The 112481-nt window shown below is 61.9% G+C and carries 109 protein-coding genes and 5 pseudogenes (2 of these 114 only partly in view); 56 read left to right on the top strand and 58 right to left on the bottom strand.

Annotated features, from left to right (window positions below):
- The 8 genes from IEX16_RS09365 to IEX16_RS09330 form a co-directional block, all read right to left on the bottom strand.
- Positions 1-606, bottom strand: partial view of an ABC transporter ATP-binding protein gene (locus IEX16_RS09365; protein WP_188708107.1) — the 5' portion only. The gene continues 105 nt to the left of window position 1, outside the view; only the first 606 of its 711 coding nucleotides appear in the window; it begins with the start codon at positions 604-606; the stop codon falls past the left edge of the window.
- Complete coding sequence (locus IEX16_RS09360) at positions 599-1327, bottom strand: ABC transporter ATP-binding protein (protein WP_188708105.1); 729 nt, start codon at positions 1325-1327, stop codon at positions 599-601. The genes IEX16_RS09365 and IEX16_RS09360 overlap by 8 nt, the downstream gene beginning before the upstream one ends.
- 53 nt (positions 1328-1380) lie before the next feature.
- Positions 1381-2637: an ABC transporter substrate-binding protein gene (locus IEX16_RS09355; RefSeq protein ID WP_188708104.1), complete on the bottom strand. Its 1257-nt coding sequence runs from the start codon at positions 2635-2637 to the stop codon at positions 1381-1383.
- Between the two features lie 47 nt (positions 2638-2684).
- Positions 2685-3635, bottom strand: coding sequence for a branched-chain amino acid ABC transporter permease (locus IEX16_RS09350; RefSeq protein WP_188708102.1), 951 nt, complete (start codon positions 3633-3635; stop codon positions 2685-2687).
- Positions 3636-3638: 3 nt separating this feature from the next.
- Positions 3639-4490, bottom strand: coding sequence for a branched-chain amino acid ABC transporter permease (locus tag IEX16_RS09345; RefSeq protein WP_188708100.1), 852 nt, complete (start codon positions 4488-4490; stop codon positions 3639-3641).
- A 69-nt stretch (positions 4491-4559) separates the two neighbouring features.
- Positions 4560-5690 (bottom strand): LLM class flavin-dependent oxidoreductase, encoded by a 1131-nt coding sequence (locus IEX16_RS09340; RefSeq protein ID WP_188708099.1) that lies wholly within the window; start codon positions 5688-5690, stop codon positions 4560-4562.
- A 55-nt stretch (positions 5691-5745) separates the two neighbouring features.
- The gene (locus IEX16_RS09335) at positions 5746-6309 is read right to left on the bottom strand and encodes a flavin reductase family protein (RefSeq protein ID WP_188708097.1); all 564 of its coding nucleotides are present in this window, start codon (positions 6307-6309) and stop codon (positions 5746-5748) included.
- 134 nt (positions 6310-6443) lie between these two features.
- The gene (locus tag IEX16_RS09330; RefSeq protein WP_188708095.1) at positions 6444-7211 is read right to left on the bottom strand and encodes an alpha/beta fold hydrolase; all 768 of its coding nucleotides are present in this window, start codon (positions 7209-7211) and stop codon (positions 6444-6446) included.
- A 113-nt stretch (positions 7212-7324) separates the two neighbouring features.
- On the opposite strand from IEX16_RS09330, the gene IEX16_RS09325 reads away from it, so the two are divergent.
- Positions 7325-8050, top strand: coding sequence for a TetR/AcrR family transcriptional regulator (locus IEX16_RS09325; RefSeq protein ID WP_229676269.1), 726 nt, complete (start codon positions 7325-7327; stop codon positions 8048-8050).
- A gap of 28 nt (positions 8051-8078) precedes the next feature.
- Here IEX16_RS09325 and IEX16_RS09320 read toward each other — a convergent pair whose 3' ends face one another.
- Together IEX16_RS09320 and IEX16_RS09315 are read right to left on the bottom strand one after the other, a co-directional pair.
- Positions 8079-9077 carry an asparaginase gene (locus tag IEX16_RS09320; RefSeq protein WP_188708092.1) on the bottom strand — a complete coding sequence of 333 codons (999 nt, stop codon included), beginning with the start codon at positions 9075-9077 and terminating at the stop codon, positions 8079-8081.
- A 53-nt stretch (positions 9078-9130) separates the two neighbouring features.
- Positions 9131-10069 carry a polysaccharide deacetylase family protein gene (locus tag IEX16_RS09315; protein ID WP_229676268.1) on the bottom strand — a complete coding sequence of 313 codons (939 nt, stop codon included), beginning with the start codon at positions 10067-10069 and terminating at the stop codon, positions 9131-9133.
- Between the two features lie 132 nt (positions 10070-10201).
- Between IEX16_RS09315 and IEX16_RS09310 the strand changes: the two genes are divergently transcribed.
- On the top strand, positions 10202-10972 hold the full coding sequence (locus IEX16_RS09310) for an IclR family transcriptional regulator (protein ID WP_188708090.1): 771 nt from the start codon (positions 10202-10204) through the stop codon (positions 10970-10972).
- Positions 10973-10990: 18 nt separating this feature from the next.
- Here IEX16_RS09310 and IEX16_RS19970 read toward each other — a convergent pair.
- Positions 10991-11104: pseudogene (locus tag IEX16_RS19970) on the bottom strand (arylsulfatase); the annotation flags it as partial.
- A gap of 433 nt (positions 11105-11537) precedes the next feature.
- Complete coding sequence (locus IEX16_RS09305; protein ID WP_188708088.1) at positions 11538-11978, bottom strand: hypothetical protein; 441 nt, start codon at positions 11976-11978, stop codon at positions 11538-11540.
- A gap of 665 nt (positions 11979-12643) precedes the next feature.
- Here IEX16_RS09305 and IEX16_RS09300 point away from each other — a divergent pair.
- Positions 12644-13300 (top strand): DUF1345 domain-containing protein, encoded by a 657-nt coding sequence (locus IEX16_RS09300; protein WP_188708087.1) that lies wholly within the window; start codon positions 12644-12646, stop codon positions 13298-13300.
- Positions 13301-13317: 17 nt separating this feature from the next.
- Here IEX16_RS09300 and IEX16_RS09295 read toward each other — a convergent pair whose 3' ends face one another.
- The 4 genes from IEX16_RS09295 to IEX16_RS09280 form a co-directional block, all read right to left on the bottom strand.
- On the bottom strand, positions 13318-13482 hold the full coding sequence (locus tag IEX16_RS09295) for a hypothetical protein (RefSeq protein WP_188708085.1): 165 nt from the start codon (positions 13480-13482) through the stop codon (positions 13318-13320).
- On the bottom strand, positions 13479-14333 hold the full coding sequence (locus IEX16_RS09290; protein WP_188708219.1) for a DMT family transporter: 855 nt from the start codon (positions 14331-14333) through the stop codon (positions 13479-13481). The genes IEX16_RS09295 and IEX16_RS09290 overlap by 4 nt, the downstream gene beginning before the upstream one ends.
- Before the next feature lie 47 nt (positions 14334-14380).
- On the bottom strand, positions 14381-14902 hold the full coding sequence (locus tag IEX16_RS09285; protein WP_188708083.1) for a methylated-DNA--[protein]-cysteine S-methyltransferase: 522 nt from the start codon (positions 14900-14902) through the stop codon (positions 14381-14383).
- A 62-nt stretch (positions 14903-14964) separates the two neighbouring features.
- Entirely contained in the window at positions 14965-16665 is a 1701-nt protein-coding gene (locus IEX16_RS09280) for a DNA-3-methyladenine glycosylase 2 family protein (RefSeq protein WP_229676267.1), read from the bottom strand.
- A 112-nt stretch (positions 16666-16777) separates the two neighbouring features.
- On the opposite strand from IEX16_RS09280, the gene IEX16_RS09270 reads away from it, so the two are divergent.
- The 4 genes from IEX16_RS09270 (at position 16778) to IEX16_RS09255 (ending at position 21896) form a co-directional block, all read left to right on the top strand.
- Positions 16778-18172: a phosphomannomutase/phosphoglucomutase gene (locus tag IEX16_RS09270; protein WP_188708081.1), complete on the top strand. Its 1395-nt coding sequence runs from the start codon at positions 16778-16780 to the stop codon at positions 18170-18172.
- Positions 18173-18269: 97 nt separating this feature from the next.
- Positions 18270-19322: a lipopolysaccharide heptosyltransferase I gene (gene waaC, locus IEX16_RS09265; protein WP_188708079.1), complete on the top strand. Its 1053-nt coding sequence runs from the start codon at positions 18270-18272 to the stop codon at positions 19320-19322.
- Complete coding sequence (locus IEX16_RS09260; protein WP_188708217.1) at positions 19322-20626, top strand: 3-deoxy-D-manno-octulosonic acid transferase; 1305 nt, start codon at positions 19322-19324, stop codon at positions 20624-20626. Before waaC ends, IEX16_RS09260 begins: the two co-directional genes overlap by 1 nt.
- A gap of 145 nt (positions 20627-20771) precedes the next feature.
- On the top strand, positions 20772-21896 hold the full coding sequence (locus IEX16_RS09255) for a DNA alkylation repair protein (protein ID WP_188708078.1): 1125 nt from the start codon (positions 20772-20774) through the stop codon (positions 21894-21896).
- Between the two features lie 30 nt (positions 21897-21926).
- Here the strand turns inward: IEX16_RS09255 and IEX16_RS09250 are convergent, their stop codons facing one another.
- Positions 21927-22358, bottom strand: coding sequence for a helix-turn-helix domain-containing protein (locus tag IEX16_RS09250; RefSeq protein ID WP_188708076.1), 432 nt, complete (start codon positions 22356-22358; stop codon positions 21927-21929).
- 76 nt (positions 22359-22434) lie between these two features.
- Between IEX16_RS09250 and IEX16_RS09245 the strand changes: the two genes are divergently transcribed.
- The 3 genes from IEX16_RS09245 to IEX16_RS09235 are packed head-to-tail and all read left to right on the top strand — an operon-like array spanning position 22435 to position 23801.
- Complete coding sequence (locus tag IEX16_RS09245; RefSeq protein WP_188708074.1) at positions 22435-22932, top strand: DUF2938 domain-containing protein; 498 nt, start codon at positions 22435-22437, stop codon at positions 22930-22932.
- A gap of 48 nt (positions 22933-22980) precedes the next feature.
- The gene (locus IEX16_RS09240) at positions 22981-23574 is read left to right on the top strand and encodes a flavodoxin family protein (RefSeq protein WP_188708072.1); all 594 of its coding nucleotides are present in this window, start codon (positions 22981-22983) and stop codon (positions 23572-23574) included.
- Positions 23571-23801: a DUF2798 domain-containing protein gene (locus IEX16_RS09235; RefSeq protein ID WP_188708070.1), complete on the top strand. Its 231-nt coding sequence runs from the start codon at positions 23571-23573 to the stop codon at positions 23799-23801. Before IEX16_RS09240 ends, IEX16_RS09235 begins: the two co-directional genes overlap by 4 nt.
- A 21-nt stretch (positions 23802-23822) precedes the next feature.
- Here the strand turns inward: IEX16_RS09235 and IEX16_RS09230 are convergent.
- Positions 23823-24760, bottom strand: a pseudogene (locus IEX16_RS09230) (LysR family transcriptional regulator).
- Positions 24761-24904: 144 nt separating this feature from the next.
- On the opposite strand from IEX16_RS09230, the pseudogene IEX16_RS09225 reads away from it, so the two are divergent.
- Positions 24905-25308: pseudogene (locus IEX16_RS09225) on the top strand (RidA family protein).
- Between the two features lie 53 nt (positions 25309-25361).
- Here the strand turns inward: IEX16_RS09225 and IEX16_RS09220 are convergent.
- On the bottom strand, positions 25362-26261 hold the full coding sequence (locus IEX16_RS09220) for a LysR substrate-binding domain-containing protein (protein WP_188708068.1): 900 nt from the start codon (positions 26259-26261) through the stop codon (positions 25362-25364).
- Between the two features lie 170 nt (positions 26262-26431).
- Between IEX16_RS09220 and IEX16_RS09215 the strand changes: the two genes are divergently transcribed.
- The 4 genes from IEX16_RS09215 to IEX16_RS09200 are packed head-to-tail and all read left to right on the top strand — an operon-like array spanning position 26432 to position 30210.
- A complete protein-coding gene (locus IEX16_RS09215; RefSeq protein ID WP_188708067.1) occupies positions 26432-27394 on the top strand; it encodes a Bug family tripartite tricarboxylate transporter substrate binding protein in 963 nt (320 codons plus the stop codon).
- Complete coding sequence (locus IEX16_RS09210) at positions 27391-28626, top strand: CaiB/BaiF CoA transferase family protein (protein WP_229676266.1); 1236 nt, start codon at positions 27391-27393, stop codon at positions 28624-28626. Before IEX16_RS09215 ends, IEX16_RS09210 begins: the two co-directional genes overlap by 4 nt.
- Positions 28627-28639: 13 nt before the next feature.
- Positions 28640-29050, top strand: a complete 411-nt coding sequence (locus IEX16_RS09205; protein WP_188708065.1) for a cupin domain-containing protein — start codon at positions 28640-28642, stop codon at positions 29048-29050.
- Positions 29047-30210, top strand: a complete 1164-nt coding sequence (locus IEX16_RS09200; RefSeq protein ID WP_188708063.1) for an acyl-CoA dehydrogenase family protein — start codon at positions 29047-29049, stop codon at positions 30208-30210. The genes IEX16_RS09205 and IEX16_RS09200 overlap by 4 nt, the downstream gene beginning before the upstream one ends.
- A 149-nt stretch (positions 30211-30359) precedes the next feature.
- On the opposite strand, the gene IEX16_RS09195 is transcribed toward IEX16_RS09200, so the two are convergent.
- From IEX16_RS09195 to IEX16_RS09165, 7 genes are all read right to left on the bottom strand, one after another.
- Entirely contained in the window at positions 30360-31709 is a 1350-nt protein-coding gene (locus IEX16_RS09195; RefSeq protein WP_188708062.1) for a TolC family outer membrane protein, read from the bottom strand.
- A 45-nt stretch (positions 31710-31754) separates the two neighbouring features.
- Complete coding sequence (locus tag IEX16_RS09190) at positions 31755-32111, bottom strand: rhodanese-like domain-containing protein (protein ID WP_188708060.1); 357 nt, start codon at positions 32109-32111, stop codon at positions 31755-31757.
- A 22-nt stretch (positions 32112-32133) separates the two neighbouring features.
- Positions 32134-32817: a protein-L-isoaspartate O-methyltransferase family protein gene (locus tag IEX16_RS09185; protein WP_188708059.1), complete on the bottom strand. Its 684-nt coding sequence runs from the start codon at positions 32815-32817 to the stop codon at positions 32134-32136.
- Between the two features lie 51 nt (positions 32818-32868).
- A complete protein-coding gene (locus IEX16_RS09180) occupies positions 32869-36171 on the bottom strand; it encodes an efflux RND transporter permease subunit (protein ID WP_188708057.1) in 3303 nt (1100 codons plus the stop codon).
- A 5-nt stretch (positions 36172-36176) separates the two neighbouring features.
- The gene (locus IEX16_RS09175) at positions 36177-37367 is read right to left on the bottom strand and encodes an efflux RND transporter periplasmic adaptor subunit (RefSeq protein WP_188708055.1); all 1191 of its coding nucleotides are present in this window, start codon (positions 37365-37367) and stop codon (positions 36177-36179) included.
- Entirely contained in the window at positions 37364-38056 is a 693-nt protein-coding gene (locus IEX16_RS09170; protein WP_188708053.1) for a TetR/AcrR family transcriptional regulator, read from the bottom strand. The genes IEX16_RS09175 and IEX16_RS09170 overlap by 4 nt, the downstream gene beginning before the upstream one ends.
- Before the next feature lie 104 nt (positions 38057-38160).
- The gene (locus IEX16_RS09165) at positions 38161-38934 is read right to left on the bottom strand and encodes a YdcF family protein (RefSeq protein WP_229676265.1); all 774 of its coding nucleotides are present in this window, start codon (positions 38932-38934) and stop codon (positions 38161-38163) included.
- Positions 38935-39112: 178 nt separating this feature from the next.
- On the opposite strand from IEX16_RS09165, the gene msrA reads away from it, so the two are divergent.
- Positions 39113-39682, top strand: a complete 570-nt coding sequence (gene msrA / locus IEX16_RS09160) for a peptide-methionine (S)-S-oxide reductase MsrA (protein WP_188708051.1) — start codon at positions 39113-39115, stop codon at positions 39680-39682.
- Positions 39683-39734: 52 nt separating this feature from the next.
- On the opposite strand, the gene IEX16_RS09155 is transcribed toward msrA, so the two are convergent.
- A complete protein-coding gene (locus tag IEX16_RS09155; protein ID WP_188708050.1) occupies positions 39735-40730 on the bottom strand; it encodes a succinylglutamate desuccinylase/aspartoacylase family protein in 996 nt (331 codons plus the stop codon).
- A 759-nt stretch (positions 40731-41489) separates the two neighbouring features.
- Between IEX16_RS09155 and IEX16_RS09150 the strand changes: the two genes are divergently transcribed.
- From IEX16_RS09150 to IEX16_RS09105, 10 genes and pseudogenes are all read left to right on the top strand, one after another.
- Positions 41490-42056: a Fur family transcriptional regulator gene (locus IEX16_RS09150; protein ID WP_188708049.1), complete on the top strand. Its 567-nt coding sequence runs from the start codon at positions 41490-41492 to the stop codon at positions 42054-42056.
- On the top strand, positions 42053-42709 hold the full coding sequence (locus IEX16_RS09145; protein ID WP_188708048.1) for an ABC transporter ATP-binding protein: 657 nt from the start codon (positions 42053-42055) through the stop codon (positions 42707-42709). The genes IEX16_RS09150 and IEX16_RS09145 overlap by 4 nt, the downstream gene beginning before the upstream one ends.
- On the top strand, positions 42706-43908 hold the full coding sequence (locus IEX16_RS09140) for an ABC transporter permease (protein ID WP_188708047.1): 1203 nt from the start codon (positions 42706-42708) through the stop codon (positions 43906-43908). The genes IEX16_RS09145 and IEX16_RS09140 overlap by 4 nt, the downstream gene beginning before the upstream one ends.
- Before the next feature lie 20 nt (positions 43909-43928).
- Positions 43929-44177: a hypothetical protein gene (locus IEX16_RS09135; RefSeq protein ID WP_188708210.1), complete on the top strand. Its 249-nt coding sequence runs from the start codon at positions 43929-43931 to the stop codon at positions 44175-44177.
- Between the two features lie 34 nt (positions 44178-44211).
- On the top strand, positions 44212-44784 hold the full coding sequence (locus IEX16_RS09130) for a DUF3299 domain-containing protein (protein ID WP_188708046.1): 573 nt from the start codon (positions 44212-44214) through the stop codon (positions 44782-44784).
- Between the two features lie 6 nt (positions 44785-44790).
- Positions 44791-45180 (top strand): hypothetical protein, encoded by a 390-nt coding sequence (locus tag IEX16_RS09125; protein WP_188708045.1) that lies wholly within the window; start codon positions 44791-44793, stop codon positions 45178-45180.
- 231 nt (positions 45181-45411) lie between these two features.
- On the top strand, positions 45412-47505 hold the full coding sequence (locus tag IEX16_RS09120) for a TonB-dependent receptor (protein ID WP_188708044.1): 2094 nt from the start codon (positions 45412-45414) through the stop codon (positions 47503-47505).
- A gap of 510 nt (positions 47506-48015) precedes the next feature.
- Positions 48016-49038 (top strand): annotated as a pseudogene (locus IEX16_RS09115) (AEC family transporter).
- Positions 49039-49141: 103 nt separating this feature from the next.
- Positions 49142-49789, top strand: coding sequence for a DUF47 domain-containing protein (locus tag IEX16_RS09110; RefSeq protein WP_188708042.1), 648 nt, complete (start codon positions 49142-49144; stop codon positions 49787-49789).
- A gap of 13 nt (positions 49790-49802) precedes the next feature.
- On the top strand, positions 49803-50813 hold the full coding sequence (locus tag IEX16_RS09105) for an inorganic phosphate transporter (protein WP_188708040.1): 1011 nt from the start codon (positions 49803-49805) through the stop codon (positions 50811-50813).
- A 128-nt stretch (positions 50814-50941) separates the two neighbouring features.
- Here IEX16_RS09105 and IEX16_RS09100 read toward each other — a convergent pair whose 3' ends face one another.
- On the bottom strand, positions 50942-51403 hold the full coding sequence (locus tag IEX16_RS09100; RefSeq protein WP_188708038.1) for a hypothetical protein: 462 nt from the start codon (positions 51401-51403) through the stop codon (positions 50942-50944).
- 8 nt (positions 51404-51411) lie between these two features.
- Positions 51412-51969 (bottom strand): GNAT family N-acetyltransferase, encoded by a 558-nt coding sequence (locus IEX16_RS09095; RefSeq protein ID WP_188708036.1) that lies wholly within the window; start codon positions 51967-51969, stop codon positions 51412-51414.
- Between the two features lie 172 nt (positions 51970-52141).
- On the opposite strand from IEX16_RS09095, the gene rpsP reads away from it, so the two are divergent.
- The 7 genes from rpsP to hisC all read left to right on the top strand — a co-directional run bounded on the left by rpsP (position 52142) and on the right by hisC (position 57541).
- A complete protein-coding gene (gene rpsP / locus IEX16_RS09090) occupies positions 52142-52402 on the top strand; it encodes a 30S ribosomal protein S16 (protein ID WP_188708034.1) in 261 nt (86 codons plus the stop codon).
- A 16-nt stretch (positions 52403-52418) separates the two neighbouring features.
- Positions 52419-52994 carry a ribosome maturation factor RimM gene (gene rimM / locus IEX16_RS09085; protein WP_188708033.1) on the top strand — a complete coding sequence of 192 codons (576 nt, stop codon included), beginning with the start codon at positions 52419-52421 and terminating at the stop codon, positions 52992-52994.
- A 160-nt stretch (positions 52995-53154) separates the two neighbouring features.
- Positions 53155-53934, top strand: coding sequence for a tRNA (guanosine(37)-N1)-methyltransferase TrmD (trmD, locus tag IEX16_RS09080; RefSeq protein ID WP_188708031.1), 780 nt, complete (start codon positions 53155-53157; stop codon positions 53932-53934).
- Between the two features lie 129 nt (positions 53935-54063).
- Positions 54064-54429 (top strand): 50S ribosomal protein L19, encoded by a 366-nt coding sequence (gene rplS, locus IEX16_RS09075; RefSeq protein ID WP_188708030.1) that lies wholly within the window; start codon positions 54064-54066, stop codon positions 54427-54429.
- A 69-nt stretch (positions 54430-54498) separates the two neighbouring features.
- Entirely contained in the window at positions 54499-55197 is a 699-nt protein-coding gene (locus tag IEX16_RS09070) for a CoA pyrophosphatase (protein WP_188708028.1), read from the top strand.
- Positions 55198-55441: 244 nt separating this feature from the next.
- Positions 55442-56449 carry a CobD/CbiB family protein gene (locus tag IEX16_RS09065; protein ID WP_188708026.1) on the top strand — a complete coding sequence of 336 codons (1008 nt, stop codon included), beginning with the start codon at positions 55442-55444 and terminating at the stop codon, positions 56447-56449.
- A 21-nt stretch (positions 56450-56470) separates the two neighbouring features.
- Positions 56471-57541, top strand: coding sequence for a histidinol-phosphate transaminase (gene hisC, locus IEX16_RS09060; RefSeq protein ID WP_188708024.1), 1071 nt, complete (start codon positions 56471-56473; stop codon positions 57539-57541).
- A 6-nt stretch (positions 57542-57547) separates the two neighbouring features.
- On the opposite strand, the gene rsgA is transcribed toward hisC, so the two are convergent.
- From rsgA to IEX16_RS09045, 3 genes are read right to left on the bottom strand one after another with little or no spacing between them, the layout of a single operon-like run.
- Positions 57548-58495, bottom strand: coding sequence for a ribosome small subunit-dependent GTPase A (rsgA, locus tag IEX16_RS09055; RefSeq protein WP_188708022.1), 948 nt, complete (start codon positions 58493-58495; stop codon positions 57548-57550).
- Positions 58492-58809 (bottom strand): 4a-hydroxytetrahydrobiopterin dehydratase, encoded by a 318-nt coding sequence (locus tag IEX16_RS09050; protein ID WP_188708021.1) that lies wholly within the window; start codon positions 58807-58809, stop codon positions 58492-58494. The genes rsgA and IEX16_RS09050 overlap by 4 nt, the downstream gene beginning before the upstream one ends.
- Positions 58806-60092: a M48 family metallopeptidase gene (locus IEX16_RS09045; protein ID WP_188708020.1), complete on the bottom strand. Its 1287-nt coding sequence runs from the start codon at positions 60090-60092 to the stop codon at positions 58806-58808. The genes IEX16_RS09050 and IEX16_RS09045 overlap by 4 nt, the downstream gene beginning before the upstream one ends.
- A gap of 35 nt (positions 60093-60127) precedes the next feature.
- On the opposite strand from IEX16_RS09045, the gene orn reads away from it, so the two are divergent.
- Complete coding sequence (gene orn, locus IEX16_RS09040; RefSeq protein ID WP_188708019.1) at positions 60128-60691, top strand: oligoribonuclease; 564 nt, start codon at positions 60128-60130, stop codon at positions 60689-60691.
- 390 nt (positions 60692-61081) lie between these two features.
- The gene (locus IEX16_RS09035) at positions 61082-63073 is read left to right on the top strand and encodes a DEAD/DEAH box helicase (RefSeq protein WP_188708018.1); all 1992 of its coding nucleotides are present in this window, start codon (positions 61082-61084) and stop codon (positions 63071-63073) included.
- Between the two features lie 63 nt (positions 63074-63136).
- Here IEX16_RS09035 and IEX16_RS09030 read toward each other — a convergent pair whose 3' ends face one another.
- From IEX16_RS09030 to IEX16_RS09020, 3 genes are read right to left on the bottom strand one after another with little or no spacing between them, the layout of a single operon-like run.
- A complete protein-coding gene (locus IEX16_RS09030; RefSeq protein WP_188708017.1) occupies positions 63137-64105 on the bottom strand; it encodes a Bug family tripartite tricarboxylate transporter substrate binding protein in 969 nt (322 codons plus the stop codon).
- Between the two features lie 4 nt (positions 64106-64109).
- Positions 64110-65036, bottom strand: coding sequence for an alpha/beta hydrolase (locus tag IEX16_RS09025; protein ID WP_188708016.1), 927 nt, complete (start codon positions 65034-65036; stop codon positions 64110-64112).
- A gap of 58 nt (positions 65037-65094) precedes the next feature.
- Positions 65095-65964, bottom strand: coding sequence for a fumarylacetoacetate hydrolase family protein (locus IEX16_RS09020; protein WP_188708015.1), 870 nt, complete (start codon positions 65962-65964; stop codon positions 65095-65097).
- A gap of 163 nt (positions 65965-66127) precedes the next feature.
- Here IEX16_RS09020 and IEX16_RS09015 point away from each other — a divergent pair, with 163 nt between their 5' ends.
- Entirely contained in the window at positions 66128-66862 is a 735-nt protein-coding gene (locus IEX16_RS09015) for a FadR/GntR family transcriptional regulator (protein ID WP_229676264.1), read from the top strand.
- A 27-nt stretch (positions 66863-66889) separates the two neighbouring features.
- On the opposite strand, the gene IEX16_RS09010 is transcribed toward IEX16_RS09015, so the two are convergent.
- The 4 genes from IEX16_RS09010 to IEX16_RS08995 form a co-directional block, all read right to left on the bottom strand.
- Positions 66890-67786, bottom strand: a complete 897-nt coding sequence (locus IEX16_RS09010; RefSeq protein WP_188708014.1) for an NAD(P)-dependent oxidoreductase — start codon at positions 67784-67786, stop codon at positions 66890-66892.
- Between the two features lie 58 nt (positions 67787-67844).
- Positions 67845-69203, bottom strand: a complete 1359-nt coding sequence (locus tag IEX16_RS09005) for an NAD(P)H-dependent oxidoreductase (RefSeq protein WP_188708013.1) — start codon at positions 69201-69203, stop codon at positions 67845-67847.
- 105 nt (positions 69204-69308) lie between these two features.
- Entirely contained in the window at positions 69309-70190 is an 882-nt protein-coding gene (locus tag IEX16_RS09000) for a phytanoyl-CoA dioxygenase family protein (RefSeq protein ID WP_188708012.1), read from the bottom strand.
- Between the two features lie 33 nt (positions 70191-70223).
- Complete coding sequence (locus IEX16_RS08995) at positions 70224-70916, bottom strand: GntR family transcriptional regulator (protein WP_188708011.1); 693 nt, start codon at positions 70914-70916, stop codon at positions 70224-70226.
- Positions 70917-71047: 131 nt separating this feature from the next.
- Between IEX16_RS08995 and IEX16_RS08990 the strand changes: the two genes are divergently transcribed.
- Positions 71048-71914, top strand: coding sequence for an alpha/beta hydrolase (locus IEX16_RS08990; protein ID WP_188708010.1), 867 nt, complete (start codon positions 71048-71050; stop codon positions 71912-71914).
- Positions 71915-71933: 19 nt separating this feature from the next.
- Here the strand turns inward: IEX16_RS08990 and IEX16_RS08985 are convergent, their stop codons facing one another.
- Together IEX16_RS08985 and IEX16_RS08980 are read right to left on the bottom strand one after the other, a co-directional pair.
- A complete protein-coding gene (locus IEX16_RS08985; protein ID WP_188708009.1) occupies positions 71934-72911 on the bottom strand; it encodes a GMP reductase in 978 nt (325 codons plus the stop codon).
- Positions 72912-73104: 193 nt separating this feature from the next.
- Entirely contained in the window at positions 73105-73776 is a 672-nt protein-coding gene (locus tag IEX16_RS08980) for a hypothetical protein (RefSeq protein WP_188708008.1), read from the bottom strand.
- 67 nt (positions 73777-73843) lie between these two features.
- Between IEX16_RS08980 and IEX16_RS08975 the strand changes: the two genes are divergently transcribed.
- The 3 genes from IEX16_RS08975 to IEX16_RS08965 all read left to right on the top strand — a co-directional run bounded on the left by IEX16_RS08975 (position 73844) and on the right by IEX16_RS08965 (position 77710).
- The gene (locus tag IEX16_RS08975; protein ID WP_188708007.1) at positions 73844-76282 is read left to right on the top strand and encodes a UvrD-helicase domain-containing protein; all 2439 of its coding nucleotides are present in this window, start codon (positions 73844-73846) and stop codon (positions 76280-76282) included.
- Positions 76283-76322: 40 nt separating this feature from the next.
- Positions 76323-76688, top strand: a complete 366-nt coding sequence (locus tag IEX16_RS08970; RefSeq protein ID WP_188708006.1) for a hypothetical protein — start codon at positions 76323-76325, stop codon at positions 76686-76688.
- Between the two features lie 182 nt (positions 76689-76870).
- On the top strand, positions 76871-77710 hold the full coding sequence (locus IEX16_RS08965) for an IclR family transcriptional regulator (protein WP_188708005.1): 840 nt from the start codon (positions 76871-76873) through the stop codon (positions 77708-77710).
- A gap of 17 nt (positions 77711-77727) precedes the next feature.
- Here the strand turns inward: IEX16_RS08965 and IEX16_RS08960 are convergent, their stop codons facing one another.
- The 4 genes from IEX16_RS08960 to IEX16_RS08945 all read right to left on the bottom strand — a co-directional run bounded on the left by IEX16_RS08960 (position 77728) and on the right by IEX16_RS08945 (position 80768).
- A complete protein-coding gene (locus IEX16_RS08960) occupies positions 77728-78450 on the bottom strand; it encodes a FecR family protein (protein ID WP_188708004.1) in 723 nt (240 codons plus the stop codon).
- Entirely contained in the window at positions 78447-79217 is a 771-nt protein-coding gene (locus IEX16_RS08955; RefSeq protein ID WP_188708003.1) for a BPSS1780 family membrane protein, read from the bottom strand. The genes IEX16_RS08960 and IEX16_RS08955 overlap by 4 nt, the downstream gene beginning before the upstream one ends.
- A gap of 153 nt (positions 79218-79370) precedes the next feature.
- Positions 79371-80363, bottom strand: a complete 993-nt coding sequence (locus IEX16_RS08950) for a homoserine kinase (protein WP_188708002.1) — start codon at positions 80361-80363, stop codon at positions 79371-79373.
- Positions 80364-80399: 36 nt separating this feature from the next.
- The gene (locus tag IEX16_RS08945; RefSeq protein ID WP_188708001.1) at positions 80400-80768 is read right to left on the bottom strand and encodes a hypothetical protein; all 369 of its coding nucleotides are present in this window, start codon (positions 80766-80768) and stop codon (positions 80400-80402) included.
- A gap of 252 nt (positions 80769-81020) precedes the next feature.
- On the opposite strand from IEX16_RS08945, the gene polA reads away from it, so the two are divergent.
- From polA to IEX16_RS08910, 7 genes are all read left to right on the top strand, one after another.
- A complete protein-coding gene (gene polA / locus IEX16_RS08940) occupies positions 81021-83849 on the top strand; it encodes a DNA polymerase I (RefSeq protein ID WP_188708000.1) in 2829 nt (942 codons plus the stop codon).
- An 18-nt stretch (positions 83850-83867) separates the two neighbouring features.
- Entirely contained in the window at positions 83868-84776 is a 909-nt protein-coding gene (locus IEX16_RS08935; protein WP_188708206.1) for a helix-turn-helix transcriptional regulator, read from the top strand.
- A 126-nt stretch (positions 84777-84902) separates the two neighbouring features.
- Complete coding sequence (locus IEX16_RS08930) at positions 84903-85706, top strand: fumarylacetoacetate hydrolase family protein (RefSeq protein ID WP_188707999.1); 804 nt, start codon at positions 84903-84905, stop codon at positions 85704-85706.
- A 101-nt stretch (positions 85707-85807) separates the two neighbouring features.
- Positions 85808-86707, top strand: a complete 900-nt coding sequence (locus IEX16_RS08925) for a dienelactone hydrolase family protein (RefSeq protein ID WP_188707998.1) — start codon at positions 85808-85810, stop codon at positions 86705-86707.
- 135 nt (positions 86708-86842) lie between these two features.
- Positions 86843-87718, top strand: a complete 876-nt coding sequence (locus tag IEX16_RS08920) for a ZIP family metal transporter (RefSeq protein ID WP_188707997.1) — start codon at positions 86843-86845, stop codon at positions 87716-87718.
- A 275-nt stretch (positions 87719-87993) separates the two neighbouring features.
- Positions 87994-88155 (top strand): hypothetical protein, encoded by a 162-nt coding sequence (locus tag IEX16_RS08915; protein WP_188707996.1) that lies wholly within the window; start codon positions 87994-87996, stop codon positions 88153-88155.
- A gap of 2 nt (positions 88156-88157) precedes the next feature.
- Complete coding sequence (locus IEX16_RS08910) at positions 88158-88454, top strand: hypothetical protein (RefSeq protein WP_188707995.1); 297 nt, start codon at positions 88158-88160, stop codon at positions 88452-88454.
- Positions 88455-88639: 185 nt separating this feature from the next.
- Here IEX16_RS08910 and IEX16_RS08905 read toward each other — a convergent pair whose 3' ends face one another.
- Positions 88640-89584, bottom strand: a complete 945-nt coding sequence (locus IEX16_RS08905) for a sugar kinase (RefSeq protein ID WP_188707994.1) — start codon at positions 89582-89584, stop codon at positions 88640-88642.
- 324 nt (positions 89585-89908) lie between these two features.
- Between IEX16_RS08905 and IEX16_RS08900 the strand changes: the two genes are divergently transcribed.
- Positions 89909-90391, top strand: coding sequence for a hemerythrin domain-containing protein (locus IEX16_RS08900; protein ID WP_188707993.1), 483 nt, complete (start codon positions 89909-89911; stop codon positions 90389-90391).
- 247 nt (positions 90392-90638) lie between these two features.
- Entirely contained in the window at positions 90639-90908 is a 270-nt protein-coding gene (locus IEX16_RS08895) for a DUF1003 domain-containing protein (protein ID WP_268236607.1), read from the top strand.
- Positions 90909-91012: 104 nt separating this feature from the next.
- On the opposite strand, the gene IEX16_RS08890 is transcribed toward IEX16_RS08895, so the two are convergent.
- The 4 genes from IEX16_RS08890 to IEX16_RS08875 form a co-directional block, all read right to left on the bottom strand.
- A complete protein-coding gene (locus IEX16_RS08890) occupies positions 91013-93484 on the bottom strand; it encodes a PAS domain-containing sensor histidine kinase (protein ID WP_188707991.1) in 2472 nt (823 codons plus the stop codon).
- A 154-nt stretch (positions 93485-93638) separates the two neighbouring features.
- A complete protein-coding gene (locus IEX16_RS08885) occupies positions 93639-94547 on the bottom strand; it encodes a sulfurtransferase (RefSeq protein ID WP_188707990.1) in 909 nt (302 codons plus the stop codon).
- Positions 94548-94686: 139 nt separating this feature from the next.
- Positions 94687-95727: a DMT family transporter gene (locus IEX16_RS08880; protein ID WP_188707989.1), complete on the bottom strand. Its 1041-nt coding sequence runs from the start codon at positions 95725-95727 to the stop codon at positions 94687-94689.
- A 101-nt stretch (positions 95728-95828) separates the two neighbouring features.
- Positions 95829-96959: an aromatic ring-hydroxylating oxygenase subunit alpha gene (locus IEX16_RS08875; protein WP_188707988.1), complete on the bottom strand. Its 1131-nt coding sequence runs from the start codon at positions 96957-96959 to the stop codon at positions 95829-95831.
- 210 nt (positions 96960-97169) lie between these two features.
- Here IEX16_RS08875 and IEX16_RS08870 point away from each other — a divergent pair, with 210 nt between their 5' ends.
- From IEX16_RS08870 to IEX16_RS08850, 5 genes are all read left to right on the top strand, one after another.
- Complete coding sequence (locus IEX16_RS08870; RefSeq protein ID WP_188707987.1) at positions 97170-97409, top strand: exodeoxyribonuclease VII small subunit; 240 nt, start codon at positions 97170-97172, stop codon at positions 97407-97409.
- 7 nt (positions 97410-97416) lie between these two features.
- Positions 97417-98331 (top strand): polyprenyl synthetase family protein, encoded by a 915-nt coding sequence (locus IEX16_RS08865; protein WP_188707986.1) that lies wholly within the window; start codon positions 97417-97419, stop codon positions 98329-98331.
- Between the two features lie 60 nt (positions 98332-98391).
- Positions 98392-100287, top strand: a complete 1896-nt coding sequence (gene dxs, locus IEX16_RS08860; RefSeq protein ID WP_188707985.1) for a 1-deoxy-D-xylulose-5-phosphate synthase — start codon at positions 98392-98394, stop codon at positions 100285-100287.
- Positions 100288-100442: 155 nt separating this feature from the next.
- A complete protein-coding gene (locus IEX16_RS08855; RefSeq protein ID WP_188707984.1) occupies positions 100443-101522 on the top strand; it encodes a TRAP transporter substrate-binding protein in 1080 nt (359 codons plus the stop codon).
- A 165-nt stretch (positions 101523-101687) separates the two neighbouring features.
- Entirely contained in the window at positions 101688-102770 is a 1083-nt protein-coding gene (locus tag IEX16_RS08850; RefSeq protein WP_188707983.1) for a TRAP transporter substrate-binding protein, read from the top strand.
- Positions 102771-102968: 198 nt separating this feature from the next.
- Here the strand turns inward: IEX16_RS08850 and IEX16_RS08845 are convergent, their stop codons facing one another.
- The 4 genes from IEX16_RS08845 to IEX16_RS08830 form a co-directional block, all read right to left on the bottom strand.
- Positions 102969-103187 (bottom strand): hypothetical protein, encoded by a 219-nt coding sequence (locus tag IEX16_RS08845; protein ID WP_188707982.1) that lies wholly within the window; start codon positions 103185-103187, stop codon positions 102969-102971.
- Positions 103188-103341: 154 nt separating this feature from the next.
- A complete protein-coding gene (gene selD / locus IEX16_RS08840) occupies positions 103342-104415 on the bottom strand; it encodes a selenide, water dikinase SelD (protein ID WP_188707981.1) in 1074 nt (357 codons plus the stop codon).
- The gene (gene senB / locus IEX16_RS08835; protein WP_229676263.1) at positions 104412-105398 is read right to left on the bottom strand and encodes a selenoneine biosynthesis selenosugar synthase SenB; all 987 of its coding nucleotides are present in this window, start codon (positions 105396-105398) and stop codon (positions 104412-104414) included. Before senB ends, selD begins: the two co-directional genes overlap by 4 nt.
- Before the next feature lie 40 nt (positions 105399-105438).
- Positions 105439-107220 (bottom strand): FimL-related protein, encoded by a 1782-nt coding sequence (locus IEX16_RS08830; protein ID WP_188707980.1) that lies wholly within the window; start codon positions 107218-107220, stop codon positions 105439-105441.
- Between the two features lie 384 nt (positions 107221-107604).
- Between IEX16_RS08830 and senA the strand changes: the two genes are divergently transcribed.
- The gene (gene senA / locus IEX16_RS08825) at positions 107605-108834 is read left to right on the top strand and encodes a selenoneine synthase SenA (RefSeq protein WP_188708202.1); all 1230 of its coding nucleotides are present in this window, start codon (positions 107605-107607) and stop codon (positions 108832-108834) included.
- A gap of 553 nt (positions 108835-109387) precedes the next feature.
- Here the strand turns inward: senA and gloA are convergent.
- Positions 109388-109801 (bottom strand): lactoylglutathione lyase, encoded by a 414-nt coding sequence (gloA, locus tag IEX16_RS08820; RefSeq protein WP_188707979.1) that lies wholly within the window; start codon positions 109799-109801, stop codon positions 109388-109390.
- Positions 109802-110057: 256 nt separating this feature from the next.
- Here gloA and IEX16_RS08815 point away from each other — a divergent pair, with 256 nt between their 5' ends.
- Positions 110058-110714: a transglutaminase-like domain-containing protein gene (locus IEX16_RS08815; protein WP_188707978.1), complete on the top strand. Its 657-nt coding sequence runs from the start codon at positions 110058-110060 to the stop codon at positions 110712-110714.
- A 27-nt stretch (positions 110715-110741) separates the two neighbouring features.
- Here IEX16_RS08815 and IEX16_RS08810 read toward each other — a convergent pair.
- The 3 genes and pseudogenes from IEX16_RS08810 to IEX16_RS08800 form a co-directional block, all read right to left on the bottom strand.
- Positions 110742-111057: pseudogene (locus IEX16_RS08810) on the bottom strand (PaaI family thioesterase); the annotation flags it as partial.
- Positions 111058-111322: 265 nt separating this feature from the next.
- On the bottom strand, positions 111323-112117 hold the full coding sequence (locus IEX16_RS08805; protein ID WP_188707977.1) for an SDR family NAD(P)-dependent oxidoreductase: 795 nt from the start codon (positions 112115-112117) through the stop codon (positions 111323-111325).
- On the bottom strand, positions 112114-112481 hold the 3' portion of the coding sequence (locus tag IEX16_RS08800) for a 2-dehydro-3-deoxy-6-phosphogalactonate aldolase (RefSeq protein ID WP_188707976.1). The gene runs 274 nt beyond the window's last position; only the last 368 of its 642 coding nucleotides appear in the window; its start codon lies off the right edge, out of view — the gene reads right to left on this strand; its stop codon occupies positions 112114-112116. Before IEX16_RS08800 ends, IEX16_RS08805 begins: the two co-directional genes overlap by 4 nt.

The following is a 112481-nucleotide window of genomic DNA, read 5'->3' as shown; positions in this document are numbered from 1 at the left end:
GACTGCCAACGCACTTCGTAAATTCTGCTCTACAAGCAAGACAGTCAACCCTTCTGCTTTAAGTGCAGAGACAGCTTGCTCAACGTGTTGCACGATCAAAGGCGCGAGTCCCTCCGTGGGCTCATCCATCAACATCAGATCCGGATTCAACATCAATGCTCGAGTGATCGCCAACATCTGGCGCTCACCGCCAGAGAGTTGATTGCCGCGGTGACTGCGGCGCTCACCCAAACGTGGGAACAACTCGTAAGCACGCTCAACGGTCCATGGTCGACGCCCCGAAACTGCGGGTCGACGGGGAACGATCTCCAAGTGCTCTTGCACCGTCAAGGATGCAAACAACCGTCGTCCCTGCGGGACCAGTCCGATACCCAAAAGCGCAACTTCATTTGACGACATCCCGCACAGCTCGCGTCCATTCCACTTGATGGAGCCTGACGTGACCTGCGGCGGCTTGACCTGCATGATGGAGCGGATCAAGGTCGTCTTCCCGGTGCCGTTGCGACCGAGCAGCCCAACCACCTGGCCTTGCGCAACCGTAAGGTTGATCGCATGCAGGATCCGTGCTTCCCCATAGCTGGAGGATATGGATTTTATTTCAAGCATGGCTGCTGGCTGTTCCAAAGTAGACCGATTGCACTTCCGCGTCCGAGCGCACTTCTTCCGGCGTTCCATCGGCGATCACTCGGCCGTAATAGAGGCAACTGACACGATCAGCCAGGCCCAGTGCCAGTTCCATGTCGTGTTCGATTAGCACGATGGTTAACTCGCGCGGAAGTCGGCGGATGGTGTCGGCCATTGGGCCGCGCTCTGCCGGTGAAAGGCCGGCCGCAGGTTCGTCCAGCAACAGCAGGCGGGGCTCGTTAGCCAGCGCGATGGCCAGCTCAAGCAAGCGCTGTTCGCCATACGACATGGAACCCGCGCGCACCTGGCGGCGGCCCTCCAGACCACAAACGCCTAGCAGGTGGTCAATGCGTGCACTGCCGTCTGCATCCGGCCGCGTGCCCAGAAACATGTTGAGCTTGTCGCCTTGGCGCCCTCGCATGGCAATGACCAGATTTTCCTGCACGCTCAGGCCTGTAAACACATTGGTGATTTGGTAGGTGCGACCCAGACCTGCGCGCGAGCGGCGCATGGCTGACCATGACGTAACGTCTTGGCCGAACAAGCTGACGCGACCCGCGCTCACATCGAGTTCACCCGACATCAGGGCGAACAAGGTCGTCTTACCCGCTCCATTGGGCCCGATGAGTACATGCCGTGTACCGGCTTGCACCCGCAGGTTCACATCATCTACGGCCTTCAGGCCACCGAAGCTACGGCTCACCCCGCGCAGTTCGATGGCTGTCCCCTCAAGGTGATCCGATGGCCGCCCTGAACTCATTTGGCGATGCCCTGGAAGTTCCTACTGTAGGACGGCTGCTTCAGGTATTCCGTCGGGTTGTAGGTCCAGAACTGCGAGACCTGCGGGTAGGTGTCGACCACCGCATTCACCAGCTTGCCGTCGGCGCGCTTGACGACACGGCGGATGTACACGTCGAACACCGGGTTCCCGTAGGCATCCATCTTCACGGTCTTGCCGAACGGTGTGCCGTTGATGGCTTCACTCGACAGGGATGCAATGAGGGTGGCAGAGTCTTCGGAGCGGCCCTTGATCTTGTTCAGGGCATGCGCCAACCACATGGCTCCGGTGAAGCCTTCGGCAGCAAAGATGCCCGGCAGCTTCTTGTAGGCCTTTTCGTAGTTGTCGACGAACGCCTTGGTGTCGGCGGAGTCACGTCCTTCGGCGAAGTGCGAACTGGAAATGATGCCTTCGCACTCTGCGGCCGTCAGCGTGCGGATCACGGACTGATCGGTCACGTTCTGCGACGTGATGAGCGGGATTTTGTCCTTGAAACCGTAGCTGGACCATTGCTGCAGGATACGTGCGGAGTCCGCGCCGGTCTGGACGGAGAAGACGACATCCGGGTTCAACGCCTTGATCTGACCCAGGTAGGTGCTCAGGTCGGGCGTGTTCAGTGGGTGCCAGAACTGTCCCGCCACGGCGCCGCCGCCCTCGGTGAACACCTGCACGAAACCGCCCACCTGTTCGTGGCCGAACGCATAGTCCTGGCCCAGGGTGACTACGCGCTTGTAACCACGTTTGCGCGCCCAGTCAGCCAATGGGCGGGTGATCTGGCTGGCCGAAAAGCCACCGGTGCGCAGCACATTGGGAATGCGCCCGCGCTGGGTCAGATCATCAGCGGCCACGGCTGGCATGAGGTAGGGCACGTTGGCCGTCTTGGCGTACTCCGCCACGGCGAGACCAGTATTGGCCAGCACGTTGCCCACCAGCATGTGAACCCCTTGCTGTTGGTGCAGGCGACGGGCTTTTTGTAGCGCCGTGTCGGGGTTGGAGCCGTCGTCCTCCACCAAAATCTCCACCACACGGTCACCAATCTTCAGCCCGTTTTGCTGCCAGAACATGTTCCAGCCGTCGAGCAACTCGCGGCCGGGTGCCGCCGCAACTCCGGTCAGGGGCGTCATGAACCCGATCTTGATCGGACCACCCTGGCCGAAGGCGAGCGGGCTCAATGTCGGCAACATGAGTGCGGCCCCGGCTTGGGCACTGTTCAAGATGAAGTTTCTGCGATGCATGCTTGTCTCCTATGGTTGTTGAAAGCGAAGGACAGGGGGAACACGAACTAGTCTTTTGTCTTGTCGGACGTACCGTGCTGGAACCGTGCAAGAATCGTTCGTACCGTGCCCAGCAGCCCCGTCGGGGCAAAGAGCATCGTCAGCACGAACAAGGCACCCAGCACCATGGCCCAACGCTCGGTGTAGAAGCTCACCAGGTTCTCGAGGGCGATCATTACGCCGGCTCCGATAAAGCCACCCCAGAGCGTTCCGACGCCACCCAGGATGGCCATCAACAAGCCCTTGGTGGACTGCGCCAGTGCAACGCTGCTAGGGCTGACGAAGCTGTTTAGATAGACGCCGAGCACACCGGCTACACCGGCCACAAAGCCCGACACCGTGAATGCAAGAACCAACGTCAGAGGTACGTTGTAGCCCAGGGTTCGCATGCGCGTGCTGCTCTGCTTGATGCCACGCAAGGCCAGACCGAACTGGGAATTCACCACGCTGCGCAGCGCCAGGAAGGTCGCAGCGACAACGGCTAGGACAAACCAGTAGAAATGGGCGTTGTCCGCCAAGCCGTTGGGGCGGGCGATACCACGCAGGCCGCTCTCGGCACCGGTCACCGAGACCCAACGGTAGGCCACGCCCCAGACCACCATACCCAGCGCCAGCGTCAACAGAAGAAAGTAGACCCCATCCGTGCGCACGGCCAACAGGCCGAAGACCAAGGCCAGCAAGGTCGCGGCCATCACGCCCAGGACCACGGCCATCCACGGATCGATGCCCGCACTGGTCTGGCACCAAGCCACGACATAGGCGGCGGTACCGAAGATGGCGCCATGTCCCAGCGACGTTCGCCCGGCCACGCCGGCCAGCAGGTCGATCGAAGCGGCAAACAGACCGAAGATCAGGATCTCGGTCAACAGGGTCTGCGGATAGGCGTTGAGCCAGAAGGGTGCGCTGATCAGCGCCAGGAATAGCGCCAGCGCCAGCAGCATCGGGGTGCGATGAATCACGTATTAGGCCTTTCCAAAGAGTCCAAGGGGGCGGAAGGCCAGCAACAACGCCATCGGGCCAAAGATCACAAAGTAGGCTAACTCGGGCAACCACAGCGGACCAAACGTGGCCAGGCCGCCCACCAGTAGACTGCCAATGGCCGCGCCGCCCAGGCTACCCCGTCCGCCGATGATCACGATCGCCAAGCTGAACACCAGTATCTCGGAGTCCGCGGTCGGATACAAAGTGAGAAAAGCCCCCCCAAGCACGCCGCCCAGACCGGCCAGTGCGGAGCCGAGCATGAAGGTGATCACGAACAGCCGTCGGATGTTGACGCCGATGGCCTGGACCATCTCTTTGTCGTCCACGCCGGCGCGGATCAATGCCCCAAGTCGGGTGCGGTTGTAAACCAGCCAGAGCAGGACAAAAGTCGAAAGTCCGGCGGCCATCACGAAGACCCGGTACTTCGGATAAAACGCCTCACCCACCTCCATGGCACCACGAAGGAACTCAGGGACCGGCACCGTCAGCGCATCGCCGCCCCAGATGACCAGCGCGAGGTCATTGAGCATCAGAGCCACACCCAGCGTGAGCAGCACCTGCTTGAGGTCCTGGTCCTTGACCCGGTCCAGTAGGAAGCGGTCCAGCAAATATCCGATCAAGGCCACCGACGTGGTGGCCGCAAGAATGCCGAGAAGGAAACTCCCGGTCAATTTCGCGACTGTGAGGCCGATGTATCCGCCCAGCAGGTACAGAGCGCCATGCGCCAGATTGACGACACGCAACAGACCGAAGATCAGCGTGAAACCGCTCGCCACGACAAACAACAACGCCGCCAGAGACAAGGCATTAGCGATCTGGATCAAGGTCCCCATTGCCGACGCTCCGCTGGTTCGTGATGGGTGCAACCCTCCGATCGGAATGGACGCGTGCAGGAGCGTCGATCAACGCGCATGTGCGTCCAACTCACGATGCCGCTTGTCTTCCTGGCCGATGGCGGCGTTTAGTTTTGGCATCACCTGCTCGGCCATCAGCTGCATCGATCGTTTGGCCAGCACAGGGTCCGCCCAGTCGTGCCCCGCATACAGCAGGGTACCGAAGTCACCCACATGCTCACGAAACGCCAGCAACTGCTCGACCACCGAGTCGACGGTGCCGGCAATCACCAGGCGCTGAGTCACGTACTCCGGTGTGATGGCCTCATTTGGCATGTCCGGGTCGGTCTTGAACAGGTTGCCCCTTCCACCAGCGCCCACCAGCTTGCGCACCAGTTGCTTGAAATAGAAATGGTAGGGCCCGTCGGACTGCAGCGCATAGCGGCGCGCCGTAGCTTCGTCATCGGCCACGAAGATGCTCTTGGCAATGCGCCATTCTTTGGGAGAAGCCACGGCACCCACGGCGGTGCGGCCTTCCACGTACTTGGGCCAATGGGTCTTGACCCACTCGGGCATGAGGAAGTTGGCTGAAATCGGCTGCCAACCCCGCATTGCCATCTCGGTCACGCCTTGCGAGAAAGGCGCCACTGCGGTTCCCACAATCAGAGGGTGCGGCTTCTGGAAGGGCTTCATCATGAAGCCTTGGCCGATCTCGGGAATCATGGTCTTCTCCACCGAAATGTTCCAGTATTTGCCCTCGATGTTGTAAGGCGGATTGGACTCCCAGATCTTGAGCACCGCGTTGATACCCTCGACGAACATCTCGGTGCGGTTCTTTCCCAGGTTGCCGAACACTTCGGCATCGGACATCAGGCCACCCGGGCTGATGCCCATGATGAAACGCCCCTGCAACAAGTGGTCCAGCATCGCGGCTTGAGCAGCAATTGCCGCCGGGTGGCTGTTCGGAACGTTGATCGTGCCGGTGCCCAGCATGATCTGACGGGTCTCGGCAATGAGGCTGGCCAGAAAGATCATGGAAGAGGTGACGGTCTCGGCTGCGTCGGTAACATGCTCGCCAACATAGGCCTCGGAGTAACCCAAGCGGTCGGCCAGGATGATGGCTTCGCGGTCTTCCTGCAGCGTATGGGTCACGTTGCGACCCGGGGGGTGCAACGGCATCATGAACATGCCGAGTTTCATTGTCGGTTCCTTGTCTTCGGGTGAATGGTGGATTGGTTGAAGGGCTGGGAAAGCTTCAGCAAGCGGCCCTGGCCGCCACGGCCGAAGCCGAAACCGGCGACGCGGGTGCGGCGGGCGGGGAAATCACTGTCGCTTCGATGTACTTGCCGTTGCAGAAAAGCAGTGGGGCCATGTCCTGGTAGGTGTATTTCTCGACGCGTCCGAGAAATAGCACGTGATCGCCGACCACATGGTTGTTGATCACCACGCACTCGATCGAAGCCGTGCATCCTTCAAGCACCGGCAAACCCGCCACACCATCGGAATACGCCACACCGGCAAACTTGTCGGCCGAGGGGCGGGAGAAGCGGCTGGACAGCTCTATCTGGTCCAGTGCCAACACATTGACGACAAAACGCCCGGCGCTCTTGTAGTGCTCCAGGTTCGGCGATTTGCTTGCCAAGCTCCACAGCACGATCGGGGGCTCAAGCGACACTGTGTTGAAGGAGTTCGCCGTCACCCCCAGACGCGTGCCGTCGAAGGTGCGCGTAGTGATGACCGTCACACCCGTGCCAAAGCGCCCGAAAGCACGGCGCAGATCTAGCGGGTCGATCTCCGAATCCACGTCCGCATGTTGCATGGGCCCATCCTTGTTGTCTGTATGAGCCACAAAACACACGGCCCTTGCGATAGACTTTAGTGATCAAACGATCACCAGAAAATTGGTGTTTTCCCTAGTGCACTTGGCGGTGCGCGGGTTCTGTGGCAAGGTGGTCAGCGGGGCGCCAGGAAATCCAGCACCGCGCGGGAGAAACCGTCGGGGTTTTCCAAATGAACGATATGCGGTCCGGACAGTTCCACGAACTGCAGCCGGGCGTTTGAGGCGGCATAGCCCTGCATGAGATCCCTTGGCACAGCAAGGTCTGATAGGCCCGCCAACAACAAGGTGGGGATCTTCAGATCGAGCAGGCGGTGCGCTTGGTGCATGTCCGCCAAAGCCCGCGCGCAAGCTGCAAAACCCTCGGGCGATGTGGCCGCCAAGCTCCGGCGTACGGCGGCGACCTGCGTCGGCTGCAACGCCTTAAACGCGGGTGTCAGCCACCGCTCTAGCGTGGGCTCCACCACGGGCGCCATGCCGTGCTGCTCCACAGTGGCTGCGCGCTGCAGCCACATCTGCGTTGCGGCGGTGTCCATCTCCAGCCTGGCGTTGGCAATCACCAGAGACTGCACTGTTTCGGGATGCCGGTGCGCCAGTGCAAGTCCAACGCAGCCCCCTAGCGACAAGCCCACGAAATGGCTGCGTTCGATGCCGAGTTGCTGCCACAGGCGGTGGACGTCGGCCGCCAGGTCGTCCACACTGCATACTGACCCTTGGCTGGGCGCATGGCCGTGGCCGCGGATGTCGTAGCTCAGGACGCGGTATTGGCGCGCCAGTACCGCGACCTGCGCAGCCCAGGTGGTTCGGTCGGAGCCGACCGGATGACTGAGGGTGAGCCAAGGCCCGGTCTGCAGCCCCTCAATTGAATAGGTGGATTCAGCCATAGTGGAGGTATATTCCAGTTATTAAGTGATCATTGGATCACCTATTTTCAGGCTGATCCATGGTGGCAAACCCCATCCCGATAATCCCCATCACCCCATCCATAAGGCCCCTCTTGCGCACCAAGCCGGATCCATCTGCCCCTGCCCAGATCAAGACGTCTGACGCTCTGCCTGCGCCCGCACGTCGGCGGCTGTCAGGCAAGGAGCGTGAACGAACTATCGTCGAAGAGGCAGTCAAGTTCTTTGCCGAGGTGGGTTTTGACGGTGACACGCGCGAGCTGGCGCGCCGCCTCAACGTCACACAACCCCTTCTCTTCAAGTACTTTCCCAACAAGGCGTCGTTGGTTGAGCGGGTGTACCAGGAGGTGTATGTCGGTCGATGGAACTCCTACTGGGAAGAAATCATTGCCGACCGCCGGATCCCCTTGCAGGAACGCCTGACCCGGCTGTATTGCGACTACGCCAAGACCGCGCTGACCTGGGACTGGGTCCGCCTGTTCATGTTCTCCGGTCTGCGGGGTGAAGCCATCAACCAGCGCTACTTGAGTTTCCTGCGCAGCCGCATTTTGGAGCCGGTGGCCATCGAGATGCGCGCAGAGCTGGGCCTGCCAGGACCTGACGTGGTGCCCCTGGACCTCCAGGAAATCGAACTGGTCTGGGGCATCAATGCCCGGGTGTTTTATTACGGTCAACGGCGCTGGATATTCAATGTGCCGCTGGAGTCCAGCGTCGAAGAACTGGTTCAGCTGACCATCGAGCACTTCATCGCCGGCGCACGCGCCGTGGTGCCACGCATCATCCAGGCCCACGCCGGCGCCAAACCCAGCCCCCCAGGTTGAGGCGGCGAAGTCACCCACGCCACGCTGTTCAGACGCCTCCATCGCGCACCCTGGCAAACGCCTGCACCAGCGTTGCGCCTTGCAGTCCCTGCGCCAACAGCAAGCGCAGCAGCAAGCAGGCCTTGGGCCCCGAGAGCTCGCCGGACGGCACCGCGCCCTTGCCGATCAGGTCGAGCTCGGATCCAGCGAAGCCATAGGTCGATGTGAACACCGGACCCGCAGCCACACGCGTGGCCAGAATGACCGGCATGGACTGCGACAGTTCTGCCACCCGGTCCGCCATCAGGGACGGCAGGTGCCCCGCACCAAGCGCTTCGATCACGACTCCGCGGTAGCCCAGCCCGGGCAAGGCCTGCAGCAGCCTGCCGTCGTCGCCCAGCACCACGGTCAACAGGGCCACCGGACTGTCGCCCGCGCTAACGGGCACTGCAATGAGAATCCGGCCAGGCACACGCGCATACAGGCGCACGCGCCCCTCGATGACACGGGCCAGCGGCGCAAAACCGGGTGAAGCAAAAGCTGAGGCCAATGCGGTGTGCATTTTTTGCACATGGCGTGCGGCATGGACTTCGTCGTTGAGCACCACCAGGGCACCCAACCCAACAATGTCCGGCGCCACCGCAACCGTCACGGCCGACATCAGATTGGCCGGCCCATCGGCACCCGGTGCCGCCGCACCGCGCATGGCGCCGGTCACCACGACGGGGCGGTCCGACGCCACCAGCAGGTCCAGCACAAAGGCGGTTTCTTCGATCGTGTCGGTTCCCTGAACCACAACCGCGCCGGCAAACCCCTGCGCCAGCTGTTCGTTGAGTAAGTGGGCCAAGCCCAGCAGATCCTCCAGGGTGAGCGAGGCGCCAGGCTTTTGAGCGAACGACACCACCTCCAGATCGGCTATGTGCGCGAGTTGGGGCACGGCGCGGACAAGGTCCGCACCGGTCAGAGTAGGGGCCATGCCGGGGCCCGCGCCCTGGGTCATGGTGATGGTGCCGCCCGTAGAAATGAAAAGAACGCGTGGACGTGTCATGAGCATCAATTGTTTACAAAAATGTGGCGGAGCGGCCCACGGGTCAGCAACCGCTAGGCGGCCGGGTGCTGCTGTGCCTTGAATACATCCATGATTTCACCGCCGGTCATCATGACGACGCCTTCGTGTTGCAGGATGTGGTCGTACAGAGCCTCGAGATAACGGATACGGTGCGGCACCCCCGTTAGATAGGGGTGGATGGAAATTGCCATCACGCGCGCAATGCTGGCGCCCTCTTTGTAGAGTTGATCAAACTGGTCGCGCCCACGGCGAAACAACTCGTCCGAGGCATGTTGCTGTACCGCCGAAATGACCACGTCGTTGATCTCGACCGAATACGGCACCGAAACGATGGGACCTGACCGGGTCTGGATGGCGACAGGCTGGTCATCCAGAACCCAGTCGGCCACGTACTCGATGCCGGCGGCCGCCAACAAGTCGATAGTGGTTTCGGTCTCGGTCAAGCCCGGGCTCTCCCAACCACGTGGCGCTTGCCCAGTGAACGCGCGGATAGCCTCCATGGTCAGCCGGATCGCCTCAGCCTGGTCTTCCACTCGGTGCATCGGCTTCTGCACATGGCCATGCCCCATGAACTCCCACCCCGCGTCCAGGGCCGCTTGGCATGCAGCTCTGTACTCGTGGCATGCCGTCCCATTGACTGCGAAGGTGGCTCTAAGTTTGCGGCTGTTCAACACCTCCAGAAAACGCCAGAAGCCCACGCGCATGCCGTATTCGTGCCAGCACCAGTTCGGCAGATCGGGCAAAAGTGGTTGCCCCATGGGCGGGGACAACACCGCGCGCGGCATGGCCGACTCGGGAAGCCAGTTCTCCACATTGACGATCGTCCATACCGCCACGCGGGCGTTACCAGGGAGCGTGAAAGGCCGGCGCCCAACGATCGGTTCGTACGGTACCCGGTCCCTGGCTGTCAGGTGTTCGGTCTGCTGGATCATGACAAATTCCTTGCTTGTTGGGTGTTGAGCCCGTCGCACGAGACGGGCATGATGGTGAACTATTTGGACGGTTTCTATTGTTTCGTCCCGCACTTCAGCTTTAAGCAAGTCTTTCCGAAGGGCAGATGACTGTCAATCAGATGCCTCGTCATTCCACTATATGGACTACTTATGCCCACCACAGCCCCGCACGGCGGACAGACCATCACCCGGGCCATTCGAGCCTTGAAAATACTGGCCAGCCAGAGTTACGAAGGCGTTCGTCTGGTAGATCTGGCCACAGAGATGCAGCTGGCGCGCCCCACCGCACACCGACTGCTCAAGTCCTTGATGTCGGAGGGCATGTTGGTGCAGGACCCCCACAGCCGCCGCTACACCCTGGGCCCCTTGGTATTCGAGCTCGGCCTGGCCTCGGCACACCAGTTCAATCTGCATGAACTCTGCGCGCCGATCCTGGAGCAACTGGCTGAGCAGACGGGGGACACGGCGTTCCTGTTCGTGCGCAGCGGCAACGATGCGGTGTGTCTCAGCCGCGTTCAGGGCAAGTACCCCATTCAAGCGCCGTCCGTTCCAGTGGGCAGTCGACAGCCTTTGGGCGTCAGCGCCGGCGGGCTGGCCTTGCTGAGCAGTCTGTCAGCGCTCGAGGTGGACACCATCGTGCGTGCGATTGATCCGAGGTTGAGCGTGTACGGGGATCTCGACGCAGCGGAAGTTCACAGACTCTGCGCTCAGACCCGACGCACCGGCCATGCCTGGATTTCCAACCGGGCCGTGCCCGGCGTGAGTGCTGTGGGACTGGCCGTCAAAAGCCGCAACGGCACACCGGTTGCCGCCGTCGCTGTGTCGGCCACGCTCGCGCGCATGACCGAAAAACGCGTACGTGAAATCCTTCCCTTGCTTCAGCACGCGGCGCGGGAAATCACCAACATATTTCGTGCTTAGCATTCCGAAAACTGCAGTTCAACTTAAGCGCCGGCGGAGTTCGGCGACTGCGCTGTCGACGATAGTAAGCACAGGGAGTCCAGTGGCTGCCTGAGCTGCAACAGCGCTTCTTGGCAAGCCGAACTGAGCTAACAAACCGTTGCCTGCAGCTCAAAGACTGGAGAAAAATTCCAAGGAGGGGGTGACGGGGGTGGAAACTAGAAAAAACAGGACTTCCAGAAGTCCAAAGCCGCCGGAACTACCGGGAGCCGCGAAGCGTCGATGGTTCTGGTTCAAACACGCGCGGCTGAGTGGGCGCTCGCAGGGAAAATCAGGCGATGGTAGGTGTGGGGAGTAAAGGAAAAAACAGTTTCCTGACTCGGGGAATCGTTCCTGATTCTTTTTTAAAACCAGTGCGTGGCTGGTCTCGCGCTCTTTCCGCTTCACTTCCTTCGCCAACCCCTGACCTCCTGGGAAGCAGTCCCTGTGCGCGCCTGTGCGGCGCAAAGCGCTCGGCGATCCCCGCCCCCGCATCTCCTTCCTCCTTGGGGATTCCTGCCAGGTCAGTGATTCTTTCCTGCTCGGCTCAGGGCGCCAGGAGATTCAGCGTCTTGAGCGCTTTTTTCACGATTTCCTTGACATGCCGCTCGGCATCGGGGTGCCGTCCTGCCAGGCCGGGCGAAGTGCGCAGCGGCGCTGCCACCTCGCCATGCGAAAGATGAGCCTTCAGCATGTTTTTGGCCACCTCGAGATCAACCTGATCCGGACTTGCGCCAGCGAATGGGGCCGCGTAAAGCCGGTAGGCCCGCGCATCCGGCTCACTGGCCACCCTTGCCGCACGCCGTGCGCTCGTCTGCACGGCCTGTTGCGCTGCTTCCTCCTTAGCCTCGTTGGCTTTTTTCTCATCAGCCTTGAAGCGCGCTGATTGCAGATGTGCCAGCGTCCTTCGGCAAAGTGCGCCCGGGGCTTCGAGAATGACCGTGAGTGCCCCCTTTTTTTTCGGTCTGTGGCGGGTGAACCCTGCCATGTGCAGGGCCTGCCCGGCCTCGGCGCCCGCCGGCGATGTAGTTGTCGCCTTGCGGGGTCAATTCTGCGTGGAATTCAACGCACGCTGGGCTCACGCCGCGTCGGCTCTGGTACTGATTGCTTCCGACAGGCACTTCGTCAGCCCCAGAACAGGGAAGACAGAGGAATCTCACACCCACTCATTCGACGCGGGGTGCGCCTGGGGGTATCTGGCGCTCCAGGTCACTTCAGACGGTTGGGCTTGCCACGCAATGGCGGGTTTTGACCACGACAAGGCGCGCGCAGCGACCGGGTTGTCAGAAGCGTGCGAGCTCCATGCGTTGATCGCCATCGGGCGTCAGGGCGGCGATGTTGCAAGCCTGCCGGACGATCTGAAGTCGCGAGAAACGCCGTCTTCTCGCAACCCGCTTGCTGTCACGGCCCAAGCGGGCCGATTTGGAGGCTGACGCTGAAGCGGCTGCGGGTCTCTCACCTTAGCGCAGGTAGAGTGCGGTCATTGACAGGTTTCAGAACATCGAGGCATTCGGTGCGTGTGGCCCATCCACTCCTCCAGAAACGAGGGTTTGCTGCTATGAAAATAGAATCAAGCCCTTTTTTCTTCGTGCCGCCCCTGCATGGCGCCGCGTCGGCGTAGTCAGCCTGCCGACACTGGCCCACAATGCGACTATGCGCAAACATCTTTCCGAATCCACCGGCCCGCAGCGCTTGATTTACGGTCTGGTCGCCGGCGTATGTGTCGCGTTGCTACCCGTCCCGACAGACTGGCCGTTTCGCGCCTTGCTCGGCTGGTGCGTGGGCGCGGCGGTGTATCTGGTGCTGGCCTGGTGGCTGGCCGAGGTTTTTGACTCCAAAGGCACGCGCGAGCGTGCCCAGGCTCAGGACGAGCCCAGTGTGGTGATTTTTGGGGTGATGGTGCTGGCGGTGCTGGCTAGTGTGGCCAGCATCACGTTGATGCTGCAGCAGGTCAAGGAAATGGGTGGCACCGAGCGGTTGTTGCACATGGCGCTGGCGATGCTGGCACTGGCGCTGTCGTGGCTGTTCATCCACACTATTTACGCGTTCCACTATGCGCACCGTTATTACCATGAAGAAAAGCGCAAGGAGCCTGATGGACCGGGGCTGGTGTTTCCGAACCAGCCTGACCCCGACTACTTCGACTTTCTGTACTACTCCTTCGTAATCGGCATGACTTCGCAGGTGTCGGACGTGCAGGTCAGCTCACGCGAGATGCGCCGGCTGACGCTGGGCCATGGCATCTTGTCATTTACCTTCAATGTGCTGATCGTGGCGTTGACCATCAACGTCGTTGCCGGTTCGGTCTAACAGGCGCGCCCTGATGGTCAACTCTCGTTGATCTGCTTTTTGAGCGCCATTTTCTCCGCGCGGCGCAAGGCGGCGGCGGATCTCTGATGTGAACCCGCCTTGCGCTGCAGGGCCGGCGCCACCAGCGGATTGCGCGGCTTTGGCGCTGTCAGCTTGAGCTTCATTTTGCGGGCGGAAGTCATCGCCCGAGCTTAAGCAAACCGGTGGACAACGCGGTGCCGCAGATGATCACCACCGCGCACAGCAGCATCCACAGCGTCACCACCTCGCCCAGAAAGACCGCGCCGTAGAACACCGCGAACACCGGCACCACAAAGGTCACGGCCAGTGCGCGCGCCGGGCCGGCGGTTTCTATCAGCCGAAAGTAGAGGACGTAGGCGATGCCGGTGCACAACACGCCGACGGCCGCGACCGCCAGCCACGCGCCGCCGCCCGGCGTTTGCGCAGGCCACAGCCAGACGGCCGGCAGGACCAGGCCCACGGTCGCGCCGATCTGGCTGCCGGCGGCAGTCACCAGCGGCGGCAGGCCGGTGAGGTGACGCTTGGCATAACTGGCCGACAGCGCATAACAGACACAGGCAAACAGGCAGGCCAACACGGCCCAGCCCGGCGCCACGCCGGATGCGTCGGGCTTGAAGGTCGCCTTGTCCCAGGCCAGCATCGCCACGCCAGCAAAACCGATCAACAGGCCCAGCACGCGCGAGCCGGTGGGCCTGTCCTTCAGCCAGAACCAGGCGACGATGGCACCGAACATCGGAACTGTGGCGTTGAGAATGGCCGATAGCCCGGTGGTGATGGACAGCAGCGCAAACGCAAAACATGCAAACGGAATGCCCGAATTGAACAGGCCGACCAGGAACACGCGGCGCCAGTTTTTCAACAACACGCCACCCAGCCCGCGCAGCAGCACCAGCGGCAACAAAAAGGCCGCGGCAATGCCAACGCGCACGGCGGCGGTCGGCAGCGGGCCGAAGTCCACCACGGCGATGCGCGTGAACAGGAAGGACGAGCCCCAGATGGCTGCCAGCAACATGAAATCGTTGAGCCAGCGTTTGTTTTTCAGTTCAGAAGGTCCAGCCGTCACATGGCGCCCTCAAAGCGCACGCCCTCCAGCTTGAGCAGCGCGCTTTTGCGCTCCAGCCCACCGGCGTACCCAGTGAGGGAGCCGTTGGCGCCCATGACGCGGTGGCAGGGCACGATAATGCTGACCGGGTTGCGGCCAACGGCCGCGCCCACGGCACGCACTGCGGCCGGCTTGCCGATGCGGGCGCTAACCTCGCTGTAGCTGGCTGTGCCGCCCTGGGGAATTTTCAGCAGCGCCTGCCAGACCGATTGTTGAAAAGCCGTGCCGTAGGCCAAGTCCAGCGGCACATCAAATTCGATGCGCTGGCCGGCGAAGTATTCGCTGAGTTGCCGGATGACTTCTTTCAGCACCGGGTGTTCAGGGTCGCTGGGCCAGACAGCCGGACCCACCAGCTCCGCAGGCAAATGCCGCTGGCCGTCGAACCACAGCCCGGCCAGGCCTTCGGCAGTGGCTGCAATGATGATGCTGCCCAGCGGGCTCTCATAGCGGGTCTGGACGATGGGGTTGGAGAATTTCATGGTGCGCTCCCTGGAGTGTCTCTCATTGAAAAGTGTCGGGTTTTCGGTCGTGCAGGCTACTGTCAAGATTTTTGGACTCCAGCCCTTTCCGGAAGGGCGCTGGCAGCTATCAATTCAGTAGCGTTTGGCGAGGCAGTTGCAGCCTCCATCGCGCCGCTCCAGGCGCGTATCACCGCGTAGCTGCGCCAGGGTTTCCAGGCCAGCGAGGCCTGCTCGGCTTCTTTGGCCGGATTCTTCAGTTCCTGCACACCCAGCGCCTTGTGCAGCGCCACGTCACCGGCCGGAAAGGCGTCGGGCCAGCGCAGCGCGCGCATGGCGATGTATTGCGCTGTCCAGTCGCCGATGCCGGGCAATTCTTTCAATGCGGCAATGGTGGCGTTGACATCGGCGCCGCCGTGCAACTGCACGCGCTTTTCTGCGACGGCTTTGGCGATACCGACAATCGCCGTCTGACGCTGTCGCACAATGCCCAGTTGCCCCAGCGCATCGCCGCTGGCCTGCGCCAGCACGGCGGCTGAGGGGAAGAGGCGCGTCAGGCCCGGCCACGGTGTTTCAATCGGCTCGCCAAGTTTGTCGACCATGCGTTGCGCCAGCGTGCGCGCCGCCGCCACCGTGATCTGCTGGCCCAGCACGGCGCGCACCGCCAGCTCGTAGCCGTCCAACGCGCCCGGAACACGCAGGCCGTCGCCACCCGGAAAGCTGTCGTGCAGCACGCTGTTGATGGCCTGCGGATCGGCGTCCAGGTCCAGCATGGCGCGCACCCGGCGTATCACCAGCGGCAACACCTCGCGCAGCGAGTCGCTGATGCGCAGCGCCACATGGCTGCGGCTTTCGTCAAAGCTGGCCAGCAGCCAGCCGGCGTGAACCTTGCCGCCGGTTTCCACACGAAAAGTGCGTCCAACCCTTGTTCCGCCTGAATCATCAGCTACAAATTCAATAGCGTTTATCTGTCGTTTTTTGAAAAAACCGACCATCGCCGCCACGTCGTAAGGCGGCCGGTAGCCGAGTTTGACGGTGATACCTTGGTCCGTCGGCGTGTTGCCCTGGCGACGCAACTGCGTCGGGTTCAGGCCGTAGTGCCCAACAAAGGCGGCGTTGAAGCGGCGCACGCTCGCATAACCGCTGATCAGCGCCACCTGCGTGATCGGCAGCGCGGTATCTGCCAGCAACTGCTTGGCCGTCAGCAGCCGGCGCGTTTGCAGATACTGCATCGGCGAGACGCCGAACTGGGTCTCGAAAATGCGCCGGACATGGCGGTCGCTGACGCCGAGTTTTGCCGCCAGGCCTGCCACCGTCGGTTCGGATGTCACGGGCGTGCGCCGCGAAGTAGTTCTCTCATTACCAGCCGGGGCCGCGGAACCGGCTTTGCCGGGCCGCAGGCGCAGCGCCCCCTCGGGGGGCAGCGAGGACACGCCAGTGCCGAGCGTGGGGGCTATATTTGTCCACGCCTCGGGCTCATCAAGCAGGCGGGCTGCCTGATGCGCCAGGATGTAGCTGGCATCCTGAATCGACCAGACCACCGAATGCGGTGCCAGCTCGGGTCGGCAGCGCAAGCAGGGCCGAAAGCCGGCGTTTTCTGCCTGCGCTGCATGGCCGAAGAAGCGGCAGTTTTCGCGCTTGGGTGTTTTCACGCTGCAGACCGGCCGGCAGTAGATGCCGGTGGAAGTCACACCGGTGAAAAAGCTGCCGTCAAAACGTGCGTCCCGCGTCTTCAGCGCGAGGTAACAGGCGTCGTCGGCGAGGAGTGCGTTGTCCGTGGTCATGGCTGAATCATACGTCGCAGGCCGGTACAGACTAGCCGTTTTCGGACATCTTCCCCGCCCACCCCGCGCCTACAATCAGTGCGCTACAGCAACCCCAGGAAAGCGCCGACCCATGCAGCTGAACCCCTCGATTTTCAAGGCTTACGACATCCGCGGTGTCGTGCCTTCCACCATCAACGAAGCTGTGGCCGAAGCACTGGGCCGCGCTTTCGGCGTCAGTGCGCTGCTGCAGGGCGAGGCGATAGTAGCTGTGGGCCGCGATGGCCGTGTCAGCGGACCGGCGCTCAGCGCGGCCCTGATCCGCGGCCTGGTCGCTAGCGGCGTCGATGTGGTCGATGTCGGCATGGTCACCACGCCCATGCTTTATTTCGCGGCCTGCACGCTCGCGAACTCCGGCATCCAGATCACCGGCAGCCACAACCCCAAGAACTACAACGGCTTCAAGATGGTGTTGGCCGGCCGCGCCATTTACGGCGACGAGATCCAGGGCCTGCGCCAGCGCATGGAAGCCGATGATTCCGATAGTGCGGTCCCACAGGCTCGCACCGGGAAGATCACCCACATTAATGTGCTGGCGCCGTATCGTGACCGCATCGTTTCCGACATCAAGCTGGCGCGGCCCATGAAGATCGTGATCGACTCCGGCAACGGCATTGCCGGCGCTTCTGCGCCCGGCATCTTCCGCGCGCTAGGCTGCGAAGTGACCGAGTTGTTCAGCGAAGTCGATGGCGATTTTCCCAACCATCACCCGGACCCGAGCAAGCCCGAGAACCTGAAAGACCTGATCACTGCGCTGCAGGCCGGTGACGCTGAGTTGGGCCTGGCCTTTGACGGCGACGGCGACCGCCTGGGTATCGTCACGCGTGATGGCCAGAACATCTACCCGGACCGCCAGATGATGCTGTTTGCGCGCGATGTGCTTTCGCGCGCTCCGGGCGGCACCATCGTGTACGACGTGAAATGTTCGCAACGCCTGGCGCCCGAAATTGCAGCGGCCGGCGGCGTGCCCCTGATGTACAAGACCGGTCATTCGCTGATCAAGGCGAAGATGAAGGAAGTCAACTCCCCGCTGGGCGGCGAGATGAGCGGCCACATCTTTTTCAAGGAGCGCTGGTTCGGATTCGACGACGGGACCTATGCCGGCGCGCGCCTGCTGGAAATCCTGAGCAAGGTGACCGACGTAGGCGCACTGCTCAACGGCCTGCCGACCAGCTTCAGCACGCCCGAACTCAACGTGGCCTGCAAGGAAGGTGAGCCGCACACGGTGGTAGAGCAACTCATCAAGATCGCAGCTTTTGCGGCACCGGCAAAGATCAGCACGATTGATGGCGTGCGTGTGGACTGGCCGGACGGCTTCGGCCTGATCCGCGCGTCCAACACCACGCCGGTGCTGGTGCTGCGGTTTGAAGGGCACACCGAGGTCGCGCTCAAACGCATCGAGGTCGACATGCTCAAGCTGCTGCGCAGCGTCAAGCCGGACGCGAATTTTACAGCTCCGGCCCATTGAGCCCGGTCGCTGTCATCCCGGGCTCGACCCGGGATCCATGTGTCGAACTCGCGGCTGCGCGACGATGGATTGCGGGTCAAGCCCGCAATGACAAAGCGTGAAGGTGTTGATTGTCAAACTCTCTTCGCTGGGCGACGTGGTGCACACGCTGCCTGTGGTGCAGGACATCCTGGCCGCGCATCCCGGTGCGCAGATCGACTGGGTGGTGGAAAAGGCCTTTGCGCCGCTGCTGACCCCGCTGCTGTGTGCGGGCCTGCAGCGCGTCATCAGCTGCGAGCTGCGGCGCTGGCGCAAGGCACCCTTCAGCGCGGCCACGCGCAGCGCGTGGCGCGCCTTCCGGCGCGAGCTGCAAAACCAGCACTATGACGCGGTGATTGACCTGCAGGGGCTGACCAAGTCAGCGCTAATTGCCTGGCTGACGAGGCTGACGCCCAGCGGCAGGCGTTACGCCATGGCCAACCAGACCGAAGGCTCGGGCTACGAAGCGCCGACACGCTGGGTGGCCGATGTGGCGATTGCCATGGCGCCGCACAGCCACGCCGTAGTGCGCGGGCGCGAGCTGGCTGCGCGTGCGTTGGGCTACACCCCGGCGGTGCGCCCGGATTATGGATTAAATCGGTCTCCAGCCCATGCCGAACGTGAACATTTTGCTCCTGAATCCATAGCGTTTGTACATGGAAGCTCACGCGCCGACAAGCTCTGGCCGCTGGACCACTGGGTGGCGTTGGGCCAGCAACTCAATGCCCAGGGTTACCTGATCGTGCTGCCGCATGGCAGCGACGACGAGCTGGCAAGCAGCCAGGCGATTGCTGAGGGCTTGAACACCAGCGAAGAAAAAGCGCTCGTCAATGCAGTCGTGTTACCGCGGCTTGCGCTGGACCAGCTCACGCAGCAGCTTGCGCAATGTGCCGGCGTCATCGGCGTGGACAGTGGGCTCAGCCACATCGCCGTGGCGCTCGACTTGCCGCATGTGCAGATCTACAACTTCGACACCGCTTGGCGCACCGGGCCGCTGCCGGATTCCACCGGTGAAAAGGGCGCTCGCCAGCTCAGTGTGTTCGCGCAGCCTTCGCCTTCCGTCAGCCAGGTGTGGACTGCCTGGCTGACCTGTCAGCCAGCGCCTGCACATGGCCTTGGGGAGACGACGTGATGGAGCGCTTCATCCGCAAGCTTTATTCGCTGCTGATGTGGGCCGCCCAGCCTTTTCTGCGGCGCAAGCTGTCGCGCCGGGGCCATGCCGAGGCCGGTTACCTGGAAGCGGTAGACGAGCGATTCGGCTTTTACACGCAGCCCGCCGAATCTGCTTCGGAACTGGTCTGGGTGCACGCGGTATCACTCGGCGAAACGCGCACCGCGGGCATATTGATTAACGCGCTGCGCGGCCAGTGGCCGGGTCTGCGCGTGTTGCTGACCCATGGCACGGCCACTGGCCGCGCCGAGGGCGTCGGGTTGCTGCGGGCCGGCGACGTGCAGGTCTGGCAGCCTTGGGACAGTGAAGCCGCCGTCGCGCGTTTTTTCATGCACTTCAAACCACGCCTGGGCTTGCTGCTGGAAACCGAAGTCTGGCCCAACACCGTGGCCTGCGCGCGGGCGCGCGGCGTGCCGATGGCGCTGGTCAATGCGCGCCTGTCTGACAAATCGCTGCATCAGGCCGCGCGCATCGCGCCGTTGTCGCGGCCGGCTTATGCAGGCCTGGCGGCGGTCTACGCCCAGAGCGACAGCGATGCTGCGCGCCTGCGTGAGTTGGGCGCGACGGTGCAGGGCGTGTTCGGCAACCTCAAGTTCGACGCCACGCCAGACGAGGCGCAACAGGCGCAGGGCCGGCAGTGGCGCCAGGCGCTGGGCCAGCCGGTGCTGATGCTGGCCAGCTCGCGCGAAGGCGAGGAAGACGATTTTCTCAAGCAAATAGTGGCCCTGGCCCTTTCCACACGGTCGCAAGCAGCTATCAATACCGTAGCAGGCGCGCACGTTCAGGTACTCATCGTGCCGCGCCACCCGCAGCGTTTTGACGAGGTGCAGGCGCTGGTTGAAAAACACGGGCTCTCTGTCTCGCGCCGCTCGGCCTGGGCCGGTGAGCCGCAGGCCGCCGACGTCTGGCTCGGCGACTCGCTGGGCGAGATGGCGCTGTATTACGCGATGAGCGATGTCGCTTTGCTGGGCGGCAGTTTTGCACCACTGGGTGGGCAGAACCTGATCGAGGCCGCTGCCTGCGGCTGCCCCGTGATCATGGGCCCGCACACCTTCAACTTCGCCGAGGTGTCCGAACTGGCGGAAGCGGCCGGCGCGGCGCGCCGCGCGGTGGATATGGACGAGGCAGTACGCAGCGCCCGCGCCATGCTGGCCCGGCCGACAACGCAGCAAGTGGCCGCAGCGGCCAGCCTCACGTTTGCAGCGCGGCACCGCGGCGCGGCGGCCAACACGGTGCAGGCACTGGCGCATTTTCTCGGCCGGTAGTCCGTTGAAGCCTGGTTCAATGATGGCGCCTATTCCACTACCGTTCGCCCTGAGCTTGTCGAAGGGCTTCGACAAGGCCTGTCCTGAGCCTGACGAAGGGCTGCCGGTTCTGGAAGTATCAACACAACACCAGGCAGGCTGAACCGTGGCAGAACCCCTGGTCAACCAATACGGCGCCGATGTGCCCAAAGCCATCGCCCGCATGATCACGGCAGTGCATCCAAAGTTCGACGCCCGCAAGTTTTTCGCCGATGTACTCACCGGTTATGAGGCCCTGGCGCTGATGCCGCGCGGCAAACACATTGCGCTGGCGCTGCACCGGCATTTGCCGCCCGATTACCTGAAGGCCATCAACATCCTGCTCGCCTCGCTCGACCAGCCGCATGGCCGGAGCGAAGGCCTCAGCCTGGCGTCTTTTCTCTACCTGCCGCACACTCTGTTTGTCGCGCAGTTCGGGCTCGATCATTTTGAAGACTCGATGCGCGCCCAGCATGCGCTGACGCAGCGCTTCACGGCCGAGTTCAGCATCCGCGCCTTTTTGCAAAAGCACGAGGCCGCCACCCTGGCGCGCTTCAGGCAGTGGGCGACGGACCCGAGTGAGCATGTGCGTCGCCTGGTGTCCGAAGGCAGCCGCCCGCGCCTGCCTTGGGCCAGCCGCCTGCCAGCCTTCCAGAAAAATCCGGCGCCAGTGCTGGCCCTGCTGGAGCTGCTCAAGGATGACCCGGCGCTGTATGTGCGCCGCTCGGTCGCCAACAACCTCAACGACATCGGCAAGGACCACCCGGAGCTGCTCGCTAAAACCGCGAAGCAGTGGCTCAAGGGCGCCAGCGACGAGCGCCGCTGGATCGTGCAGCACGCACTGCGCTCAGCCGTCAAACGCGGCGAGGCTGGCGCGCTTGGTGTGTTGGGGTTTGGGAAAAGCGCAGAGGTCGCGGTGAGTGATACCCGCATCGCACCGAGGCGCGTGGTGTTGGGTGAGAAAGTGAACATTGCCTTCGACGTTTCCAACACCAGCACCAAGGCGCAGCAGGTGCTGGTGGACTTTTGCATCCACTACGTCAAGGCCAGTGGCAAGACCAGCGCCAAGGTGTTCAAGCTGAAGGTGTTGGCACTGGCCCCGAAAGAAACGGTGCGATTGAGCAAGACCGTATCCACTGCCGAGATGACCACGCGCAAGCATCATGCGGGGAAGCACCGGGTCGATGTGCTGCTCAACGGGCAGGCGAGGGAACTGGGGGTGTTTGAGTTGGTGCCTGTTGCCCGCAGGTAAACCACGCTGGTGCACGGTGCCGTGCCTGGATCATTTTGAAGAATGCGTAATCCGCGATTTTCTCGGGCGCGTAGTCAGCTCGCCGGCCGCCGCTGAGCGAAGCAATCGCTGAAAGGTCGGACACTCGGCATGGCTGGGTGCGGGGCATACCGCCGCGTGCCTGAGCCCGCTGCGCATCGCCTTCAGGCGCTTGATCGTTTGATCGAGTTCATCGGCCTTGGCATTGAGCGACTTCCTGTCGATGTTGGCCTGGCCGTCCGGCGAGAACATGGCACCGATGTCGTCCAGCGAAAAACCGGCTGCCTGCCCGAGCGCAATAAGCGCCAATTGGTCCAGCACGGCAGGGGCAAACGTGCGGCGCAAGCCTTGCCGGCCGACCGAAGTGATCAGACCTTTTTCCTCGTAGTAGCGCAGCGCGGAAGCGGGCATTCCTGATTTTTTGGCGACTTCGGCGATGTCCATCAAAAACCCCTTGACTTAAAGTTGACTTGAACTTCTATAGTGCGCTCATGTTTACTTTTCGTCAACGGAGATTCACATGAACACATTCGCTGCCAACGCGGCACACATCTTTCTCATTGGCATAGGCGCTACCGCGGTGATGGATACCTGGCTGCTGCTGCTGCAGCGCCTGGGCGTGCCCACGCTCAACTTCGCGATGATCGGCCGCTGGGCCGGCCACTGGGGCGGCGGCACATGGAAGCATGAAGCGATCGCCAAAGCGCCGCCTGTACGGGGCGAGCTCGCTTTGGGATGGGTCGTCCACTACGCGTCCGGCATTGCCTTCGCGGGCCTTCTGGCCGGCATCACCGGTTTGGACTGGGTGCACAAGCCGACGCTGGTTCCGGCCCTGTGTGTGGGCATAGCCACGGTTGCTGTGCCCTGGCTTGTCATGCAGCCTGCCATGGGCGCGGGCATCGCTTCATCCCGCACGCCGGCACCGGCCCGGAACCGGCTGAGGAGCCTGGCAAACCACACAGTTTTTGGACTCGGCCTGTACCTGGCCGCCGCCTTCATCGCCTGGATCTTGCGATGAAGGATTTTTCGCAGATCACGGACCTAACCTAACATGGACACCACATCAATGAAGAACAAACAACTTGCAGTCATCTATCACAGCGCGCACGGTCATACCGGCCACATCGCATCTCACATCCTGGGCGGTGCGCAATCCATTCCCGGCATCGATGCGCGATTGCTGAAGGCGGAAGAACTCATGGCGAGTCCCGAACATCTGCTGGACTATGACGGCTTTATCTTCGGCTCACCGACCTACCTGGGCGGCGTCACCGGTACCTTCAGGAGTTTCATGGATTCGACCGGCCGGCTCTGGAAAAGCCACGCCCTCAAGGGCAAGCTGGCAGCGGCTTTTACCGTCTCGTCGCTGCCTGCAGGCGACAAACAATCCACGCTGCTGTCGATCTTCGTCTTCGCCATGCAGCACGGCATGGTCTGGGTCGGCAATGCCATCTTGCCCGAGCAGCACAGCGGCGTGCCTTACGAAGAGGCCGCCAATCGGCTGGGCTCCTGGTCGGGGCTGATGGCGCAGGCCGGGCATTCCGCGCCAGCGGATTCGTTTGCACCCGGCGACATCAAAACCGCGCAAATGTTCGGCAAGAATGTTGCCCAGGCGCTGCTGCGCCTGGCGGCCGATGTCGAGCAGGGGGTGACGCCATGATTTCAAGAAAATTTGAGCCAGTCCTGTTCGGCTTCCTGCTCTCGGGCCTGATGTCGCTGCTGGTGGCAGGAATATCCACGCTGCGCGCCGTCGGGCTTGGGCCGGACTTCCTGTGGCTGTGGGCCGGTTCGTGGCTCATGGCATGGTTGTTCGCGTTTCCTGCGGTGCTGCTCGTCGCGCCTCTGGCGCGCAGGATGGTTCGCAGCCTTGTCAGCCCGGTTGAATGAAGAGGCCCGCTACGCTGCCAATCAGGTGCTACCAATAACAGGACGGCGCCCCGTGACCGGCGCGTGCTGTGCCATCAGCCCCGCGGCCCATTCGATGAATACGCGCAGTTTGCTGCTGACATGCCGGTTGGGCGGAAACGCGATGTACAGCGGCATGGGGTCAAGCTTCCAGTCTTTGAACAAGGGCGTCAGTTCGCCGTTCGCCAGATGTGGCCTGGTCATGTAGTCGGGCAGCCAGAGAACACCCAAGCCGGCCATGCCGGCGGCGAGGTAGGCATTGCCGTCATCGACCGAAAGCGCGTAACGGCCTTGCACCTTCACACTCTCATCGCCTGAGCGCATGGGGTACGCAAGCGGCTCGCCGGTGCGTGCCCACATGAAGCCGACGATGCGATGGTGGGTGCCTTCGAGATCGCGCGGGTGCAGGGGCGTGCCGGCAAGCTTCAGGTAGGCAGGCGCAGCGTAAACGCCGAGCTGAAAATCGCCGATGAGGCGGGCCATCAGCGACAGGTCGGTGAGTTCACCGCCGCGCACGACGCAGTCCACGTTCTCGCCGATGATGTCCACCATGCGGTCGCTGACCCCTATGTCGAGCTGAATGTCGGGGTACTGCGCATGAAACGCGGCAGTGCCGGTATCAGGATCATGCGGGCCAAAGGGCTGGGGACATCCACCCGCAGCCGGCCGCGGGGCGATGCCGAGGCGCTGGACAAGCTGGTCTCGGCGCCGTCCACATCGGCCAGCACCCGCAGCACGCGCTCGTAGTAAGCGGCGCCATCCGCGGTGACGTTGACCTTGCGTGTGGTGCGGTTGAGCAGCCTGACGCGCAGCCTCGCCTCCAGTTGCTGCACCAGCTGAGTCACGCTGGTCTTGCTCATGTGGAGTGTTGCGGCGGCTTTGGTAAAGCTGCCGGTTTCCACCACGCGTACGAAGGCCTGCATTGCATCGAAACAGTCCATCTGTGCTCCAAATACCTTTAATGATTGTTTGGATTTCACGAACAGTGATGGACAGGCTTGCTTGTCTATTCAGGAGGCCAAGCCTTTTAAAGTTCCTTCATCGTTAACCACGGGTCGGCTTCGGCCCCTTGATCAAGGACTCTTATGTCAAAGCGTGACGTCGTTTTTCTGCCCGGTCGCCGGGCGCTTTATGAACGCAATCGCTACTCGCCGGCGGTCAAGTCCAATGGCTTCCTGTTCGTGTCGGGGCAGGTGGGCAGCCGCGAGGACGGATCACCGGAGCCGAACCTGGAGAAGCAAGTGCGGCTGGCTTTTGACAACCTGAACGCGGTCCTGAAGGCTGCCGGCTGCGCCTTTGATGACGTGGTGGACGTCATGGCTTTTATTGTTGATCCCGAATCAAACTTCGAGACGATCTGGAAGCTGGTGCCCGAGTACTGGGGCGATGCGCCGCACCCGACCTGACCGGTGTCGGCGTGACCTGGCTGTATGGCTTCCAGTTTGAGATCAAGGTGATCGCGAAGCTTCCGGAGCCCGTCGGCGGCTAGTGCGTGGGGCACGGCAAGAAAACCAGCCGCCTGGAAGGAAAGACAGATCGGCTTCACTTCGGTACCGCTATCGAGCGGAGAATCCGTTCAGAGCATTCAATAAAACTGCGCAGGGTCGGCAAGTTGTAAGCGGGATTCCATACCAGCATTGCCGGTGCAAGCACCTGTTCTCCACTGATGCTTATAAATTTCACGCCGTGGACACGTGAATCAGCCAGCGAGCGGGGTACAAGGGAAACGCCCAGCCCATTGGCGACCATGGCAACAATCGTCAGCCACTGACGGGCCGCATGCGCAATTTTGGGCTGTATCCCTGCACGGGAAAAAATGGCAATCACGTTGTCATGGTTTGCCGGAGCCACGTTTCGGGAAAACATGACAAAACGTTCATTGGCCAGTTCTATCAAATCCACAGTGCCACCTTGAGCTTTGGGATGATGCTCGGGCAAACAAAGCACGAACTCATCTTCACCCATAGGCAGTGATGCCAATTGGGGTGGAACCGTAGAGCCGTTGACAAACCCGGCGTGGATTTGACCGCGGAGTAACTCATTGAGCTGGTCGGCGCTGGACATTTCCCTGAGCACCACCTCCACGTCGGGCATTTCTGCATTGAACTGTTTCACGATGGCCGGCACTTCCCGGTAGATCTGCGAGCCGGTCACGCCAATCTCAAGCCGCCCCCGCATGCCCCTGGCGACGATTTTGGCCACATCCGAAGCCTTGGCCACTTGTTCCAGAATCTGGCGAGCTTCCTCCAGGAAGGCCTCTCCTGCCTGGGTCAACTCGACATGTTTGCTGTCCCGAATCAGGAGCTGCACCTCCAGTTCTCCTTCAAGCGACTTGATGGCGCTGCTCAATGGCGGCTGTGTGATCGCGAGCTTGCTGGCGGCTCGCCCGAAATGCAGCTCTTCGGCTAGGACAACAAAGTAGCGAAGAAAGTGAAGCTTCATAGGGTTTAGCAACGTAGGTAAGGCTGACGCTAATTATCCGCCAACGATTCTTAAAAAGAATTGGTCTAGCCAAAAACAGGATTGGACGCGAATGATTGCGGGAGGGAAGATGGGGGCGCATCGATTGACCAAAACGCTGCCAAAGTCAAATTTACAACCGGAGACGCTTCATGAAATATTTTCCCCGTGCCCTCACTCTGGTGGCCGGCCTGTTAGCTGCTTCGGTGGCAATGAGTCAAACCTATCCCTCTGCGCCGGTCACGATGGTCGTGCCATTTGCTGCCGGCAGCGGCACCGATGCGGTGGCGCGCATTGTTGCAAGAAAGCTCAGTGAGCGGCTCAAGCAACCTGTGTTGATTGACAACCGGGCAGGCGCCAACGCGCAAATTGGAGCCCAGTTTGTGGCCAAAGCCAAGCCTGACGGCTACACCTTGTTCATGACGACCAATACGTCGCACTCAGCCAATCCCAGTCTGATCCTCAATCTCAAGTACGACCCGACCAAGGATTTCACGCCGATTACCCGTGTGGGCGAACTTCCATTCGCGTTGGTGGTGAACAAAAGCGACCCCGCCAGATCGCTCAAGGCGTGGATCGATCAGGTCAAGGCCAACCCCGGGAAATTTTCTTACGCCACGCCGAACAGCACCTCGCTGGTGGCCTCTGAAACCATCAAGCGTATTGCTGGCCTGGATGTTGTTGCAATTCCCTACAAATCGAGTCCGCAGGCGCTCACCGATCTGATCGGCGGATCGGTGCAAATGTACGTTGTCGACTTGGGTTCTGGCATGGGCATGATCAATGCGGGCACAGTCCGGGTTCTGGGCGTGACGACCAAAGAGCCGCTGAAATCGATTCCCGATGCAGTGCCCATCGCCAGGGAAGTCCCCGGATTTGACCTGACATCCTGGAACGGAATCTTCGGGCCGGCTGGCATGCCCAAGCCCATTGTGGACAAGCTGAATGCCGAACTGCAGGAGGTGCTGGCCGACAAGGAGGTGCAAAAGGCACTAGGCCAGTTAGGCTTTGAAACCTGGCCAACCAAGACGCCAGAGGAGTTTGCCAAATACGTGGCTGACCAGCTCGCTCACTGGAGCACCCTCATCAAGCAGGCCGGCATTCGCCCTGAATGAACATGGCCGCTTCGTATTCCGCGTCCACGGCCGGTCCACTGGCAGGCGTGAGGGTTCTCGACCTGACCTCTGTCGTTATGGGGCCTTTTGCGACGCAGATCCTGGCGCAGCTGGGCGCAGAGGTCATCAAGGTGGAGACCCCGGAAGGCGACAACATGCGCCATGTGGGGCCCATGAACCATGCCGGCATGGGACCTATTTTTCTGCATGCCAATGCCGGCAAGAGAAGCATCGTTCTGGACCTCAAACATCCGCAAGGCCTTGAAGCGGCCTTGAAGATGGCAGAAGGTTGCGACGTGTTTATCAGCAACGTCCGGCCCCAAGCGTTGACCCGCCTGGGGCTGGACTACGAGGCGGTGCGTCAGCGCAATCTGCGCATCGTCCATGTGAGTTGCTGCGGGTTTGACCAGGACGGCCCCGATGCCGCCCGACCCGCTTATGACGACCTGATCCAGGGCGCCACAGGTGTTCCATGGCTGATGGGTGAATATGGATCGCCCGAGCCTGCCTATGTCCCGACCACGCTGGCAGACCGCGTGACTGGCTTGCACACTGTTTATGCCGTCACGGCGGCACTGTATGCGCGCAGCCAGTCCGGCGAGGGACAGGCCGTGGTTGTGCCGATGTTTGAAGCCATGGCGCAGTTTATTCTGGGGGATCACATGGCTGGCCTGACCTTCCAGCCCCCGATTGGCAAACCGGGCTACGCACGTCTGCTGACGCCTCACCGCAAGCCGTATCTCACCAGCGATGGCATGTTGTGCGTCCTGATCTACAACGACAAGCACTGGAAAAGCTTCTTTGAAGTCATCGGCGAGTCCGAGGGACTGGCGCGCGATCCGCGCTTCAACACGCACAGCGCACGCGCGGCCCATATTGACGAGGTCTATGCGGAAGTGGCGCGCATCATTCGCACCCGCACCACCGCGCAATGGCGCGAATTGCTGGACGCCGTCGATGTCCCCAACATGCCGATGAACAGTCCGGAAGACCTGCTGGTCAACCCGCAACTGCGTGCCACGGGGTTTGTGAGTGACACCGTTCATCCGACGGAAGGCCCCATGCACACTCTCGCTCACCCGACCAAGTGGTCGGCCACGCCGCCGGCGCGCAGCTTTTCACCTGCGCCACGGCTGGGTGAACACACGCGGCAACTCCTGGAAGAAGCGGGTTACAGCCCGGAGCGCATCCATACCCTGATTGAGCAAGGTGCTTGCCGAACTGACACCTGAAAGGACTGCCCACATGTCACCGAGTTACCTCGTCCGTATTGCCGATGTGCCGGCCTATCAACCAGCCAATCACCGTCACACCCACAATCAACGATTGATTGGCCCCGAGACTGTCGGCGCCAAACAAATGGAAGTGTTGATGGGGACCTTGCACAAAGGCGGAGGTGCCTTGCCCCATGCCCATCCCGGCATTGAACAGGCTTGCTACCTGCTGGAAGGCACAGCTCATGTCGAGGTGGCCGGCCAGTCTTTTGAGATGGTGGCAGGCGATACATGCTTTTTCCCTGCTGACCAGATGCATGTCTTTACTGTCACGAGTGACACCCCGGTGAAGCTGCTGGTGATCTACAGCCCACCTTATGGAGAGTCACCTGACAAGGTGATTCGCCCTGGCAGCACAATTTCGAACGGATCTGCGAAATGAACTTTGCACGGACCCCTGACCAGGAACAAATCCGCGACGCGATAGAGCGCGTCTGCGCGCCTTTCGATGCGGACTACTGGCTGCGCAAGGATCAGGAAGGTGGATTTCCTGATGACTTTCACCATGCGCTGGCCAGTTCCGGCTGGCTGGGCATCGCCATGCCCGAGGCCTATGGCGGTGCCGGCCTTGGCATCAGCGAAGCGGCCCTCATGATGCACACGATTTCTGCGACAGGCGCAGGTTTGTCCGGTGCCTCTGCAATCCACATGAATATCTTTGGCCTGCATCCCGTGGTGGTGTTTGGCACCGATGAGCAAAAGCAGCGCTGGCTGCCGCCGTTGATTGCCGGCACGGACCGGGCCTGCTTCGGTGTGACAGAACCCAATACCGGGTTGAACACCCTGAAACTCAAGACGCGCGCGGTGCGTGACGGCGACCACTATGTAGTGCACGGGCAAAAGGTCTGGATCAGCACTGCGCTGGTGGCCAACAAAATCTTGTTGCTCGCACGCACGACACCGATCGAAGAATGCAAGGGCACGGAAGGCCTGAGCCTGTTCTATACCGATATGGATCGCAGCAAGGTGGAAGTCCGGGAAATTGAAAAACTGGGCCGCAAGTGCGTGGACTCCAACCAGGTGTTTATTGATGGTTTGCGTATTCCCGTGGAGGACCGCGTTGGCGAAGAGGGGAAAGGTTTCAGCTACATACTGCACGGCCTGAACCCGGAGCGTATCTTGATCGCCAGCGAAGCCGTGGGCCTGGGTCGCGCAGCATTAAAACGCGCCGCTGGATATGCCAACGAGCGCGAAGTGTTCGGCCGTCCGATTGGTCAGAACCAGGGTATCCAGCACCCGCTGGCCAAATCCTGGATGGAACTGGAGGCAGCTGACTTGATGGTCCAGAAGGCCGCATGGCTGTATGACCAGCAATTGCCCTGCGCCGCCGAAGCCAACAGCGCGAAGTACCTGGCAGCAGAAGCCTGCTACCACGCTTGCGAGAACGCCATCTTCACCCACGGCGGTATGGGCTACGCCAAGGAATATCACGTTGAGCGTTATCTGCGCGAGTCCTGGATTCCCCGCCTGGCACCTGTGAGCCCGCAACTGATCCTGTGCTTCATCGCCGAGAAAGTTCTGGGCCTGCCCAAGTCCTACTGAATCCAGCAGGAGCGATGTCAATGAGCCTTGATCGGCAAGGTCAGCTCGTCGGACGAGGCGCGCAAGCTCGTGTCAATTTTTCAGAAAAGCCTGAACCCGCGTGGATGCATTGATAGTCTCAGTTGGGCGGTGTGAAGCAAGCCCCTGGCCTACTGCACCAGCAGCGAATTGATCAGCAGCAAGTCTTCGGGCGTCAGCGTGCCATTGGCCTGGCGCAGGCGCAGGCCGCCGAGCAGCACGTTGTAGCGGGCCACGGCCAGATCGCGTTTGGTCTGAAACAACTGGCTTTGTGCGTTGAGCACGTCGATGTTGATGCGCACGCCGACCTGGTAGCCGAGCTTGTTGGCGTCGAGTGCGCTCTGGCTGGACGCCTCGGCGGCTTCCAGCGCCTTGACCTGGCCCTGGCCTGATAACACGCCGAAGAAGGCAGTGCGGGTGTTGAGCGCAACGCCGCGCTTGGCGCCTTCGAGGTCGGTGCGGGCTTTTTCTTCCAGTGACAGGGTTTCACGAATGCGGTTCTGCGTGGCAAAGCCGGCGAACAGCGGCAGGTTCAGCGCCAGGCCAACGGTCGTGGTGTTGGTGCGCGAGTTGAGTGTGTTCAATGAACTGGCGCTGCCCTGCGGGTTGCGCTGCACACCGTGGCTGGCGGTCAGGTCCACCGTGGGTTTGTGGCCGGCTTCGGCCTTGTTGATTTCGAGTTTGGCGGTTTTCAGGTTGGCCTGGGCCTGGCGGATGGTGGGATGCAGCGCTTCAGATTGCTGCACCCAGATGTTCACGTCGGCGGGCACCAGTGGCGGCAGCTTGGCGGGGGCAACCAATGGCCGGGGCTGGGCGTCTGTCCTGCCGACCAGTTGGTCGAGTGCGATCTTCTTGACGCGCAAGTCGTTCTCGGCGGCAATCTCTTGCGCAATCACCAGGTCGTAACGCGCCTGGGCTTCACGCGAGTCGGTGATGGTGGAAGTGCCGACCTCGAAATTGCGCTTGGCGGATGCGAGTTGCTCGGCGACGGCAGCCTTTTGCGCACGCACAAAGGCCAGCGTGTCCTGCGCGGCCAGCACGTCGAAATAAGTCTGGCTGGTGCGCACGATCAAGTCCTGCTCAGCCGCTTCGAGCTGGGCCTTCGACAGCTCGACCTGCTGCTTGCCTTGTTCGTAGGTGGCCCAGTTGCCGGGCCGGTACAGCGGCTGTGAGGCGCTCAGTGAGGCGCTTTGCTGCGGGTAGTTGCGGTCCACCGCCGGGTTGTTGTTTTCAAAGTTGACGCGGTTGACGCCGGCCGACAGGCCCGCCTGCGGCAAGATACCGGCCTTGGCCTGCTCAGCCCGATACAGGTTGGCGTCATACAACGAACGCGATGACTGGTAGGCCGCGTCGTAGTCGCGCGCCGAGCGGTACAGCTCCACCAGATTCTGGGCCTGCACTGAAGGCACCAGCGCTGCCAGCACTGTGCCGAATGCGAGAGCCAGCGGCAGCAAGGCCGGTTTTTTCAGTAGCGTCGTCATGGGTGTCCTGATGAGATGGATAGGTCGGGCGTGTGGGACGGCTATTCAATACAGTGGCACGGCGGTGTCGCGCTGTTTGGACCAGGCATCGATGCCGCCGTTGAGGTTCACCACGTCGGTGAATCCGCTTTGCACCAGGAAGTTGGCGACCTGCAGGCTGCGCATGCCGTGGTGGCACAGGCAGGCGATCGGCTGGTCAACGCCAAACTGTTCCTTCAATTGTTCGACACGGGCCGGCATCTCACGCATGGGAATACGCAGCAGCGTGAAACCGTCCTCGGTCACCGAAGCGGTTTGCAGCTCCCAGGGCTCGCGCACGTCCAGCACCACCGGTGCGGGCGCGTCCGCACCCATGCTGTCGCGCCAGGCGTTGAAGTCGGCAGGAGTAAGCTGGGCAATCATGGTCGGTGCATGGTGCGGAAAATCAGAAGTTGAACTTTGAAGGCTCGGGGAAATTGAGCAGGCGCGGCGCCACCGTGTCCCACGCTTGCGCGGTGCGGAAGGCGGTCTCACCGACGCGGGTCACCAGCGTGGCGCGCATCATGGGCTCAAAGCCGACGATGGCGCTGAGCCGGCCGCCGGTCTTGAGCATGGCCAGCAGGGCGGGCGGCACCTCGGCGACCGAGCCGCTGAGCACGATCACGTCGAAAGGACCGCTCAGCGGGTCGCTGCTGGACACCGCCTGGCCAAGTTTGGCCGCACCATCACCGGTACGCACTTCAGCGTTGTAGACGCCGGCTTTCTTCAGGTTGTTGCGCGCGAGCTGCGCCAGGTCGGCGTCAATCTCGAGCGTGATCACCTGCTGCGCACGGTGCGCCAGCAGGGCCGCCATGTAGCCGGAGCCGGCGCCAATCTCCAGCACTTTTTCATGTTTTTGCACGGCCAGGTCTTGCAAGATACGCGCCTCGACCTTGGGGGCCAGCATGCATTGGCCGGGTTTGGAGGTCAGCGGAATTTCCATGTCGGCAAAGCCCAGCGCCTTTTTGGCGGGCGGCACAAAGTCTTCGCGTTTGACCACCGCCAGCAGGGAAAGAACCTGGCTGTCCAGCACTTCCCAGGGGCGGATTTGCTGCTCGATCATGTTGAAACGGGCTTGTTCGTAGTTCATGGTGTGGCCTGTGAAATATCGGGGTGAGGGAGTGCGGGTAAACCAGTGATTTTAACGGGGGGCTGTTGCGGTTTCGGGCAAGGCGCGCCGGCCAGTGAAGCGGCGTTTGAGCCATTGCGCGAGGTCGTCGAGGTAGCAATACGTGACCGGCACCACCACCAGCGTCAGCAGCGACGACGTGATGACGCCACCGATGACGGCCTGGCCCATGGGCGCGCGCTGCTCTGAACCTTCGGTCAGTGCAAAAGCCAGCGGCACCATGCCGAAAATCATGGCCAGCGTGGTCATCAGGATGGGGCGCAGCCGAACGCGGGCGGCCACCAGCAGGGCCTCGCTGCGCTCCATCCCTTCGTCCCTCATGCGGATCGCAAAGTCCACCAGCAAGATGGCGTTTTTGGTGACCAGCCCCATCAGCATGACGACGCCGATGATGGAGAACATCGACAGCGTCGAACGGAACAGCAGCAGGGCCAGCACCACGCCGATCAGCGTCAATGGTAGCGAGGTCATCAGCGCCAGCGGCTGCAGGAAACTTTTGAACTGGCTGGCCAGGATCATGTAGATGAACAGGATGGCCAGCACGAGGGCGGAGATCGCATAACCGAAGGACTCGGCCATGTTTTTGGTCGAACCGCCGAACTGGTAGCGGTAACCGGGTGGAAAGCTGATGCCGTCGAGCGCAGTGCGAATGTCATTGGATACCTCGCCCGCCGATCGGTTGTAGACGTTGGCATTGATCGCCACTTCACGCGTCAGGTCACGCCGGTTGATCTGGTTCGGTCCGGTCGCCTCTTTCACCGTGGCGAGCTGGCCCAGGCGCACGGTGCGCGCCGAGCCGTCGGCATTGCTGCCGATGGCGCTGCTCAAAAAGGGCAGGCGTTCCAGATCCTGAGGCGTATTTCTGGCGTCGGGCGACAGGCGCACATTCACGTCATAGGTCTGGTCGTCGGGGGCCCGCCAGTTGCCCACGGTCTGACCGGCCACCAGGGTGCGCAGCGAACCGGCGATCTGCGACACGCTCAGGCCCAGGTCCGACGCGGCATCGCGTTTGACGGCGATTTCGATGGTGGGCTTGTCGGGCTTGAGGCTGGAGTCCAGGTCCACCAGGCCAGGGATGACGACGATGCGTTCGGTCGCCAGCCGGGTCAGCCGCTCCAGCTCCTTGAGGTCGGGGCCTTGCAGCGAAAACTCCACCTGCTTGTTGCCGCCTACGGAGTCGAGCAGGCCGACGTGGGTGACGGTGATGCCGGCCACCTGTTTGAGCCGCTCGCGCAGCACGCCTGAGAGCTCATCGACGCTGCGGCTGCGTGACTTGCGGTCCACCAGCCGCACATAGATGCTGCCGTACATCTTGCCCTGGGCGCTGCCGGTGTTGATGGTCGCCACCGTGTACCGGACCTCGGGCAATTCGCGCAAAATGGATTCAACCTGGACAGCCTTGGCCTCGGTGGCTTCGAGCGACGAGCCGACGGGCGTATAAAACGTCAGCGAGGTTTCCGAGAAATCGGCCTTCGGCACAAACTCTGTGCCCAGCAGCGGCACCATGAAAATGCTGGTGATGAAGATGACCAGGGCCAGTCCGAGTGTGGCCAGCTTGTGTAGCAGCGACCAGCGCAGAATGCGCTGGTAGGTCTCGGCCAGCGAGTCGGTGGCGCGTTCGAACCAGCCTGTCACGCGCCCTATGGTCTTGTCGTAAAAAGTCACCGGTGCATGGTGCTTGCCGTGCGCCTCAATGCTCGGGTCGTGCCAGATGCTCGACAGCATCGGGTCCAGCGTGAAGCTGACAAACATCGAGATCAGCACCGCCGCCACGATGGTGATGCCAAACTCATGGAAAAACTTGCCGATGATGCCGCCCATGAAACCGATGGGCAAAAACACCGCGACGATGGAAAAGGTGGTGGCCAGCACCGCCAGGCCGATCTCCTGCGTGCCGTCGAGTGAGGCCTGGTAAGGCAGCTTGCCCATCTGCACATGGCGCACGATGTTCTCACGCACCACAATCGCGTCGTCAATCAGCAGGCCGACGCAAAGGCTCAGCGCCATCAGCGTGATCATGTTGATGGTGAAGCCGAACATGTTCATGAACAAAAAGGTGCCGATGATGGAGATCGGCAGGGTCAGGCCGGTGATCACCGTCGAGCGCCAGGAGTTCAGGAACAGGAAGACGATCAGCACCGTCAGCAACGCACCTTCGAACAAGGTGCGGCGCACGTTTTCGACCGCGACGCGGATCGGGCGCGAGCCGTCGGAAACCAGTTCCAGGCGCACGCCCGCGGGCAGTTGGGTCTGGATCTCCTTGATGGACTGGTTCAGGCCATCGACCACCGCGATGGTGTTGTCACCCTGGGCCTTTTGCACCGTCAACAGCAGTGTGCGCTGGCCGTTGTACAGCGCCAGGTTGTCGATCTCTTGCGAGCCGTCACGCACGCTGGCCACCTGCCCGACCGTCACCGCCGTGGCCGCGCCGGTGGCGGACGCCTTGCGCGCCACGATAATGTTGGCGAAGTCTTCCGGCCGCTTCATGCGGGCGTCGATCTTGACCACACGCTCTTGCGCCAGAGATCGGATGGCGCCAACTGGCAGGTCCTGGTTTTCGCTGCGCACCGCATTGGCGACCTGGTCGGCCGTGATGCCCAGCGCTTCCATGGCCTGCGGGTTCAGGTAAATGTTGATCTCCCGTTTGCTTCCGCCCACCAGGTTGACCGCGCCCACGCCGCGCACATTCTCAAGCCGCTTTTTCAGTACCTGATCGGCCCAGTTGGTCAGCTCAACTGCGGTGGGGATGGCCGGCTTACCCCCAGTGGAGGATGACGGAGGGCATTTTTCTGACGGGCCGCCCCCAGGAAAAATAGCCCCTGTTTGTGGTGAAAGGGGCAGCTCAACGCCGGAGGCACACGCAGTGGCAAGCGTGGGGGCAGGTAACACCGCCACCGACCAGATGGGGCGGCTTGCCGGATCGAAGCGCAGTACGCGGGGCTCTTTCACCTCATCGCGCAGCAGCGGGCGCAGCGAGGCGATTTTTTCGCGCACGTCTTCGGCGGCTTTGCGCCCGTCAATGTGCAACTGGAACTCGATGATGACGACCGCCATGCCTTCGTAGCTGCGCGAGGTCAGGGCATTGATGCCGGCAATCGAGTTGACGCCTTCCTCGATTTTTTTGGTGACTTCACTCTCGACAATTTCGGGCGAAGCGCCGGGGTACTCGGTGGTGACCACGACCACCGGAAAATCAATGTTCGGGAACTGGTCAACCTGCAGCCGCTGGTAGGAAAACAGGCCCAGCACCACGATGGCCAGCATGACCATGGTGGCGAACACCGGGTTTTGCAGGCTGACGCGGGTGAACCACATCGTGATTAAAAGGCTTTGGGCGACGAAGCCGCCGGTGCTGCCGGCGACGCCCACGCCGGAGCCTGCGTGAACTTCACGGCCGTGCCCTCACGCAGGCTGCCGACAGCGCTTTTGATGACAACGGCGTTTTCTGCCAGGCCCTGAACGGCCACCAGGGGTTCACCGCTGACCGTGTCGCTGCCGCGCGCGCCCAGCTCAACCGGCTTGTGCGCAACCTGCTTGTTTTCGACCACCTGCACATAGGGTGCGGGTTTGTCGGTGCGCACCGCGCTGACCGGCACCGCCAGTAGCGAGCTGCGCGCCGTGCCCAAGGTGCCTTGCGCAAACAGCCCCTGCCGCAGACCTGAAGTCCCGGCCGTGTTGTCGATGGACAGGTAGACCAGCACGCTGCGGCTGCCAGCCTGCGCGCTGGGGTTGATGCGGGCTACTGTGGCATTGACAGTCTGCGGTGTGCCTTCGATCTGTAGTGTGGCGGTCTGGCCAGGGCGTACCGTTAGTGCGTCGGCAGCGCTGAGGCTGGCTTCGAGCTCGAGCCGGCTCAAGTCCACGATCTCCAGCACCCTGGCTTCGATGCCGACACGTTCGCCGGGCTGCGCCAGCCGCTGCGCAACCTGGCCCGACAACGGCGCACGCAGCACGGTGTCGTCCAGTGACTTTTTGGCCACGGCCACGGCAGCCAGCGCTGCGTTGTGGTTGGCCTTGCCGGCGTTGAGGTTGGCCTGCGAGGCGTCCAGCGCGGTTTTGGAGATGAAGCCCTGGTTCACCAGTGCCTGGTTGTTGTCAAACTGGCGCTGCACGATGTCGATCTGCGCCTTGGCCGAGTCGGCCTGCTGCTGCGCCTGCATCACCCGCGACTGGTACTCGCTGGCGTCCACCCGCGCCACCACCTGGCCGGCCTTGACGAAGTCGCCTTCGCGCAGCGTCAGTCCTTGCAATTCACCGGCCACGCGCGCCTTGACGAAGGCCGAGTTGATGGCCTTGAGTGGGCCCGACAGCGCCATGCCCTGGCTGAGCTCGCGGGTTTTTGCCTGCACCACATCGCTGGCGGCCAACTCGACCACGGTCTGTGCCTTGGCTGCCCCGGCTGCTGCCAGGGCCTGCTGCTGAGCCCGGCGCGCCGACAGGGCGCTGACCACCGCAGCTGCCAGCAGCAACACGACCAGGCCGATGATGGCCCACTTGATCCAGCGCTTCATGCCTTGCCTTTGGCGGGTTTGCCGGCGGGCTGGACCGACAGGCCATACAAAATGGTGTCCACTTGGGCGGCGATGTACTTTTCAGCGTTGCCGAGCAGGGCCGGGTCGCCGCAGGTACCGGCAGAATGTTTGCTGAGCACCAGAAAAATCATGGGCGCAATCACGCTGTAAATCGCGTAGTCGAGGTTCAGCGGCCGAAACTCCCCGCGGTCAATGCCACGCTGCATGATGCGGCGTATCAGCGCCTGCCCTGGCTGGATCACTTCCTGCTGATAGAAGGCGGTGATGTCCGGGAAGTTGCCGGCCTCGCTCATCATCAGCTTGGTAATGCCCGAGGCGCGGGTGGCACCCACGCGGTCCCACCAGGAGGTCATGCAATAGCTCAGCATTTCGGCGGCTGTGCCTTCAAAGGTTTCGAACTCCTCGTTCCATTCCTTGAAACGACCCGAGATGTTTTCGCGGACCACGGCTTTGAAGAGCTCTTCCTTGCTTTGAAAGTAGAGAAATAGCGTGCCCTTGGAGACGCCGGCGCGGGCCGCCACTTCTTCGGCGCGGGTGGCAGCAAAGCCTTTTTCAACAAACAGATCGAGCGCGGCGTCTAGCAGTTCGCCGGGGCGTGCGTCCTTGCGGCGCTCCCGTTTGACGGACAGCGCGCTGGTTTTTTCGCAGAGAAATTTGGAGATGGACATAAGCTACTGACTAACTGGTTAGTAATGTAGCGATTCGCCAGTTGCCCGTCAAGCCGACACTATGCCGTGCAGGGTGGAAGACCGGCCCCAAGCTGACGTAAAGCTCAGGTAAAGCGATTCGCCAGCAAACCCAGCCATTCCTTGAGGACGGCGCGCGAAGCCTCCAGCCCCTCACCGGTGGGCAACCATTGCAGCACGCCGTTGCGACTGGGCAGGATGAAGCCCATGGGCGCGGGCACCACGCTAAAGCCTGCGCGTTCGAAAGCACCTACAGCGCGCGGCATGTGCCAGGCGTGGGTGACCAGCGCAATCCGCTGGACTTTGTCTTTTGCCAGCAGCGGTCTGAGGAAACGGGCGTTTTCCACCGTGTCGCGTGACTGGTTGTCGACCCAGCGCAGGGCCAGGCCGTAGTCTTGTTGCGCCGCGCGGCGTGCCACTTCGCCTTCGGACGCAACTTGTTCGCTGGCTGCGCCCCAGCCCAGTCCACCCGCAAAAGCCACGGGCAAGCCCGTTTGCCGCGCCAGCCAGGCGCCGTAGCGCAAACGCAGGGTGGCTGCGGCTGACGCTTGTGGCTCGCCATACTCGGGTGCTACCGGGTGCACGCCACCGCCCAGCACCACAATCGCCTGGGCACCGCTGTTTTTGAGCGCCGCGACCGACAGGGCGGTTTGTTGCGGCAGCAGTTTCTGCGCCAGCCAGACCGCCACCGCCTGGCAACTCGCCAGCCAGAGCAGGGTCGCCGCCGCAAAAGCCAGCAGCAGGCCGCCGGCTTTTTTGCGCGCGGCCAGCAGCAGCCCGAGCCCGGCCAGCAACAGCAGCGAGGCGGGCGGCAGCAGCAGCGTGGTCAGGATGGGCTTGAGTTCACCAGGTGCAATCATTGGAAACGCTCTCAAATTAGTAGCTGCTTGCGCCCGTGTGGTATGGGCTGGAGGGCGATTTGACCATTGGAACCGATAGGCGGGGCCGACTCTGGGGTTTTTGGGGCCGTGGGGCCGATGAACGGCTATTTTCCCGGATGATGGGTGTTTGATTGCTGGATACAAAAAAGGACGATGTATGGAACAAAACACAACAACTGAAGCAGGCGGCGCGGCCCCGCAGACCATCACGCTGGGCGGGGGCTGCTTCTGGTGCACCGAAGCGGTGTTTGTGCAGGTGCGCGGCATTGTGGATGTCGAGTCGGGCTATAGCAATGGCCATGTCAACCAGCCGACTTATGAACAAGTGTGCACCGGCACCACCGGCCACAACGAAGTCGTCAAGCTGGTCTACGACCCGGCGCAGATCAGCTTGCGCGCAATTCTGGAAATTTTCTACGTCATCCACGATCCGACCACACTCAACCGCCAGGGCAATGACAGCGGTACGCAGTACCGCAGCGGCATCTATTACTCGACGCCCGAGCAGAAGCAGGTCGCCGAGGACATGGTGAGTGCGCTGAACCGCGACAAGCTGTTCGGCAAACCCGTGGTGACCGAGGTACTGGCGCTCAGCAACTACTCCGCGGCCGAGGAATACCACCAGGACTTTTTCGAGAAAAACCCGAACCAGGGTTATTGCATGGCAGTGGCCGGGCCCAAGGTTGCGAAGTTCCGCAAGACGTTTTCGGAGTACGCGAAGGCTTGAGGACAAGGCTGTGCTGTCATCCCGGACTCGATCCGGGATCCATGGCACCGTTCTACGGCCGGCGCTTGGCCATGTAAAACCACTCTTGGCCCGGCTCCGCGCGTGGGTTGGGAAACACCACAAAGCCGTCATGCGGCGCTTTCACTTCGGCGCCGCTGTGGCGGGTGCCGATGAGCTCGCCGGCCTTCACCGCATCAAAGCTGCGCCACTCGCGCGCAAAAAGGTCGTCCGCATGTTCGCGATCGGTCACATCGACCAGGCGCAGGATCTCGCGTTCGGCAGCTGAGGTTTCCAGCGGGCGCGACACCATGTTCAGCAGCGCCAGCGTCTGCAAAATCGCGTGGCACGCGACTTGCACGCCCTGCGGGTCGTCGTGCTGGCCACATTCCAGCGTCACGCCGTAACCACCGCGCGAGCGCATGTATTCGGTGCTGCCCACGCCGTAATTCGGATTTGTTACCAGTGTCTGCGCCCGGGCCGTGCCGCCAGTGGCGGGCGCCGCAGCGCGCCGTGACACACCCCGTGCATAAGTGTCCAGCCAGCCTTCCACAATACGCGGCGCGCCGGTGCACAGGGCCAGCCGCATTTCGGCTTCGGCATGGCGGAAGGGCTCCAGCTTGCCGCTGTTGTTCTGCGGGCCGATCATCACAAACGGCGCGCCGCCGGTGTGGAAGGAATGCAGATCCAGCAACACGTCGTGGCTGTCGAGCAGCGGGCACAACACGTTGGCGATGCGGTCCTCGAAGTCCTGCGGAATCGCGCTCGGTGCCATGTTGCGGTTCAGGTTGCGGTCACCGATACGCTGCTGGCGCTGGTAGGCCAGCGGGTTGGTGACTGGCACAAAGGTGACGGTGCCGCGTTCGATGGCGAACTGGCCGTTGTTGAAGTCCTGCAGCAATTGCGTGATGGCCTTCGCGCCGCAGACCTCGTTGCCATGGACGGCACCCAGAACCAGCAGCTTCGGGCCGGGGGCCAAGCCGTGGAAGGTATGGGTGGGGAGGTGGGTGGGGCGGGGCGGTGATGCGCTGGGTTGCTTGGGTTCGGTCATGGTGCTTTGTTTATACAGCGCTTTCTGAAGGCCATGCGGCTTGAGGTTTGCCTGGCCTCTCCGGCCTTCGCTGGATGGAAAGCGGGAACTTCGCGTCTATGAGCGGCTGTGATGCTGCCTGCTTATCGACCTGACCGGTCTGCGATATGCACAAATCTGATATTCGACAAGGACTTGGCGGTTTTCGAGGTGCCCGATCTACATCGCAGCCGCCAAGCTATACCGCAGAGCGTGCGGTCCACACTACGTGAAGCTGTATGAATAACCGATTTGCGATTGTTGTCCTAGCCATGTACTTGGCAGCAACCGCAGTTGCCGCGTACATCGCAACAATTGGGAAATTCGGAGGCATTTATTTGGTTGCCCTCACCCTCCCACGGAGCCTCATCAGCGTATTCATTCTTGACGTTATTGACCCCAAGTTTCTTGACAACATGGCTTGGGGTATTGGCATATCGTTTATTGGAGTGGTTGCAAATGGCTTTATCATTTTTCGCCTGTGTTCTAGGCGTGGCGTCAAGGCCCGCAGTAAACATTCAGCCTAACCTTCACTGGTGCTGACGCCTATCGCTGGCGCACACCTCAAACGTTGGAAGATGCGCGCGATGGTTACGGGGCCTTTTAGTTAGTCGCTTTAATCTTGATGAGCAACTGAGTTCAAACGCCAGGTAATTGCCTCGAGCTGCGCAAGGCAAGTGAGCGCCCAACCAGTTCGGTAATAATGCAACCTTATTGCGTTAATGCGGCCTTCCTCCCCTCATGCCTTCCCTCTCCGACCCTATCGACACCCTGCTATCCGCCCACGGCCTGCGCCGCACCGCGGCTGCTCGCCGGGTGTTGGGCTGGCTGCTGGCGCATCCGGACACGAGTTACACCCATGCGCAGTTGCAGGCGGCGCTGGCGGGCGGGGATGAACAGCCTGGATTGCGGATCAAGTCCGCAATGACAAAGACGGGAAAGAAGACGAGGGCGGCGGACACGGCGCCGCTGGACCGCGTCACGCTGTACCGCCTGATCGACCGGCTCACCCAAGTTGGCCTGCTGCTGTGCCGCGTTGATGCCAGCCGGGTGCGGCGTTACCAGGCGATGCCGGTGGGTGTGCATGCGATGCCGCACTTTGAATGCCAGAGCTGCCACCGCGACAGCCCGCTGGAAAGCGCCTTGCAGGCCAGCGCTGAGGATCTCGACCGGGCCGCGCAATCGGCACTGGACGCGCTCAAGGCGCTCGGTTACCAGGGCATGCGCCTGGACTTTGCGGTGCGCGGCGTGTGTGCCGATTGCGCCACCGGTGCCACCCCGACAAGCACCAAGGGCGTACCGGCGTGATCAGCACCGGGCAACTGGCTTACCAGTACAGCGGTGGGACCGTGCTCCGCTTCGACGACGTGGATGTGCCGCAAGGCGGGGTGCTGCTGTTGCGTGGCGTATCCGGCTCGGGCAAGTCGACCTGGCTGGCGCTGGCGGCCGGGCTGCTGGCGCCGACGGCAGGTGACATCACCGTGGCCGGCCAGTCACTGAAAGCGTTGGGCCAAGCGGGCGGTGATGCCTGGCGCGCGACAACAATCGGTTTTCTGCCGCAAAAACTTCATCTGAGCAGCGCATTGACAGTGCATGCCAACCTCGCGCTGGCGCAGTGGGCGGCGGGGCAAGCGCAGGACGATAGGCGTATCCGCGAGACCCTCACCGCGTTGGGTGTGCATACGCTGGCGCAACGCAAGCCGTCGCAGCTCTCGGGTGGGCAGGCGCAACGTGTGGCACTGGCGCGCGCGGTGTTGCTGCAGCCCAGGGTCATTCTGGCCGATGAACCGACGGCCAGCCTGGACGACGAGGCCGCACAGCAGGCGGTGGCGCTGCTGCAGGCGACTGCGAAGCACCAGGGCGCGACTCTGGTCATCGCTACCCACGATGCGCGCGTTGCGGCCTGTCTTGATGCAAAGATTGGCTTCCAGCCCATGTCCCTGTTACGTAGTCAGCTATGAAAACAATAGCGCTGGCATGGCGCTTCCTGTGGTCCCGGCCGCTGGCTGCGGGGCTCAATGTGTTGCTGCTGAGCCTGGGGCTGGCGTCGCTGACTTTTGTGCTGCTGGCCAGCCACCAGATCGACAAGGCCTTCGAGCGCGACCTCGCCGGTATCGACGTGGTGGTGGGCGCCAAGGGCAGCCCGATGCAGTTGATTCTGTCGGGTGTGTTCCACATCGATGCGCCTACCGGCAACGTGCCGCTGGCGGCGGTGAAGGAACTTGAACAACATCCGCAGGTGGCCAAACTGATACCGATCAGCCTGGGCGACAGCTACCGCGGCTTTCGCATTGTTGGCAGTACGCCGGACTACCTCAGGCACTACCAGGCCATTTTTTTGCAGGGCGGGGTCTGGACTGCCCCCTTGCAGGCCGTGCTCGGCGCGCAGGTGGCGGCGCAAACCGGCCTGAAAGTCGGTGACCGCTTCGTCGGCAGCCACGGCCTGGCGGGCGGCGGTGACAGCCACGGCCAGACACCTTATATCGTCAGCGGCGTGCTGGCGTCCGGTGGCTCGGTGCTGGACCGGCTGGTGCTGACGGCACTGGAATCGGTCTGGCAGGTCCATGAAGACCACACGGCACTGGACGCCGAGGATCGCAAGGTGCTGGAAGAAGAGCGCGAGGTCACGCTGGCGCTGATCCGGTACCGCACACCGCTGGCGGCCGTGACCTTTCCGCGTTTTGTGAACACCACCACCGAGATGCAGGCGGCCGCGCCAGCGCTGGAGATCACGCGCCTCCTGAGGCTGATCGGCGTCGGCACCGACGTGCTGCGCGCGCTGGCCGGTGTGCTGCTGCTGACGGCCGGGCTCAGTGTCTTCATCGCGCTGTGGAGCGCTGTGCGCGAGCGCCGCGCCGACCTGGCGCTGCTGCGCATGCTGGGCGCGCCGCCGCGCAAGGTCGCGGCGCTGCTGCTGTGTGAGGCGCTGTGGCTCGCCCTGCTGGCCACGCTGATCGGCGTGCTGGCCGGGCAGGAACTGATGGCCGCGCTGGTCTGGTTTCTGCAGGTCGACAAATCCGTGCTGATCGGTGGGCTGTCCTGGCCGGTCGGGTTGTGGAGTGTCCCGGCGCTCGCCGTGGGCGTGGCGCTGCTGTCGGCGCTGCTTCCAGCGTACGAGGCGTACCGGGTCCAGGTGTTTGAACTTTTGCAATCAAGGTGAACCGAATGTCCATGAAATTAATGAAAAAAATTGCCCCAGCCCTTGCTGTGCTTGCACTTGCAGCTACTTTTTCGATAGCGCATGCGCAGCACAGCGACAAGCAAACCAAGGAGGACGTATTGCGCCACCGCGCCATGGCCACGGCGCATCAGGCTGCCGCCAAGTGCCTGGAGTCGGGCAAAAAGGAAGATGTCTGCATGAAAGACCTGCAGGCTTCCTGCAAAGGGCTGGCGGTGGGAAAATACTGTGGAATGAAACATGCGCATTGACGCGCCCCGTCTGAACCGTTTTTTGGAGAATTTCATGCGACGCATCACTTCCATTGCCTTCAAGCCCCAGTCGCTGCTGCTGGGCCTGTTGATTGCCGGCGGGTGCGCGCAAGCGCAGCTCAGTTCGCCCTTGCCACCGGGCAGCAGCAAACCCGCCGCGCCGGCGGCTGCGGCCGGCGCAGGCTTGCCGGCCGGGCAGGGTGCCGGTGTGCATGGTGCCAACAGCCCGTTTGCGCCACTGGCCCCGCGCGATGACGTGTTGGCCTGGTCGGTGCTGACCGATGTCAAGACAAAAAACGAGAAGAACCGCATCCTGCCGGTGTTTACCGCCGGCCAGCTCGACATGAACGGCAAGACCCAGCGTATCCAGGGTTTCATGATGCCGCTGGAGCCGGGCAAAAAGCAGCGCCATTTCCTGCTGTCGTCGGTGCCGCTGAGTTGCTCGTTCTGCCTGCCGGGCGGGCCCGAGAGCATGGTCGAGGTCAAAACCAAAACACCTGTCGAATACAGCATGGACGCTGTGGTGGTCGAGGGCCGCTTGCAGGTGCTGCATGACGACCCGTATGGCCTGTATTACCGTATCAACGATGCGGTCACGGTGAAGTAAACGCACATGGTGATCCGGCGCATGGCGTGGCGGGCGGTCTGGGGCTATCTGGCCCTGGCGCTGCTGCTCGCGCCCATGCTGGGCCTGATGCACGGCGTGGTGCACGGCGCGGGTGGCTCGCTTCTCGCGACACACGCGCATGCCCTTGACGACGGCAGCTACGCGCATGAACATGCCGATGGACAGGGCTGGCAGGCCGATTTGTTTTCGATCCACGCCGATGATTCCGACTGCCGCGTTTACGACCAGCTGTGCCACAGCGGGGTTTTGCCGGCTCCGCCCGCGCTGGTGCTGCCGGTTGTTTTGTCTTCCTTTGTTTTCCATTTTCTCGAGGGCGAAGTACTCGCCCGCCGGGCCGCGCTTTTTGAAGCGCGTGGCCCGCCCCTGACTCGCTGAATCCTTACGGATCTTCTGCGTAACCCACCGCGTGTCCGGCATCCGCAGGATCGGGCGGTCTGCGGCGTTGCAATCCTTGCCAATAGTCACGCTATTGGCTGCAAATTGCGCCTTGCATCCCATCCCACCCTGCGGCGCCAGTCACGGCGCTGAGTTCCGCAAAGGATCCGAAGTTCTCCAGGCCCGGCTGCGGCCTGCCTGGGGTGTTCTTTCCCGATTCAACGAGTCCCCATGAAAAAATTATTTCCCCGCAGCGCCGTCGGCGCGCTGACCCTGTTCGCGCTCGGCTGCCCGCTGGCGCAGGCGCAGACGGCTGCATCTTCCCTGAAAGAAATCACCGTGACCGGCAACCCGCTGGGCGCGGTTGATCTGATCGCGCCAGCCACGCAGTATTCCGGCGACGGCTTGCTGCTGCGTTCAAAAACCACGCTTGGTGAAACGCTGGACGGCACGCCCGGTGTCAGCAGCACCTATTTCGGCCCCAATGCCAGCCGGCCCATCATCCGCGGGCTGGACGGCGACCGCATCCGCATTCTGGCCAATGGCGGGGGTTCGCTCGACGCGTCCAGCCTCAGCTACGACCACTCGGTGACCAGCGACCCTCTGAGCATCGAGCGCATCGAGGTGCTGCGCGGACCCGGTGCGCTGCTCTATGGCGGCAGCGCCGTCGGTGGTGTGGTCAACGTGATCGACAACCGCATCCCGCGCGAGGCGCAGTTTGACGACAAGGGCGGCATCAGCGGCAAGGTTGATGTCAACGCCGCCACCGGCAATTCGGAGCGCGGCAAGGGTGTGTTGCTCGAAGGCGGCAACAAGCGCTACAGCCTGCATGTTGATGCGTTCGACCGCCAGACCAGCGACGCAAAGGTGCCGCGCGAGCTGAACTGCACCAAGGCCGGCGTCACGACAACTGCGCAACGCATCTGCAATTCGGCCAGCGAGGTTAGCGGCGGCGCGGTCGGCGGCTCGGTGTTTTTCGATCATGGCTACCTGGGTGCCTCAGCCAGCATCTACCGTAGCATCTATGGCACGGTGGCCGAAGACGAGGTCACCATTGGCATGAAGTCCAACCGCTACGCGCTTGAGGGCGAGCTGCGCAACCTGGGCGGCCCGCTACAAAGCATCAAGGGTCAATACAGCCAGACCGACTACGGGCATACAGAGTTTGAAGGCACCACAGCGGGCACCGTCTTCAAGAACAAGGGCAGCGACTTCCGGCTGGAGGCGCGCCATGCGAAGGTCGGCAATCTTGACGGCGTGTTTGGTTTCCAGACCGAGTCGAACCGCTTTTCTGCCGACGGTGCCGAGGCTTTTGCGCCTTACAGCAAGACCTCGCAGTCGGCTATTTTTGCCTATGAAGAGTTGGGTATGTCTTGGGGGAAACTGAGCTTGGGCGGACGCTTGGAGTCGGTCCAGGTCGAGTCTTTCGGCAACCCGGGCGTTGCGCGCTTCACCCCGGCGACCAGGGACTTCAAGCCTGGCAGTTATGCCCTGGGTGGTTTGTGGAATGTTGCACCGGGCTGGCAGATCACCAGCAACCTGGCGCACACCGAGCGCGCGCCCAAGGACTACGAGCTGTTTGCCGACGGCCCGCACATCGCGACTGCAGCCTATGAAGTCGGTAATGCGAACTTGGCCAAAGAGCAGTCGAACAACATTGACGTGGGCGCGGCCTGGAAGTCGGGCGGCCACAGCTTCAAGCTGAACACCTATGTGAGTCGCTTCAAGAATTACATTGCGTTGAACCAGACCCCCGGCCTGACGCGCAATGCCGAGGACGGCGAACTCAATCCGGTGGAAGACCTGGGCAACCCGGGCTTCACCGCGTCGGGCGCCGAGTTCAACCCGTTGGCTGAGTTCCGCTACGAGCAGGTGAGGGCGCGTTTTACCGGCGTCGAGGCCAGCGGCAACATTCGCCTGCTCGAAGGTGCCTCGCGAGTGGATCTGGCGCTGCGCGGCGACATGGTGCGCGCCACCAATTTGAGCAACGGCCGGCATCTGCCGCGCATCGCGCCCTGGCGTGTGGGCGCGTCTCTGCTTTGGGCCGGCGGACCCTGGGGCGCGAACTTTGGCTTTGACCACAACGCTGCGCAGAAGCGCGTGCCCGCTGCACCGACCGGCGAGACCGGCGCCTACACCCTGTGGAATGCAGCGGCGACTTACCGCGTGAAAGCTGGCGCGGGCAGGCTGATGTGGTACGTCCGGCTCGACAACCTCACCGACAAACTGGCCTACAGCGCGACTTCTGTGCTGACGAGCACAGCGTTTCCGAAAGCCCCTTTGCCAGGTCGCAGTTTGAAGGTCGGATTGCAGGCGAGTTTCTAACTAGCGTCACGCTGCGGCTGTGGTCCGCTTCGGCCAGTAGTTCCAACTCCCCACTCCCTCCCCTAACCCCTCCCTCGCCCCGCTGGGCGATGGAGGGGGACTTCATTTGGCCGGGTGCGCTGCGCTCGCGTGCAAACATGACGGCCACTTGGGATTCCCATGCAGGAAGCGCTTTGCGCTTCCTGCACTCCGGATTGAATTCGGTATTGGTATTGGATGTTTGTCGTCTTCCCCCACCCGTCGGGCTGGGCCGAGGAGCGCAGCCGACAACGGATCAGGGCGAGCGATTGTCTGAGCGCAGCGAGTTCGAGCTCGACCCCGTTTTCGGCGAGCACCGCAGGTTGCCCGCAGCGAAGCGGCGGGACCCGGACCATCGGGTCGCCTTTCTTTTGGGTACTTTTCTTTGGCGAGACAAAGAAAAGTGAGTTGCTGCCGGGCAACCCCCGGCCAGCAGGTGCAGGCACACGCTCAAAGTACGAGAAGCAAAGAGGGATCCCGGACAGGTCCAGGATGAAAAGCGAAAACCTGGCGCCGCTCCCGAAAAGCCCCCTTGCCGGCGCAGATAATCGCCGCACGAATTCGCCGGTTTTTGCGTCCCTGGTCCCCGTGGTGCTTCTGATTGCTATTGGTTTTATAGCTGGACGTGCAGGCTGGATAAGGGCTGCAGGCACAAAAGACCTTGGAAATCTGGTGTTTCTGGTGCTCACGCCGGTGCTGCTGTTTCGCACCATGAGCCAGGTGCACATCGAGCAGCTCGACTTCAGGCCGGTGCTGGCCTACTTTGTCGCCGCCTTTTTGCTTTTTGCCGGCACCCTGCTGGTGCAGGGCTTCAACCGCCGAGCGGCAGTCCTCGCGCTTGCAGCGACTTTTTCCAACACGGTGATGATCGGCATCCCGCTGGTCAACCTGATGTACGGACCGGAAGGGCTGATCACGCTACTGACACTGATCTCGGTGCATTCGCTGGTGCTGCTGACCAGCGCGGTGGTGGTGCTGGAGCTGGCGGTAGCGCATGAGCAAAACGGTCAGCCAGGCGCCGGCACCGACCGGGCGGCGTTGCGCCGGCGCTCGGTGTAGGCGGTGTTGGGTGCTTTCAGGAATGCGGTATTCCATCCGGTGCCTCTGCCCATCATCTGCGGGCTGGTGTTCGCGCAGACCTCGCTGAACATTCCCGCTGTGATCAACCGGCCGCTGGAACTGTTGGCCAATGCTTTCGGCCCGCTGGCCTTGCTGCTGGTCGGCGTGACGCTCGCCTTGTCGCAGGTCGGCCGGTACTGGCGCCAGGCGCTGGCGCTGACCGGCTTGAAAAACCTGTTGCATCCGCTGCTGGTGGCCCTGCTGTGCCGGCTACTGGGTGTTGACGGGGTGCCCATGGCGGCCATGGTTGTGGTGGCCGCCTTGCCCATAGGTGCCAATGTGTTCATGTTTTCCCAGCGTTACGGCGTGGCCGAGGACCTGATCACCGCCAGTGTGCTGGTGTCCACCGTGATGGCGCTGCTGACCCTGACGCTGGTGGTCCTGCTCTTGCCTTAGGCGTCTGGGCGGCCGAAGCAAGACCGGCACGATAGGCTGGCAGTTAAACTCTCAGGAGTTACAAAATTGTCATTGAATTGACACATTTTCCCAGGAGTTGAAGATGCTGTTTGGCAGGCTTTTGCCGCGTGAAGGCAATTTTTTCGAATTGTTTAACCAGCATGCCGACCGCATCGTCGAGGCGGCCCGTGCTTTTTCCAATCTCGTTGCCAACTACAGCGACATCGAAAAACGGGAAAGCTACAACCGTGAGGTTGACACCGCGGAACGTGCTGCCGACCGGATCACCCAGGAGGTGAACCGCATGCTGCACAAGACCTTCATCACGCCTATCGACCGCGAGCAAATCCACTCGCTGATCAACACCATGGACGACGTGGCCGACCTGATTCAGGATTCCGCCGAAACCATGGCGCTGTACGACGTGCGCCACATGACCGATGACATCGTGCGGCTGACCGACCTCAGCGTCAAATGCTGCGAACGCCTGAAGGACGCGGTGGCGCTGATCGACAAGCTCAGCGACGCGGCCACGGCCGAGGCCGCGCTCAAGACCTGCGAAGAGATCGACAAGCTCGAATCGGACGCCGACCGCGTGATGCGCTCGGCCATGAGCAAGTTGTTCCGCGAAGAGCCTGATGTGCGCGAGGTCATCAAGCTCAAAGCGATCTATGAATTGCTGGAGACCATCACTGACAAATGTGAAGACGTGGCCAACCTGATTGAGGGCATCGTCCTCGAAAATTCATAGGCTTGCGGCAAGTATGGAAACCGTCCAAACTGCCCTGTGGATTGTGGTCATGCTGGTGGCGCTGGCGATTGCCTTCGACTTTATGAACGGCTTTCACGATGCGGCCAACTCCATTGCGACCGTGGTTTCGACCGGCGTGCTCAAACCCGGTCAGGCCGTGTTGTTTGCGGCGTTTTTCAACTTTATTGCCATCTTCATTTTTCATTTGAGTGTGGCCGCCACCGTGGGTAAGGGCATCGTGCAACCGGGCATTGTCGATACCCACGTGGTGTTCGGCGCGCTGACAGGTGCCATCAGCTGGAACCTGCTCACCTGGTACTACGGCATACCCAGCAGTTCGTCCCACGCACTGATTGGTGGCATCGTCGGCGCGGTGATGGCCAAGTCGGGCGCTGGCGCCCTGGTTGCCACCGGTGTCCTGAAAACCGTGGCCTTTATTTTTGTGTCACCGCTGCTGGGTTTTTTGCTTGGGTCATTGATGATGGTTGTTGTGGCCTGGGCCTTTCGCCGTGCCACGCCCTCGCGGGTGGACCGCTGGTTCCGTCGCATGCAACTGGTCTCGGCGGGCGCATACAGTCTGGGCCATGGTGGCAACGACGCGCAAAAAACCATAGGCATTATCTGGATGCTGTTGATTGCCACGGGCTACACCTCGGTCAATGACGCGGCGCCACCGACCTGGACGATTGTGAGTTGTTACGTCGCGATTGCTGCGGGCACCATGTTTGGCGGTTGGCGCATCGTGAAAACCATGGGCCAAAAGATCACCAAGCTCAAGCCGGTTGGCGGTTTCTGCGCGGAAACCGGCGGAGCGATCACCTTGTTTCTGGCCACTGGCCTGGGCATTCCGGTATCGACCACACACACCATCACAGGCGCCATCGTCGGTGTCGGCTCGACCCAGCGCGCCTCGGCGGTTCGCTGGGGCGTGGCGGGCAACATTGTCTGGGCCTGGATCTTCACGATACCGGCATCGGCCCTTGTCGCGGCGATTGCCTACTGGGTCAGCCTGCAGTTGTTCTGAGCCTCACACATTTAATGTTCTGGCGGACCTCTTTACCAGCCGGGGACGCGGGTCCGGCTCCGCCGGCCCGCAGGCGCATCACTCCATAGGGGGCAGAGAGCTACGCGCAGCGAGCGAACGTGGAGGCGCTATTTCAGAGGCTGCGAAATTTTCCGGGCTTCTTCAACCTGGTACTCAAAGTAACGCTGAAAGCTGAAGACGATGCTGGACATCAGGGCAATGGTGCCGAACAGCAGCGCAAGCACAATGGCCGCCATGGTCAGCCAGTTGGTTCTGCCGGGAGCGGCATCCGGCGTTGCGGCGGGGTTGTGCCGGGCATTCCATTTTTCAGGCGCCATCAGGCCGTAATAAATCGCCGTCAGCGCCGTGCCGGCCAGGGTAAATCCAAGGATTGGAATCAGCGCCCACGCGAGCTGGTCGTCCTGGCCGTACATCCGCACCCTTTCGACGCCCCACCAACCCAGCGCGGCGGCGATCGGGTGCAGCCAAGCCAACATGTCGCCTAGTCCATACAGGTAGAGGCGGTGAATGCCCAACTGGCCGCCGGCCAAAGCCAGCCAGGACGCCAGGGTTTTGTTCTTGTTTTTCATGGAGTCCGTCAGAGTGGGGAGGGGGGAGGCGAGGCTTCTGGGAAGCCGGTCGGTGGCACGGTGTCGCCGGCACCCAGCGTTTTTTGCATGATTACGATATCACGCCAGGCGCCGAACTTCCAGCCGCAGGACGCGACGATGCCGACTTGCGTAAATCCGAGGGCGCGATGCAGTCCGACCGAGCCGGCGTTCGCGGAGTCGCCGATGATGGCCATGATTTTGCGGATGCCTGCGCTTTCGCAGCGCGCCAGCAGTTCCGACAGCAGGGCGCGGCCGACGCCCTTGCCGCCCGCGTCAGGCGCCAGGTAGATGGAATCTTCAACCGAATAGCGGTAGGCTGGCCGCGGCTTGAACCAGTTGCCGTAAGCAAAGCCGACGACGGTGCCGGCCTCCTCGGCGACCAGGTAGGGCAGGCCCTTGGACAACACGTCGGCGCGGCGTGTGCCCATGTCGGCCACGCTGGGGGGCTCGGTTTCAAAGGTGCCGGTGCCATGCAGCACATGGTGCGCATAAATGGTGGCGATGGCGGGGAGGTCGTCTTCGCGGCTGGGTCGTATCAGGGGCATGACTGGGCTCAGAAAAGAAGGCCGGGAGGCCGATGGAAGGGAATTACGGAGCGCGGGTTATAATCTGCGGCTTTGCAGCATTTCGCTGGCCGGGTGCCATGTCGTGTGTCTCAATCGCTGCAGGAACATTTTGGGGTGATTTTTTTTCACCCCGCCACCCGAAGGATAAATCATGGTCGTCATTCGACTCTCGCGCGGCGGTTCTAAACACCGTCCTTTTTTCAATATTGTTGTGGCTGACAAACGTGTTCGCCGCGATGGCCGTTTCATCGAGCGCATTGGTTTTTACAACCCGATCGCCAAGGGTGGCGAAGAAGGCCTGCGCATTGAGCAGGACCGTCTGACCCACTGGCTCGGCGTAGGCGCACAAGCCTCGCCTACTGTGGAACGCCTGGTCAAGCAGGGCGCTGCCGCAGCCCCCAAAGCCGCCTGATTTTCCCGGTCGCCAGATGCTTCCGGGCTTAGAGTCCTCGGGTCTGCCTGAGGACGCCATCGAAGTCGGGCGTATTCTTGACGCCTGGGGCGTCAAGGGCTGGGTCAAAATCCTGCCGCACAGCGCCTCTTCCGAGGCGCTTTTCACTTCCGTTCGGTGGTTTCTCCAGCCGCCCGAAGCCAAACACCGGCCGGGTTTTGATGCTTTTGCCGGTACGGTGATCCTGACGGTCAGCGAATCCAAAACCCATTCCGACTCCGTTGTCGCCAAATTCGAGGGCATCGACGATCGCACGCCGGCGGAGGCGCTTCGCGGCGCGCGGATTTTTGTGCCGCGCAGTGCCTTCCCGAAAGCCGGCAAGGACGAGTATTACTGGGTGGACCTGCTGGGCCTGAACGTCCTCAACCGTGAAGGTGTGGCGCTGGGCTGCGTGCGCGACCTGATGGCAACCGGCCCGCATTCCGTGCTGTGTGTCGAATACACCGACGAAGGCCAGACGCTTGAGCGCATGATTCCCTTTGTGGCCGCATATGTGGATGGCGTGGACTTACCCGGCAAGACCATCAATGTCGACTGGCAGCCTGATTACTAGGGCCCCCGAGTTAGAGCCCCCACGCTTGTCGCTTCGCGTACTGCGCTGCCCCCCGAGGGGGCGCTGCGCCTGCGGCCCGGCGAAGCCGGTTCCGCGGCCCCTGCTGGTTTGCGAATACTGCAGCCACATCCTTGTAACTTCATAGCGCAAAATGTAAACCATGCGTTTTGACGTCATCACCCTGTTCCCCGAGCTTTTTGTCCCGTTTCTGATCAGCGGCGTGACGCGACGCGCCTACGAATCCGGCCTGGTCGAGGTCAAGCTCTGGAATCTGCGCGAGTTTGCTGAGGGCAATTACCGCCGCGTCGATGACCGGTCTTTTGGTGGCGGCCCCGGCATGGTCATGATGGCTGAACCACTGGCGCGCTGCCTGGAGGCCGTCCGCGCTGATCGCGCGGAAGTTGAAGGCGCGCGGGCGCCAGTGGTGCTTTTTTCGCCAATTGGCCGTGCGTTGGACCACACCGGCATCGAAGGCTGGTCAGCCAGCACAGGTGCGGTGCTGATCTGCGGCCGCTATGAAGGCCTGGATCAGCGTTTTATTGACAGTTTTGTGACTCAGCAGATCAGCCTTGGAGACTTTGTACTGTCCGGCGGGGAAATCGCTGCCATGGCCCTGCTGGACGCCGTGGCTCGCCTGCAGCCCGGCGTGCTCAACGACGAAGGCAGCCACCAGCTCGACAGCTTTAATCCGGCGCTGGATGGCTTGCTCGACTGCCCGCACTACACCCGCCCCGAGACCTGGCGTGATCAAATCGTCCCGGACACTTTGCTGTCGGGCAACCATGCCCATATCGAGGGCTGGCGTCGCGAGCGGCGGCTGGTATTGACGCAGCGCCAGCGCCCTGACCTGGTGCAACAGGCGCGCGTGGCCGGGCGGTTGAGCGCCGGCGATGAAGCTTTTCTGGCGGATTTGATCGAAAATCCGGAGCAGGACGCATAAACGCTATAATCAAAGGCTTTTCGGTCCTCTGGCGGCCACTGCAACCATCTTGACCATTTCAATGAGTCCATGGATTTGCGGTCTTTAGTGCAGCGCGTGTATGAACGAAAAAGTTAGATGGAATAAATCATGAATCTGATCGAAACCCTTGAGCAGGAAGAAATTGCCCGCTTGAACAAGACCATTCCCGTGTACGCCCCAGGCGACACTGTGATCGTCAGCGTCAATGTGGTTGAAGGTACACGCAAGCGTGTGCAGGCGTTTGAAGGCGTTGTGATTGCCAAGCGCAACCGCGGCCTGAACTCCAGCTTCATCGTCCGCAAAATCTCCAACGGCGAAGGCGTCGAGCGGACCTTTCAGGTCTACAGCCCGCTGATCGCCAAGATCGAAGTCAAACGCCGCGGCGATGTGCGCCGCGCCAAGCTGTACTACCTGCGTGACCGCAGCGGCAAGTCGGCACGTATCAAGGAAAAACTGGGCGCCAAAGCTGCATAAAAGCGGCCTGGTCCCTGAAAAAGCCGCTCCCAGGAGCGGCTTTTTCATGCCTGCTACGCTTGGCTTCGCATGACTTTCACCAAACCGCTGCCGAAATTCGATCCGCGGACCATACCGGTCATTGGGGTCGATACGCATTTGTCTGGCGTGCCGTCACAGGCGCTGACACCAGCGGCTTTGCGCCAGCGCTTCCGACACCCGCCGCTCTGGACGCCGGAGCACAGTGTCGAGAAGAAGTTTTCCAACCGCGAGCCGGCACTTGCTGCCGTACTGATCCCCCTGGTCATGCGAGACGAACTCACGTTGTTGTTGACAGAACGCGCCGGCAACATGTCCACCCATTCCGGCCAGGTCGCATTCCCCGGCGGCAAGACCGATGACACGGACCACGACGCGGTGGACACGGCCCTGCGAGAAGCCCACGAGGAAATCGGCCTGGCGCGTGATCACGTCGAGGTGCTGGGCATTCTGCCGACCTATGTCACCGGTACTGCCTTCATCATTACCCCCGTCGTGGCGCTGGTGCAGCCCGGCTTTGCACTGCAAGCCAATCCTTCGGAAGTGGCCGATATTTTCGAAGTGCCGCTGCAGTACCTGATGAACCCGGCGAACCACCAGCGCCATGAATTCGAGTTCGATGGCGGCATGCGCCAATGGCTGTCCATGCCCTATTCAGGGCCAGTGAACAGCAGCGACAGCAAGGAGCGCTACATCTGGGGCGCAACCGCCGGCATGCTCCGCAATCTGTACCGCTTCCTGATGGCTTAGGCCCACCCCCTTCCAGACTCACTGCGTCTAGCCTGTGCCTCCCCTCAAGGGGGCGGCGCCTGCGGTCTGGCGAAGCCAGTCCCGCGGCCCCCGCTGGTGACATACCTTCTACTGGGTTACGCCCACTGAACTCTTAAACCCAGCAGGGGCCGCGGGTCCGGCTTTGCCGGCCCGCAGGCGCAACGCCCCCTCGGGGGGCAGAGAGCGACACGCAGTGCGCGAACGTGGGGCAGTATGATTCAGCATGAGTTTTTTTGCCGTTTTGTTTGCACTCATCATTGAACAGGCCCGCCCGCTGGCCCGCGGGAACCTCATCCACGCCGGTTTGCGCCGCTGGGCGCGTTGGGCCAGCCGCAGCCTGGACGCCGGCAAGCCGGTACACGGCTGGGTCGCATGGGGCATGGCGGTGCTGGCGCCGGCGCTGCTTACGCTGGCTATCCACTGGCTGCTCTGGAGCGTCAATATAGCGCTGGCTTTTGTCTGGGGCGTGGCGGTGTTGTATGTCACGCTGGGCTTCCGCCAATTCAGTCACTATTTCACCGACATTCGCGACGCGCTCGACGACGGTGACGAGACGACCGCCCGCGAACTGCTGGCGCAGTGGCGCCAGGTCGATGCCACCGAATTGCCGCGCAGCGAAATCGTGCGCCATGTGATCGAGTATTCGGTATTGGCCGCGCACCGCCATGTGTTTGGCGTGCTGGCCTGGTTTTCGGTGCTGGCCGCGCTGGGCCTCGGCCCTGCTGGCGCCGTGTTGTACCGCCTGAGCGAGTTCGTGTCGCGCTACTGGGCGCACAAGAGCCGGTCAACCGGTGAGAGCGCCAGCCCGGCCTTGCAAGACGCGGCCGCGCGCGCCTGGCACCTGATCGACTACGTGCCGGCGCGCTTGACCTCGCTGGGTTTTGCGGTGGTGGGCAGCTTTGAAGATGCGATTGATGGCTGGCGAAATTATGCGCAGAGGCAGCCGGCCGGCCCGGAGAACCACAACGATGGCGTAATCCTCGCGGCCACCTCCGGTGCGGTCAATGTTCGCCTGGGTGGCGAGGCGCTGAAGGCCGCATTTGCACCCGATGCCTCGCAGGGTTTCCAGGCCAACGGCCCCGATCAGCCTGCGCCCGACGTGACCGAAAGCACGCCCGGGCGCGAACCCGAGGTGGCGCATCTGCGCAGCGTTGTCGGCTTGGTCTGGCGCTCGGTGGTGCTCTGGATGGTGCTGCTGGCGCTGCTCACACTGGCTCGCCTGCTGGGCTGAGCACAGCGGGTTCCCGTCTCCATGACTTCAGTGGCGTCCTTCTGGAGCCCGGCCCTGAGAGGGCTGGCGCCTTACACGCCCGGCGAACAGCCTGTCATCCAGGGCCTGGTCAAGCTCAACACCAACGAAAATCCCTATCCGCCGTCGCCCCGCGTGATCGCTGCCATAAGCGCTGCAGCGCAGCAGGGGCTGCAGCTGTACCCCGACCCACAGTCGTCCGGGCTGCGGCAGGCGATCGCGGACTTTCACGGCATTGCTGCCGGCCAGGTGTTCGCGGGCAATGGTTCGGACGAAGTGCTGGCACACGCCTTTTTTGCGTTCTTCCGCCAGGGCAAGCCGGTCCTGATGCCTGATATCAGCTACAGCTTCTACAAGGTTTACTGTGGGCTGTACGGCATTGACGCGGGCATAGTTACCCTTGACGACACCATGCGTATCGATGTGGCGCAATACCGCGCCCCCTGCGGTGGTGTGGTGATCGCTAATCCGAATGCGCCGACCGGCACAGGCCTGCCTCTGGCAGATATCGAGCAGTTGCTGCAGCAGCAAAGCCAGTGCGTGGTGCTGGTCGATGAGGCCTATGTGGACTTTGGCGGCGAAAGCGCCATCGGCTTGATAGATCGTTACCCGAATTTGCTAGTGGTGCAAACCCTGTCGAAATCGCGTTCGCTGGCCGGTCTGCGCGTGGGGTTCGCCGCCGGTCAGCGACATCTGATCGAAGCGCTGGATACCGTGAAAGACAGCTTCAACTCCTACCCGCTGGACCGGCTGGCGCTGGCTGGCGCCACCGCAGCTTACGAAGACCACGCTTACTTCGAGAGCACCCGCGCAGCCGTCATGCAAAGCCGCGAGGATTTGCGCCGCGACCTGATCGATCTCGGGTTTGAGGTGCTGCCTTCCCAGGCGAATTTCCTGATGGTCCGCCACCCCGCGCACGACGCAGCAGCCTTGGCAGCAGGCTTGCGTGAACAGCGCATCCTGGTTCGCCATTTCAGGTCGCCGCGCATCGAACAGTACCTGCGCATCAGCGTGGGAACGCCCGTGCAGTGCGCAGCGCTGGTGCAGGCCTGCCACGCACTTGTGGCGGGCTGAACTTTTTCAGTAACGCGCGGGCTGCGACAGCTCGGCGAACAATTCGCTATACAAACGATAGCGACTGGCGCTTATCTCGTGTGGGCTGGCGCCTGTTTTTACTTGAGAAATCACGCTGCAGCCGGGTTCGTGCAGGTGCGTGCAGTTGTAGAACTTGCAGTCCTGCGCATGCACCTTGAGGTCCGGCATGTAGTTGGCCAAGTGCATGGGGTCAATGTGGTGCAGGCCGAACTCCTGGAAACCAGGCGAGTCGATCAACGCGCTGGCTCGTTCAGCGTCGATCCAGTACAAGGTGGTGCTGGTCGTCGTGTGTTTGCCGGAGTTGAGTGCCTGCGATATTTCTGCCGTCAGCACCTGTGCATTCGGCACCAGCAGGTTGGTCAGGCTGCTTTTGCCGGCCCCCGAAGGGCCCAGCACGAGGGTTTTTTTGGCCTGCAGCAGCGCGAGCAGTTGCTGGTACTGCGTATCGTTGGCCACCGGCGCATCCGTCTTGGGCTTGATCGCCAGCGGCAGCACCTGGTAACCCATGGCGCGATAGGGTGCCAGCTTGGCCCAGGCGCGGCCAAACGGTTCGGCCAGGTCGCTTTTGTTCAGCGCAATGATGGGCGTGATGCGTTCGGCTTCGGCGGCGATCAGCGCACGCGTGAGCTGGCTTTCGGAAAACTCGGGTTCGGCTGCGATCAGGATCAGCACCTGGTCGAGGTTGGCAGCAAACGACTTGGTGCGCATCTCATCCTGCCGGTAAAACAGGTTGCTGCGGGGCTCGACCTTTTCCACTGTACCTTCGTCCTGCGAGGGCAACCACTGCACACGGTCGCCGACCACGGCCTGGCTTTTTTTTCCGCGCGGGTGGCAGATCAGGCGCTGGCCGTCAGGCGTTTCCACCAGGCAATGCCGGCCAAATCCGGCGACCACCAGACCGGGCAGGGTTCCGGCGGAAGAAACAGTGGTCAAGCCAGCAAGGCGTCAACCTTCGACGCACAGAAAAAGTCGCTGACTGAAATGCCCTGCACATCATGCGTGTTGAAACGCACCGTGCATTTGCCATAGCTCAGGGTAAGGTCGGGGTGGTGGTCCTCTGCATTGGCAATGAACGCCACGGCATTCACAAAGGCGATGGTTTCATAGTAGTTCTCGAAGCTGTAGTTTTTTTCAAGCGAACCGTCGATTAGCCGCCAGCCCACTGCCCGCTCTCCGTTAAGCTGGCTCAGCTGAGTCACGATTTCGGTGGCGCTCAGCGCGCGACGATTCTGGTGAACAGTGTTCACGCGGATGTTCCAGGGCTGACACCAAGGCGCGCCAGGCGTTCGGACGCCGGTGGGTGCGAATAGTAGAACTTCACGAACAAGGGATCAGGCGTCAGCGTGCTGGCATTGTCCTGATATAGCTTGAGCAAAGCGCTCTGCAAATCCTTGCCATCGGTCTGGGCGATCGCGTAAGCGTCGGCCTCAAACTCGTGCTTGCGCGAGAACAGCGCAAAGATGGGTGAGATGAAAAAACTGAACATCGGCACCACCAGCAGGAACAGCAGCAGCGCCAGCGCATCGTTACCGCCGCTCATGTTGGGCCGCACGCCGAGACCGGTGTAAAACCAGACTTGCGTGGACAGCCAGCCCAGCAGCGCAAAACCAGCCAGGCTCATCGCAAACATTGACACGATGCGCTTGATGATGTGTTTGTGCTTGAAGTGCCCGAGCTCGTGAGCCAGCACCGCATCGACCTCGTCGGGGTTGAGCTGTTTGAGCAGGGTGTCGTAAAACACCACGCGTTTGGACGCGCCAAAACCAGTGAAGTAGGCGTTGGCATGGGCCGAGCGTTTGCTGCCGTCCATAACGAACAGCCCCTTGGCCGCGAACCCGCAGCGCTGCATCAGCGCCGTCACGCGGGCCTTGAGGGTTTCGTCTTCCAGCGGCTGGAACTTGTTGAACAGCGGCGCGATCACCGTCGGGTACAGCACCAGGATCAGCAGATTGAACACCATCCAGGCGCCCCAGGCCCACAGCCACCACCAGCTGCCTGTACTGCCCATGAGCCACAGGATCAGCGCCACGATGGGCAGGCCAACCAGCACACCGACCAGCGTGGATTTGAGCAGGTCCCCCAGCCACAGTTTGAAGGTCATCTTGTTGAAGCCGAAACGCTCCTCGATGCGAAAAGTACTGTACAGCGTGAAAGGCAAGTCCAGCAGGCCGCTGATCAGGCCGAAAATGGCCAGCAGCGCGAGCTGCGGCACCAGGCTGCCGTACGCGCCGAGACCGGAGCCAGCCAGGGCCTGGTTCAGTACATCAATGCCGCCCAGCAGTGTCCAGCCCAGCAGCATGGCGGTACCCCATGCCAGTTCCAGCAGGCCGAAGCGCGCTTTGGTGATTGTGTAGTCGGCGGCCTTCTGATGCGATGCCAGCGAGATGGTGCCGGCAAACGCAGACGGCACCGTGTCGCGGTGGCGCGCGACATGGCGGATCTGCCGCGACGCGAGGTAGAGCTTTGTCAGCAGCCCCAGCACAAGAGCGGCCGAGAACAGCAAGGTCAGGATCAGTGAAGGGTCGGTCATGAATGGCAGTTTAGGCGATCAGCGAGAATCGCAAGATGCCCGATACAGAACCCCTGCTGAAAAAATCCGACCAGAACCTGGTCTGGCTCGACTGCGAGATGACCGGGCTGGACCCGGACAAGGAGCGCATCATTGAAATCGCCGTTGTCGTGACCGGCCCGGAACTGACGCCCCGCGTCGAGGGCCCGGTGCTGGTCATCTACCAGACCGATGAGTTGCTGGACCAGATGGACAACTGGAACAAGGGCACGCACGGCCGCAGCGGCCTGATCGACAAGGTCAAGGCCAGCTCGATGACGGAGGCGGATGCTGAGAAGGAGCTGCTGGCCTTCCTGGCGAAGTACCTTCCCAAGGGCACGTCGCCGCTGTGTGGCAACACCATCGGCCAGGACCGGCGTTTCCTGGTCAAGTACATGCCCAAGCTGGAGGCATTTTTTCACTACCGCAACATTGATGTCAGTACCTTCAAGGAGCTGGCCAAACGCTGGCGGCCCGAAGTCTACAGCGCGTTCAAGAAGCAGCAAAGCCACACCGCGTTGGCTGATGTCCACGAATCGATTGACGAGCTGGAGCACTACCGGACTCATTTTTTGAAGTGATGTTGGTCTGTAGTCCATTCTTGGTAAAGGTTGATAGCTATCAAAAAAGGAGCAAATACCGACTGCCTGCAGGTGTTCCGGGTTGTTCGCAGGGTCTTTTTGGCACAACGGACTGGTAGAAACCCGCAAACCATGGCATAATCATGGGCTTGATGGATGCACAGGGGTGCATCCGCCTTTGTACATCTACCTCACACTTTTGGGCTCTACCAACAGAGCCATCGCCTCAAGACCGGGTCACCGGAATCCCTGGAGCCGAAATATTCGTTTGATGGTTGATGTTTTATTAACCATGAACGAAGCCTTCCGCTACGCGGTAGGTGGTAGTTTCTTGTTCGCCCGCCCACACCACAAGCGTGGCAGCGTGGACAAGTGTTTAGTGAGAAAAACATGACTGACTCTTTTGAGGCTCGCGGCGATTCTTTGGCCGAAGCAAATACCGACATCGTTTCCGATATGGAAATCAACGTGCTTCCTGATTTTTCTGATGCGCCTGCGGTAGCAGAAACGTCGCTGGATGCCATCGCAGCCGAACCTAACGGTTTCGTGAAGCTGGGTCTGGCCAAGGAATTGCTGCAAGCCGTGGCTGACATGGGTTTCACCCAGCCGACCGCCGTGCAGATGGCCACCATCCCCAAAGCCATGCAGGCACTGGACCAGGAAGCCAAAAACGACCCCAAGGCCAAATTCACCGACCTGCTGGTTTCCAGCCAGACCGGCAGCGGCAAGACCGCAGCCTTCCTGCTGCCCGTGTTGCACACCCTGCTCAAGCAGCAGGAAGAGGCCGAGCGCAATGAACGCGCCGAATTTGAACGCCTGAGCGCCGAAGCGGTTGCACGCGGCGAGCCGCCTTTGAAGAAACCCAAGCGCAAGGACCCGACCAATGCGCGCAACTTCAAGGCCGCCACTCCCGGCGCCCTGATCCTGTGCCCGACCCGCGAGCTGGCCCAACAGGTTTGCGCTGACGCGATCGATCTGGTCCGCCATTGCCGCGGCCTGCGCATCGCCAATGTGGTGGGCGGCATTCCTTACCAGTTGCAAATTGCCAAGCTGCAAAACGCCGACCTCGTGGTGGCCACGCCCGGCCGCCTGCTGGACCTGCAGCGCAGCATGCAGATCAAGCTGGACCAGGTGCAGTTCCTCGTCGTTGACGAAGCCGACCGCATGCTGGACCTCGGTTTTGCCGATGACCTGACCGAAGTCAACCAGCTCACCATCGAGCGCAAGCAGACCATGATGTTCAGCGCCACCTTTGCGCCGCGCATCATGCAACTGGCCACGCGCGTGATGCGCCAGCCGCAGCGCGTCGAGATTGACTCGCCGCATGAAAAACACGCATCGATCACGCAGTCCCTGCTGTGGGCCGACAACATGAGCCACAAGCGCAAGCTGCTGGACCATTCGCTGCGCGACACCACCATGAATCAGTCCATCGTGTTCGCCTGCACCCAGGTCGAGTGTGACGGCCTGGCCAATGACCTGGTGCAGGAGGGCTTCAGTGCCGTGGCACTGCATGGCGCGCTGGGCCAGGGCCTGCGCAACCGCCGCCTGATGGCTTTCCGCGATGGCCGCGTGCAGATCCTGGTGGCGACCGATGTTGCCGCCCGCGGCCTGGATGTCCCGACCATCACCCACGTGATCAACTACGGCCTGCCGATGAAAGCCGAAGACTATGTGCACCGCATTGGCCGTACCGGTCGTGCAGGCCGCGAAGGCAAGGCGATCACGATTGCCGAGTTTCGCGATCGCCGCAAGATCCAGGACATCGAACACTACACGCAGCAAAACCTTAAGCCCAGCGTGATCGCCGGTCTGGAGCCACAGCAGCGTTTTGCCCCGACCTCGGAGCGTCCGCGCGGCAATTTTGGCGGTGACCGCAATGACCGCGGCCCCCGCAGCTTCGGCGGCGGCGGTGGTGGCCGTTTCGGCAACGACCGTGCGCCTTCCGGCGGTTTCGGTGGCGGCGCTGGTGGTGTCGGCGGCTATGCCGGCAAGAAGCCTGCTTTCGGCGACCGTGGCGGTGATCGCGGCGCTGACCGTGGTGGTTTCGGCGGCAACCGTGACGACCGTGGCGGCGCGCCTTTCCAGGGCCGTCCGGCGCCCCAGGGCAATAACTATGCAGACCGTTCCGGATTCAACGACCGTGGCCCGCGCCGTGATGACCGTGGCGGCTTCGGCGGCGGTAATGGCAACACCGGCGGTTTCGCCCAGCGCGATGACCGGGGTGGTGATCGCGGTGGTTTCGGCGGTGGCCGTTCGGAAGGTTTTGCATCCGCACCCCGCGGTGATTTTGCCGACCGCAAACCGGCGTTTGCCAAGCCGGCAGGCAAGGTGTTTGTGCCGCGTGATGCGCACAAGCGTCCGGCCCGCCCCGCACGTTGATTCGTGCCGGCAACAGAAAAAGCCCGCAGCTTGCGGGCTTTTTTTATGCAGCGTGTCGATCGCCTATTCGAGTTTGATGCCGGTTTCCTTGACCACTTTCCCCCAGCGCTCCAGTTCCTGCGCCATGTATTCAGACATGGCTTCGGGTGTGGAGGGCGCCACCTCGACGCCAGCGTCATAAAGTGCTTTTTTGGTATCTGGTGAGTTCATCAACTTGTTGATTTCAGTGTTCAGGCGGGTGACGATCTCGCGGGGAGTTCCTGCAGGTGCGAGCAGGGCGAGCCAGACGGATGCGTCATAACCTGGTACGCCTGCTTCCTGCATGGTGGGAACGTCAGGCAATTGCGGGATGCGCTTGGAGGTGGTCACTGCAAGTGCTTTAAGCCGGCCTTGGGGCACCTGCGCCAGCGCATTGGGGACGCCGGCGAAGCTGCTTTCGACGACGCCGGCCACCAGATCGGTCGCCGCTCCGCCGCTGCCTTTGTAAGGCACGTGCTTCAGTTTGGCGCCGGTCATGGATACAAACAGCCCGCCCATCAGGTGCTGCGCGCTGCCGTTGCCCGACGAAGCGTAGTGAATCGTGTCTGGCGCAGCCTTGGCGAGTGCGATAAATTCCTGCACGTTGCGTGCGGGCACCTTGGGATTCACCAAAAGCACATACGGAGAGTCAACCAGTTTCGAAATGGTGGTGAAGCCCTTGATGGGGTCATAGGGCATGCTTTTGTAGATCCACGGGCTGATCACGTGCGTTGTGGACACCATCACCAGTGTGTAACCGTCTGGCGCCGCCTTGGCCACAAAATCCGTGCCAATGATAGAGCCCGCACCGGGCTTGTTTTCGATCACAAATTGTTGGCCCATGGAGGCGGAAAGCCGCTGCCCCAGTATGCGGGCCACCACATCGGTGAAGCCACCCGGCGCAAAGGGAACAATCAGCTTGACCGGTTTGACGGGATAGGTTTGGGCAAAACCAGCCGGGACTGTGATCGCAAACAGCGAGCCCAGCAAGAGGGATTTGACGAAGGTGTTCATGGCGCTATCCTTGGTAGGCTGGCTCGGGCATGGTAAAAAAACTGTGCAGTATCTGGTAGACCATCATGTAGTTTTTTTGCTGGAAGCTCGCATGTGAAATGCCTCTCATCACGGTGAATTGCTTGTTCATGTTGGGCAGCAGCCGGAAGTAGTCAATCAGGTCGTCCATTCCGGCAATGCCGTCGTATTCCCCGCGCAGGATGATCGTGGGGACTGTCAGCTTTTTCGGATCCAGCAGCGGCAATCTGGAGCACATGTCCACATAGGTGCCGGTGGGCATTGAATCGTCCAGCGTCAGAATCGCATCGGCAAATGCCTCGACCACCGCCAGCTCGACCGTGTCGGGATGGTCGCGCTGGAAGATACTGTGTACAAAAGGCCGGTCAATCGGCCGGCGGTTTTTCGCCAGAAACTCTGGCAACTTTTTCTTGCGCTGATCCAGCGTGTGACTGCCTTCACCGGTCCAGACGAAAGCGTCAAGAGCCACCTTGGCGATACGCTCCGGATGGCGCTCGGTAAAAAGCCCGGCCTTGAGCGCACCCGAGGAAATGCCGTACATCAGAAACGAATTGGCGCCCGAAACCTTCATCGCGTATTCGGTGCCTGCTGCGAGGTCGTCGGCACCATTGCTGATATCGAAATTGATGTTGCGATGCTTGTCGGAACGGCCATAGCCCTCGTTGTCCATCGTCCAGGTGTCAAAGCCGTGGTCGGCAAACCAGTCCATCGCTGACGACCAGGGCCGGCCGGGTACATGCAAATCAAACGTCGGCTGTGACGCCATTGAGGAGCCATGCACAAAAAAGATAGCGCCCGCGTGCGGCACTTTTGGGGAGGCTTTTTTCTCCCACAAAAAAAGCTTCACTTCACCTTCGGGGGTGTTTTTGTGCGTCCAGTGCTCAACACCGCCCGTCCATGTCACATTGCTCATTCATGTCTCCTTGTTAAAACGGTTCCGCAGCGCACCGCCGATTCACGTGCTGGTGGCCTCATACAAATTTATTTTCGATTGCGCCTATGCCATCGATTTCAACCCGCACCACATCTCCGCGCTTAAGGTATCGGGGCGGGGTCAGGCCCATGCCCACGCCGGCGGGCGTGCCGGTGGCAATCACGTCACCGGGGTACAGCGTTATGCCGCGCGAGCAGGTTTGAATCAGGGCAGGAATGTCGAAAATCAGATCGCTGGTGTGTCCGTCCTGGCGCAATTCGCCATTGACCCATCCCCGCACCCGGGTGTTGGTGGCGTCCAGTTCATCGGCAGTGACAATCCAGGGCCCCATGGGGCAGAAGGTGTCGAAGGATTTCCCCAAATCCCATTGCTGGTGGCGCATCTGAACATCTCGTGCGGTCACGTCATTGACGATGGTGTAGCCAAAAACGTGGTCCATGGCCTTCTCGCGCGAAATGTTGCAGCCACCGATACCGATCACCACTGCGAGTTCCGATTCGTAGTCCACCTGCTCCGAGATGCCAGCAGGTAGCCGCACATCGGCTGAAGGGCCGACCACGCATTCGGGCACCTTGGTAAACACAATGGGCCATGACTCGGGGTCTGCATGGTTGTTCCTGAACACCGACGCAGACAACTCCCTGGCGTGCGCATGGTAGTTGCGCCCCACGCAAAAGATGTTGCGGCGAGGGATGGGCAGCGGCGCTTCCAGGTGCACCTCACTCAGGCGGATGGCCTTGGTGTGATCAAGGTTGAGTTGTGACAATCTGCCACCCTGTTCGATCACCGCCAGCACACCGCTGCGCGCTTGCTGTGGGTCGAGCGCCAAAGGCGTAACAGACAGGCTGTCCGTAGACACCGCGCCCACATGGCGCTGTCCGTTCCATTGAAAAGTTGCCAGACGCAAAGCAATTCCTTGTTGAGGGCGGCGAGGGCCGCTGCTGGAATTGCAATTTCGCAGCTGCGCCGGTCGATTCGCCCGATTGATTACCGAAAAGGTAATTTCACCCAAGTTGAACCAATAAGCAACCAAAAACCGCAATTGGAAGAGTATTTTCGGGAAATCACCTATGAAAAAAGAAGGGCGAGGTTGGAAAATAGACAACCAATCAAGCCCAATTCTCATGCAACCTAATGACACCGCGATGGCCTTGCAGGAATCCATCCTTGAGAAACTCCGGTCACGCAAGTGGCGCGCGGGTCACCAGATTCCGACCGAGCGCGAGTTCAGTGCCCAGAGCGGTCTGAGCCGTTCAGCCGTACGGCGAGTTCTGGCGCGATTGAAGGAGCGCGGGTTTATAACGCAGACAGTCGGCAGCGGTACCTATGTGAGTGAACGTATCGCTGACAAACTGGGCAGTCTTGCAGACCTGGGTACACCCCTGGCCACGAGCCCGGCAGATTTGATGAGCGCGCGTCTGGTGCTGGAGCCGGCCATCATCGACATGGTGATCGGGAACGCAAATTCAGCTGATTTTTCCCGCATGGACGAATGCTGTGCCCGTGCGGAGGCGGCCACCTCGCTGGAAGACTTTGAGCATTGGGACAGTCGCCTGCATGAAGTCATTGCCGAAGCCGCTCACAACAGCTTTATCAGCAGCGTTTTCCATCTGATCAATCAAGCGCGTTCGGAGGCGGAGTGGGGCATGCTGAAGCGGCGCAGCGCCACGCCGGCGCGTCGCCTGGAATACCAGCAGGAGCACAGGGCGCTTGTGGCAGCCCTCAAGCAACGGGACGCCCTTGAGGCGAAGGAATTGTGTGCAGCACATTTGGTGCATGTGCGCAGCAACATGCTCGGCTATTGAGTCAGAGTCGGGCTTGCAAGGTCTGACTCAACTCATGCCATTGCGGCTGGCAAGCTCGACAAACAGGCCGGAATGGTCGAGGTCGCCCAGCCCGTGCTCCGCACCTTCGGCATAAAGCTGTTCAAAAAGCGTGGTGATGGGTGCCTCAAAACCGATCTCTTCTGCGGTCGCCAGAGCGTTGCGCATGTCCTTGAGCTGGATGGCCAGTCGGGCGCGGGAACGAAAGTCGCGCTCCACCATGCGCTGGCCGTGCACCTGCAAAATTCGGCTGTCGGCAAACCCGCCCGTGATGGCTTCTTTAACCTTGGTCATATCGGCTCCGCCTTTGGTCGCAAACAGCAGGGCCTCTGCCACCGCACCAATCGTGATGCCGACAATCATCTGATTGGCAAGTTTGGTGAGTTGGCCGGCACCGTGGGAACCCACATGGGTGGCCCGTCCAAAAACCTGAAAAACAGGCGAGGCGTGTTCAAATTCCGCCGCCTTGCCGCCGGCCATGATGACCAGCGTGCCTTGCTCGGCGCCGCCGGTGCCGCCGGAAACCGGCGCATCGAGGTGGGCGATACCGAGCGCACCCAGGCGCGCGGCGTGGTCACGTGCTTCGCGCGGCTTGATCGAGGCCATGTCGATGAACAGGGCGCCCGGTTTCATGGCGGCGGCAACGCCTTGCGCAAACAACACGTCTTCCACTACCACGCCGTTTTCCAGCATGCCAACGATGATGTCTGCACCGGCAACAGCCGCGCTGGCCTGCGCATGAACGACCGCACCGAGCGATGTAAGTGAAACCGCCTTGCCGGGCGTGCGGTTCCAAACCTGCAAGGCATGGCCGGCTTCGCACAGGCGCCTGGCCATGGGAAGCCCCATGCTGCCGGTGCCGAGAAAGGCGAGTTTGAGGATGCGCGCGCTGCTGCTTGTGTTCATTCGGGTTTCCATCGGATGGTGCTGCCCCATCATGGGGCACGCCGCACATGGAAGGCTGTCAGGCAGCTTTCTTCATGGCGGGCGAGAACATGGTTTCCATCTCGTGGCGGACTTTGTAGGCCGGGGTAGACATATCCATCGCCACATCGGCCCAGCTCAGGCTCTGCCCCTTTTTGACGGGACGAATGACCTTGACGTTGTGCGCCAACCCCAACGGCAGACCGCCCATTTTCATGGAGGTTTCGGCCGGTAGCAGCTTGCCCCAGACGGTGTAGCCGCCCTCGCCGTCAAGCATGTCGCCGGGCTTGAGATCGCGTTTGGCGGTGGCCACCACGTCGGCGTTCCAGCAGGTGGCTACGCCAGTGGGCTCGCCTCGCAGAGCGACGCTGGCCACCGATACGCCGACTTCCAGTCCGATCAGGTGCCAGCGTTTGTACAGCGTGAAGTAACGTCCGCTCGGGTCGGTGTGCGCGTTGTACTCTTCGAAGCAGTTCTTGATGTAATCGGTCTCGGCTTCCACCGTGACCCAGACGCCCATGCGGATGTCGTAGGGAATCTTGCGGCCATTGGCTTCCAGGGAGGAGATCACCTCCACCATGCCCTTGCGTTCGAGCACGCCGCCTTCGCTGATCGGGCGCGTGACATACGGAATGTCTTCCACGCTGGCCGGTGGATACAGCAATCCGTTGCTGGGCACACTCAAGCCGGTGGCGTTGGCCACGGCGGTCGACTCGATGGACGGTTTCGAGCCGTCGAGAAAGCTGTTAAACATTTTCGGGTTCAGTCCGCCGCGCTCGGCCTGCTCCGGCGTGAGGCCGTAGTTGGCCCAGACGGTGTCCGGCGTCGATTCCGAGAAATGCGGCAGCCACTTGTGGCCACGGCCCGCCGCCACCACCGGAAAACCGCAGGTGCGTGCCCAGTCCACCAGGTCGCAGATCAGCGCCGGCTGGTCGCCAAAGGCCATTGAATAAACCACACCCGCCTCAGCCGCCTTGCGCGCCAGCAGTGGGCCGCAGAAGGCATCTGCTTCGACCGTGACATTGACCACATGTTTGCCATGCGCAAACGCTTGCAGGCAGTGCTCGACGGCTGCAACCGGGTTACCGGTGCATTCCACGATGATGTCGATCAGCGGATGCGTGACCACCGCGTTCCAGTCGTCGGTGATCCAAGTTGCTCCCGTTTTGATAGCTGCTTGCGCTGATTCTGCCTGGGTCAAAGCCGGATTCCACCCCACACGTGCGAGATTGGTGCGGGCGGCAGCGGGGGACAGATCGGCAATTGCCACCAGGTGCACGCCCGGCGTTTTTGGAATTTGCGCCAGGTACATGGAGCCGAACTTGCCGGCGCCTATCAGGCCTATACGTATCGGCTTGTTGTCGGCGGCGCGTTGCTGGAGTTTTGTAAATAAGTTCATGAAGTCCTGTCATTGCGGGCTTGACCCGCAATCCATGGTGGAGGGGGTGGAGGTGGCTAAGGGAGCATGGGTGCCGGATCTGGTCCGGCATGACATGCGGGAGGTTCAGGCAGCCTTGCGCTCAGGCGCAATTTCTTCCATGGAGGTTTGGAGCGCCGTCGCTGGCACGCCGTCTTTCCATGGCAGGTCCACCGGGTAATCAGTGAGCAGGCAATCATCAGGCAGGCATTCAATCGGCGTGAAGTCGCGGTGGGCAATGTACTCGGGGCGTTTGTGACGGCGGATGTGGTTACTGACCGCGCACAGGCTCAGGTAGACGCTGACGCGGTTGAAGGGCGACAGGTTGCTGCCCGACGCGTGAACCAGGCACGAGTGAAACAGGATCATTGATCCAGCGGGGCCTTTGGGGCTGACGATGCCACCTTCTTTTCCACCCGCGCGCTGCACCAGTTGGCGGATCAGGTCGTTGTCCACGGTCCACAGCGGGTAGCTGGTGGTGGTCAGGTCATGTTTTGCATTGACCACGCCTTTTTTGTGGCTGCCGGGGATGAACATCAGCGGGCCATTGTGCTCGGTGACATCATCCATAAAGATGGCCACATTCATGGCGCGTTCGGTCGGCATCATGTCGTCGTTGAGCCAGGTGCCGTAGTCTTGGTGCCATTGCCAGACGTCACCCTCGAAGGCCATTTTTCCGTTGATCTTGAACTGGTGCATGTACAGCTTTTCGCCCAGCAGTTCTTCTACCGGTTCGATCATGCGGGGGTGGCGCCCAAGTTTCGCAAAAGGCTCGCTGTACATGTGCGCGGCAAAGTTGGTACGCACCGCGTCCTTGCCTTTTTCGCGCACGTTGTAGTCTTCGCGCCGGCTGTACAGCTCGGGCACGGCGTCATTGAGGGTTTGGGTTTCTTCGGGAGTGAACAGGCCGGGGAAAAACAGGTAGCCTTCGCGGTCGAATTGGGCAAGTTGCTCGGGGCTCAGTTTCATTTTTTGTCTCCTGGGGGTGGTCGTGGTGTGTTTTCAGGCGGGCAGGGCGGTGGGGGTGAAAGCAGGCTGAAGCGCACTGCTCAGCAAGCCAGCCAGATTGCGGCTGGCGTCTTCGCCGTGTTCGCGGATCAAGGTTTCGGCGGTCAGCGCATCGCCTGCAGCAATAGCGTTGGCGATGGTTTCATGTTCGTCCCAGATCGTTTCCCGCATGGTGGACAGCTGCAGAACGGCGCCCATGGCGCGGCGAATGTGATGCCAGTGCAATTGCGCGCTCTGGGCAATCAGCGGGTTGCCGGAGGCGGCATAAATGGCGCCGTGAAACTCTGCGTCGGCGGCCATCATGGCTTTGACATCGTTGCTGCGTGCGGCGGCGCGGCCCTGGCTGATCAGCTTCGGATCGATCCGGAAACGGGCCAAGGCCGCAAGCCGGGCCGCCAGCGCGTCAAGCGCGCTGCGCACCTGGTAAATCTGCATCAGCCAGTCCACGTCCAGCGGAGCTACCAGCACACCACGGCCGGGCGCGTCGAGTACAAAGCCGTCTTTTTTGAGCAGCCGCAAGGCCTGCAGCACAGGCTGGCGCGACACCGCCAGTTGTTCGGCAATGTCTTCCTGCATGATGCGTGCGCCAGGCGCCAGCGAACCTTCGCTGATGGCGTCGAGCAGGCTGCGGTAAACCTGGTCGACCAGGTCGGGCGTGGATTCGATTTTGAGAAGCTGGGGTTGCATATTTTGTACTCTGTATACAGAATACTTTGATAGTTTTGGATGGCTATAGCGGGTTTACCCGTAACTGACATCAGCAAACGCGGATGTGCCAATATTGCCTGGTCGCCCCATCATTTCATTCAGGAGTTCCCATGAACCGTTCCGACGCCGCCTGGCTGGACCGCATGTACAACAACCGCGCGCTGGTGCCGGAGCACGCCACCTATTTGAGTCGCTGGGCCGAGAGTTCTGCCCGAGTCCGGGCCACGCAAGCCTGCACGCTGGACATCGCCTTCGGTTCCAGTGCGGCTGAAACCCTCGATGTGTTTCCGGCGCGCAAAGGCGCATCGGGCGGCGCCCCTGTGCTGGTGTTCGTACACGGTGGTTACTGGCGCTCGCTGGACAAATCTGACCATTCCTTTCTGGCGCCTGCCCTCAATGCCGCCAGTGCCTGTGTGGTCATGCCCAATTACGATTTGTGTCCGGCGGTGACGATTCCGGACATCGCGCTGCAGATGGTCCATGCGCTGGCCTGGATCTGGCGCAACATCGCGCGTTTTGGCGGCGACCCGGAGCGCATCACCGTGGTCGGGCATTCGGCCGGCGGCCATCTGGCGGCCATGCTGCTGGCCTGTTTGTGGAAGAAACATGCCTCCGACCTGCCGGCCGACCTCGTCAAAAATGCGCTGTCGGTGTCGGGCCTGTACGAGCTCGAGTCAGTGATGCACACGCCGTTCTTGAAAGACTCCTTGCGCCTGACGCCGAAACAGGTGGCGCAGGCCAGTCCGGCCTGGTTCCCGGCGCCCAGCCAGGGGGTGCTTTACAGCGTGGCCGGTGCCGATGAAAGCGCAGAGTTTTTGCGCCACAACGCGCTGATCGAGCGCGCCTGGGGCTCCAAAATCGTGCCGGTCCGTGAGGCCCTGCTTGGCCTGAACCACTTCAGCATCGTTGAGGCGCTGGTGCAACCTGGCCACCGCCTGCACCAGCTTGCGTTGCAGTTGATCGCCGCAACGGCCTGAACGCCGCCGCGCGGGGTTCTTACATCAGCAGGTGTTCACCCGCGTTGTCGCCGCCCAGAATCACGTAGTTGACTTTGCGGATGTCCATCAATTTGGTGCCGCCTGAATAACTGATGGCGCTCTGCACGTCTTCTTCCATCTCGCGCAGCGTGTCCTTGAGGCTGCCTTTGACCGGCTCCAGGATGCGTTTGCCCTCGACGTGTTTGTATTCGCCCTTGTTGAAGTCCGAGGCGCTGCCGTAATACTCCTTGAAAAGCCGGCCATCGACCTCGACGGTTTGGCCTGGGCTTTCTTCCAGACCGGCCAGCATGGAGCCGATCATCACCATGGTGGCGCCGAAGCGGATGGATTTGGCGATGTCGCCGTGCTCGCGAATGCCGCCGTCAGCGATGATGGGTTTGGTCGCCACACGCGCGCACCATTTGAGCGCCGACAACTGCCAGCCACCCGTGCCAAAACCGGTTTTCAGCCGGGTGATGCAGACTTTGCCGGGTCCGATGCCGACCTTGGTCGCATCCGCGCCCCAGTTCTCCAGGTCAATGATGGCCTCGGGTGTGCCGACATTGCCGGCGATCACGAAGGACGAGGGAAGCTTGTCCTTGAGGTAGCCGATCATGCGCTGCACCGTGTCGGCATGGCCATGCGCGATGTCGATGGTGATGTAGTCGGGCGCCAGGCCTTCGGTCACCAGCCGGTCCACCGTGTCGTAGTCGGCTTTTTTAACGCCCAGCGATATCGAGGCATACACACCGGCTGCAGCCATGCGCTTGACGAAAGCCAGGTTATCGAGGTCGAAGCGGTGCATCACGTAGAAATAACCGTTTTGGGCCATCCAGACGCAGATGTCCTCGTTGATCACGGTTTTCATGTTCGCCGGCACCACCGGTATGCGGAAGCTGCGCCCACCCAGCGTGACGCCAGCGTCGCATTCGGAGCGGCTTTCCACGCGGCATTTGCGCGGCAGCAGCAAGACATTGTCGTAGTCGAAGATTTCCATGGTTCCCAAGCCTGTAGGTTGAACTGTTAAGAACAGAAGGCACTTGGACTGGACCGGCTCATTGTCGGCAGGAGAGGCAGCAAACAAAAAACCGGGCGCAATTGCTTGGGCCCGGTGACTGATTCTAGGCGCATGTGCGGGTTACCGGCACGTGCGTGCTTGTATAGCCGTTATATGTGCAGGCCCATGGCGCTCAGCGCGGCGGCACGCAGCGCGATTGCGCTGCAGCGAACACGCGGCCGCCGGCATCCTGTACCCAGCCGACCACGCGCAGGCGTGAGGGGTCGGTGCCGGCCGGGATGTCCATGCTGCGTGACTCCAGCCAGCTTGGGCGCTCATCTTTTGATAGCTGCTTGCGTCCGTCCCATAAGGGCTGAAGCAGGTTTCGGACAAGATTTCTGGGCACTGGCGAGCCTTCGGTGCCGGCCGGGATGGTTTCCACCAGCGCCAGCCAGACGGTCCAGGGCGCGGGCGTGCCCGCCGGCGGGAGGCGTTTTAGTTCCACCGACGCGCCGATGTAGCCGGAGACGGGCAATCCGTGCGCCACCCGCAGGCGGCCTTGAACGGCAACGGCGGTGGTCTGGCTGCTGCTGCCGGCCTGCGGCGCCAGGCCCAAGGCTTCGAGGCGCTTGAGTCCGTCGCGGCTGGCGACTGCCGACAGCGGTGCGTCCTCGCCCTGACTGCCGGGAAGCACCCAGTCCAATGCCACTTCACCGCGGCGGGCGCGGGCGGTGCTCGCATCGATCCAGCAATCGCGGCAATCGGCATTGATGAAACGTTCCACCAGGGCCACCGGTCTTGCCTGCCCGTCGCTGGAGCAGGAGGACTGGGCATGGGCAGGCGGCGCCAGGCTAGCTGCCAGCACAAGCGACGCAAGAACGGGTACTCGCCGGGGAAACAAGGGCGGCATCAGAGGCTTTCTACAATGGGGAATGTTCTCAGAAGTCGCATCAAGCTCCCCTCTCTTACGAAATCTTAATCCGGAGCAACTGGCAGCGGTCACCTTACCAAACACGCATGCGCTGATCCTGGCCGGCGCGGGCTCTGGCAAAACCCGCGTGCTCACTACCCGCATTGCCTGGCTACTGCAAACCGGTCAGGTGTCGCCGGGCGGTATTCTGGCGGTCACCTTTACCAACAAGGCGGCCAAGGAGATGATGGTCCGCCTCTCCAGCATGTTGCCGGTCAATGTGCGCGGCATGTGGATAGGCACCTTCCACGGCCTGTGCAACCGCTTTCTGCGCGCGCACTACAAGCTGGCGAACCTGCCGTCGACCTTCCAGATCCTGGACACCCAGGACCAACTCTCGGCGATCAAGCGCCTGTGCAAGCAGTTCAACATTGACGACGAACGTTTTCCGCCCAAGCAGCTGATGTGGTTCATTGCCGGCTGCAAGGAAGACGGCCAGCGCGCCAAAGATGTGGTGGTGCGAGATGAAGAGACGCGTAAAAAGGCCGAGATTTATGCACTCTACGAAGAGCAGTGCCAGCGCGAAGGCGTGGTCGATTTCGGCGAGCTGATGCTGCGCAGCTACGAACTGCTGCGTGACAACGCGCCGGTACGCGAGCATTATCAGCGGCGCTTTCGACATATCCTGATCGACGAGTTCCAGGACACCAACAAACTGCAGTACGCCTGGATAAAGATGCTGGCGGGGCAGGGCGATGCCGCTGCTGCTGGTACGCACGCGATGCCGGGTGGCTCGGTGGTGGCGGTGGGCGATGACGACCAGAGCATTTATGCGTTCCGCGGCGCGCGTGTCGGCAACATGGCCGACTTCGTGCGTGAGTTCGATGTGCAGCAGCAGATCAAGCTCGAGCGCAACTACCGCAGCTTCGGCAACATCCTCGATTCGGCCAACGAACTGATCAGCCACAACAGCAAGCGCCTGGGCAAAAACCTTCGCACCGAAGCTGGTCCCGGCGAGCCGGTGCGGGTGTTCGAGGCCACTTCCGATTTTGCCGAAGCCCAGTGGTTTGTTGACGAGGTGCGGCAACTGGTACGCGACGGCACCGAGCGCAAGGAGATTGCGCTTCTCTACCGCAGCAATGCGCAAAGCCGGGTCATGGAGACCGCGTTGTTCAACAACGCCATACCTTACCGCGTCTACGGCGGCCTGCGCTTTTTCGAGCGCGCCGAGATCAAACACGCGCTGGCCTATTTGCGCCTGATGGACAACCCGCACGACGACACCAGTTTCATGCGCATCGTCAACTTCCCGCCGCGCGGCATCGGCATGCGCAGCATCGAACAATTGCAGGATGTGGCGCGTGCCGCCGGCTGCTCGCTGCACGATGCGGTCAGCGCGGTGTCCGGCAAGGCCGGTACCAACCTGGGCGCGTTCGTCGCGAAACTGGATGTGCTGCGTGAGCAGACGCCAGGGTTGAGCTTGCGCGAAATTATTGAACTCGTGCTGCAACACAGCGGCCTTGAAGAACATTACAAACTTGATAAAGAAGGCCAGGATAGGCTGGAAAACCTGGGCGAGCTTGTCAACGCCGCCGAGTCGTTTGTCAGTCTGGAGGGTTTTGGCCGCGATGCAGTGGCCTTGCCGATCGATGAATTGGGCGTGGCTTTGCGCCAGTCGCCGGCCAGCCAGGGCCTGGATCCGTCGGCGCCTTTGGGCAACGAGCTGCTGCCCGAATTGCTGGCGCCGAACCAGGAAACCGGCGAAACCCTGTCGCCGCTGGCGGCGTTTCTGACCCATGCCGCGCTCGAGTCCGGTGACAACCAGGCGCAGGCCGGCCAGGACGCGGTGCAACTAATGACTGTACATTCGTCCAAGGGCCTGGAGTTCGACTGCGTGTTCATCTCCGGCCTGGAAGACGGCATCTTTCCGCATGAAAACTCCTTGAGTGACGCCGGCGGCATCGAGGAAGAGCGCCGGTTGATGTACGTGGCCATCACACGCGCGCGCAAGCGCCTGTACCTGACCCATTCGCAGACGCGCATGCTGCACGGCCAGACCCGCTACAACCTGAAAAGCCGCTTTTTCGACGAGCTGCCGGAGGCGGCGCTCAAATGGATCACGCCAAAAAACCGGGGTTTCGCACAGGCCTACGGCGGCAACAGCGGGACCTGGGGTGCTAGCAATTCAGGAGCTGGTGGCGCACGCGGGGATTGGGCTGCAGCAGCATTTGCTTCAAGAAAACCGGTCGGCGAGACATTTGCCAACCCGGTGGTGCCGCCGCAGCGCAACGCGCCTGCGCACGGACTGAAGACCGGCATGGAGGTGTTCCACGCCAAGTTCGGCGAGGGCCGGGTCATGATGCTCGAAGGCAGCGGCGATGACGCGCGGGCCCAGATCAACTTCACCCGGCATGGCGTCAAATGGCTGGCGCTGAGCGTGGCCAAGCTGACAGTGGTTTAGTTAAGATGGAACAGGCCCGATCAACCGCTCCGAGACAACCATGAACGAGACCGAGACAAACCCTCAAGCCGACGACGCCACCATCGAAGTGAGCCACCAGGCGTTCAAGACCGGATTGCCCATGGGCCGCTTTCGTCTGATCGTCAACCCCGAGCGTGCCCAAAAATATGTCAAGCATCGCCTGTTTGTCGTCGGCATCTCGTTGCCGCTGCTGGGCATCGGTGCTGCACTGGCCTTGTCCGGTTACTTCTGGTGGGGGCTGCCGATGGTGCTTGTTGGCGCCTTGCTGCACCGCGTCGTCAAGGCCCATGCCACCAAGATACTGCTGCACCTGGCCTTGGGTGACCCCAAGGTTTACCGCGAAGCCATTGATTATGAAATTCTGGAAGTGCGCAGCGCCGCTTGACGGTTCGATGGCGGTCATCACGGTTGATGCGCGCGCCCTGAATTCCGCGATGCAGAACTTTCTTGCGGAAGACTTTGGTTCCAAGGGTAGAAGGTTTGCTCTTAGTCGAGGAGCGAACAAGGGCTGGACGCAGGACGTACGCCTACTGTCGATAGAATAAATGTTCCGCAATGCAGAACATCATGAGCAGTAAAATTCCGACCCTTTTGCCTTCCGCCCAGGGATCGCCCCGCACCGTCCAGGCCAAGCCAGACCGGCACTTCGTAACCGCACTTGCGCGGGGTCTCGATGTGCTCAGTGCTTTTCGTTCGCGCGACCGCATGCTCGGCAACCAGGAACTGGCACGCCGCTGCGGCTTGCCCAAGTCAACGATTTCCAGGTTGACCTACACGCTGACGCGCCAGGGCTACCTGGTCCCGGCGACCGATGGCAAAGGTGCGACCGGTTACCGCCTGGGCAGTGCTGTGCTGGCTTTGGGCGGTGCCATGCTGGCGCGCATGGACATGCGCCAGGTGGCCCGGCCGCTGATGCAGGACCTGGCCGACAGTTCGCAGGCCATGGTGTCGCTGGGCGTGCGCGACCGGTTCAGCATGATTTATGTAGAGAACTGCCGCAGTGAATCCGCGTTGACCCTGAGCCTGGATGTCGGCTCACGCATTCCGCTGGCGCAGACCGCAATGGGGCGCGCCTATCTGGCCGGCTGCAGCGACAGCGAACGCAGCGACTTGATGGAGCGGATTCGCGCGCATGACGAAAAAGCCTGGCCGGTCACGCGCGCCGGCATTGAGCTGGCCCTGGCTCACTACCGCGAGCACGGCTGCTGCGCGTCTTTCGGCGACTGGCAAAAGGATGTGAATGCGATTGCAGCGGCTTTTCGCCCCGAAGGTGGGCGCGCGGTGATGGTGGTCAGTTGCGGCGGGCCGGGCTTCAAGCTGTCGTCGCAATTTTTGATGACCGAGATACGCCCGCAATTGGTCAGCTTGGTCAGGAAGCTGCAAAACGCCTCAGGCGAGGCGTACTGACGGTTGAGCTCGGCGCTCTAGTAGGTCATGGACCCGCCGCCGTCCCGGCTGCCTTTTCGTCCAGCCAGTTGCCACGAGGTTCGCTGCTCCACCAGGCCAGCCAGGAACTCCAGCTCTTCATCGCTGTGGTTCAGCGCACCGGCAGGCGTCAGAAATTTGCCGTCCTGGTTGGGGTTGGCGTCCGCCCAAAATGCTTGGTGGTAGTCGGCCTGGGAAACCCGTTTTTCATTGCCAGCGCCCATGTCCACGGTGCCGTAACAATTGCAGAAGTAGTTGCGGTCTCCCCGGTCGGCAAAGATTTCGGCGTAGACACCGGTGCCGCGTATCCCGGCTGTCAGCGTGGGCAGCACGATGCTGCGGTCTACCCCCTTGCCCCAGACGCTGGCCACTGCGCCGGTCAACAGCCGCAGCAGGCTGACCGCGTTGAGCGTGGCGCCGCGTTCGACCGATAGGCGGGAGTTTTGCCGCACCTGAAACGAAGCATTGCCGATCACAAAGATGAGGTTGGTGCCCGGTCCCGTCTGGATCGCGTCACCGGTCTGAATCGATTGCTGCGGACTCAGCGGGACGCCGTTGATCATCGCGTCTCCCGCCAGTTGCACGATGTTGCTTCGCTGCTGCGCCATCGCAACCGGCAGTCCGCCCAGGGCCACCCAGGCCGCGGCTGCCTTGAGCACATCGCGCCTTTGAAACCACAAGATTTCTTTTTCTTGCCGGCCTTGCAGCAGGTGCTGGGTCATGGTGTTTCTCCAGGGGGGGGCGGGTCTTCGGGGGGGGAGGCTTCAAAACTGTCCTCGAAAGTGAAATAAATCGAGGTTGAAAACATGGCCGCCATCAGCAAGGCCACTGGCATGATCGCGGCGGCGGCTGCTTCGGGGCTGGTCAGCAGGCTGGCCAGCAAGGTGACGACGAGGCCAATCAGCACCAGCACCACCATCCAGGTGATGCCGAATACGGCGTATGCGCCGGCGTTCCTGAAACACACGACGGCGCTGAAAAACAGGCTTTTTACAGGTGTCACGCCATGCCAGTGCACCAGTGCCGGCGCATGCCAGAACAGCACCGACACCGGCAGGTACAGCACCATCACGAGCAGCATCACGCCCTGCATGCCGGGTGAGAGCGCACTTTCGCGGCTGACCGGCGCGTCCGCAAACAGCGGCACGATGGTGACGATCAGCAGGCAGGCTGCCGAATACAAGAAACCGAGCACCATCATGGCGCGCGCGCGATGCTTGCCGGCTCGAAAAGCGCTGATCAGTATTGCGGGCATGGGGAAACGCCCCTTGGTCGCCTCTCGCGTGGCGGCCATCAGGCCCAGCGTGGCCGCCGGCACGATGGCCAGCGCCAGCACCACGCCCACAAAAGGAATCAGGGATGCCAGCGTGGCCGCCGCCATGTACAGAAAAAACAACCCCACCAGCGCCAGCGGCTGCTTGAAGAACGTGCGGATGCCGAGCTTGACCCATGTGATGCCGGTGCGTGCAGGAACGATGTTGAGTTTCATTGCGAGGATGGCTTGTTAAGAGGTTCAGGGCGAAAGGGTTTCACGTGTGCCGTGAAAAATGGGCAATTGGGTGAACAATTTAACGCCAGCGGTCGAGTTTGCTTGAAAAGCAGGCCCGCCCGCAACTTTCTTCACGCGTTGGACGGTTCGTGTTCAGCAGGTCAGGCCGCGGGGATGGGCCACCCGTTCGCGCAGCACGCGCTCGAAATGGCCAGGATCGTGCGCCTGCAGCAGCGCGGCTTCGCGCGGCAGGTGAAAGTCCCATAAGCGCGAGATCCAGAAGCGCAGCGCGCCGGCGCGCTGCATGGCCGGCAGCAAAACCCGCTCCTGCGGGCTCAGGCGGCGCACGGCCTGGTAGGCCGCCAGGAAGGCGTCGGCCCGCGCCGCATCATGCGCGCCGCTGTCCAGGTGGATGCACCAATCGTTCAGGCTGACGCCGATATCAAACAGAAAGGTGTCGCAGCCAGCGAAATAGAAATCGAAAAACCCGGTCAACTGCGGCGCGTCGCCCTCGCTGTCAAACATCACGTTGTCTCTGAACAGGTCGGCATGGATGGGCCCGCGCGGCAAGGCGTGCCAGTTTGACGAGGCCGCCACATGGTTCTGGTAAGCCAGCTCCGACCGGATCAGCCGGCTTTGCGCTTCGTCCAGATGCGGCAGCACCACCGGCACGGTTTCGTTCCACCAGGCGAGGCCGCGCAGATTGGGTTGGCTGCGGTCAAAGTCGCGGCCGGCCAGGTGCATGCGGGCGAGGGTTTCACCGACCGCCGCGCAATGGGCAGGCGTGGGCGCCAGCTCGCTGCGGCCGCGCAGGCGGTTCACCACGGCGGCGGGTTTGCCCTTCAGGCGCAGCAAGATGTCGCCGGGTTTGCCGCCAGCACCATCGGCAGCCGTGATGGCATGTGGCTCGGGCACCGGGATGCCGTGCTGCGCCAGGTGTTTCATCAGGTGAAGGTAGAACGGCAATTGCGCGAAGCTCAGGCGTTCAAACAGGGTTAGCACGTAGCGGCCCTGGTCGGTGTCCACGAAATAGTTGGTGTTTTCAATCCCGCCTGCGCAGGCGGTGATGCTTTGAAGTTGCCCCAGTCCGAGCGACTGCAAAAGGGGAGCTGCCTCGTCAAGCGAGACTTCGGTGTAGACGGCCATGCCTGAAACTGAAAACCGGAGGCTGGGAACGGAAGGCTAGAACTTCAGCACGTTCCAGACACGGCTGCCGGTGGCGCCGGGGCCCGCTTTGGACGGTCCCGTGCCGCCGCCCTTGGTGGCCTCGGAAGGCAACACTTCATAGGCCGGCACATCCGCCTTGGGCTGCACCGTGATGCTCTGGGTTTCGCCGCCAACGCGCACTTCGTCGATGCGCGAACCGGCGTCCTCGGTGCGGATGCGCTGGATGGCCGCGTCCGGCCGGCGGCTGGACGGGTTGGTGCCGGGCTGCACGGCGGGCGGGGAGCTTGCTGCCGGGGCGGTTGCCGCCGTCTGGGCCAGGGCCGGGGCGCCAGCCAACACCGCAGCGGCGCCGGCGAGCAGAAGGGAGCAAATAGGGTGTTGCATGCAAGCATTGTAGGGGGCTGGCGCGCCCATGGGGAGAGCGGGTAAAACGGTGACAATCTAGGGCCTGCTCACACTATTTATGCAAGATGCGTTGCGAGTTTCGCCGCAACCCGAAGGGAATATGGTTAAAACAGCACCACTCGTTGTTGCACTCCTAGCTCAGCCGCTCAGGCTGGGCGTCGTCGCGCGCCTGGATTGGCGCTGGTTTAACCATATTCGCACTTGCATCAATAGTGTGAACAGGCCCTGGCCATGAGCACCGACAAAAAAACTTTGCTGCTGGTGGACGGCTCCAGCTACCTGTACCGCGCTTTTCATGCCATGCCCGACTTGCGCGCCGACCCCGGCGATCCGGCCAGTCCGGCCACCGGCGCGATACGCGGCATGGTCAACATGATGCAAAAGCTGCGCAAGGACGTGCGGGCTGACTACGCTGTCTGTGTTTTCGACGCCAAGGGCCCGACTTTCCGCGACGCGCTTTACCCCGACTACAAGGCCCAGCGCTCACCCATGCCCGACGATTTGCGCAGCCAGGTTGCACCCATCCATGAGGTGGTGCGCCTGCTCGGCTGGAAGGTGCTGGACGTGCCGGGCGTCGAGGCCGACGACGTGATCGGCACGCTGGCCTGCATGGCTTCGAAGCAGAGCATTGAAGTCATCATTTCCAGCGGCGACAAGGACCTGAGCCAGCTCGTCGATGAACACATCACCGTGATCGACACCATGAACGACAGGCGACGGGATCTGGCCGGTGTTGAAGCCGAGTTCGGCGTGCCGCCGCGGCTGATGGTCGATTACCAGACCTTGGTTGGCGACGCGGTGGACAACGTGCCGGGCGTGCCCAAGGTCGGCCCCAAGACCGCCGTCAAGTGGCTGCTCGAATACGGCTCACTCGATGCGCTGGTGGCGCGCGCCGACGAGATCAAGGGCGTGGTCGGCGAGAACCTGCGTCAGACCCTTGACTGGCTGCCCAGGGGCCGCGAGCTCCTGACCATCAAGAAGGACTGCGAGCTGGTGGACTACATCGATGGTTTGCCCGCGATGGAATCCATAGCGATGGGGCCACAACAGACGGAGGCGTTGAAGGGTTTTTATCAAAAGTACGGGTTCAAGGGCCTGGTCCGGCAGATTGAGATTGAAAGCACGCCCCCCGAGCTGATCAGTGCACCCGAGGGCCGGCCTGCCCAGCCCAAAGCCAAAGTCGCCGATACCTCTTCGCCCGGCCTGTTCGATGAACCAGCCCCGGCGGACACGCCTCCGCTGGCCGAACGCACGACCAACCTGCGTTACGACACCGTGCTGAGCTGGGAGCTGTTCGACACCTGGCTCGCAAAAATCGAAGCGGCCGACCTGGTGGCGCTGGACACGGAGACCACTTCGCTTGACGAAATGCTGGCGCAGATCGTCGGCCTGAGCTTCAGCGTCCAACCCGGCGCGGCAGCCTACATCCCGCTGACGCACGATTACCCCGATGCGCCTGAGCAACTGCCGCGAAACGAGGTGCTGGCGCGGCTCAAACCCTGGCTGGAAAATCCGGCCAAATCCAAACTTGGCCAACACGTCAAGTACGACCGCCATGTGTTTGCCAACCATGGCATCGAGGTGCAGGGCTATGCACACGACACCATGCTGCAGAGTTATGTGCTCGAAGTGACCAAACCGCATGGCCTGGCCAGCCTGGCCGAGCGGCATGTGGGGCGCAGCGGCATCAATTACGAAGACCTGTGCGGCAAGGGTGCGCACCAGATCAAGTTCAACCAGGTCGACATCGCCAAGGCCGCCGAATATTCGTGCGAAGACTCCGACCAGACGCTGGACGTGCACCGCGTGTTGTGGCCCCAGGTGCAGGCCAACGAGAAGTTGCGTTTTATCTACGATCTGGAGATGCAAAGCAGCGAGGCGCTGTACCGCATCGAGCGCAACGGCGTGCTGATCGACGCGCCCATGCTGGCCACCCAAAGCCACGAGCTCGGCCAGCGCATTGTGCAACTTGAGGCCGAGGCCTACGAGATCGCCGGCCAGCCTTTCAACCTGGGCAGCCCGAAACAGCTCGGTGAAATTTTCTTCGACAAGCTGGGCATGCCGGTGATCAAGAAGACCCCGAGCGGCGCGCGCAGCACCGACGAGGAAGTGCTGGAAAAACTCGCCGAGGACTACCCACTGCCGGCCAAGCTGCTTGAGCACCGCTCGCTGAGCAAGCTCAAGGGCACTTACACCGACAAGCTGGCCCAGCTCGCGCTGCCGCGAACCGGCAGGGTGCACACGCATTACGCGCAGGCCGTGGCGGTGACAGGTCGTTTGTCGAGCAACGACCCGAATCTGCAAAACATCCCGGTGCGAACGCCAGAAGGCCGGCGCGTGCGGGAAGCTTTTGTCGCCCCTGGGGGCAGCGTGATCGCCAGCGCCGACTACTCGCAAATCGAGCTGCGCATCATGGCCCACCTCAGCGGTGACGAAGCGCTGCTGCGCGCTTTCACCGACGGCCTGGACGTGCACAAGGCCACGGCCGCCGAGGTCTTCAGCGTGGACCTGGCGCAAGTCAGCAGCGAGCAGCGGCGCTACGCCAAGGTCATCAACTTCGGCCTGATCTACGGCATGAGCAGCTTCGGCCTTGCGCGCAACCTCGGCATCGAAACCAGGGCAGCGGCGGCCTACATCGACAAGTATTTTCAGCGTTATCCGGGCGTCAAGAACTACATGGAGCAGACCGTGGTGTTTGCGCAGGACAATCATTTTGTCGAGACCGTGTTTGGTCGGCGGCTGTACCTGGCCGAGATCAATGGCGGCAACGGTCCACGCAAGAAGGCCGCCGAAAGGCAGGCCATCAATGCGCCCATGCAGGGCACAGCGGCCGATCTGATCAAGCTCAGCATGGTCAAGGTGCAGCAGGTGCTGGATGCGGAAAAACGCGCGACCAAAATGATCATGCAGGTGCACGATGAACTTGTCTTTGAAGTGCCCGAGGCCGAGGTCGAATGGCTGCGCACAGAAATCCCGCGCCTGATGGCCGGTGTCGCCGAGCTCAAGGTGCCGTTGCTGGCCGAGATCGGCGTGGGCCCGAACTGGGAACAGGCGCACTGAATTTCGAGGGAGCGCGATCTGATGGATATAAAAACCTATGGCATGTCCGAGCGGGCCGACCACCTGGACTTTGACATCCGCTCGCAACTGGTGCGGCCGCCGCTGGTGCGCCCACATCGGCACGAGTATTTTCAAATCCAGATCAGCCTGCAGGGCGACACCCAGCAGAACGTGGCCGGCACGGTGCGGCCGTTCCGGCGCGGTTACCTGAGTTTTATCCTGCCTTACCGCGTGCATGTGATCCCACACCCTGAGGGTTCGCGTTACGTGATCATCAACATGGCGCAGCAATTCCTGCGACCCGGCCTGGACGTGGACCCGCTGGACCTGGAAGACGTGCCGCTGAGCCGGGCGCCCGAACTCGCGCCTTTCCTGTTCCAGGAATACGCCGACTTCCATTTTTCGGAAGACGAGTTTCCCGAAGTGGAAGCGCTGCTCGACAAACTGGCTGCCGAAAATGCGCAGCGCCGCTTCGGCTCGGTGGAGATGATTCGTGGCCTGATGCTGCAATTGATCGGCATGACCTGCCGCAAGTTTGAAGCCGAGCTGTTGCGCTTTTCGGCCAGCCAGGCCCAGCAGGGCAGCCGCAAGGCCAGTCTGCAGCGCGCTGTTCGGTATATCCGTGAACACCTGGCCGCTGAGATCACGCTGGCCGACGCGGCGGCCGCGGCTTTCCTGTCGCCCAACTACCTGGCGCACCTGCTCAAGAAAGAAACCGGCAAAACCTTCACCGACCTGGTGACCGAACGCCGGCTGGAGTTTGCGCAGGAGCTGCTGACCCACAGCAGCCAACGTATTGCTGCGGTCGCGCACGCCTCGGGGTTTGCCGACGAAGCCTACTTTGCGCGGCGCTTTCGCCAGCGTTTTGGCCAGACGCCGCGGGCCTTCCGCGACGGCGTGCGTGCGCGAATCTCCGGAGCCGTTTGAGCGCAGCGCCTGCTGCGCTGCAACAGCCTTGCATTGAATCGTCCGCTTAAAGCGTAATTGCGTCCGGCCGCCGCGGGCGATTGCGGCTTAAGCTGGCCGGGCATGTACAAAACCAAGGAGACAGACATGACAAATATCACCAAACTCAGTAAACGCGGACTGCTCCAATCGGGCGCCCTGATGGCGGCAGGTGCCCTGACCGGCTGCGCCACGACCGGCGCGGCGGGCCCTGCACCGGCCACGCCTTTCCGGGTGGCCGACACCTTTGTGCCGATTGCCGGCAGCAGCGAGATGTTTCCGGTGCGCCGGGTTTACTGCATAGGCCGCAACTATGCGGCCCACGCCATTGAAATGGGCTCGGACCCGACGCGCGAGCCGCCTTTCTTTTTCCAGAAACCGACGGATGCCATCCAGGTCGTGCCGCCCGGTACCGTGGCCGACCATCCCTATCCGTCGCTGACCAAAAACTACCACTACGAGGTGGAACTCGTCGCCGCCCTGTCCAAAGGCGGGCGCAACATTCCCATGAGCACGGCGCTGGATTGCGTCTACGGTTATGCCTTGGGACTGGACATGACGCGGCGTGACCTGCAACGCGGCATGGGCGACCAGAAAAAGCCCTGGGAGATCGGCAAGAGTTTCGACCGTTCGGCGCCCATCAGCCCCATCCACAAGGTGGCGCAGACCGGGCATTACACCAAGGGTGCGATCTGGCTCAAGGTCAACGGGCAGATCAAGCAGCAGGCCACGCTGAACCACATGATCTGGTCGGTGGCGGAGCAGATTTCCAGGCTGTCCGAGGCGTTTGAGCTGTTTCCCGGCGACATCATTTATTCGGGCACGCCGGAAAATGTCGGACCGGTGGTCAAGGGTGACGTGATCGAATGCCATATCGACGGTCTTCCCGAACTCAGCGTCCGTATCGTCTGAACATGGCAGGGGGAAGGCAAAAGTATTCCCCCTGCGTGCAGAAATTTCGGCCAGCGCTTAGACTCCAACGGGTTATTTCATCCACCCCTTGAGGACCCGCCATGCTAACTAGCGACCTGAAAAACGAGTTTGATTCTCTGCTGCCCGGCCACGCCACCGAAAACGGCGCCAGCCGCCGTACTGCACTGAAGGCGGCCCTGGGTGTGGGTTATGCCGCGACGGCCTTGCCGATCATGGCGCAGACCGCCATCAAGACCTCCGCCGACGGACTGAAAGCCGGCGAGACCAGTTTCGAGGTCAACGGTTTTAAGGTGCCGGCCTATTTCGCTGCGCCGGCCGGCAAGACCAATCTGCCGGTGATCCTGGTAATCCAGGAGATTTTTGGCGTGCATGAATACATCGCCGACACCGCCCGCCGTTTTGCCAAGGCCGGTTACCTGGCGATTGCGCCAGAACTGTATGCCCGCCAGGGCGACCCGAGCCAGTACGGGGAGATGGCCAAGCTGATGGCCGAAGTCGTCTCCAAGGTGCCTGACGCGCAAGTCATGGCCGACCTCGACGGGGCGGTGAAATGGGCCGGCGCCAACGGCGGCGACACCGGCAAGGTCGGCATTACCGGTTTTTGCTGGGGTGGCCGCGTGACCTGGCTGTATGCGGCGCACAGTCCCAACGTCAAGGCCGGTGTGGCCTGGTATGGCCGCCTGGTCGGCGCCTCCACACCGCTAACGCCGAAACACCCGGTGGAAATTGCGCCTATCCTGAACGGTCCGGTGCTCGGCTTGTACGGTGGCCAGGATGCCGGCATCCCGCTGGACACGGTCGACAAGATGAAAGCTGCGCTTGCCGCCGGCAGCCCCGCGGCGAAGGCCTCGCAGTTTGTGGTGTACCCTGATGCCCCGCACGCCTTCCATGCCGACTACCGCCCGAGCTTCCGCAAGGAACCGGCCGACGACGGCTGGAAACGTGCTCTGGCGTGGTTCAAGGCCAACGGCGTCGCTTAAAATCCTCTAGCGTTTCCGTGGTGTCCAGGGCCGCCCCACAGCAATGTGCGGCGGCTTTTTTATCGGCTTCAGCCCGTTTCGGCGTTTATTTAACCTTTGAGGGCTCCAGCCCATACAGATCGGGCGTAAGCAGCTATGACTTTGATAGCAATTTTGACCGGCACCCTGGCCGCCGGCATCGGCAGCGTGTGGCTGGCCGCGCTGCTGAGCTTTGGCGTGCTGGCGCGTTACACCACCCACATGCTGAGCCTGGCGGCTGGCGCGCTGCTGGCGACCGCTTTCATGCACCTGCTGCCTGAAGCTTTTGAAAGCCAGGCTGGCGCGCAGGAGTTGTTTGCCACCTTGCTGGTCGGTCTGGTGTTTTTCTTTCTGCTCGACAAGGCCGAGCTTTATCACCACGGCCATGAGCACCATGACCTGCGGGCCGGCGAACCAGCGTTGGGCGAGCTGCTGGCGCCGGTGCGCACCAGCAACTCCCTGCCTGCCGAACCTGTGCAAACTTCGCCCGGCCCGCTGGAGCATGGCCACGGGAGCCACCATCATCACAGCCACCCGGTCAAATCCGGTAGCTGGGCTGTGCTAACCGGCGACAGCGTGCACGCATTTGGCGACGGCATATTGATCGCCTCCGCGTTTGTGGCCGACATGCGCCTGGGCGTGATCACCGCGCTGGCGGTGCTGGCGCATGAGATCCCGCACCACATGGGCGACCTGGTGGTGCTGCGCCAGACCTCCAGCAACCAGCGCGCTGCACTGGTCAAGGTGTCGCTGGCCGGCGCCGTGACCGCGCTGGGCGGCCTGGTCGGCTACGCGCTGGTGGACATGCTGCACGACTGGCTGCCTTACTTTCTGGTGGTCGCGTCCAGCAGTTTTGTCTATGTGGCGCTGGCCGACCTGATCCCGCAACTGCAAAAACGCCTGAGCGCCCGCGAAACCTTTGCCCAGATCGCTTGGCTGGTGGTTGGTATTGCGCTGGTCACGGTGGTCAGCGGGCTGGCTCACGGCCACTAGGGTCTGTTCACGCTATTTATACAAGTGAGTTCCCTCCGGGTTGCGGCCAAAAAGGCCATGCTCAGTGTTGCAAAGCCTTGCCGGGCGCCAGCCCGGCTGCATTTTGCGCCTCGCGCATGACCTTTTTGACTCGCAACGCATCTTGCATAAATAGTGAGTGTGGACAGACCCTGGCCTGGCGTGTCAGCCGCAGGCTGACACGAACAGTGCCTTGCTGCCTATAAGCGGAGCACGCCTGAGGCGCGATCATGAAATCATTCTTTTAAGGATGCGCCATGAAACTGCTCACCTCCCAGCAACGCCCCGCCAAGCCCCGCCGCGCCCGCCGCCTGATGGCGGCCTGGATCGCCTACTTCACCACCGTGTGCGCCAGCATGGCGGCAGCCGCTGCCGTGGTGACGGAAACCGCGCCCATCCTGCTGGTCACGGGCCTGTGAACATGCACGCCGAACCGAAACCCGCGCCGGACGAGGACACCGTTCCGCCCGGCGACGACAGCAATACCGACCCTACGCCGCCGCTACCTGCCGACCCCGGCCGCAATGGTGATGCGCGCAACCCTTCGGCCTCAGCCGGCAAGAAGCATCCGCCCATGGACGAAGAGCCCGAAATCAACAACAGGGAGCGCGGCATTCCATCTGACGGCGGCGATCCCGAGGGCGGAGACATTCGCGATATCGACAAACCGACCGAGGCTTCGGGCGACAAACCCATAGGCGAGATCCATGGCCACTGACCCCATCGTACCGCCACCGCAACCGGTTCAACCGCTGAGCACGCCGCCCAACCCGGGTCAGGTGCAGCCCACACCTGAGCCGATGTAGTTGCCCGACGGGTGGATAGAGCTATTTAGAGCCATTGACGCTCTACCTTTAAGAGCTGTTGGCGCTTTGCAGGTAAGGGCTGGCAGCAGATTTTTCTTTAAACTCCGGCTGCTTCGAGTTCTGCGCGCGCCGGCAGCCCTTCGCTGTCGCCCAACACCTGCACCGCACGCGCGCCTATCCAGGCGCCGCGTCTGACGGCCGCCGGCACGTCGCAACCGGTCAGCAGGGCACTGATCACACCCACGGCAAAACCGTCGCCCGCGCCCACGGTGTCCACCACCTTGCCCACAGGAAAGCCCGCCACGTGGCCGCTGCCGTGTTCGCCGTCAAAGTACGCGCCTTCGCTGCCGAGCTTGACAATCACCAGGCTGGCGCCGCGCGCGCGGTAGAAACGGGCAATGCCTTCGGCAGTGCTCTCGCCGGTCAGCAGTCGGCCTTCTTCCAGACCAGGCAGCACCCAGTCGGCGCGCACCGCCAGGTCGTTGATGGCGTCAACCATGATCTCCCGCGTGGCCCACAGCGTGGGCCGCAGATTCGGGTCAAACGACACCGTGCGCCCGGCCGCACGCATCAGGTCCATGCTCTGGCGCGCCAACGGCAGTGTGGTCGGCGAGATCGCCGCAAACACGCCGGTGGCGTGCAGATGCCGCGCCGACAGCAGCCAGGCGGTGTCGATGTCCTGCGTGCCCATGTGGCTGGCAGCCGACCCCCTGCGGTGGTATTCCACCGTAGGATCGCTGCCGTCCAGCACACTGCCCTTGATCATGAAACCGGTGGATTGCGCGGCGGTGAGTGCCACATGCGAGCAGTCAATGCCTTCGGCCGACATCTCGCGGATCAAGTAGCGGCCCATCATGTCGGTGCCGAGTCGGCTGGCCCAGCCGACCTTCAGGCCGAGGCGGGCCAGGCCGATGGCGACATTGGTTTCCGCGCCGGCCGTACGTTTATGAAAGGACGCAGCGTCCTCCAGAGCGCCTGGCCGGTCGGCCACCAGCAGCAGCATCGCTTCACCAAAAGTTACAACGTCCAGCGCGCTTGTCATAAAAGGGTCTTGGGAGAGTGCAGGGTGCGCAAATCCTAGCACTCCGCAGTTGCTATGCAATTAATAGCTGATCCCGATTTCTGCATATGGGCTGGAGCGGAGTTCCATACATAAATGGTGAGGAGTGCGCTGACACCCGGCGGCCAGGCTGAGGTGATCAAACCGGATTCGGGCCGCTGCCTGCAGTCCTACAACAAGATCAACAGCGTCCGACACAGGCGCCCCAGACGCGTACCTAGAGTGATTTTGTGCTGGCAAACCGCCATGCATGCAGCGCCCACGGGGCTGTGAATGACAGTCAACTCTAACCAAGGAATCTCCACCATGAGCAAAGCACCTCCCAAGATGAACGATGCCGTCGACCTGCTCGACGCTGACCACGTTGCCGTCAAAAAACTGTTCACCCAGTTCAAGAAACTCAGCGAGGCCAAGGCGGCCAGCGATGAACGCAAAGCCATTGCCGACAAGATCTGCAAGGAGTTGACCGTGCACGCGGAAATTGAAGAGCAGATTTTCTACCCCGCTGCGCGCGAGGCCATCCATGACGATGATCTGCTCAACGAAGCCGAGGTGGAGCATGCCAGCGCCAAGGACCTGATCGCGCAAATCTCGGGCATGGATGCCGATGAAGAGCTGTTTGATGCCAAGGTCATCGTGCTTGGCGAATATATCGACCACCATGTGGAAGAGGAGCGCGAGGAGATGTTCCCGAAAGCACGTAAGAGCGACATGGACCTCAAGGCCATGGTGGCGGACCTGAAGGCGCTGAAGGAAGAACTGTTGGCCAATTACGAAATGCCGGCCTGATGCCTGTGGCGGGCGTCGCCGACGCGCAAGATTTTCCGCGTGGTCGCGCGCGGCGGGCCGAAAGCGCCCCCGCACCGCCGGCGTCCGAAGCGGAGAGTATTGAGCAGTTGACCCGCAGCAACATCGAGGTCATCCCACGGCTGGAACGCGAGCGGCAGGCACGCCGGCCCTGAGCCTACCGCATGGCCGCAAGCATTGCGGGTTTTTGCGGTACCGCGCCTGTGCTCTGGCTGCATGCGATTTATTTATGAGTTGGATGGGGTTCAATTCCAGCCCGCTGGCCTTTGATCTCTATCCCTTCACTTTCCTGACGATGGTGGAGTCCCTGGAAGCGATTTTCATGTCTTTCTTCATCATGATCGGGCAAAACATTGCCAGACGGGAAAGCGAGAGGCGCCATCATTTCGACCTGCAGATCAACTTGCTCAACGAGCGGGAAATGACTGCCATGCTTCGTCTCATGGGCACGATCGCCGCCAAGCTGGAGATCAGTGAAGCCGACCAGGCCGAAGCATAGGCTTTCGCCCACAATACCGATCCGCGCGCCCTGCTGGACCAGATCGTCTCGGCTGAACGCGCGACCAGACAAACTTGCTGAGCGTGGCTCGACTCCGGGTCGGTTCAGCCGCGCGCCGCGCCGAATCTTGGATCAAACGAAAAATAGAAACATGCGCCGGCGCCCTCCGCCGATTCCCCGCGTATTGTGCCGCCGTGTCGCTCCAGGATGCGGTGTACCGTGGCCAGGCCGATGCCGCTGCCTTCGAACTCGGTCTCGTGGTGCAGGCGGTGAAAGGGCTTGAACAGGCTGTCGGCATAGGCCATGTCAAAACCGGCGCCGTTGTCGCGGACAAACAGCATTTTGCGACCGCCCTCGCGGGCGGGCAGGGCGCCAAAACTGATGCTCGCGTCGACGCTGTTGCGTGAATATTTCCAGGCGTTGCCGAGCAGGTTTTCCAGGATGATGCGCGCGAACTTGCCGTCGCAGCGCGTGTGGATGCCGCTTTGTATCTCCACCCGGACCTGCCGCGTGGGCTCACGCTGGCGCAGTTGCTCGACGACCTGTTGGGCCAGGGCACTGAGGTCCACCTGATCCAGCAACAATTTTCCCTTGCTGGCGCGGGCCAGGGCCAACAGGTCGTTGATCAGTTCGTGCATGCGTACGACGTTGATGCGAACTCGGTCAAACAGGCGCTCTTCTTCCCCGCTGAGCCGGCCCTTGAGCCGGCGCGCCAGCAACACGCTGAAACCTTCAATGCTGCGCAGCGGTGACTGCAGATCGTGCGAGACCGAATAACCGAAAGACTCGAGCTCGGCATTGGTCGCCTTGAGCTGGTCGGTGCGTTCGTTCACGCGTTGCTCCAGCGTTTCGTTCAGGCGCTGGATTTCGCGGTCGCGGTGCAGACGCACCAGCTCGGCCGAAGTCCTGTTTGCAAAAATCTGCAGCAGCGCATCGCGGTCAGGTGAGGCAGGCTGCGGCTTGCGCCACATGGCGTTGACGATGCCAATCGGTGTTCCATCCGCGTCACGTAGCGTCACCCCTGCATAGGCATGGAAGCCGCCATCCACCAGAAAGCTGTCTTCTGGAAAGCGCTTCCGGATGCCATGGTTGTAAACACACATGTCATCCTGGCCGGCGGCCGTGTCGCAGGGTGTACCTGACAGCGGGTAAGCGAGATTGGGCTGCATCACGCCGTCCTGAATCATGGCCAGCGAGGCGATTTGCTGGTTGTCTACCCTTTCGCCAACCATGACGAGGTCGGCTCCGATGGCCTTGCCCAGGTGTTGCACCACAGACCGGAAAAAGGCTTCTCCGGTTTCTGCGGACAGTCCCTTGGCAATGTCAATCAACAGCGCTTCACGTCGCTTTTGCTTCGAGATGTTGATGGTCGAACTCAGGACACAGGGCTCACCCCCGATCTCGACAATGACCGCCCACATCCGGCAGTCCACCATCTGGCCATCCTTGTGGCGCATCTGGGTGTCAAGACTCTGCACCTGTCTCTGCTCGCGCAGCGTGGCAATAAACTGTCGGCGTTCAGCCTCGTCAACCCAGACCCCGGCTTCCACCGAAGTGCGACCAATCAGCTCGGCGGCCATGTAGCCTTGCACTTCATCGTCTGCGGCATTGATTGCCAGGAATTTCCCGTCCGCAACACGGGTGATGGTCATGTTGATGGGGCTGAAGTCAAAGGCCTTGGAAAACAGCTCGGCCGACTGCCGCGCCGCTTGCCGGGCCTGATACTCGGCGGTGGCATCGGTGATGGTGGAGACCACGATGCGGCCCGGGCCATCACCCTCAATTTCTGTGGACAACAGGATATGAACCTGGCGACCGTCTTTGGTGCGCCCTTTAATGGGCAGGTTGATCACGCGACCGGCTTTGACCATCTGACGAACAAACGTTCTTCGGTCTTCCGGGGAGTTCCAGAGTGCAGCGTCGGTACCGCCCATCAATTCATCGCGGCTGTAGCCATACAGGCGTTCGAATGCCGGGTTTACGTCCAGCATTTTCATCCCCTCGACAGCCTGCACAACGATGGCTGCGGGGCTGCTGCGGAAAATGCGGCTGAAGCGGTCTTCACTCAGGCGCAGCGCGTGCTCGGCCTGTTCGCGTCGCTTCAGTTCGGTGCGCTGCTCGCGTAAGGCGCGCAGCACGAGATCGCGGTTGACGTAAATGCTGATGCCGGCGCCTACCAGTAGAATCACGTGAAGTAGCCAGAACCCCACGCCTACCGATAAATCAGGCTTGACGAGAAGGCCTGCTTGCTCGGCCCATGTCAGCGCCGCCAACGCCGCGGTGCTCAGCGCGATGGCAAGGATAAGGGTTTTTTTTCCGAGCGCCATGCCGGCCGTCACAATGGCGCCGCTGAACCCTACCGCGATCGCACTGCGCACCGATCCGAACGCATAAACGCCCGCTGCCGAACAGGCGATCAGGGAGAAAACCAGCAGTCGGGCCGCCCACAGGTTGTGTCCGCGGCGCACCAGGTAGTGCGTCAGGCCGGCAATCACGATGGCAAATGAAAGGAGTGCGGTTTCGAAGGGCGGACCGTCTTGCAGGACTGACAGCATCAGCAAGATAGGAAGGCCCAACAGCATCACCACCGAGACCGCTCGCAGCCCGTAGGAGTGAGCTTGTCCTATCAGATCTTCTGAAGGCTGAAAGCCGGAATTGGGTGGGGGAAAATTGCGCATAAGATCAGGTTACAAATTGATACTAACGCGAACTTCCTGTTTGGTGCAATTTTTATTGCAGTGCCGGGCCTCTAGCCACGGGCCGGGCCGGGTCGCTGCACCAGTCGCTCCAGCTGCCAGCGTACAGCCCGGTGCGGCCCAGACCGGCGATCTCCATGGCGACAAGGTTGGGGATTGCGCTGACACCGCTACCGCAATGGTGAATCACGCTGGCCGGGTCACGGCCAGCTAGCAGGGAAACAAACTCTGCACGCAGCTGTTCGGCGGGTTTGAACTTCCCGTCCGGCCCGAGGTTCTGGCTGAAAGGCCGGTTCAGCGCACCCGGGATGTGACCGGCCACCGGGTCCAGCGGTTCGACTTCGCCGCGAAAGCGGGCTGGGGCGCGGGCGTCGATCAGGGTTTGCGTTGGCCGCCCGAGCTGGCGCGACACCTGGACGGCATCGACCAGCGTGGCGCGCTCGTGGCCCAGCTCGAAGTTGCACTGGAAGTGTGCGGCCTCCTTGCCGCTGGCGACGGCACCGCCTGCCACCTGCCAGGCCTGCAGCCCGCCGTCGAGGATGGCCACGCCTTCGTGGCCGGCCCAGTTGAGCATCCACCACAGGCGGCCGCAGTAGTTGGCACCGTTGCGGTCATACACCACGGCCTGCATGGTGTTGCCAAAACCCACGCTGGACAGCCAGGTCGCAAATTTTTCGCGGTTGGGCAGCGGATGCCGTCCCCCGGACGCCGGCTGATCGGTGCCGCCGGCAGTGACCACGCCGTGAGCGCCAGGCACACCGTGCCTGGCGCTCAGGTCGGTGTCGAGGTTGGCATATACCGCGCCGGGGAGGTGAGCCTGCAGGTATTGGTTTTTGCCGGCATGCGGCTGCATCAGGTCAAAGCTGCAGTCAAAAATCCGCAAAGGCCTGGTTTCGGCCATCAGCGTCTGCAGTTGTCCGGCAGAGATCAGGGTGGTGTACATGGCAGGTGTCCTTCAGAAAGAGGCAGTCTGGCGTCTGCCAGGGCCGGCCGGGGAAAGGGACGTCAAGTATGGCCCGCCTTGACAAGGGGCCGCAAGTGTTTTGGACGGGGCCTCGCGTCGGACACGGGTGCAGAGCGGTTCAATGCTCTTCGGCCGGAGAGTTGGGTGCGGCGCGGGCGCGCAGCACAGTGGCCGCGATGCCGCTGGCCATGATCAATCCCATGCCGGCCCAGCCGATCAGCGGGAGCCGCTCGCCGAACAGCAGCAGGCTGTAAATCGCCCCAAAGATGATGCCCGAATACTGCAGGTTGGCCACCACCAGCGTGGCGCTGCGGGTTTTGGCGCGGGTGTAGGCGCGTGTCATGCAGAGCTGCCCGAGGGACGCCAGCACGCCCAGCGGGATCAGCCAGAGCGCCGGCTTCCAGTGCCATTCGGAAACGCCGACAATCCCCATAGCCAACCCACCGGCTATCGTCGAACCCACGGCGAAATAAAACACGGTTCGGGTCTCGGGCTCGCCGACCCGCGCCAGCGCCATGACCTGCATGTAGGCAAAAGCCGCCAGCAGGCCGGACATCAGGCCGACGAGGCCGGCAAAGGCCTGGTTCTGTTCGATGGTGGGACGCAGCATCATGATGACGCCGATAAAACCGGCGATCACGGTGAGCACCAGTGCACCTTGGGCCCCCACGCTCCCCACTGCGTGTACCTCCGGCGTTTCGCTGCCCCTTGCACGAAGAAGAGGGGCGCTGCGCCTGCGGCCCGGCAAAGCCGGTTCCGCGGCCCTGGCTTGGGAAGAAGGAGTCCCCACGCTTATTGCGTCGTCGCCGCGCACCGGCAGCAGGCCCATCAGCAGCGCGCCGCCGACCAGAAAGGCGGCAATCCAGACACTGCTCATGTAGTTCAGGGTCATGGCAGTGGCGAGCGGCAGGTGGGCAATCGCATAAAACCAGGCGCCCAGCGAGATCACGCCGACCAGGCTGCGCCACATGTGCATGCCCGGAAAACGCGTGGCCAGCGAGATGCCGCGCGAACGGGCCAGCGCCCACATGAAAAACATGCCCAGCAGGCCGCGGTAAAACACCAGTTCGGCGCTGTTGAAATACTCGGAGGCAAACTTGACGCAGACCGCCATGGTGGCAAAGAAAAAGGCGGCGGCCAGCATCCAGAGGGCTTGCATGGTTGTTCCGGTTTCAGAGGTAAAGATTGACTCTAGCCCATGCCATACGGGCGTAAGCAGCTATCAAATCAGGAGTAAAGGGGGACGGCGAAAGTGCAGTTTCACAACATTTGCGTGGTTTTGCTGGCGCCCATCTCGCGCCGGTACCACTCATGAAAATGCTGCATGCCGTCCTCCATCGGGCTCTGGTAAGGGCCGAACTCGTTGTCGCCGCGCTGCATCAGAGCTTTGCGGCCAGCATCCATGCTTAGCGCAATCTCGTCGTCTTCGACACAGGTTTCCATGTAGGCGGCCTGCTGCGCCTCCATGAACTCGCGCTCGAAGGCGTAGATTTCCTCGGGGTAATAAAACTCGACGACGTTGAGCGTCTTGTCCGGCCCCTGCGGGTGCAAGGTGCTGACCACCAGCACATGCGGGTACCACTCGACCATCACGTTGGGGTAATAGGTCAGCCAGATTGCCCCGTGTTTGGGCGGCACGCCGTTTCGGTACTGCAGCACCACGTCGTGCCATTTTTTGTAGGTGTCTGTGCCGGGCTTGCCGAGCTTGTCGGAGACGCCGACCGTCTGCACCGAATAGTGGGGCGTCAGCTCCCAGCGCAGGTCGTCAGTGGTGACAAAGGCGCCCAGGCCGGGGTGGTAGGGGCCAACATGGTAGTCCTCCAGATACACCTCGATGAAGGTTTTCCAGTTGTAGTTGCATTCGTGCAGGTGGATCTTGTCGAGCTGGAACCCGGAAAAATCGAGGTCGGCCATGGGACCCAGCGGCGCCATCTCGGCGGCGATGTCGCGGCCATTGTTTTCAAAAACCAGCCCGTTCCAGACACTGGTTTTGTAGCGGTTCAGGTTCAGGCAAGGATCGACCTGAAAATGTGGCGCGCCTATCAGCTCGCCGGTGGTGTTGTAGGTCCAGCGGTGCAGCGGGCAGACGATATTGCTGTCGGCGCGGTTGCCCAGCGAGCCCCGGCCCTGCAGCATGGTGGACTGGCGGTGCCGGCAGACGTTGGAGATCAGCTCCACGCCGGTGGCGTTGCGCACCAGCGCGCGGCCGCCAAGCTCCTGCGGCAGCGCGTAGTAGTCGCCCAGATTCGGTACCGACAACTCGTGCCCCACATAACGCGGGCCGCGGGCAAACAGCTTTTGCTGCTCCCGCTGGTACAGGCCGGCATCAAAATAGCTGGAGATGGGAAGCTGGCTGGTGGCCTGCAGGAGACGAAGGCTTAGATCAGACATGCATTTGCCGGAACCGGCGATTTGATGCAACACTGCATCGTGGGGTAGATGGACAGGCAGACAGCCTGTTGCGAGGACGAATGCTGCTTTTGATTGTAGCCTCCCCCCCCCCTGTTGGCGGCGAGCAGCAATGGGCGGTGCAGCACCTGGCGCGATCGCAAACAGGGGGGTGTTTGGAACGGCCTAAAATCAGGGCATCCCAGAAATACCATGGCCAAAACTTCTTCCGCCTCCCTCCCACCCAGCCCCGCCAGTTATGAAGCTGCGCTCGAAGAGCTCGAAGCCCTGGTGGCCCGGCTCGAATCGGGGCAACTGCCCCTGGACCAGTTGCTCACCGGCTATCAGCGCGGCGCCGAACTGCTCAAGTTCTGCCGCGGCAAGCTTGAGGCCGTGGAAGGCCAGATCAAGGTGCTGGAGGGCACAGAGCTCAAGCCCTGGAACCAAGAGTAAACATCCATTGACCGACCATCGACCCGCTTTTGCCCTGGGCGCCTGGAGCGCCCGACAACTCGCCAACGTAGAGCGCGCCTTGAAGCGCTGGGTGGCACCGCCCGAACCTGTGCCGGCGCCGGCTGGACTCGGTGACGCGATGCGTTATGCCGTGCTTGATGGCGGCAAGCGCCTGCGCCCGCTGCTGGTCATGGCCGCCTGCGAGGCGGTGGACGGCAGCCCGGCTGCCGCCATACGTGTGGCCTGTGCGGTCGAGTTGATCCACGCCTATTCGCTGGTCCACGACGACATGCCCTGTATGGACAACGACATCCTGCGGCGTGGCAAACCGACCGTGCATGTCAAATTCGGCGAGGCCCAGGCGTTGCTGGCCGGCGATGCGCTGCAGGCGCTGGCCTTCGAGTTGCTGACGCCGGATGACGGCTCGGTTGATGCCGCGACGCAGGCGGCGCTCTGCCGCATGCTGGCGCAGGCCGCTGGCTACCAGGGCATGGCCGGTGGCCAGGCGATTGACCTGGCCAGCGTCGGCAAGGCGCTGTCGTCGGAGCAATTGCACGACATGCACCGCCTGAAAACTGGCGCTTTACTGCAGGCCAGCGTGATGATGGGTGCGGTCTGCGGCAGGCTCACGCCCGCGGCGCAAAATGCGTTGCGCGACTACGGCGCGGCAGTGGGCCTGGCCTTTCAGGTGGTGGATGACATCCTCGACGTGACAGCCGATTCAGCCACACTGGGCAAGACGGCCGGCAAGGATGCGGCGCAGGACAAGCCCACTTTTGTCTCGTTGATGGGGCTGCCGGCCTCACGCAATTACGCGCAGGAGTTGCTTTCGCAGGCTCACCACAGCCTCAAGGCCAGCGAGCTCAAACACACGGATGCGCTAAGTGCGCTGGCCGACATGCTGGTCAACCGGCGGACATGAGCCAATAGCCGGAAAACAGGGTTGAGGCGCATGGCGCCAGAAATAACAAGGCACACCACGATGTACCCACTGCTAGAAACCATCAACAGTCCCGCGGACCTGCGGCTGCTGCCGCGTGCCCAGCTCAAGACGCTGGCCGATGAACTGCGCAATTATGTGCTGCACAGCGTCTCGCAAACCGGCGGGCATTTAAGTTCGAATCTGGGCACGGTCGAATTGACCGTGGCACTGCATTACGTCTTCAACACGCCCGACGACCGGCTGGTCTGGGACGTGGGCCATCAGACCTATCCGCACAAGATACTGACCGGACGGCGCGAGCGCATGGGCAGCCTGCGCCAGCTCGGCGGGCTCAGCGGTTTTCCGCGCCGCGATGAAAGCGAATACGACACCTTTGGCACCGCGCATTCATCGACCTCAATTTCTGCCGCGCTGGGCATGGCCATGGCGGCCAAACAAAAAGGCGAGGACCGCCACGCTGTGGCCATCATCGGTGACGGTGCCATGAGCGCGGGCATGGCTTTTGAGGCGCTCAACAACGCCGGTGTGTGCGACTGCAACTTGCTGGTGGTGCTCAATGACAACGACATGAGCATCAGTCCGCCGGTAGGCGCTCTGAACCGTTACCTGGCGCAACTGATGAGTGGACAGTTCTACGCCTCGGCAAAAAACGTCGGCAAGCAGGTGCTCAAGGTCGCGCCGCCGCTGTTCGAACTGGCCAAGCGGCTGGAGACCCATGCCAAGGGCATGGTGGTACCGGCCACGCTGTTCGAGAACTTCGGCTTCAACTACATCGGGCCGATTGACGGCCATGATCTGGAGTCGCTGATCCCGACGCTGGAAAACATCAAACATCTCAAGGGCCCGCAGTTTCTGCATGTGGTGACCAAAAAAGGGCAGGGCTACAAGTTGGCTGAGGCCGATCCGGTGGCTTACCACGGGCCCGGCAAGTTTGACCCGGCCATGGGACTGCAGAAGTCCACCGCGCCGGCCAAACAGACCTTCACCCAGGTGTTTGGCCACTGGCTCTGCGACATGGCCGAAAAAGACAGCCGGCTGGTCGGTATCACGCCGGCAATGCGCGAGGGCTCCGGCATGGTCGAGTTTCACCAGCGTTTTCCGGAGCGTTATTTCGACGTTGGCATTGCCGAGCAGCACGCGGTGACTTTTGCGGCCGGCATGGCCTGCGAAGGCCTGAAGCCGGTGGTGGCGATTTATTCGACCTTTTTGCAGCGCGCCTACGACCAGTTGATTCACGACGTGGCGCTGCAGAACCTGCCGGTGGTGTTTGCGCTGGATCGCGCCGGCCTGGTCGGTGCCGACGGCGCCACCCATGCGGGTGCCTATGACATTGCCTACCTGCGCTGCATTCCCAACATGAGTGTGGCGTGTCCGGCCGACGAAAACGAATGCCGCATGTTGCTGAGCAGCGCCTATGAGCAAAACCACCCGGTGGCTGTGCGTTACCCGCGTGGCGCCGGTGCTGGCGTGGCAACGCAGGCCAACCTCGATGCCCTGCCTTTCGGCAAGGGCGAGATGCGTCGCCAGGGCGCGGGCATTGCCATCCTGGCCTTCGGCACGCTGCTGTATCCGGCGCTGCAGGCGGCGGAAAAGCTGGGCGCGACCGTGGTCAACATGCGCTGGGCCAAACCGCTGGATCTGGACCTGCTGGCGCAGGTGGCGGCCAGCCACGATGCGCTGGTGACGGTTGAAGAAGGCGCGGTCATGGGCGGCGCGGGCAGTGCGGTGGTCGAGGCGTTGGCGCAAGCTGGCATCAGCAAACCTTCGCTGCAACTGGGCCTGCGCGATGAATTCACCGAACATGGTGATCCGGCCAGGTTGCTGGCTCAGCAAGGCCTGGATGCAGCGGGCATTGAACAGGCGATCAGCGTGCGGTTTGCCAGCATGCTGGCTGCGGCCAGGTCCGCCAAGCCGACGCTCAAGTCGGTCGGTTAACTGCACCGGCGGGGTCAGTGACTTGAGGTGAGTTCACGGGAAAACCCGTGAAAATGCGCGGCGCCAGGTTTTTACAATCAGGGCAAGGCGGCGCAACCGTGCCCTGCCGTGATCCGGGTTAAACACAGGCCGGTTTCCCCCTTTCGGAGTCCTCCATGAATCGTCGCGCCCTGATCAGACATGCCGGTATCGCCGGCGTGCTTGCTGCCGGCGTTGCGCCCGCCGTGCATGCGCAGGCGACGATTCGCTGGCGCCTCGCATCAAGCTTTCCCCAGTCGCTGGACACGATTTATGGTGCGGCAGAAAGTTTTTCCCAGCACGTCAGAATCGTATCTGGCGGCAAGTTTGAAATATCCGTGCACGCGGCCGGTGAGCTGATGCCCGCCTTCGACGTGGTGGACAACGTGCGGCGAGGATCGATTGAAGCAGCACATACCGCGCCGTATTATTTTGCGGACAAGGACGAGACCTTTGCCATCGGTGGCGCGATTCCCTTTGGCCTGAACAGCCGGCAGATGAGCGCCTGGACCTTCGAGGGCAACGGCCTGAAGCTGATGCGCGAGTTTTACGCCGGCTACAACATCATCAACTTCGCCTGTGGCAACACCGGCGCGCAGATGGGCGGCTGGTTCCGTAAGGAAATCCGCTCCCTTGCGGACCTGAAGGGCCTGAAGTTCCGGGTCGGTGGTTTTGCTGGCAAGGTCATTGAGCGGCTGGGCGCACTGCCGCAAAACCTTCCAGGCGGCGACATCTACCAGGCACTGGAGCAACGCACCATCGACGCTGCCGAATGGATAGGACCCTACGATGACCAGAAGCTGGGCTTCAACAAGGTGGCGCCCAACTATTATTACCCTGGCTGGTGGGAAGGCGGACTGCAACTCGATCTGTACATCAACCAGAAAGCTTATGAGGCGCTGAGCACGGCCAACAAGGCAGTGGTGAAAATTGCAAGCGCCGCGGCGCATGTGGAGATGCAGGCCAAATACGATGCCAGAAACCCGACGGCGCTCAAGCAATTGGTCGGGGCGGGCGCCAGACTCAGGCCTTTCCCTGCGGATGTGATGAATGCCGCATTCAGGGAATCCATGCAGCTCTACAGCGAGCTGTCGACCAGCAACGAGAACTGGCGCAAGGTCTACAGCGACTACGCCAGGTTTCGCGGTGACCAGAACCTCTGGTTCCGTTTCGCCGAGTCCACTTTTGACCGCTTCCTGCAGAGCCAGAAGCTTTGAGAATGGCGTGCCTGACAACTGGCTGACTGTTTGTTTGAAGCGCGATTTTCCGCAGGGAAAACCCGCCCTTAACCGCGAAAAGCGAGTTTTACAATCGGGTACAACTTTCAGAAGTTGAAGGCCCGGTCATAAGCCGTGTTTCTTAAAATCACTTGGAGTCTATTCATGGATCGTCGTTCCCTTATCAAAAATGCTGGCATTGCTGGTGTGCTGGCCGCTGGCGTAGCACCGGCCGTGCATGCCCAGGAAGCCATTCGCTGGCGCCTGGCATCGAGCTTTCCGAAAGCGCTCGACACGATTTTCGGCGCTGCAGAAACCTTTGCCAAAAAGGTGGGCGAGATGTCTGGCGGCAAGTTCCAGATCTCTGTTCACCCCGGTGGCGAGTTGATGCCAGCCATCGCCGGCATGGTCGACAACGTCCAGAAGGGCACGATCGAAATGGTCCACACCGCGCCCTACTACTTTTTCGGCGTGAATGATGTTTTTGCTCTGGGATGTGCCATTCCGTTCGGCCTCAACAGCCGCCAGATGACTGCATGGATGTATCAGGGCAATGGCCTGAAACTCATGCGTGAGTTTTACAGCAAGTACAACATCGTCAATTTCCCGATGGGCAATACAGGCGCACAGATGGGCGGCTGGTACCGCAAGGAAATCAAGAGTGTTGCCGACATCAAGGGCCTGAAGATGCGCGTCGGCGGTTTCGCCGGCAAGGTCCTCACCCGCATGGGCGCCGTGCCGCAAAACATTCCCGGCGGCGAAATCTACCAGGCGCTGGAGAAGGGCACCATTGACGCCGCTGAATGGGTCGGACCGTACGACGACCAGAAGCTGGGCTTCAACAAGGTGGCTCCGTTTTATTACTACCCCGGCTGGTGGGAAGGTGGCCCGCAACTCGATGCCTTTGTCAACAAGACCGCTTACGACAAACTGTCCCCTGAGAACAAGGCCATCCTGGAGTCTGCCGCCGCTTATGCGCACACCGACATGCAGGCCAAGTACGACGCCAAGAATCCCGAGGCGCTCAAGCAACTCGTGGCAGCCAAAACCAAGGTGCTGCCATTCCCCAAAGCGGTGATGGATGCGGCCTTCAAGGAGTCGATGGCACTTTATACCGAGATGAGTGAAAGCAATCCGGATTGGAAGAAAATTTACACCGACTACGCTGCTTTCCGCAAGGACCAGAACCTGTGGTTCAGGTTCACGGAAATGCGTTTCGACCAGTTCATGCAGGCACAAAAGCTGTAAGCCCGGTCAGCCTGCCCAAACCCCGCTTCGGCGGGTTTTTTTTATGGGCGGGTGCGGCACGACGCGTGGCGTATCGATAATGCCGTTTCGAAGTCGGCGTGAAATGCCGCGAAAAAGAAATTGCGCTTTTTTCGTCCGGACTGGACTCTTTCCTAGAAAAGTGCAGCGCAAAATAAGACGCTCGCGGCCTCGGCAGCCTCAGTCGCCTGAGCCTCTCGGCTTCTCCTTGATCTCTTCTTTCGGCGTTTGCAGGTGCTCCATCACCTGCGCGTCGTTGAGCTTGTCTACTTTTTCAACCCCGCCTTTGACCAGGCTTGGCAAGATCATGATGGCGGCCAGCATGATGCGCTGCAGGATGATGAAGAAGATGGGCCCAAGAAGTGTCCGTGCATAAAAATTATTCGGCAGACCCTCCATGGAAGGACTGTCAAATCCAGGTGGGGGAACGAATTCTATGGAAGTCTACAGAAGGCAAGCCGACAGCTTTGTATCGGTGTTATCCCGTAGCGGACATGGGTCTTGCGCGGACGGCAAACCTGAAAAGTTGCGCCGCACAACCGAGTTCTTGAGGCTAGATCACCTCGACGCCGCTGCCTGCCAGCATGTGACCAACGGCACGCGCATCGCCGAACCCCTGGCTGTGGAAACAGGCCAGCACCTGGTCGGCAATGCCGGGGTCGCAGGACACCAGCAGCCCCCCGCTGGTCTGGGGGTCGCTCAGCAGCGCCTGCTGAGCCGGGCTGATATCGGCAGGCAAGCTTACCTCGCTGCCATAGCTGGTCCAGTTGCGGCCCGATGCGCCGGTGACCATGCCTTGTGCGGCAAGCTCAAGCACGCCCGGCAGCAGCGGAATCTGGCTCATCTGTAGCTGCATTTTCAGTCCCGCGCCGCGTGCCAGTTCCAGGCCGTGGCCCGCCAGCCCGAAGCCGGTGATGTCGGTCAGCGCATGCACGCCGTCGAGTTTGGCAAGGTCGATGCCGGGCTTGTTAAGCTGGGTGGTAACGGCGATCATGCGGGCGTAACCCTCTGCATCAAGTGCGTCTTTCTTGAGTGCGGCAGACAGGATGCCGACGCCCAGCGGCTTGCTCAGGATCAGTACATCGCCGGCGCGCGCACCCGAGTTTTTCTTGATGCGCGAGGGGTGCACCAGCCCGAGCACCACCAGGCCGTAAATCGGCTCGACCGAGTCGATGGTATGACCACCCGCAATCGGAATACCTGCGTCACGGCAGACATCCTGGCCCCCCCGCAGGATGGCGCCTATGGTCTCCAGCGGCAGCACATTGATTGGCATGCCGACCAGGCCCAGCGCCATGATCGGTGTGCCCCCCATGGCATAGACATCACTGATGGCATTGGTCGCGGCGATGCGGCCGAAGTCGTAAGGATCATCCACGATGGGCATGAAAAAGTCGGTGGTGGCGATCAGCGCCTGCTCGTCGTTGAGCAGGTAAACCGCCGCGTCGTCGGCGGTCTCGATGCCGACCAGCAACTGTGGCGGAATCGGGAGGTTGCTAGAGTTTTTCAGAATTTCGGCGAGCACGCCGGGTGCGATCTTGCAGCCACAGCCGCCGCCGTGCGACAGGCTGCTCAAACGGGGCGGTGTTGCGGGGAGCGTCGGCGTGAGTTTTTCGGGGGCGTTCATGGAAAGGCTTTCAGTGCGCTGTTGACCAAGTTTATGACAAGGCGCTTTTCTTGGGCTGGACTGAACAGATGGGCCCGCTCGCGGCATTGCTTTTCAAGCCGCAGCAAAAAGGCTGGCTCAGTGGCGCAGCGCTGCAGCAACGCCGCCAGCGCGGCGTCGTCCCCCACCGGGAAATAGCCAGCGTAATTGGCGCCCAGCATGCCGATGTTGCCGCTGATGGCAGAGGCCAGCACTGCAGTACCGGACTGCACGGCTTCAATGATCACCTGGGCGCCGCCTTCCATCAGCGAGCTGTTGACCAGCACATGCGCGTGTTTGATGTGCTGGCGGGTTGGCGCGCGGGGCAGGCCGCCCAGCCAGCGGTAGTGCGGCATCCCGGCCTGCGCTGTGCTCACGGCCAGCGCAAGGTCTGGCTGCAAGGCCTCGCCGATGGATTCAAAAAACATGCGGCGGGGGTCGCTCCTGGCGGCCGCCCGGAGATAGGTCAGCGGGTCCTTTTCGTCACGCAGGTGGCCGACCATCAATGCGCGAAATCGCCGCCTCGATTTGGTGGCTGGCACCAAAGGCCGCGCCGACTGGAAGATCACCTGTACCTTGTGCCGCATGGCGGGCGGCAACTCGCGCAGACCGGCTTCCTGCAGTACGACCAGATGGGTTGCCAGTGCCAGTGACTGCCGAGCATGGTCATTGCTGTGGATGTCGCGGTACAGGTCGGTGCCGGTCAACACCACAATCAGTGCTTTGTTGGGGCACTGCCGGGCCCAGGCTTGGATTGATGAGGCCGAACGCCGTGCATGCAGCGCGATCATGGCGGTGGCCGGCAGGCTGTTGGCGCAGGGTGGCCAATGCGGCAGCAGCGCGATCTCACCCTGGCCAGATAAAAACTGCGCCCAGCGCCACGCGGTGTGCCAGTTGCCGTTGTTGGCTTCGCGCATCGCCGGACTGACGATGACAACTTTGCCGGTTTCAGATCTGCTGTCCAATGCATGGCTCCATGTTGCAACCCAAGCCACAGGTTAACAGTCAGGGAATGGGGTCGATCTCGCGGGTCCGTGCCTGCAGCTCGCCTTTTGCCGCGTTGTAGCTGAAGTTTTTTCTGGCCAGCGCTGGTTGGTAGTTGAGCATGTTGATCAAAAAACCCAAGGCGCCGAGGTTGTTGCCCAGACGATCAAAACTGCCGGACGCCCGCGCTTCCTGTTCGGTGCTGCCGGTCTGCAGCATCTGCTCGACCAGCTCGCCCATGTGGGTGACGGCCAGTGCGGCCTGCTCCAGATCGAGCACGGCCAGCACCCCACGCATCTGCTCAAGTTGTCCCGGCACGGCGGCCAGGATGGTTTTGTCTTCCGGCGTGCGAAAAAAATCGTCCAGCGCCATTTCAAGTTGACCCAGCAGCCTGCGCAGCTCGGTGACCACACTTTCCATGGTTTGTTTGTGGTTGACGCGTCGGTACAGCTCTTCCATCCAGGCATCGGGCTGCTGGGCCTGGCCGATCCGGGCGCTGTCTAGCCTTTGCGCCAGGCGCCCGGTGCGGGCCGCGAGCTGCGGGTCCTTTGGGTCCAGATCGTCAAACGCCGCTTCCAGATACAGCAGCGCTGTCGCCACTTCAAGTCCGAGGTCTGGGGATGGCGCTTGTCCGGAAGCCGCCGTGCTGTTGATCGCCTGCGTCAGCGCCTGGGCCAGCGGCTCGCTGGGCGGGTGCAGCTTGACCAGCGAATCGGTCACGAGGCTGAACTGGTCGCTGACCATTTTGAAGCGGTTGATGTCGCCGGCGGTCACCGAGGACCAGCTCTCCTTGGCCGAACTGATGCGTTTGCGGGCCTGTGCGATCAGGGCCGGTGCAAAGCGGTCGAACTGGACCGCTTCGTAGTCCACCGGCTGGAAACGCTCTAGGCCGTAGCTGGCCCGTACCGCCGTGAGCGCCGGCGCGTCGCTGGCCCGGCGGGCGACCGCCTGCGTGCACAGAAAAAGCAGGTCCTGCGCGAGGCGGTCCGAGGCATGCGGTATGCCACGCGCCAGGTTGGCATATTGCAGGAGGATACGCAAAATCGCCCTTTTGGCGTAGACGTCTACCTTCAGCAGACCTCGCGCCAGCGCTTCAAAAAAGCCTGCGGCAATTTTCCAGAATGTTTTCAGCTCGACCTCGGTATCGGTTTGCGCCAGGCCCAGACATATGTTGGACAGGCTTTGCGCGGCCTGCGCATCGCCGCTGCGGACCAGCTTGAGCGTGAGCCGGTCCAGCAACTGCCGCGACGTGTCGCTGTAGGCCGTGGCCTCGACGCTGCCAGCGAGCTCAGGTTCCAGCCAGCGCCATTCAAACGCCCAGAGGTCCGCCGGGTGGACACGATCCGCGCCGATCAGGCTCTGGATATCGCGGTACTGGGGGAACAGCGAGACTGCCGATACCGGCTTGCCCGCCAGCACGTCCTCCAGGTAGGCCGTCAGCGCGAGTCCGGCCAGCTCGACCTGGTTGCTGGCTTGTTCCGTGCACTGTTTCGGCGAATGGATAAAACGCTGGACCACGGTCTCCATGGCACGCAGCAACAGCGCCGGCGCGCTCATACCCACCATCTCCAGGGCGCCTGCGGCCTGGTGCAACTGCTGGCGGGCCAGGCGCAACTGGTTGGCGTCCAGCGCCTCCAGTTCCGCGCCCTGCGCCAGAGCAGCCTCGCGCACAAACCGTTTCAGGGCTTTGCTCGCGCCGTCCAGGGATTTGCGGAGCTCCTCCAGCACCCAGGCCAGCGGACTCAGGTCCATGATGCTCACGTCCAGGTCTTCAGGGGAGGGATTCAGCGCGTTGGATGTCATACATGGCGTACCGGTTGAAAGGACAGACGTTCACGGACGGGCGGCGGACGCCTGGGCGCGGGCAGGCGGGTCGCCGCAGTCTATGCGCGGGTTTGCGAAATTTGGCACGAAAACGCACGCGGGGTGACAGTCGGCGGATGGCGCCCGCTGACAGGTCGTCCGGGGCGCGTTTGTACTGCTTTTTGGCAACAAGGGAGCCGGCCCGTAGCGGCGGCACGGCCGCGGCGGTCTGCTATTCTGGCTTCATCCGCCCGGCATGCGACTGCCGCTGCCGGTTTCAGTGGCCGGACTTACCAGGACTTCTCTTTGGCTTCAGACGCTGCCCCCGATTCACCTCCGCATTCCGCATCGACCTTGGTCACCGGGCGCATCGATTCGCCGGCCATGCGCGGCGCTGGCAAGGCCTTGCTGTCGCTGGCGCTGATGGATGCGCGCAATCACACGCTGCGCCTGTTTGGCCAATACCAGCGGGCGCTGGAAGGCACAGGTTTTGCGGTGGCCCGGTTGCCGGTGCTCAATCCCCCGCTGTGGGAAATCGGCCATGTGGGCTGGTTTCAGGAATGGTGGGTAGGCCGCAACATGCAACGCTCGCGCGGTCTGCGCTGCGAACCGGTCCATGCGCGGCTAGCCTCGATCGAGCCGCACGCCGACCGCTGGTGGGACTCGGGCAAGGTGCCGCACAGCAGCCGCTGGACGCTGGACTTGCCAGGGGAGGCAAGCTGCCGCGCCTACCTGCTGGACACGCTGGAGAGCACGCTGGAGCTGTTGGAGAAAGCCGATGAAGACGACGACGCGCTGTATTTTTACCGCCTGTGCCTGTTCCACGAGGACATGCATGCCGAAGCCCTGACCTCTACCGCGCAGACGCTGGGCTTGAGCCTGGACAAGGCCTTGCTGCAGGCTTTCACGCCGCCGACCATGACGCTGCGCGAACCGCTGCTGGTGCCGGCCGTGGTCTGGAAGCTCGGGTCGCCCGCTAACGCGCAGGCCACGGGTTTTGTTTTCGACAATGAACAGGCGCAGAACGAGGTCAGCGTTCTGGAGTTCGAGATTGACGCACAGCCCGTGAGCTGGTCGCAGTTTGTTGAGTTTGTCGATGACGGCGGCTACGACCGGCCCGAGCTCTGGCAGCCACCAGGCTGGGACTGGCTGCAGGCGATGTCTCGCAGCGAGGGCCGGCGCGGCCCGCGTTATGTCGAGCAGATCGGCGTGGCCAGCGGCGCGGTGATGCAAACCCGTTTCGGCCAGCCGATGCGCATGCTGGGCAACCAGCCGGCCATGCACATGAGCTGGTGGGAGGCCGACGCCTGGTGCCGCTGGGCCGGCCGCCGGCTGCCCGCCGAGATCGAATGGGAGGTGGCGGCACACACGGCGGCGCGCCGGGGCTTTCGCTGGGGTGATGTTTGGGAGTGGACGGGCAGCAGCTTCCGGGCCTACCCCGGCTTTGAGCCGCACCCCTATGCCGACTATTCGCAGCCCTGGTTTGGCACGCACAAGGTGCTGCGCGGCGCGTCGATGGCGACGCGGGCGCGCATGAAACATCCGAAGTACCGCAATTTTTATCTTCCTGAGCGGGATGACATCTTTTGCGGGTTTCGATCCTGTGCCTTGTAGACGCTATTGATTTAGTAGCTGGTGGCGCTTGCGGGATAAGGGCTGTAGCCGAATTTGATTGATGGTTTGTGTGTTGGGGACTTGTCCAGCCTCATCGCTTGCTCGCGCCTGTTGGCCGGGGGTTGCCCGGCGGCAAGTAACTTTTCTTTTGTTTCGCCAAAAGTAAGTCACCAAAGAAAAGGCGACCCGATGGTCCGGGTCCCCTTCGCTGCCGCTCAGGGGCAACCTGCGGTGCTCGCCGAAAACGGGGTCGAGCTCGAACTCGCTTCACTCAGACAATCGCTCGCCCTGATCCGTTTTCGACTGCGTTCCTCGGCCCAGCCCGACGGGTGGAGGCGATAGATGCAAATGCGGGGAGACGATGACGCGCTTTGCGCGTCATCGTCGGACTACGGGGCCGTCATGTTTGCACGCGGGTGCAGCACACACGGCCAAATGAGGTCCCCCTCCATCGCCCAGCGGGGCGAGGGAGGGGCTAGGGGTGGGAGTGGGGAGTCAGACCTACGGTCCATAAAGGACTGCAGGCGCAGCGAGTCTCAAAAGTTCTAATCGATCAGCGTAGACCCGAACCACCGACATCGCTCTTGCGTTCAATCAACTCAATCTTGTACCCATCCGGATCAGTGACAAAAGCAATCACGGTGGCCCCGCCCTTGACGGGCCCGGCTTCACGCGTGACGTTGCCGCCGGCGGCCTTGATCTTGTCGCAGGCGGCGTAGGCATCGGGCACACCGAGTGCGATGTGGCCGTAGGCGGTGCCCATCTCGTAGCTGTCGGTGCCCCAGTTCCATGTCAGTTCGATCTCGGCTTGGCCGGGGTTGCCGCCTTCGTAGCCGACAAAGGCCAGGCTGTATTTGTATTCCGGATTTTCTGACCTGCGCAGCACGGTCATGCCCAGGACCTGGGTGTAAAAGTCGATGGAGCGTTGCAGATCGCCAACGCGCAGCATGGTGTGGAGAAGTTTCATCGTGGCGCTTTCCAGGTGGAGGTGTGTGTATTTAGATTCTCTTCCAATTGGGGAGGCAGTGCAGCGCCAGAGGGCCAATGCCCACGGGTTTGTTCGATACAGCACGGACAGATCCTATTTGTGCCTGCATAATCGTTGGCAATAAAAACTGCGCTCGCCCTACATGCAACTGTCTCCGCCGACCGACCGACCCCAAGACTGGCTAGGGCCTACCAGCCTACTGGATCTCGATGATCCCAAGCTCAGAATCCAGGCCATGCGCGTGGCCCAGCTTGCCATCAGCGATACGCAAAAGGCGATTTTTATCCACGATCACATCAAATCCCTGCCATTCGGTTGTGTCGCAGGGTTTGACCATGTGCCTGCCGTCGCCGTGTTGAAGGCCGGGCGGGGGGACTGCCATACCAAAGGCACGTTGTTTGTCGCCATGCTCCGCTCTGTTGGCGTGCCTGCCCGGCTGCGCTTCGTGACCTTGTCCAGTGCCTTTCTCAAAGGCATTCTCGATGTGACCCAGAGCACGGTGACCCATGCGATCGGAGAGGTTTACCTGGAGGGATGTTGGGTCCAGACCGACACCTACGTGACCGATTCGCTGCTGGAAGCGCATGCCGGCGTGTTGCTCAAAACGCAAGGCTTGAGTCTTGGTTACGGCATCCACGCGAACGGCAGCCAGTTCTGGGACGGCCGTCACCATGCGCATGCGCAGTATGTCCAGACCGACGCCGATAGCCTGCCGCTGCGCGACTGGGGCGTGGCCCACGACCCCGAGTATTTCTACCGCGATGACGCGCACGAAGAACTTCAGCGTGGCTGGCTCACCCGCGTGAAATGGATGCTGGCCGCCGCGCTGGTTAACCGTCGGGTCGAGCAGATCAGGACGCAGTCCGGGCCGCTATCGCGATCGGCGGTTTGATTTTTCGCTGTCTTTCGCCGTTCCGTTTCAGCCGGGCTTGGTGGCTGGCACCTCAAACACCAGGCACGTGGTCGTGGCATGCGCGTACAGTTTGTCATCGGGCCCGACGATGCCCGCTTGAGTCGTCGCCAGTTGCCGTCCGCAATGAATCACCGTGCCTGCGGCCCGTAATGGTCCGCAATGGCCCGGTCTTGTGCGAGGCCGCGCGCACGATGTTTACACTGAGCTTGGCCGTGGTGTAGCCGCGGCCTGCCGGCATCATCTTATGCACGGCGCAGCCCAGCGCGGAGTCCTGCAGCGTCGCATACCAGCCACCGTGCACGCTGCCGAGCGGGATGTAATGTTAGGGACCCTCTGCCTGACTCCCGCCTTGCGCGTTCGGGTCCACAATGTGATGATTTGCTTGCCAACACCCCTTGCGTGTGCTGCAGCACACGCAAGGGGTTTGGTGAGGAAGGCGCGCGTTTTGGTCCGAACCCCTTCAGCGGCGTGGTTTTGCGGGCGATCCGCTTCGTTACAAACCCAACGCAATAAGCCTTGCCTTGGGTTTTGCGCCTCGCGGCTCATCCCGCAAATTAGCTATTTATTTGATAGCAAATGGCGCTTGCTCAGACCGGCACGGTGTAGTTCAGCGTCATGCGCCCGCCATCCACCGTGACGATCTCGCCGGTCACATAACTAGCCGCATCGCTGACCAGCCAGGCCACCACATCGGCGATTTCCGAGGGTTCGCCCAGACGTTTCATCGGCGTGCGACTCATGATTTTTGCCTTGGCCTCATCGCTGGTCAGCACCGCTTTGGCCGCCAGTTCGGTGGCAATCGTGCCGGGCGCCACGGCGTTGACGCGTATGCCTTTGTCGGCCAGCGCCAACGCCATGACGCGTGTCAGCTGGTTGACGCCCCCCTTGCTGACGTTGTAGCTGGCAATCGTCGGGATGGCCAGCACACCGTTGACCGAACTCATGTTGACGATGTTGCCGCTGCCGGCCTGCGCCATCACACGCGCCACCGCCTGGCCCATCAGGAAGCTGCCCTTGATGTTGACGCGCAGCACCGCGTCGAAGTCGGCTTCACTCACCTCCAGAAATTCCGCCGCTCGGAAAATGCCGGCGTTGTTGACCAGCACATCGATACGGCCGTGGGCCTGCACTGTGCGGGCCACCACCGCATCGACCTGGGCCTTGTCACCGACATCGCAATGGATGTACAGGGCGCCGAGTTCGGCGGCCAGCGCTTCACCGGGCGCGTCGGCCATGTCGGCGATCACGACCTGCGCACCCTCGCGCGCAAAACGGCGCGCGCAAGCTTCGCCAATGCCCTGCGAGCCGCCGGTGACGATGCAGACCCGGCCTTTCAGGCCAAACGAAATATCTTGAGAAGTCGGAGGTGAAGGAGTGCTCATGCCCGAATGGTACCCGCGTAAGCAGCCATGAATTTCATGGCGTTTTCGGCCACCTGGTCAACCGCCATGCCGGGTGCATACAGGGCCGAGCCGATGCCAAAACCGCTGGCGCCGGCCGCGCGGTAGGCCGCCATGTTGTCAACCGTGATGCCGCCCACTGGCAGCAGCAGGGTTTGTGCCGGCAGCACCGCCCGCAGAGCTTTCACCACCGCTGGTGCGATCATTTCGGCCGGGAACAGCTTGAGCCCGGTCGCCCCAAGTTTCAGCGCGGCAAAGGCCTCGGTGGCCGTCATTACGCCGGGCAGGCAGACCATGCCCAGTCGCAGCGCTTCGCGTACCACCTCGGCATCGAAATTTGGCGAGA

It is taken from the genome of Polaromonas eurypsychrophila, assembly GCF_014641715.1.
Taxonomy (GTDB): Bacteria; Pseudomonadota; Gammaproteobacteria; order Burkholderiales; family Burkholderiaceae_C; genus Polaromonas; species Polaromonas eurypsychrophila.
This window is presented reverse-complemented; position numbering and strand designations above follow the sequence as displayed.

Coding starts and splice junctions, on each gene's coding strand:
- IEX16_RS09355 (WP_188708104.1), bottom strand. CDS start 2,637: ATGCATCGCAGAAACTTCATCTTGAACAGTGCCCAAGCCGGGGCCGCA.
- IEX16_RS09345 (WP_188708100.1), bottom strand. CDS start 4,490: ATGGGGACCTTGATCCAGATCGCTAATGCCTTGTCTCTGGCGGCGTTG.
- IEX16_RS09340 (WP_188708099.1), bottom strand. CDS start 5,690: ATGAAACTCGGCATGTTCATGATGCCGTTGCACCCCCCGGGTCGCAAC.
- IEX16_RS09335 (WP_188708097.1), bottom strand. CDS start 6,309: ATGCAACATGCGGACGTGGATTCGGAGATCGACCCGCTAGATCTGCGC.
- IEX16_RS09330 (WP_188708095.1), bottom strand. CDS start 7,211: ATGGCTGAATCCACCTATTCAATTGAGGGGCTGCAGACCGGGCCTTGG.
- IEX16_RS09320 (WP_188708092.1), bottom strand. CDS start 9,077: ATGACACGTCCACGCGTTCTTTTCATTTCTACGGGCGGCACCATCACC.
- IEX16_RS09310 (WP_188708090.1), top strand. CDS start 10,202: ATGCCCACCACAGCCCCGCACGGCGGACAGACCATCACCCGGGCCATT.
- IEX16_RS09305 (WP_188708088.1), bottom strand. CDS start 11,978: ATGGCAGGGTTCACCCGCCACAGACCGAAAAAAAAGGGGGCACTCACG.
- IEX16_RS09300 (WP_188708087.1), top strand. CDS start 12,644: ATGCGCAAACATCTTTCCGAATCCACCGGCCCGCAGCGCTTGATTTAC.
- IEX16_RS09295 (WP_188708085.1), bottom strand. CDS start 13,482: ATGACTTCCGCCCGCAAAATGAAGCTCAAGCTGACAGCGCCAAAGCCG.
- IEX16_RS09290 (WP_188708219.1), bottom strand. CDS start 14,333: ATGTTGCTGGCAGCCATCTGGGGCTCGTCCTTCCTGTTCACGCGCATC.
- IEX16_RS09285 (WP_188708083.1), bottom strand. CDS start 14,902: ATGAAATTCTCCAACCCCATCGTCCAGACCCGCTATGAGAGCCCGCTG.
- IEX16_RS09280 (WP_229676267.1), bottom strand. CDS start 16,665: ATGACCACGGACAACGCACTCCTCGCCGACGACGCCTGTTACCTCGCG.
- IEX16_RS09270 (WP_188708081.1), top strand. CDS start 16,778: ATGCAGCTGAACCCCTCGATTTTCAAGGCTTACGACATCCGCGGTGTC.
- IEX16_RS09260 (WP_188708217.1), top strand. CDS start 19,322: ATGGAGCGCTTCATCCGCAAGCTTTATTCGCTGCTGATGTGGGCCGCC.
- IEX16_RS09250 (WP_188708076.1), bottom strand. CDS start 22,358: ATGGACATCGCCGAAGTCGCCAAAAAATCAGGAATGCCCGCTTCCGCG.
- IEX16_RS09245 (WP_188708074.1), top strand. CDS start 22,435: ATGAACACATTCGCTGCCAACGCGGCACACATCTTTCTCATTGGCATA.
- IEX16_RS09240 (WP_188708072.1), top strand. CDS start 22,981: ATGAAGAACAAACAACTTGCAGTCATCTATCACAGCGCGCACGGTCAT.
- IEX16_RS09235 (WP_188708070.1), top strand. CDS start 23,571: ATGATTTCAAGAAAATTTGAGCCAGTCCTGTTCGGCTTCCTGCTCTCG.
- IEX16_RS09220 (WP_188708068.1), bottom strand. CDS start 26,261: ATGAAGCTTCACTTTCTTCGCTACTTTGTTGTCCTAGCCGAAGAGCTG.
- IEX16_RS09215 (WP_188708067.1), top strand. CDS start 26,432: ATGAAATATTTTCCCCGTGCCCTCACTCTGGTGGCCGGCCTGTTAGCT.
- IEX16_RS09210 (WP_229676266.1), top strand. CDS start 27,391: ATGAACATGGCCGCTTCGTATTCCGCGTCCACGGCCGGTCCACTGGCA.
- IEX16_RS09205 (WP_188708065.1), top strand. CDS start 28,640: ATGTCACCGAGTTACCTCGTCCGTATTGCCGATGTGCCGGCCTATCAA.
- IEX16_RS09200 (WP_188708063.1), top strand. CDS start 29,047: ATGAACTTTGCACGGACCCCTGACCAGGAACAAATCCGCGACGCGATA.
- IEX16_RS09195 (WP_188708062.1), bottom strand. CDS start 31,709: ATGACGACGCTACTGAAAAAACCGGCCTTGCTGCCGCTGGCTCTCGCA.
- IEX16_RS09190 (WP_188708060.1), bottom strand. CDS start 32,111: ATGATTGCCCAGCTTACTCCTGCCGACTTCAACGCCTGGCGCGACAGC.
- IEX16_RS09185 (WP_188708059.1), bottom strand. CDS start 32,817: ATGAACTACGAACAAGCCCGTTTCAACATGATCGAGCAGCAAATCCGC.
- IEX16_RS09180 (WP_188708057.1), bottom strand. CDS start 36,171: ATGTGGTTCACCCGCGTCAGCCTGCAAAACCCGGTGTTCGCCACCATG.
- IEX16_RS09175 (WP_188708055.1), bottom strand. CDS start 37,367: ATGAAGCGCTGGATCAAGTGGGCCATCATCGGCCTGGTCGTGTTGCTG.
- IEX16_RS09170 (WP_188708053.1), bottom strand. CDS start 38,056: ATGTCCATCTCCAAATTTCTCTGCGAAAAAACCAGCGCGCTGTCCGTC.
- IEX16_RS09165 (WP_229676265.1), bottom strand. CDS start 38,934: ATGATTGCACCTGGTGAACTCAAGCCCATCCTGACCACGCTGCTGCTG.
- msrA (WP_188708051.1), top strand. CDS start 39,113: ATGGAACAAAACACAACAACTGAAGCAGGCGGCGCGGCCCCGCAGACC.
- IEX16_RS09155 (WP_188708050.1), bottom strand. CDS start 40,730: ATGACCGAACCCAAGCAACCCAGCGCATCACCGCCCCGCCCCACCCAC.
- IEX16_RS09150 (WP_188708049.1), top strand. CDS start 41,490: ATGCCTTCCCTCTCCGACCCTATCGACACCCTGCTATCCGCCCACGGC.
- IEX16_RS09140 (WP_188708047.1), top strand. CDS start 42,706: ATGAAAACAATAGCGCTGGCATGGCGCTTCCTGTGGTCCCGGCCGCTG.
- IEX16_RS09135 (WP_188708210.1), top strand. CDS start 43,929: ATGAAAAAAATTGCCCCAGCCCTTGCTGTGCTTGCACTTGCAGCTACT.
- IEX16_RS09130 (WP_188708046.1), top strand. CDS start 44,212: ATGCGACGCATCACTTCCATTGCCTTCAAGCCCCAGTCGCTGCTGCTG.
- IEX16_RS09125 (WP_188708045.1), top strand. CDS start 44,791: ATGGTGATCCGGCGCATGGCGTGGCGGGCGGTCTGGGGCTATCTGGCC.
- IEX16_RS09120 (WP_188708044.1), top strand. CDS start 45,412: ATGAAAAAATTATTTCCCCGCAGCGCCGTCGGCGCGCTGACCCTGTTC.
- IEX16_RS09110 (WP_188708042.1), top strand. CDS start 49,142: ATGCTGTTTGGCAGGCTTTTGCCGCGTGAAGGCAATTTTTTCGAATTG.
- IEX16_RS09105 (WP_188708040.1), top strand. CDS start 49,803: ATGGAAACCGTCCAAACTGCCCTGTGGATTGTGGTCATGCTGGTGGCG.
- IEX16_RS09100 (WP_188708038.1), bottom strand. CDS start 51,403: ATGAAAAACAAGAACAAAACCCTGGCGTCCTGGCTGGCTTTGGCCGGC.
- IEX16_RS09095 (WP_188708036.1), bottom strand. CDS start 51,969: ATGCCCCTGATACGACCCAGCCGCGAAGACGACCTCCCCGCCATCGCC.
- rpsP (WP_188708034.1), top strand. CDS start 52,142: ATGGTCGTCATTCGACTCTCGCGCGGCGGTTCTAAACACCGTCCTTTT.
- rimM (WP_188708033.1), top strand. CDS start 52,419: ATGCTTCCGGGCTTAGAGTCCTCGGGTCTGCCTGAGGACGCCATCGAA.
- trmD (WP_188708031.1), top strand. CDS start 53,155: ATGCGTTTTGACGTCATCACCCTGTTCCCCGAGCTTTTTGTCCCGTTT.
- rplS (WP_188708030.1), top strand. CDS start 54,064: ATGAATCTGATCGAAACCCTTGAGCAGGAAGAAATTGCCCGCTTGAAC.
- IEX16_RS09070 (WP_188708028.1), top strand. CDS start 54,499: ATGACTTTCACCAAACCGCTGCCGAAATTCGATCCGCGGACCATACCG.
- IEX16_RS09065 (WP_188708026.1), top strand. CDS start 55,442: ATGAGTTTTTTTGCCGTTTTGTTTGCACTCATCATTGAACAGGCCCGC.
- hisC (WP_188708024.1), top strand. CDS start 56,471: ATGACTTCAGTGGCGTCCTTCTGGAGCCCGGCCCTGAGAGGGCTGGCG.
- IEX16_RS09045 (WP_188708020.1), bottom strand. CDS start 60,092: ATGACCGACCCTTCACTGATCCTGACCTTGCTGTTCTCGGCCGCTCTT.
- orn (WP_188708019.1), top strand. CDS start 60,128: ATGCCCGATACAGAACCCCTGCTGAAAAAATCCGACCAGAACCTGGTC.
- IEX16_RS09035 (WP_188708018.1), top strand. CDS start 61,082: ATGACTGACTCTTTTGAGGCTCGCGGCGATTCTTTGGCCGAAGCAAAT.
- IEX16_RS09030 (WP_188708017.1), bottom strand. CDS start 64,105: ATGAACACCTTCGTCAAATCCCTCTTGCTGGGCTCGCTGTTTGCGATC.
- IEX16_RS09025 (WP_188708016.1), bottom strand. CDS start 65,036: ATGAGCAATGTGACATGGACGGGCGGTGTTGAGCACTGGACGCACAAA.
- IEX16_RS09015 (WP_229676264.1), top strand. CDS start 66,128: ATGAAAAAAGAAGGGCGAGGTTGGAAAATAGACAACCAATCAAGCCCA.
- IEX16_RS09010 (WP_188708014.1), bottom strand. CDS start 67,786: ATGAACACAAGCAGCAGCGCGCGCATCCTCAAACTCGCCTTTCTCGGC.
- IEX16_RS09005 (WP_188708013.1), bottom strand. CDS start 69,203: ATGAACTTATTTACAAAACTCCAGCAACGCGCCGCCGACAACAAGCCG.
- IEX16_RS09000 (WP_188708012.1), bottom strand. CDS start 70,190: ATGAAACTGAGCCCCGAGCAACTTGCCCAATTCGACCGCGAAGGCTAC.
- IEX16_RS08995 (WP_188708011.1), bottom strand. CDS start 70,916: ATGCAACCCCAGCTTCTCAAAATCGAATCCACGCCCGACCTGGTCGAC.
- IEX16_RS08990 (WP_188708010.1), top strand. CDS start 71,048: ATGAACCGTTCCGACGCCGCCTGGCTGGACCGCATGTACAACAACCGC.
- IEX16_RS08985 (WP_188708009.1), bottom strand. CDS start 72,911: ATGGAAATCTTCGACTACGACAATGTCTTGCTGCTGCCGCGCAAATGC.
- IEX16_RS08975 (WP_188708007.1), top strand. CDS start 73,844: ATGTTCTCAGAAGTCGCATCAAGCTCCCCTCTCTTACGAAATCTTAAT.
- IEX16_RS08970 (WP_188708006.1), top strand. CDS start 76,323: ATGAACGAGACCGAGACAAACCCTCAAGCCGACGACGCCACCATCGAA.
- IEX16_RS08965 (WP_188708005.1), top strand. CDS start 76,871: ATGAGCAGTAAAATTCCGACCCTTTTGCCTTCCGCCCAGGGATCGCCC.
- IEX16_RS08960 (WP_188708004.1), bottom strand. CDS start 78,450: ATGACCCAGCACCTGCTGCAAGGCCGGCAAGAAAAAGAAATCTTGTGG.
- IEX16_RS08955 (WP_188708003.1), bottom strand. CDS start 79,217: ATGAAACTCAACATCGTTCCTGCACGCACCGGCATCACATGGGTCAAG.
- IEX16_RS08950 (WP_188708002.1), bottom strand. CDS start 80,363: ATGGCCGTCTACACCGAAGTCTCGCTTGACGAGGCAGCTCCCCTTTTG.
- IEX16_RS08945 (WP_188708001.1), bottom strand. CDS start 80,768: ATGCAACACCCTATTTGCTCCCTTCTGCTCGCCGGCGCCGCTGCGGTG.
- polA (WP_188708000.1), top strand. CDS start 81,021: ATGAGCACCGACAAAAAAACTTTGCTGCTGGTGGACGGCTCCAGCTAC.
- IEX16_RS08930 (WP_188707999.1), top strand. CDS start 84,903: ATGACAAATATCACCAAACTCAGTAAACGCGGACTGCTCCAATCGGGC.
- IEX16_RS08925 (WP_188707998.1), top strand. CDS start 85,808: ATGCTAACTAGCGACCTGAAAAACGAGTTTGATTCTCTGCTGCCCGGC.
- IEX16_RS08920 (WP_188707997.1), top strand. CDS start 86,843: ATGACTTTGATAGCAATTTTGACCGGCACCCTGGCCGCCGGCATCGGC.
- IEX16_RS08915 (WP_188707996.1), top strand. CDS start 87,994: ATGAAACTGCTCACCTCCCAGCAACGCCCCGCCAAGCCCCGCCGCGCC.
- IEX16_RS08910 (WP_188707995.1), top strand. CDS start 88,158: ATGCACGCCGAACCGAAACCCGCGCCGGACGAGGACACCGTTCCGCCC.
- IEX16_RS08905 (WP_188707994.1), bottom strand. CDS start 89,584: ATGACAAGCGCGCTGGACGTTGTAACTTTTGGTGAAGCGATGCTGCTG.
- IEX16_RS08900 (WP_188707993.1), top strand. CDS start 89,909: ATGAGCAAAGCACCTCCCAAGATGAACGATGCCGTCGACCTGCTCGAC.
- IEX16_RS08895 (WP_268236607.1), top strand. CDS start 90,639: ATGAGTTGGATGGGGTTCAATTCCAGCCCGCTGGCCTTTGATCTCTAT.
- IEX16_RS08885 (WP_188707990.1), bottom strand. CDS start 94,547: ATGTACACCACCCTGATCTCTGCCGGACAACTGCAGACGCTGATGGCC.
- IEX16_RS08880 (WP_188707989.1), bottom strand. CDS start 95,727: ATGCAAGCCCTCTGGATGCTGGCCGCCGCCTTTTTCTTTGCCACCATG.
- IEX16_RS08875 (WP_188707988.1), bottom strand. CDS start 96,959: ATGTCTGATCTAAGCCTTCGTCTCCTGCAGGCCACCAGCCAGCTTCCC.
- IEX16_RS08870 (WP_188707987.1), top strand. CDS start 97,170: ATGGCCAAAACTTCTTCCGCCTCCCTCCCACCCAGCCCCGCCAGTTAT.
- dxs (WP_188707985.1), top strand. CDS start 98,392: ATGTACCCACTGCTAGAAACCATCAACAGTCCCGCGGACCTGCGGCTG.
- IEX16_RS08855 (WP_188707984.1), top strand. CDS start 100,443: ATGAATCGTCGCGCCCTGATCAGACATGCCGGTATCGCCGGCGTGCTT.
- IEX16_RS08850 (WP_188707983.1), top strand. CDS start 101,688: ATGGATCGTCGTTCCCTTATCAAAAATGCTGGCATTGCTGGTGTGCTG.
- IEX16_RS08845 (WP_188707982.1), bottom strand. CDS start 103,187: ATGGAGGGTCTGCCGAATAATTTTTATGCACGGACACTTCTTGGGCCC.
- selD (WP_188707981.1), bottom strand. CDS start 104,415: ATGAACGCCCCCGAAAAACTCACGCCGACGCTCCCCGCAACACCGCCC.
- IEX16_RS08830 (WP_188707980.1), bottom strand. CDS start 107,220: ATGACATCCAACGCGCTGAATCCCTCCCCTGAAGACCTGGACGTGAGC.
- senA (WP_188708202.1), top strand. CDS start 107,605: ATGCGCGGCGCTGGCAAGGCCTTGCTGTCGCTGGCGCTGATGGATGCG.
- gloA (WP_188707979.1), bottom strand. CDS start 109,801: ATGAAACTTCTCCACACCATGCTGCGCGTTGGCGATCTGCAACGCTCC.
- IEX16_RS08815 (WP_188707978.1), top strand. CDS start 110,058: ATGCGCGTGGCCCAGCTTGCCATCAGCGATACGCAAAAGGCGATTTTT.
- IEX16_RS08805 (WP_188707977.1), bottom strand. CDS start 112,117: ATGAGCACTCCTTCACCTCCGACTTCTCAAGATATTTCGTTTGGCCTG.